Genomic DNA, 115,343 nt, shown 5'->3' on the forward strand with positions numbered 1-115,343 from the left:
GAACGCATCGCTGCTCCGATTCTCGTCGGACGCCCTCAGGTTATTGAAACACGCTTGCGTCGCTACGGCCTCAAGATCCGCCCTGGAACAGATTTCGAACTCATCAATCCTGAAGACGATCCACGCTATCGCGACTATGTCGATCTTTATCTGTCCTATACCGGCAGACAAGGCGTGACGCCGGAAGCTGCGCGTACCATCGTACGCACGAACTCGACCGCAATTGCTGCTCTGGCCGTTATGCGCGATGAAGCTGACGCCATGATCTGCGGCCTTGAGGGCAGGTTCGAACGTCACCTTCGCGTCGTACGCCAGATCATCGGCAAAGTTCCCGGCATCCGCGACTATTCCGCCTTGAGCCTGCTTATTTCTCAGCGTGGTGCCCTCTTCCTCACAGACACTTACGTCAATGTCGAGCCGGGTGCGAACGAGATCGCCGAAATGGCAATACTGGCTGCAAAGGAAATCAGCCGCTTTGGTATTGAGCCAAAGGCAGCACTCGTATCGCATTCGAATTTCGGATCGAAAGAATCGGCCAGTGCGGAAAAGATGCGGGAAGCAGCAGCAATTCTCGCCGAGAAAGCACCGGAACTCGAATCCGATGGTGAAATGCATGGCGATTCTGCTCTTTCGCAGGCATTGCGTGATCGTGTCTTCCCCAACTCGCGCCTGAAAGGTGAAGCCAATCTTCTTGTCTTCCCAAACCTCGATGCTGCAAACATCACGCTGAACGTGGTCAAGATGGTTACGGACGCTCTGCACGTAGGTCCAATTCTGCTTGGCGCGGCCCGCCCCGCACATATTCTCACGCCGTCGGTCACTTCGCGTGGTGTCGTCAATATGACTGCGCTCGCAGTTGTTGAAGCTTTGCAAAAATCAGGTGAAACCCTTCGCAAGAAGAAGTAAAATAATAAATTAGATATCAATAATATATATGCAAATGGCGGCGAGTGTATTTAAATATACTCGCCGTTAGTATTTAATTTACTATATTTTTCAAGCATGATGCGGTCAGCAGCGCCACGAGGTTATCATGTTCATTTTCCTATCGAACCATAATAAATCTCTATTTTGCTCAGTACTTTTTATAATGTCGGGTGTACTAGCTGGTTGTACAACTATACGCCCCACAGAAATGTGCACAATCACCGAACAAAAGCAGCTTAAGAAACAGCTCCTCGTTACTCAATCGCTTCTAGATCGCAAGGAAATGGATCTTTCTCGTTTGAGAAAAACAATCACTGAGAATCGCTGCTTGGGAGGCGTGTTTACGCCTGCTGTAAAATCTTCGCAGTGTACGACATTGTTGACAAGAACGGACCGACTGACAACCGAGATAAAAACATTACGCGAACGTCTACATGAACTGAACATGGCACTGGCCGGACGTCCGTCACCGTCCAGGCATGTCAAATCATGCAAGGCTTCCTGGGTTGTATTCCATAAGAAACCACAGGCAAAAACTGCGCATGTACCGCAACGGAAAATAGCCAAGCCGAGCGCCGAATTGACCAGCAAAATCACATTGCCCGCCTACGCATCTCCTGATCCTGTCGAAGCGGATGAAGTAAACTTCTCATCTTCCGCGACCGCGCAAACTGTGAATACACCAGCCTATGTGGCGCCTGTCACACCGGCACCACCTGTGAACCGCTCCTATACGACCAATGGAAATGTCAGAGTTGTCGGGTCAACGTTCTTCCCCGACCAATCAGCACCAGCAAGTCAGCCAGTTCCGGTCCATGCACCTGCCCCGTGAGCGCTAGCCGCAAGGGCATGAAGAGATTCTTGCCTTTGCGTCCTGTCGCAGCCTTCACTGCTTCAGTCCAGACTTTCCATGTTTGATGATCCCAGGGAGCGGGTGGCAGAAGGGCGAACGCCTCTTTCACGAAAGCGCGATCCTCTTCGGATAGGTCCGGAGCTTCCGGTAAATCACCTTCGACGATAGACCACCAACGCGCCGCATCCTTGAAACGATCAAGATTTGCCCGCACCGCCAGCCAGAAGGGTTCAGCTTTGTCGCCGGAAATGCCCAATATCGCAAGGCGCGGCTGGGCTTCCAAAAACGGCATCTCGTGCAGAAGGGCGCGATTGAGCGTATCCAGTTCTGCAGGATCGAATTTCGCTGAAGATTTCGATATCGAGGCCAGATCAAAACGTTCGGCCAGACTTTCCATATTGGGTGCAGCCGCAACGTTTTCCGATGTGCCAATCAGAATGGCAAGCGAGGCGACTGCCATGGGCTCGAAACCAGCCTCGCGTAACGATCCGACAGATAGAGCCCCCGTTCGCTTTGAAAGCCCCTCACCTGAAATTGTGGTCAGCAGATTGTGGTGCCCGAAAATCGGAGCTTTGGCTCCGAGTGCTTCGAAGATTGAAATTTGTACACCGGTGTTGGTTACGTGATCGTCACCGCGAATGATATGTGTAACGCCAAGATCGATATCATCGACCACTGATGGCAGCGTGTAGAGATAAGTGCCGTCCTCACGCACCAGTACCGGATCGGACATTGACGCCAGATCAACAGTCTGCGGGCCGCGAACCAGATCGTCCCAGTGTACCTCCGTGCGCTGGGTATTGAACGGATCGGCATCGAAATTCGGCAAGAGAAAACGCCAATGCGGTTTACGCCCTTCGGCTTCAAAGGCGGTTTTCTCTTCTTCGGTGAGCTTCAGGCCTTCACGGCCATATACCGGCGGCAGTCGACGGGCCAGACGCAACTTGCGGCGTCGCTCCAGTTCCTCGGCTGTCTCATAACAGGCATATAGTAAACCGGCCTGTTTGAGCTTTTCCACGGCCTTACCATAAACGTCGAAACGTTTTGACTGATATTCGACACGATCAGGTTTGACACCGAGCCAATCAAGATCGACAGCAATTGCCTGCGCGTATTCGTCCTTGGATCGTTCGACATCAGTGTCGTCATAGCGCAAAATGAACTTGCCGCCATTCTTCTGCGCGAAAAGCCAGTTTGAAAGCGCTGTGCGCGTATTGCCAATATGAATGTAGCCCGTCGGAGACGGTGCAAAACGAACGGTTACGGTCATGTCATTGTCTTTCAGCGGTCGCGGAAGCGGTTCGTTATAGGATAACGGCGATCGCGTCCGAAATTCTTCTTGGTAATTTTGACACCTGGTGCCGATTGCCGACGCTTATACTCAGCCAGATAGAGCAAATGCTCGATCCGTTGTACGGTTTCGAGCGAATGTCCACGTGCAGCGATCTCGGTGTTACTCATCTCGTTTTCGACAAGGCATTCAAGAATATCGTCCAGAACCGGATAGGGTGGCAAACTATCCTGGTCGGTCTGATTTTCACGCAGTTCGGCAGACGGTGCCTTGGAAATGATATTATGCGGGATCACCTCGCCGGAAGGACCAAGCGCCCCATTTGGTACATGACTGTTACGCCATTCCGACATCGCATAGACCTGCATTTTATAGACGTCTTTGATCGGATTGAAACCACCGTTCATATCGCCATAAAGCGTCGCATATCCCACGGACATTTCAGACTTATTGCCAGTGGTGACGACCATCGAACCAAACTTGTTCGAAACAGCCATCAGAATGGTGCCACGTGCGCGGCTCTGCAGATTTTCTTCGGTAACCCCGCTCTCGGTGCCCGCGAATAGTGGATGCAGTGCTTCCAGAAAGCCTTCAACTGGCGCAGCGATAGGAACAATATCGTATCGGACGCCGAGCGCTTTGGCGCAATCGGCTGCATCTTTCAGAGAGTCTTCGGATGTGTAGCGATAAGGCAGCATGATGCAACGCACACGTTCCTTACCCAAGGCATCAACACCCAGAGCCGCGCAAATTGCCGAGTCAATGCCGCCGGAAAGCCCGAGCACCACGTCCTTGAAACCGTTCTTGTTCACATAATCCCGCAGTCCCAGCACACAGGCGGAATAATCAGCCTCAAGTCCTTCTGGAAGAATGGTCTTCTCGCCTTCTTCGCAGCGCCAATCACCATTCTCTCTGTGCCAGACGGTCAGCGTAATCTGCTCGGCGAACTGCGGCATTTGCAGACAGAGCGACCGGTCTGCGTTGAATGCGAACGATCCGCCATCGAAAACCAGCTCGTCCTGCCCGCCAATCTGATTGGCATAAACCATCGGTAGCTCGGTTTCGATCACCTGCTTGAGGACAACCTGATGCCGCCGATCCATCTTGGCGCGATGATAGGGTGAGCCATTTGGAACGAGCAGAATTTCCGCACCGCTCTCGGCCAGCGTTTCCGCCACACCGAGATCGCCCCAGATATCCTCGCAGATCGGAATCCCGATACGCACGCCGCGGAAATTGATCGGACCCGGCATCGGGCCAGGCTGAAACACCCGCTTTTCGTCGAACTCGCCGTAGTTCGGCAAATCAACCTTGAACCGTTCGGCGATGATTTCACCACCGTCAAGCACGGCAATGGAGTTATGCAAGCCGCTTTCACGGCTCAGTGGTGTTCCAATGATGACCCCCGGCCCACCATCGGCAGTGTCACTGGCTAGTTCGCGAACAGCGTTTTCGCACGCAGCGAGAAAGGATGGCTTCAGAACCAGATCCTCCGGCGGATAGCCAGAAATGAACAATTCTGTAAACAGAATGAGATCAGCCTTCATCCTGGCAGCTTCGGCGCGCGCGGTGCGTGCCTTTACCAGGTTTCCGGCGATATCGCCCATGACGGGATTAAGCTGCGCAACGGCAATACGGAGCATGGCAAGATTCTCGTGAGAGACTAACATGCCCCAGCTTTAGCGCGCTTGGGCAAGCAAATGCAACGGATGCTATCGATCAACCACTCTGTTTGTCAGGCCAGATAGGTATTGACGAGGATGTAGCCCCAGACCGCGACGACGAACACAATGGAAATCAGAACGGCGAGAGAGCCGCAGTCTTTTGCAATCTGAATTTCCTTGTGAAAATCCCGCGAGACGGCATCACAGGTCGCCTCGATACCGGTGTTCAACACTTCCACGAGGATAAGAAACAGGATCGATCCTGTCATGAAGAAGAAAGCAAGCCAGGTCGGCGCAAGAAAAAATGCGACCGGCAGGGATAGAAGAAACAGCACCAATTCCTGCTGAACGGCCTTCTCATGTCCCGCGAGATATTTCAGTGCCCGCATGGAATTAAGGAAAGCCAGAAAAATGCGCTGCATCATACCCTCAATCAAACTGGCTACAGGATCGGCCCCAAAATCGGAATGGATTGTCGGAAAGCACGATGCGTAGATACAATAGGCTAGAGCGCCTTTTGTGCATCCGTCCGGACGCACGACGCTCTAAGGCAATCAATAGGTGAGTTTTGCCGAAAAGCAACAGGGCGGAGATCGAAACCTCCGCCCTGCAAGTTCTATAATATGCGAAACAGGTCAGGCACTTGCAACCTGTTTGTCGGCGCCAGCATCGCGCTCCTTCTTGAGCAGTTCAGCCAGTAGGAACGCCAGCTCCAACGCCTGATCGGCATTCAAACGCGGATCGCAATGCGTGTGGTAACGGTCGTGCAGATCCTCGGCAGAGATCGCACGTGCACCGCCTGTGCATTCCGTCACGTTCTTGCCAGTCATTTCAACATGGATACCGCCCGGATGCGTACCTTCGGCGCGATGGATCGCGAAGAAAGACTCCACTTCCTTGAGGATTCGGTCGAACGGACGCGTCTTGTAACCACCCGCGGTAATCGTGTTGCCATGCATCGGATCACACGACCATACGACCTTGCGGCCTTCTTTCTCGACAGCACGAATTAGCTGCGGCAGGTGATCACCAACCTTATCATAGCCAAAGCGCGCAATCAGCGTCAGACGTCCCGCTTCATTGTCCGGGTTCAACAGATCGATCAGACGAACCAGATCATCCGGTTGCAAAGATGGTCCACACTTGAGACCGAGCGGATTCTTGATGCCGCGGCAGTATTCGATGTGTGCATGGTCGGCCTGACGTGTGCGATCGCCAATCCAGATCATATGGCCGGACGTGCCGTACCAGTCACCGGAGGTCGAGTCCACGCGTGTTAGCGCTTCTTCATACCCAAGAAGTAACGCTTCATGGCTGGTATAGAAATCAGTTTCACGCAGCGAATGATTGCTATCAGCCGTGATCCCGATTGCACGCATGAAGTTCATGGTCTCGGAAATGCGCTGTGCTAGAGCTGCATAGCGTTCTGCCTGCGGGCTCTTGCCGACAAAACCGAGCATCCACTGGTGAACATTCTCCAGATTAGCGTAGCCACCCTGCGCGAATGCGCGCAGCAGGTTAAGCGTCGCGGCTGACTGGCGGTATGCCATATCCTGTCGCTGCGGATCTGGAATGCGCGATGCGGAGTCGAATTCGATACCGTTGATGATGTCACCACGGTAGGACGGCAGCTCCACGCCATTCAGCGTTTCCATGTCCGACGAGCGCGGCTTGGCGAACTGACCGGCAATACGGCCGACCTTCACGACTGGCTTCGAAGCGCCGAATGTGAGCACAACAGCCATCTGAAGAAAGACGCGGAAAAAGTCGCGGATATTATCCGCGCCGTGTTCAGCGAAACTTTCAGCGCAATCACCGCCCTGAAGCAGAAATGCCTTGCCTTCCGCTACGTCAGCCAGTTGCTGCTTGAGTTTGCGTGCTTCACCTGCAAAAACCAGCGGCGGATAGGTGCGAAGACGGGCCTCAACGTCGTTCAGAGCCTGTGCGTCTGGATAAAACGGCACTTGCTTGATCGGTTTGTTTCTCCAGGAATGTGGGGTCCAGTTCTTCGTCATTTGAGCACCTGTTTGCTTCTATCCGCTCGATTTCTCTCGGATTATATCCTCCTTGCACGAATGCCGGAATTCCTTAACGGACAGCCGACATCTGACAAAGATGACAGCCTGCCCCGGAAACCCGGCGTGCGTGATCGCGCTGATATAATGCAGCCTGAGACTTTATGCCAGCAATATTCGTTAACCGGACAAACCGGCTGCGAAGGATTTAGCCGTCGACTTTCTCACCATTCACAACACGATAGGTCGGCTTGTACATGGTCACCAATTCCTCGGCTGCTGTTGGGTGAACGGCCATTGTCCGGTCAAAGTCATCTTTGGTCGCACCAGACTTGAGCGAGATACCCAGAAGCTGAGCCATTTCACCCGCGTCGGGTCCCATTATATGAGCTCCGACAACACGGCGGCTTGCTGCATCGACGATGAGCTTCATCAGCATTTTTTCATTGCGACCGGAAAGCGTGTTCTTCATCGGCCGGAATAGCGCTCTGTAAACCTCAACTTCCGGATACTTCTTCGCGGCCTCATCTTCGGGCAAACCAACCGTGCCAATTTCTGGCTGCGAGAAGACGGCGGTCGCGATCAATTCATGATCCGGCTTCGTCGGATTATCCTTAAAAGCAGTTTCGAGGAAGCACATGGCTTCGTGGATTGCCACCGGCGTTAGCTGGACACGGTTTGTAACATCACCCACTGCCCAGATACTCGCGATATTGGTACGCGAATATTCATCGACCGGGATGGCACCAAGTTCGTCCGTCTGCACACCAGCTCTTTCCAGCCCGAGACCGGTCGTGTTGGCCCTGCGCCCGATAGCCATCATAGCTTGGCCGGCTAACAGTGTTTCGCCGTTGTTCAGTGAGATTTTCAGCTTACCGTCAGACTGCTTCTCGACCTTTTCGAAAACGGCTCCGCAAATAATGCGAATGCCCTTCGCTTCCATCGTTTCGTGCAAAAGATGGCGCAGGTCCAGATCAAAACGGGAGAGAATTTCCTTGCCTCGGTAGACAAGCGTGGTCTCGACACCGAGACCATGGAATATGTTCGCGAACTCAACTGCAATGTATCCACCACCTGCAATAACGATTGCCTTCGGTAGTTCAGCGAGATGAAACGCTTCATTGGAACTGATGCAGTGTTCGTGTCCAGGCATGGTTTCGGGCATGCTGGGATGACCGCCAGTTGCAATCAATATCTGATCCGCTGTGACGCGGCGACCATCTGCTTTCAACTCTATGGTATGTTCATCGATAAGTTCGGCGCGGCTGGCAAAAATCTCAACTTCGGAGTTCTGAAGTCCCTTGGTATAGAGCCCCTCAAGCCGGGTAATTTCCTTATCCTTAGCATCGATCAGCTTCTTCCAGTCGAATGCTGATGCGCCAACATCCCAGCCGTAACCGGCTGCATCCTCAAAATATTCGGGAAATTGCGAAGCGTAGACGAAAAGCTTTTTTGGTACGCAACCGCGAATAACGCATGTCCCTCCCATGCGGTATTCTTCCGCAAGACCGACCTTTTTCCCCATCGCCCCGGCAAGACGCGCTGCCCGAACACCACCGGAGCCGCCGCCGATAACAAATAGATCATAGTCGAATCCGGTCATGGGTTTCTCCAATAGAACATTATGTTGTCCGATATGTAAGCAAAACAAAAAGCCCGGCCAAGAGACCGGGCTTTCAAATTCGGCGTTACCGCAACAAATTACTGCTGTGCAGGCTGTGCTGGAGCTGCTGCAGCGCCAGCCTGAGCAGCCAGAACCTCAGCTACACTGGTCGCCAGATCACGGGCGATGCCGTTCTGCCAGATGTTGGCCGCCTTCACGACTTCACGCGTCACGATCGGGCCTTCTGACAGAAGCTTCTTGCCTGCTGACGACGCGTAGAATGCTGCAATGGCCTTCAGTTCATCTTCCGAGAACGCCTTCGCATAGGCACGCGCGGATTCGGTTTCGAGGTCTGCGCGACGGGACGCCAAAGCAAGAGCCTTGTCATCGACAGTCTTGGTGATGAGCGCTTCCAGATTCGGATCCTTCTGGATCAGCTCACCCTTCAGGGCGCGCGCTGCATTCGGCAGAATTTCGTCAAACTGCGCGGTAGCATCAATTGCAGAAATTGCAGCACGGGCAGCTTCCAAATGAGCTTCTGTGATTTCCTGTGCGGATGCCGCATGAATGCCCGACATCAGTACGAGCGCGGAAAACGGTGCAATCAGACGGCGAAAGCCAGTTGCCGGGATCATATGGTCAGTACTCCGTTTAATCAGTTCAAGACCGGTTCATGGTGCGGATGCCGTCGTTGCCGGCAATCACTGCCGCACGCGCCAGTCCGATGAAAAGTCCGTGCTCGACAACGCCTGGAATTGCGAAGAGAGCGTCAGATAGTGTCTTTGGATCGGGAATGCGGCCAAAAGATGCATCCACGATATAATGCCCACCATCCGTTACGAAGGGTGAGCCATCTTTTAAACGCAGCGCCAGCGGGCCTGCAAGGCCACACTTTGCAGCTACCTCTTCGATCGCGCGCATGGTAGCGCCGAGACCGAAACGATTGACTTCCACAGGCAGGGGAAAACGCCCTAGCGTCTCGACGACCTTCGAACCGTCAGCAATAACGATCATGGCATCCGACGCGGCAGCCACGATCTTTTCGCGAAGAAGAGCTCCACCGCCGCCCTTGATGAGCGAGAGGTTCGTGTCGACTTCGTCAGCGCCATCTACGGTAAGATCGAGATGAGGCGTTTCATCAAGCGTCGTAAGCGGAACGCCGAGTTCCTCGCAAAGTTTCGCAGTGCGTTCGGAGGTGGGCACTCCAATGATCTTGAAGCCGTTACCTACCTTTTCGGCAAGCAGCCGCACGAATTCCTCGGCCGTCGAACCTGTCCCAATCCCCAGCCGCATTCCGTCTTTGACGTGCGTGAGTGCTTCTGCGGCGGCTGCGATTTTCAGCTTGCGAGCTTCGTCCATACCCAAATTCCCGATAGTCCCTTGCGGATTCTCATTATGGTCCGGTTCGCCTCTAGCATGCGGGCGCGACACAACAAAGCAACTATTCGAACTATGACGCAGAATTTCGGCTTTTGAACGCATCCCGAAAAGCGTGAAACTGTCTTCCGACATGATACGCGTCCAAAAAACCGTTAGGATGGCGATCTCATTTCATCAGATCGAATCGCGTTCCAAGCAAATCTGATCGCAAGGTTGAGCCGAAGACGACAATCAGATAGGAATGCCCCATTCCCCAATTTACCCACGAGAAGCTAATGTCTGCCGCCAATCCCAAGCCCATCATCGTTTTTGATCTCGACGGAACACTTGTCGATACAGCACCGGACCTTCTCGACAGCCTTAATCACTGCCTCGCAATATCGGGCCTGAAAACGGCAGATCGTGAATCGTTGCGGAGATTTGTCGGCCAGGGCGGGCGCGTCATGATCGAGCGCGCCTTTGCCGCACAGCAGAAACAGACCAACGAAGCACAGCTCGATAATCTCGTCGAAGAATTTCGCGAGCATTATGCAGACAACATGCCTGGACACTCGACCTTCTTCCCGGGTGTTCTGGAGGCGATGGACCGTTTCTCGGCACACGGTTACGAACTGGCAGTTTGCACGAACAAGTTTGAAGCTTTGTCGGTCAAACTCCTGACTTCAATGGGTGAAGCCGGGCGATTTGGTGCGATTTGCGGCGCTGATACTTTCGCCTATCGCAAGCCCGATCCGCGTCATCTCACCGAAACCATCGCGCGGGCCGGCGGCAATCGCGAACGGGCAATCATGGTTGGGGATAGCCGAACTGATATCGACACTGCGAAGGCGGCTGGCATTCCAGTGGTTGCCGTCGATTTCGGATATACTGATCTTCCCGTACAGCATTACGATCCAAGCCGCATTATCTCTCATTTCAACGAGTTTACCCTTGAAATGGCTGGGCAACTCATCGATGCGGTTGCTGCCCCCGTATAAGGGAGATTGAAAATGATTGCGCAGCGTTTCCTTATATTTGGCACTATTTTCTTAGCCATCATATCAACTGCGTCTGCGAATGAAAGATCGCCGGGCCTGCCCGGCGTACAACCACCGAAGCCTATCGTGTCTGCCCCGCCTCCTGCTCCCGAACCGGACCAGACGCCGAGCGGCAACTGGAAGAACTTTCGTATCGGCAATACAGATGTTTCGGTCTCTGGAAGCATCACCGTTGACGTCGGCACCAAGAACAGCCGAACGTCCGGTCGTTAATTTCGGGAAGATCGCTCTAACGCCGACAAAACCTTGGGAAGCTGAGCAGGCAGATCGTCGGCGATAAGGCCATGACCGAAGCGACGCGCAGCGTCTGCATGCATCCATACCGACGCACAGGCAGCGACGAATGCAGGCATGCCCTGCGCAAGCAGGCCACAGACTATACCCGTCAGCACATCACCTGATCCTGCCGTCGCCAGCAACGGTGTTCCATTGGCATTGACGACAGCCAGCCCTTCCGGTTCCGCGATCACGGTATCAGGCCCTTTATATACAATGACTGCATTGGCGCGCCTTGCAGCCTCACGCGCCTTTTCGATCTTCGAGGTCGAGTTCTTTGCAATATCAGGGAACAGTCGCCGGAATTCTCCTTCGTGCGGTGTAAGCACGAGCGCAGTCTCGGCACCCTGCCGCTTTTCGAATAGCTCATCTGGATTCCGTTCAAAAGCCGTAATCCCGTCGGCATCCAGAACTAGGCCACGAAACCCTTCCAGCCCGCTGCTTGCGAGTAACAAGGCATGTTCACGTGCAAAAGTCGGATTTCCATAACCCGGACCGAGCACCGCTGCAGCAACCTTGCGTTCGGAAAGGAACTGCCGAGCATCTCTCAAACCACGAGTTTCACGAACCATGATGCTGGTCAGATGAGCCGCGTTCACCGCCATGGCGTCGGGCGGAGACAAAAGCGTTACCGCACCCGCTCCGCTACGAGCTGCCGCAACAGCTGACAGGCGTGCCGCGCCCGTCGAATGAGCCCCGCCGGAAAACACCGCGACGTGGCCACGACTATATTTGTAAGCCTCAGCGCCAAGGACCGGCAACGTGCCTTCCCAAAGCTCAGGAGCATTCTCGAAAGTGCGCGGTTCGATTGTTGCAAGTATGTGATCTGGAATACCGATATCCGCGACATGGAGAACACCGCAATGCGCCCTTCCCGGCTGCAGCAGGTGGCCAGGCTTCTTGCAAAAGAACGTGACTGTCGCTCGCGCCCGGATCGCCGTTCCGAGGATGCCCCCGCCTTCACCGGATATGCCGCTTGGCAAATCAACTGCCACAACAGGCAGGTCAGAGGCATTCACCGCATCAATTGCTACAGCTTCGGCCCCGTGAATGTCACGAGCCAATCCTGCGCCGAATAGAGCATCGATTACACCTCCAAAACTCGCGGTCGAAAACTCGTTGAAGTTGGTCACAGGTCCCTTGTAGAAAAGCGATGCGCGCATGGCATCCGAGCCTTTCCGAGGGGGAGCTGATGCGAAGCATACAACTTCCAATCCCGCTTCCAGTAGAAACTGTGCGGCAACGTAACCGTCGCCGCCATTGTTGCCGGGTCCGCACAGAACAGCGACAGGCGCATTGCGGGGAAACATCCGCTGCGCGACATCCGCAACCGCTCGCCCTGCCGCAAGCATCAGCGAGAAACCATCCTTGATACCAGTCTCGATCGTCTGGCGATCCGCTTCTGCCATTTCCTGCGGAGTCAGCAACTCGTACATCGCGTACCTTTTCAACACGGGTTGTCGATGTGATTAAATACGCGGCACTCCACTTTATGCAAGCCTGCCCTCTTTTGGTGCAGAATGACTAATTTTTAGACAGATAAACCAGATCAATACGGCCTATTTCATACTTGCCGACATAGTGACGCTTGTGCAAGCATCAAGAATAGTGCCACTCTGCCCCGGAATGAAGGAAACTGAAGAAATTTCTTACACCCACTTCAAACTGGCACACTTCATGCTTCTCTATTGATGAAACGAGCACAATGCTCATTTCCGAAGAAGAGCGGAGACCATTCTCTGATGAAAAAGATCGAAGCCATCATTAAGCCCTTCAAGCTGGATGAAGTGAAGGAAGCCCTTCAGGAAGTCGGCTTGCAGGGGATCACTGTCATCGAAGCCAAGGGCTTTGGGCGACAAAAAGGTCATACCGAACTTTACCGCGGCGCCGAATATGTCGTCGACTTTCTTCCCAAGGTGAAAGTTGAGGTCATCGTCGCTGACGAAACCGTGGACGGTGCTATTGAAGCCATCCGCAAGGCTGCCCAGACGGGACGCATCGGCGATGGTAAGATTTTCGTCTCCAATATCGAAGAAGTTATTCGTATCCGTACCGGTGAATCCGGCGTGGATGCCATCTGATAAGACCTGCGTACAATCCATCGTCGTGCAAACAGGATACCAAAATGACGACTGCCAATGACATTCTGAAACAGATCAAAGACAACGACATCAAGTTTGTTGACCTGCGCTTCACCGACCCCAAGGGCAAGCTGCATCACGTCACGATGGATATTGGCCTCGTAGACGAAGAAATGTTCGAAGACGGCGTCATGTTTGACGGTTCATCGATCGGCGGCTGGAAGGCCATCAATGAATCCGATATGGTTCTCATGCCGGATCCTGAAACAGCTCATATCGATCCATTCTTCGCTCAGTCCACGCTGGTCATTCTCTGCGATATCCTTGATCCGATTTCGGGTGAAGCCTATGGTCGCGATCCTCGCACGACTGCAAAGAAGGCCGAAGCCTACATGAAGTCGCTCGGCATCGGCGACACTGTTTATGTTGGCCCGGAAGCTGAATTCTTCGTATTCGACGACGTCAAGTACAAGGTCGATCCGTTCAACACCGGCTTCAAGCTCGACTCGACCGAACTGCCATCGAACGACGATACCGATTACGAAACCGGCAATCTCGGCCACCGTCCACGCGTCAAGGGTGGTTACTTCCCGGTTCCGCCGATCGACAGTGCGCAGGATATGCGCTCGGAAATGCTGACCGTCCTCACCGAAATGGGCGTAACCGTTGAAAAGCACCACCACGAAGTGGCTTCGGCTCAGCACGAACTGGGTGTGAAGTTCGACATGCTAGTTCGCAACGCCGACAAGATGCAGATCTACAAGTATGTTGTGCATCAGGTTGCCAATGCCTACGGCAAGACTGCAACCTTCATGCCAAAGCCGGTTTTCGGCGACAACGGTTCGGGTATGCACGTTCACTTCTCGATCTGGAAAGACGGCAAGCCAACCTTCGCTGGTAACGAATATGCCGGCCTGTCGGAAAACTGCCTGTACTTCATCGGCGGCGTCATCAAGCACGCCAAGGCTGTGAACGCATTCACCAACCCATCGACCAACTCCTACAAGCGTCTGGTCCCAGGTTACGAAGCTCCGGTTTTGCTGGCTTACTCGGCTCGCAACCGTTCGGCTTCCTGCCGTATTCCTTTCGGCTCGTCGCCGAAGTCGAAGCGCCTTGAAGTTCGCTTTCCAGATCCAGCAGCAAACCCATATCTCTGCTTCGCAGCCCTACTGATGGCTGGTCTTGATGGCATCAAGAACAAGATCCACCCGGGTCAGGCTATGGACAAGGATCTCTACGATCTGCCTGCAAAGGAACTCAAGAAGATCCCAACCGTCTGCGGTTCGCTTCGTGAAGCACTGCAGTCGCTCGACAAGGATCGTGAGTTCCTCAAGGCCGGCGGCGTATTCGAAGACGATCAGATCGACAGCTTCATTGAACTCAAGATGGCCGAAGTGCTGCGTTACGAAACGACGCCGCATCCGGTCGAGTACGACATGTACTACTCGGTTTAAGAAAACTGCGCGGGCGCCAATCCGTCCGCGCAATTTCTTTTGCTTTTACCGAGGGGAACGACGCGCAACACTTGATGATTGCGCGCGTAAAAAGAAACCCCGGCATTGCCGGGGTTTCTTTATTAAATCAGTACAATAATTCTTATACTTAAAGTGCCTCGAGAACGCGGGCAGCCATCATCATCTCGATTTCACGGTTCTTGCGTCGCTCTACGGCTTCCGCATCAGATCCCCATTGCTCGATGGTCCAATCCTCATCGATATGCGCCAGATTCCAGCCTTGTTCTGCGGTCACTTCTCCCTTGGCGATGGCAAACGCAATAATCGCCGATCCCGTCAGCGTCGTCATCGTATGCAGTGATGCCAGCGCGATTGGATCCTTGAAGGCAGCCAGATGCACGCCGAGTGCTGCTATCGCTTCGCGCGGCTGTTCAATGTGCATCACACCTTCGGCGAGTGAAAACCTGGCGCCGAGGCCTTCCATCCAGTCGATTAGCGGGTCCCATTGCTCAGTCTGTCGAGAAACAAGCTCCTGCGGGCTATCGGCGCGATAGCAAAGCATGTCCGTCCCCGCAAAACGCAGAATATCCTCAAATACCGCCTGCGGATCCTGCGCAATTCCGTCAATCGCCGTATTGACGAGGCGGGTAGCGGGCATCTTTCCCGGATCGATTACCTTTTCTTGCGCAACAAATTCAGCCGCTACGATTTGGGCAGCCGCCTCGGTCGGCAGCAGCAGAAGATTACGCGCAGGCGTCTTGACCGGACGGCCATCCAGATGGACGGCAAAGCCGCCTTCAACTTCGGCCACTTCCGCTTTTTCGTAGAAGCGTTTAGGCATCTGCGCAAGCATCAGCTTTTGTGCCCGCACGATCGGATTTTCGTCCGAAAGCTGCTTTCCCGATTCAAGATCGTTCAAAATATCACGCATAGATTTGTCCAGTTCTTTGTCGCTGGCTTGGCCGGAAGGTTCAGTGACTAAAGAACCTGTTCGTCCATACCATGCAGCAGTGCATGAAGTTCGGATGGCGCTTCCAGAATGTGATGTGCGCCCGCTTCGATCAGTCCCTGCCTGTTATGATAACCCCACGACACGCCCGCCGCCACAGCGCCTGCCGAGCGGGCCATCTGCATATCATAAACAGCATCGCCGATAACAATCGTTCGGTCGGGTTCTATGCCCATTTCCGCGCAAGATTCAAGCACCATGGCCGGATTCGGTTTCGACGGGCAATCGTCGGCAGTACGCGTCACTACGAAATGATGCCCTATGCCATGGCGCTCGAATACAGAACGAACGCCACGCTGGGACTTTCCGGTCACGATACCGAGCAGAAGGTCGTCCCTTGCTCCAAGTTCCGTCAGGAGCGGCAGAATTCCATCGTAGAGCGGCTCTGCAAAATCAGGAGCTTGTCGCAGCATGACAAAATTGTCCTTATAGCGCTGCGTCAGCCATTGCACCTGATCATCCGGTTCGCGCTTCAGAAGCTTCGCGATGGCCAGATGTAACGACAAGCCGATGATCGAATGCGTTTCTTCGATTGCTGGAGGTTCCAGACCGGCATCAGTAAAACTCGTTGCCATGCATCTGTGAATGAAGTCACCGCTGTCTACCAGCGTTCCGTCGCAATCGAAAAGTACCAGTTTCATCGGGCGTTGGAGACCTTTGCAGGTTTATTGATGATCATCAGTCCGCAACCGACCAGCGCGAGAGCCGCGAATATTTTCCAGCTCAGAGGCTCGTTCAAAATGAGACCGCTCAATAACACGCCAAATGCTGGCGTGAGGAATGCAAAATTCGAAAGCTTCGATGCAGGGTATCGGCGCACCATCCAGAACCAGAGCGGATAGGTGAAGGCCACCACGAATATTGCCTGAAAGAGGAAGGCTGATATGGATAGTATATCAGGGCTGCGAAGCAGCGGGCCGCTCAACGAGATGAATGGCAGCGGCACCAGAGCCGCAACTACCAGCTGATAAAGAAGTGTCTTTTCCGGCGCGGTATAAGCAAGCCGCGTTCTCTTGATGACCAGCGTGGTAAGCCCCCACAGCACACCAGCCACCAGAGCCAGCAGATCGCCATAAATTGCAAGTGGTCCCGGTCGGCTGACATGGTCGGAGAAGACGAGAAACACACCCAGAAAGGCAATACACATGCCTAGGAAAGCCCGGACTGACATCCGCTCGCCGAGAAGAAAATGGCTTCCGATAGCAACCCAGAACGGCATGACGTTCATCATGAGGGTAACACGCCCCACGCTCGTCAGCTCCATCGCGAGAAAAATCAGAACGAACTCAGTACCGAACAGCAAACCGGCGGCTATCCCGGCCGCGAGCGTACCATCACGATTGAAAAGCGGAATACGGCGCCAGTAACACCAGAGAAAAACGCACACACCACCGAGTGCTGCGCGCCCTGCCGCCATCAGCATGGGATTGAACCCTCGATTGCCGATCTTGATGGCAACCTGATTTAGTCCCCAACTGAACATGATGAACATGACCAGCATGATGGCCAGCCCATCGAACGAAACTCGTCCTTGGGACGATCCCCCCGCTTCGCCTGACATTTTTAATCTTCCGCACTTTCCTCGTCGAAGCCGAGCAGGTTCCATGACTGCACCATGTGTGGCGGCAATGGTGCTGTCACATCGATAACGCCGCCTGACGGGTTCGGAATACGAATACGTCGCGCATGAAGATGCAGGCGTTTTTGTATCCCGCCCGGAAACTCCCAGTTCTGGTCGGCTTCAAAATATTTGGGATCACCGATGATTGGATGACCGATATAGGCTGCATGCACGCGCAACTGGTGGGTTCTACCGGTATAAGGTTCCATTTTGAGCCAGGTCAGGTTGTTTCCCGCTTTCTCGATGATGCGATAATACGAGATCGCATGATCGGAATCCGGTTCGCCGTGCTGGCAAACGCGCATCTTGTCACCGTCCGGTGTCTGATCCCGGACGAGCCACGTGGAAATCTTGTCCTCACGTTTGCGCGGAACACCCTTCACCAATGCCCAATAGGTCTTCTTGGTGTCGCGTTCGCGGAAAGCGGCGGTCAGTGCCTGTGCTGCACCACGTGTGCGCGCCACAACCAGTACACCGGATGTGTCGCGGTCAATACGATGGACAAGACGCGGCTTTTCGCCCCTCTTGTTGCGCCAGGCTTCCAGCATTCCATCAACGTGCCGTGTCAAACCCGATCCGCCCTGGACGGCGAGACCGGCCGGTTTGTTGAAAACGAACACTTTCGGATCTTCATAGAGAAGCATCTGCGAAAGCACGTCACCGTCCTGCTGGCTGCGGATTGTCCGCGCCGTGACCGGCCCAGCGGCTTTTTCATCGACACCCAGAGGTGGGATACGAACAGTCTGTCCTGCCTGAATACGCGTGTCGGCCTTGGCCCTGGAACCGTCGATACGAACTTGCCCCGACCGCAGGAGTTTCTGCAGGTGACCAAAACCGAGCCCCGGATAATGGACTTTGAACCAGCGATCGAGCCGCATGCCCGCTTCGCTTGTATCCACAATCTTCTGTTCTACGCCTGCCATTGAGAAACCCGATCAACTCTTCCTAATACCGCACGTACACACGCGCTGGTCGCTTAATCCTGTCAATAGACGCGAGTTCCGCCGATTACTAGGCAGAATTCCTGAAAACTGCAATTTGGCTGCATTAGCTGTAGCTAGCTCAGCTTTCTCCATAGAATTCGATTCCGACCACCGAATCTTCACACTCGGTTACACCCGTTTTTAATTTATGGTCGATCTTGACACCCAATCGCCACTTCTTGCCGCCATCAGATATTGATAGAACAACGGGGCTATACCATTTAGTCCCGTGAAATAGAACGAGCGGGAGTGCGAAAGTGTCATTGCTCAAAATTTACTGGCGAGCCATGGAATACCTTGCGGTCGAGAAGACCGCGACGATAACCATGTGTGTCGCGAGTGTCCTGGTTGCCCTGGTCACACTTGCCGAACCTATTCTGTTCGGCCGGGTCATTCAGGCCATCTCCGACAAGGGCGATATCTTCTCGCCTCTTGCGATGTGGGCTGCCCTTGGTGGCTTCAACATTGTTGCTGCGGTTTTTGTTGCACGCGGAGCCGACCGCCTGGCACACCGCCGTCGTCTGGGCGTGATGATCGATTCTTATGAACGCCTCATCACAATGCCACTTTCCTGGCACCAGAAGCGCGGGACGTCCAACGCACTCCATACGCTGATCCGCGCAACGGACTCGCTGTTCACGCTCTGGCTCGAATTCATGCGCCAGCATTTGACGACGATCGTTGCCCTGGTGACGCTCATTCCGGTTGCAATGAACATGGATATGCGCATGTCGCTGGTGCTGATCGTGCTCGGCGTCATCTATGTGATGATCGGTCAACTGGTGATGCGCAAGACCAAAGACGGCCAGGTCGCTGTCGAGAAGCATCACCACAAGCTGTTCGAACACGTTAGCGATACGATTAGCAACGTTTCGGTCGTACAGAGCTATAACCGTATTGCGTCGGAAACCCAGTCTCTGCGCGATTACGCCAAAAATCTTGAGAAGGCGCAGTTTCCAGTCCTCAACTGGTGGGCGCTAGCCAGCGGCTTAAACCGCATGGCCTCAACTTTCTCGATGGTGGTGGTTCTTGTTTTGGGTGCCTACTTCGTCACCAAGGGCCAGATGCGCGTGGGCGATGTGATTGCCTTTATCGGCTTTGCCCAGTTGATGATCGGCCGTCTCGACCAGATCAGCGCGTTCATCAACCAGACAGTTACCGCACGCGCCAAGCTTGAAGAATTCTTCCAGATGGAAGACGCTACGGCTGATCGTCAGGAACCGCAGGACGTCTCGGATCTCACCGACGTCAAGGGCGACATCGTTTTCGACAATGTCACCTTTGAGTTTCCGAATTCCGGCCAGGGCGTCTATGATGTGTCCTTCGAAATCAAGCCGGGGCAGACGGTGGCTATTGTCGGGCCAACAGGCGCAGGCAAAACCACTCTCATCAATCTGTTGCAGCGCGTTTTCGATCCAGCAGCAGGCCGTATCACGATCGACGGAACAGATACGCGTACCGTCAGCCGTCGTTCGTTGCGCCATGCGATTGCAACCGTCTTTCAGGATGCCGGCCTGTTCAATCGCTCGGTCGAAGAGAATATTCGTGTCGGCCGTGAAAGTGCCACGCATGAGGAAGTACACGCAGCAGCACGTGCTGCTGCAGCCCACGACTTCATTCTGGCCAAGAGCGATGGTTACGATACGGTTGTCGGTGAACGCGGCTCACAACTTTCTGGCGGCGAACGCCAACGCCTCGCGATCGCTCGCGCAATCCTGAAGGACTCGCCTATCCTCGTTCTCGATGAAGCGACCAGTGCGCTCGACGTCGAAACCGAAGAGAAGGTGAAGCAGGCGGTTGACGATCTCAGTCACAACCGTACGACCTTCATCATCGCGCACCGTCTTTCGACGGTCCGCTCGGCCGACCTCGTCCTGTTCATGGACAAGGGACATCTGGTCGAAAGCGGTAGCTTCGATGAACTTGCCGCCCGTGGCGGACGCTTTACCGATCTGCTCCGCGCCGGTGGTCTTAAGCTCGAAGACAAGGCAACCAAAGCTATCGAAGGCAGCAATGTGATGCCCTTCCCGTCCAAGGGCGCGATTGGCTAAACCACAGAACTTCAAGTGAAAAGCCCGCGATGATCTCATCGCGGGCTATTTTCATCGCAAGCTCGAAACTTAAAGCCGTATCTCGAAGCGGAGCCCATCATATCCCGGTTCAACATTGTCCGGCGTCTCGCGCAGGACAGTTTCATAATCGAGCGGGACGTGCATATGCGTGAGAATGGCGCGCTGAGGCGCCAGTTTCTCGATCCATTCAAGCGCTTCGCCAAGCGAGAAATGACTTGGATGGGGACGGTATTGCAATGCATCAATGATGAGCACCTCGGCGTCATCCAAATGCTTGAGGCTTTGTTCAGGAAAAGCACTCACGTCCGTGCAATAAACGACAGAACCTATACGAAAGCCCAGCGATTCAATATCGCCATGGACCTGGCTGAACGGCTCGAAATGGATTGCACCTCCCGCTCCCGATATGGAAAACGGCGTCTCAGGAGCGATGTCGTGCATGCTGAGAATTGGTGGATAGTTCGATCCGGCAGGTGTTTCGAAACAATAGCCAAAAGCGTCGAAGAGCCGGTTACGCGTCAGCCGATTGGCATAGACATCCATGAGGCGACGGTTTTCAACCACATATGTGCGAAGATCATCGATACCGTGAATATGGTCTGCATGCGGATGGGTATAGACAGCCGCATCAAGGCTGTGCGCTCCAGCATCGATCATCTGGCTACGGAAATCCGGCCCCGTATCAATCACGACCGTTGTGTTATTACCGGCATTGTCAAATCGCTCAACCAGGAGCGATGCACGGCGACGCCTGTTTTTCGGATTCTCCGGATCGCAACTGCCCCAATCACCGTTGATACGCGGTACACCGGGAGACGACCCGCAGCCCAGAAGCGTAAAACGCAGGCAATTACGCGGCGCTGTCACGATCAATTTCCTTTTGCGGCCAAATCTTCTGGCATAGGCATCTTGGAGAACAGGCGGAAGACATTTTCGCTGGTAATTTGCGCAATTTCTTCCCTGCTCACGCCAATCGTCTCGGCAAGTACGGCGGCGGTATGCTGCACGAAAGAAGGCTCGTTGCGCTTGCCACGATAAGGAACCGGCGCCAGATAAGGAGCATCCGTCTCGACGAGCAAACGATCACGCGGAACGATGGAAGCAACTTCGCGGATTTCGGCTGAGTTTTTGAAAGTCAGAATTCCCGAGAAAGAGACGTAACCGCCGAGCGCGATGCCCTTTTCAGCCAGAGCGCGACCGGAAGAGAAGCAGTGCAGGATGAACGGAAAGGCGCCCTTTTCCGTCTCACGCTCCAGAATCTCGGCCATATCCTCATCTGCGCTACGGGCATGAATGACCAGCGGCAATTGAGTACGACGTGCCGCCTCGATGTGCACGAGAAAACCCTGCTTCTGTGCTGCCGGTGGCGCATAATCATAGTGATAGTCGAGTCCCGCCTCGCCGATAGCCACCACTTTCGGGTGCTCGGCCAGACGCACGAGATCATCGGCGGTCACGTCCAGTTCTTCATGCGCATTATTCGGATGGGTTCCAACCGAACAATAAACGGAATCATAGGTTTCAGCGAGCGCACGGATCGTGTCGAACTTCTTGACCCGTGTGGAAATGGTCACCATGCGTCTGACCCCGGCATCCAGAGCGCGCTGAACGATGTCATCGCGCTCCGGCTCGAAGTCGGCAAAGTCGAGGTGACAATGACTATCGACAAGCATCATCGAACTCAGTTCTGCTCTTCTGTTTCCACATAGCGCGGGAATACCGGCTGCGGAGCTGGCAGATCGGTCCCGCCGACAAGCTGGCTTGCCGTCACGTCGGAGAACTGACGCTTGTTGGCAGGAATTGCCAGTATGTCGAGAAGCTTTTCCGCCGACTGCGGAATGAACGGCTGCACCATGATGCCCACACGCCGGATCACTTCGGCCGTCACATAAAGGACAGTGCCCATGCGTGCTGGATCAGTCTTGCGCAAAGCCCAAGGCTCCTGTCCGGCGAAATAGCGGTTGGCTTCGGCAACAACAGCGAAAATCGCCCCAAGCGCGAGATGCAGCGCCTGGTCGTCCATTGCCTTGCGCGCGGTATCGAGTGCCGCATCGGCCTGATCCAGAATGGCCTTATCCGCGTCGGAAAGTTCACCCGGAACAGGAACCTTGCCTTCACAGTTCTTGGCGATCATCGACAGGGAACGTTGTGCAAGATTGCCGAGATCATTTGCCAGATCGGCGTTGGTACGGTTGACGATCGCGTCATGGCTGTAGCTGCCGTCCTGACCGAACGGGACTTCACGCATCAGGAAATAGCGCAACTGATCGAGCCCATAGCGCTCAACAAGACCGAACGGATCGATCACATTGCCGAGGGACTTCGACATTTTCTCGCCGCGATTAAACAGGAAACCATGTGCAAAAACCCGCTTCGGCAGCGGAATACCAGCCGACATCAGAAATGCCGGCCAATAGACAGCGTGAAAGCGCGAGATGTCCTTGCCGATGATATGCGCATCGGCAGGCCAGTAACCCCACTTTTCGTCTGAAGTGTCGGGATAGCCGAGAGCGGTAATGTAGTTGGTCAGGGCGTCGACCCAGACATACATGACGTGCTTCTCGTCGCCCGGCACCGGAATGCCCCAGTCGAAGGTCGTGCGCGAAATCGACAGGTCCTTCAGACCGGACTTCACGAAGCTCACAATCTCGTTGCGGCGCTCCGCAGGCATGATGAAGCCCGGATTATTCTCGTAAAGATCAAGCAGCTTGTCCTGATAGGCTGAGAGACGGAAGAAATAGCTTTCTTCCTCAACCCATTCGACGGGCGTACCCTGCGGGCCATAGCGAACGCCATCCTCGCGGACTTCCGTTTCCTCTTCGCCGTAGTAGGCTTCGTCACGCACGGAGTACCAACCGGCATATCCACCCTTGTAGATATCGCCATTGTCGGCCATCGCTTTCCAGATGGCCTGGCTCGCCTTGTAATGGCGCTCTTCCGAAGTGCGAATATAATCGTCATTCGAGCTGTTCAGCACGTCCGCCATCTGCCGGAACGCAGCCGTATTGCGATCTGCCAGCTCGCGTGGCGTGATGCCTTCCTTGCGCGCGCTCTGCAGCATCTTGATACCGTGTTCGTCCGTACCGGTCAGAAAGAAAACATCCTTGCCGTTCAGGCGCTGAAAACGCGCCATTGCATCGGTCGCGATCAGTTCATACGCGTGGCCGATGTGCGGTTTTCCGTTAGGATAAGCAATCGCGGTGGTGATGTAATATTTTTCGCGGCTCATTATGGACCCGGTCTTTCGAAGTTTGAAAGCGCGCCTGAATGATTAGCAGACACACGAGGAGAAAATTATCAGCGGTGACATAACGCATGTCAGCGGCCATGTCACGCAAGCGGAGGCTGACCAGAACGAAAAGCGCGATGCGTTTTTCCCAAAAGGATTACCACAGCTTGCCGGCGGTCGAGATTGTAGGTTTCGGCGTCCACGGTTTCGCGCACGAGATCGCTCCAGAAGCGCGACCAGCGATCGGCATCACGCAGTTGTCCTTCCTCCGCACGACGACGAGCTTCGATTGCGACCCGCGCCAGCAGATGGTCACGGAACAGTTCATACTGAACCTCCGACTCCCGACCATTCAATATGCCAGCGAGCGCCTGCGCTTTCGGCAAATCGAAATTTTGTCCTTCAAGAAGAGAATCGACTGTGTCGGAAATTTCAATGCCGCCATGCGCCACCAGCAAAAGTGCCTTGCGCACGCTGCCTTCCGATCGCTGGAGCAGCGTTTGTGTTACGGCTTCAGCCTCCATTCCAACACCGGGGCCGACATGTGCCAAGGCATCCGTCAGCGCACCATCATCAAGCGGCTTGAAGCCGATGCTCTGGCAGCGCGACCGGATTGTCGGGAGCAAGCGCCCCGCCGAATGGGAAATCAGGATAAAGAGCGCCCTTGCAGGAGGCTCTTCCAGAGTTTTCAGGAGGGCGTTGGCGGCATTGCGGTTCATATCATCGGCAGGGTCGACAATAACGATGCGCCAGGCGTGGTCCGATGCCGTTCTGGTCAGAAAATGCGTGACCCGGCGGATTTCCTCCACTGGGATACCCGTTTTGAATTTCCCGGTCTTCTGATCGAATGGACGATTGATATGCAGGACAGCGGGATGCATGCCGCCCGCAATCTGCCGCCAGAGCGGCGTCGCAAAGTCCGGCGCAGCAATATGCTCCGGCGCGTCGCTATTGTTGCCATGTGCCAGCATATGACCTGCCAGGTGAAAGGCGAGCGTTGCCTTGCCAATCCCCTGCGCACCTTCAAAGAGCAGCGCATGATGCATACGTCCCTCGCGATAGGCTTGCGCCAGAAAATCACTGATCTCCCGATGCCCGGCGATATAATCGCTTGCCGATGGTTCTGGCACACCTTCGATGGAATCGTGAGCTTTGGGGACGTCGAGTTCCTCGATCACAACAACCCTCTTTCCGTCAGAACACTATCGACCTCTTTTGCGATATCGCCCGCAATCGCGTCTTGCGGTCGGTCAGCGTCAATAACCTTGCATCGCTCAGGTTCCGCTTCGGCGATTGTGAGAAAAGCCTGCCGTCGTGCCTCATGAACAGCAATATCTTCTTTCTCGAACCGGTCCGCAGTTTCGCTGCCACGCCGTTTTCCGGCACGAGACAACCCCTTCTCTGCGGGAATGTCGAGAATGATCGTCATATCAGGCATAGCACCGTCTATGGCAATGCGTTCCACCGCCGCCATATAGGTGCCATCGAGATTGCCGGTAACTCCTTGATACGCGCGACTTGAATCGATGAAACGGTCGCAGAGAACCACCCGTCCTTCATTCAGAGCCGGGCGGATAAGCTGGTCCACATGGTCTGCCCTTGCAGCGGCGAACAGCAGGGCTTCCATCGCTGGACCGTAGTTCTCTGCATTGCCACTCAGTATGACATGGCGAATTGCTTCCGCACCAGGAGAACCGCCCGGTTCCCGCGTGATGACCGGATCGAAGCCGCTTGACCGTAGATGCTTGGCCAGCAACGCGATTTGCGTTGACTTGCCCGCTCCTTCGCCGCCTTCGAATGTGATGAACAATCCCGACAAACCAACTTCCAAATGTTTGAATCGATGCCCGAACGGACTTCTGTGAAAGTTATTATCGGCCTTTGGCTATCAGGTCGAGCCTGGAATACACCCAACGCAGGCTAAAGATATTTCCGCAGCCAGCCGGTGGAAAGCTCCATCGCCGACCCCAAGGCGCGCTTCGAGAGACTTCCTTCCTCGACAGATTGCGCCGTGAAAACAGGGATATCACGAAGAATGCTACCATTAAGCTCCAACTGAAGAATACCGACCTGCTGGTTGTCGGCGACAGGGGCAGTGAGCGGCCCCTTATAGACAATCCGGGCCTTCAGCTTGTCGCGACCGTCCTTCGGTAGCAGCAGCTCGACACGATCCCTGACCTTCAACGGCACATGCGTGAGCGCACCGCCGAAAACTTGCGCCTCACCCACAATTTCGTTCGCAGGATAAAGCTGAACATCGTCAAAGGCCGTCATCCCCCATTGCAGGAGACGCTTTGCTTCTTCTTCACGCTCCTTGATGCTGGCAAGACCGCTCATCGCCAGATAAAGCCTGCGGCCGTTCTGTTCCGCCGACCCAACCAGCGCAAAACCTGATGCTTCCGTAAAACCCGTTCCCATGCCGTCAGCCCCGACATCAAGCCGCAACAAGGGGTTACGGTTGCGTTGCATGATGTTGTTCCAGGTGAAGGCCGGTTGCGCATAATATTGATAGTATTCGGGATGGGCTGTTCGGATATGGCGTGCCAGCCTGACCAGATCCTGCAGCGAGACCACCTGCCCTTCAGCGGGTAAACCTGTCGAGTTTACAAATTTGGAGCCGGTTAAGCCAAGCTCCTGCGCACGATCATTCATGCGCTTTGCAAAAGCCTCTTCGCTGCCTGCCAGCCCCTCTGCCAATATGATGGCGCCGTCATTCGCCGACTGAACAATCATTCCCTGCAGCAGATCAGCGACCGTTGGCGCCGACTTGATGCGCGCGAACATCGTTGATGTTCCCGAGGGGGCACCACCGGTTCTCCAGGCATTCTCGCTGACAATGTAAGGCGTTTCGAGTGTCGTCGCGCCTTTATCAAGGGCTTCGAAAACCACTTCGGCCGTCATCAGCTTGGCAAGAGATGCGGGCGGAATAGGAACATTGGCATTCTTGGAAAGAAGCACCGTTCCGCTTCGGTCATCGACAAGCAGCACCTGCGGAGCCTTTGAAACGACTGCCGCCTCGACAGGTGCGGCCGGACTAACAACCGGCACGAAAACGGCCAGCGAAACGCCCACAGAGATCGCCCGCGCAAATATCAATGATTTTGAGATCAGCCCCATGCAAACCCCGTTACGTGAGCAATGTGACAGAGCTTACGAAACGAATCCGACCAAAATCAATATGCCAGCGTGTATCACCGTATTGTGAGCAATCAATCGAGACGAACGACAAACGCATTCACCGCGCCTGACTTCCAGGCCGCGCGCAACAGGGCATCGTTTCCGCCCTTCTCTGCCACGGCCGTCAACTCGTAAGACTCGCTGGTTTCGGTTGGAATCTTGGTAAGCGTAAATCTGGTCGTTCGTGGCAACGAGGCCTGAAGCTGTTTTGCCTCTTCGAGCGTCTTGAATGTGCCGAGTTCGACATATTCGCCATGTTCCTCGGCCTCGCGGCGCTTCCAGGCGCTTGAGATGGCATCCTTTGTCAGGATGCTGCCATAGGTGCGCTCCTCGGTATAAGCGGTTACAGCAAGACGGTCAGACGCGTAGCCGGCAAGACCGCTTACACCGGCAGCATTCGCCACTCCGAAGCTTGAACCGGGGCGCTGCGACGGCACGGGCACATTCGCTGGCAACAACGGAGATGGTCCGCCGGAAGGATCGCTATAAGCAGGATCGACGGCAAAAGGTGAGTTTTCAGGTATAGGCGCAGACACCGGAACAGCATCCATCACAGGCATAGGAGTGCGTGACTTCGGCGAGGTCGGCGTTGGCCCATTCATCGCCATCATGACGCCGGTTGCAGGTTGGCCGATTGAATCACCACCTGCTGGACGGTAAGACGCCATCAAGAATGCGTCGTCATTACCATTCAGCGGAGCTCTTCCGACATATTCGACCTTCACATTCGCCGTGCCATGGTGCTGATAATCAAGCATCTCGGCAGCTTTCTGGGAAAGATCGATCACACGGTCATATTCGTAAGGACCACGATCATTCACGCGCACGACAACCGAACTACCATTCGCAAGGTTGGTCACACGAGCATAACTCGGCAGCGGCATAGTCGGATGCGCAGCCGTCAGATGCGCCATGTCGTAGACTTCACCATTCGCCGTCAGGCGGCCATGAAACGCTTCACCATACCAGGAGGCATGGCCAACCTTGACGTAGTTCTTATCTTCCTTGGGATAATACCAGCGTCCTTTGACCTTGTAGGGCTGACCGGTCTGATCGCGCCCACCACCACGCGGCAGAGACTGTCCTTTTGAAAAAGCCACCCGTGGGCTGGCTTTCACGCCATATTTGGATTCGGCAAAGTATTCTTTCGAACGTTTTGTTTTCGACTTCGGCTGCGGTGCTGATGCGCAGCCCGCCAAGGCGACAGCGATAGCCATGAATGACAACATGGCGACGGAACCGCGCTTGTCGCGCAGCTTCACTGCCTTGCCGTTGACCGAATGTTTCAGCCCTCGTTTCGAATCCATACGCCACACGCCCGTTACTCAACAACACAACCGGAAACGCGGGTTGCGCCTTTTTAGAATTTAGTGATGTCACCGATTCATTGACGGATCATTAAAGCTTTTGGAATTCCGCGTATTTTGAGTCGCATTCCATGGCATATGTGCACCTCCAACGTGTCGTGACTGCCCCTCACTTTGGAACGATCGTCAGTTCGAAACGTTGAGTTTTCAACAGGAAGGAGAACAAGAATGTTTAGAGCAATGATCCTTTGGCTGATGGGCGTTCCGCTCGTTATTGTGCTGCTTATCTGGTATTTTTTCTTTTGATTGTGGAACGTTCAAGCCCTTCAACCGTTATTCAAACGGCTCTAATGACCTCCGAGCCAGTCACCTAACGTCATGGATTAGACCCGCTCCAACAAGGCGGGTCTTTTTTTGCCTAGTCAACATTACGGCCTCAACGCCGGATGAGGCATGTAAACATTGATCGCCTTGGGCAGCAGGCGAAAATGAGCTGGGGTCCAGGTTGACAGTTCGCCGTCTGTGTTTACGGCACGCGGCTTCTTGGTGCGCACAATCACTTCGGTCGTTGGAAAAGCCCGCACATCATCCCATTTGGAATGGGTGCCACGGCGCAGACTTGGAAGAAGACGCAAAAGTTTCCACCAGTGATCGACCTCCAGACTATAGAAATCCAGTCTGCCGTCATCGACTGTGGCATCCTTCTTGACGGCCATGCCACCACCGTAAAATTTCCCATTCCCGACAGAGACCTGCAATGTACGGATTTTCTCCGTCATTCCGTCGTGCTCCAGATAGGCTGTGAAAAGCTCCGAACGCATGAGGATACGTGCCGCAACCATTGCATAACCGAGCTTTCCCCACTTCTTCTTTGCCGCAGAGCTGAGTTGCTGCGCCAGTTCAGCACTGAAGCCGATGCTCGCGACATTGAAGTAAAGATGACCGTTCACCTCCCCCAGATCGATGGGCTGTACCTCGTAGGAGACTAGGCGACGCGCCGCCTCAACCGGATCGGCAGGAATGCCGATGGTTCGGGCGAAATCGTTCGCAGTTCCAAGCGGGAGGATTGCAAGCGGCAATCCCGTTTCCATCAACCCTTTAGCCGCAGCATTCAACGACCCATCGCCACCACCGACAATAACAAGGTCGCAATCTCTTTCACGAAGGATCACATCTGAAATCGTCTCGTCGTCCTGCGGATTTCGCTCGATGAGCTGGAGACCGCCGCGTTCCAGCGCAGAGCGAATATCCGTGCCGTATCCCCTGCCATTTCGGGCATGAGGATTTACGATTAGCAGTGCCCGGCGCTTTGTGATCTTGCCCATGGAATTCCTGTCATCTGCAACAGCCCGTAAATCTGGCTGCATGATTGGGAGCGTCATCTGCAGATGGCCTCTCAATCCTGGATATCAATGGAACGTTTCATGAAAAATTTGTCACGACACTGTAGTGTTTCGTGAGGTCACGAAACCGAATGTAGTGGCAAGGTCAACCTGTCGACAAAACAGTTTGACGAGACCAGAAAGAGAACATAGTTTGGCAAAACCAACTGTAAGACTTTCTAAGGTGGCCTCATCAAACTTGTCGCTAATTAGCTGAAATACATTACAGTTTGCGGGTATGATGTAATGGTAGCCTGTCAGCTTCCCAAGCTGAACGCGCGGGTTCGATTCCCGCTACCCGCTCCAGCACGATCGCTCGTAAGAGCGCTGAAAATCACCGAACATTTTCTCCGGTTTTCGGATCGACCTTGACCTCAACCTTGGCGCCAGCCTTGGTGACATATTCGACCTCATAGTAACCGCGATCATTCCAGTCGACTTCATCGATAAAAGCCGTGTCTGCATTTTGTTCGATTTTCGCGATTATTTCCGACAGTTTGGTGCCTTCCGGTGGCGGAGCGGCATAGGCAGCAGCAACGGACAGACCAAAAAATAAAGTCGTGATAACAAGACGCATGATTAACTCCTTTAGCTATTCTAAAAGAGTAGGAATGCAGGCGTTTTCTTCAAGGCCAATGGGTAATTACTTTAAGATAGGGCTTATCGAACCGGTGAAGGTCTGATCGATCATCGCAGAGAGTTTCGGCTCTACTCCTGACAGCATGACAACGATAGCAAGCATCAATATCAAAGGCGCGGCAAGAATGCCGCTCCTTAGAGCCGGTTCGAGAATGCGCCGGGTTTTCTTGTTTCGTGTGAATTGCTGATTTCTCATGCAACCAACAGTAGTCGAACAGACTTAATTGCTCATTAAATAATGTAGTTAATGCGTTATTAGCGCATGGTTACCGCTTAGCTTCCCTTGTTTCCGCGATATATATTGACCCCAAGCTCGCGAATTTTCTTGCGCAGCGTGTTCCGATTTAATCCCAGAAGGTCTGCCGCCTTGATCTGATTTCCACGTGTTGCCGTAAGACATGCGAGGATCAAGGGATATTCCAGTTCCGCCAGAACCCGATGGTAGAGACCCGGTGGCGGCAAATCGGAACCGAATGACGCAAAGTAACGCTGCATATTCTGCTCGACGGCCTGCGAAATGGAAATATTTTCCATATCGCCGCCACTGACGGAAATGGTGTCCGGCTTGGCCAGTTCAGATTTCAATTCCGTTTCGATGATTTCCGGCGAAATTTCCTCTTGCGGATAAAGCGCCGAAAGCCTTCGCACGAGATTTTCCAGCTCACGCACATTGCCTGGCCATGGATACCGGCGCATCATTTCCAGACCAGCGGTGCTGATACGCTTCTCAGGCAGCCCCTCCTCGGCAGCGCGCTTGAAAAAATGGCGCACAAGATCGGCCACGTCCTCGCTGCGCTCGCGAAGCGGCGGCAAGCGCAAAGGCACGACATTCAACCGATAATAAAGATCCTCGCGGAACAGTCCTTGCGCTATTAGTTGCCGCAAGTCCTTGTTGGTTGCTGCAACAATGCGTACATCGGTTTTGATCGGCGTGCGTCCACCGACTGTCATGTATTCGCCCTGCTGTAACACACGCAAAAGACGGGTTTGTGCTTCCATAGGCATATCGCCGATCTCATCGAGAAACAGCGTTCCGCCATTTGCCTGCTCAAAACGACCGCTTGAGCGGTTTTGAGCGCCGGTAAAAGCGCCCTTCTCGTGCCCGAACAACTCGGACTCGATCAGGTCGCGCGGGATTGCGGCCATATTGATCGCTACAAACGGCCCTTTTCGGCGGCGCCCGTATTCGTGCAGGGCACGCGCAACCAGTTCCTTACCTGTACCGGATTCACCCGTAACCATGACGGTCAAATCCGTCTGCATCATGCGCGCCAGCAAACGGTAGATTTCCTGCATCGCAGGCGACCGACCGACCAGCGGCATGTTATCTGCCTGCTCATCCGATAAAGCGGCAATGGGTTTGCGTTTTGGTTCTGACAGAGCACGACCGACGATATTGATGAGTTCCGTCAGATCGAATGGCTTCGGCAGATATTCGTAGGCTCCCGCCTCGGATGCCCGGATTGCCGTCATGAATGTGTTCTGCGCGCTCATGACCACAACCGGCAGGTCGGGACGCATCTTCTTGATGCGCGGCAGGAGGTCGAAGGCATTCTCGTCCGGCATATTAACGTCGGTAATGACCAGGTCACCGTCGCCTGTCGCCACCCAGCGCCAGAGCGAGGCAGCATTGGAGGTCACGCGCACATCATAGCCTGCCCGCGACAATGCCTGGTTCAGCACAGTCCGAATGGCTGCATCGTCATCCGCCACCAATATGGTTCCTGTCGGACGTCCTGCGGTCATGCGTTATCTCCAGTATTTCCAGATGCCAGTTCCGTATTTTTCCATGCGGGCATCAGAACGCGGAAAGTCGTTCTCGAAGGATGGCTGTCGCATTCGATGATACCGCCATGATCACCAATGATCTTCGCAACGAGTGCCAACCCCAGCCCCGAACCATTGGTCTTCGTGGTCACGAAGGGATCGAACAGATGCGGCAGCATGTCTTGTGGCACACCCGGTCCGTTATCATGCACGCAGAATTCGAGAGGGAGGGCCACTCTGTCCCGCGCGCCTGGCACCTGCAGACGAATGCCTGGACGATAAGCCGTGGATAGGACAATCTCGCCCCCCTCACGATCGCCGATGGCTTCCGAGGCATTCTTCAGCAGATTGAGGAAAACCTGCACGAGCTGGTCACGATTGGCGAAAACCGGCGGGAGAGAAGGATCATAATCTTCCACAAAACGGATTTTCCGTGCGAACCCGTTCTTTGCAATCGCCTTCACATGATCCAGAACCGCATGAATATTGACGGCAGTGCGGTCGATAGGGCGCTCATCCGAGAAAACCTCCATGCGGTCAACCAGTGAAACGATCCGATCCGTTTCATCGGTAATGAGGCGCGCAAGCGCACGATCCTCATCGCTGACAACCTGTTCCAGCAATTGTGCCGCACCGCGGATACCGGATAGAGGGTTCTTGATTTCATGGGCCAGCATCGATGCAAGCCCGGTCACGGACCGCGCCGCGCCGCGATGCGTCATCTGGCGGTCGATCTTTTCGGCCATCGTCTTTTCCTTAAAGAGGATGACCACAGCGCCTGGCAGCTCCGCTACAGGCGCTACATAAATATCGACGATACGCTCCGCCCCAAGACGTGGCGACGAAACATCGACGCGATATTCGTTTACCGGCATCTGACTGGCGCGAACCTGATCGACCAGAGCCAGAAGCGGGCTGCCAAAGGGTAGGAAGGATTCCAGCCGGTTGCGTGCTAGAATAGATGAACCGGAACGAAAGAACTGTTCCGCATCCAGATTGGCATAGGCTATATAATTCTCGGCGCTGACCATGATAACCGGCTGGCTGATCGCATCGAGCACGACCGAAGGAATGCCGTTCGTTTCCATTCTCTCGCGCATCAGGCAACCTCTTTGAGCGCGACTTCGGGAACTTCGCGCGTGAATATACGACGCAAAGCATCGATGACGGCTTGCCTGTCGGTCAGGGTCATCACTTCTGCTTTCTCGTCAGGCATACATGCAGCACCAGCATGGCGATCAATATACCAACCTAGATGTTTGCGGGAATGACGGATGCCCGTCGTGCTTCCATAATGCTCGAGCATATCTTCGTAATGCTTTATAATATAATCAAGAACTTCATTTCTCGACTGCGGGGCAAGGTCACTTCCAGCAATTGCACCGGCCAGCCATGGCTGCCCATAAGAAGCACGCCCGACCATCACGGCATCCGCTCCAGAGCGGCGCAGAATTTCCTCAGCATCATGCCGACAAGCTACGTCTCCGTTGGCAACCAGAGGAATCCTGATCGCGTCGCGGACGGCCTGAATCGCATTCCAGTCCGCTTTGCCTTCATAGAACTGACAACGCGTACGCCCATGAACGGTCACCATGGCGATACCGGCACTTTCGGCGCGTCTTGCAAGTTCAGGCGCGTTAATGCTTTTCTCGTCCCAACCAAGCCGCATCTTGAGCGTAACGGGAATGCCGACCGCGTTGACAGTGGCCTCAACGAGGGTCATTGCGTGATCGAGATCGCGCATCAGCGCAGACCCGGAATAACCGCCTGTCACTTTCTTGGCCGGGCAACCCATATTGATATCGATGATATCAGCGCCTTCACCCTCGGCGATCCTGGCCGCCTCGCCCATCCAATGCGCTTCGCGTCCCGCGAGCTGCACAACATGCGTCCCAAGCCCCTCGCCTGAGAGGCGCAGAAGGCTTTCCTTGTGACGGTTACAGAGTTCGGCGCTGGCGACCATTTCAGACACTACCATGCCCGCGCCAGCCTCGGCTGCGCGCCTGCGGAATGGAAGGTCCGAAACGCCCGACATCGGCGCAAGAAAGACACGGTTGGCAAGCGCCACACCGCCAATGGTCAAAGGTAGATCGAGAAAACTCACCAATAAGTGCCTATTTGATGTGCATGGTGCAATTAGCACATACATTAATCAGTCTCACTTTTCAACGCAAGGAAAAGCGCACGCAAAATCACGATAAATCAATTGTCGTCTGGCATTTATCTGCGCAAGGCATTATTCGGCTTGGAAACGCAGATTTGAACAGATGCAACCTTTGGCAGAGGCGACAACCATTTCAAAGATAGCAGCAGTCATTGTGGCGGCTGGCCGCGGAGAGCGAGCCGGGCAGAGCGTCGAAGGGCCGAAACAATACCGGCGCATCGGTGGCGAAGCCGTACTTGCTCGCACTTTGCGCGCTTTCATCGACTGCCCGCTGGTTGATAGCATCGTTGTCGTCATTCACCCTGATGACCATGTGCTTTACCAGCGCACCCTACCGGAAAACCGTGGCGACATTCTCGTCGTGAATGGCGGCTCCACCCGGCAGGAATCAACACGTCTTGGCCTCCTTGCGTTGAGAGATTATGCGCCGCAATATGTCATGATCCATGACGGCGTGAGACCGTTTATCAGTCAGGATCTGCTGAAGCGTATTGTCGAAAACCTCGCACCCGATGAAGGCGTTCTACCGGCCCTGGCAGTTTCGGACACGCTCAAGCAGTCAGCTACGGATGGGACGGTAAAAACGACGGTGCCTCGCGCCGGCCTTTTTGCGGCGCAGACACCACAAGCGTTTCCCTATCCGCCTATCCTTGATGCGCATGAAAAGGCCTTCGCGATCAATCGCTCTGATTTCACGGACGATGCCGCCATCGCCGAATGGCAAAGCATCGCCGTCCGCATCATCGAAGGATCGGCAGACAATACAAAGCTTACCTGGGCAAAGGATATTGAAATGGCTGACAAGCGCCTGCGGCAAGACCACGTCTCGTTTCCCGACATTCGCACTGGCAATGGTTATGACGTCCATTCCTTTGAACCCGGCGATCATGTAACGCTGTGCGGTGTGAAAATCCCCCATGAAGCAAAACTCAATGGTCATTCAGACGCCGATGTCGGACTTCATGCATTGACCGACGCCCTGCTTGCGACACGAGGAGCGGGTGATATTGGCACGCATTTCCCTCCTTCCGACCCACAGTGGAAAGGCGCTGCTTCCCGTATTTTCATCGAACACGCTGCCAATATCGTACGTGAAGCTGGCGGTCGTATCGCCAATGTCGACGTAACCTTTATCAGCGAAGCGCCGAAGATTGGTCCACACCGCGCAGCAATGACAGAAGCGCTTTGCGACATGCTGGGAATTGCAGCAGATCGCGTCTCCATCAAAGCCACGACCAATGAAAAGCTTGGCTTCGTCGGGCGCCGTGAGGGGATCGCGGCCATTGCAACAGCAACGGTCATCTATCCCGGTGAGGTTCCCGAATGAGCGCGTTGATTGCAGAAGAAAAAGCTGTTGCCGTGTTGGGTGCCTGCCGCAAGGCTGGCGTAATGATCGCGACGGCAGAATCCTGCACGGGCGGACTTATAGCGGGAGCTCTGACCGACATTGCCGGATCGTCCGATGTCGTGGATCGCGGCTTCGTCACCTATTCCAATGAAGCGAAAGCCGAAATGATTAACGTTCCGATAGAACTGATCAATCGCGTCGGCGCTGTCTCGAAGGAAGTCGCACTTTCCATGGCTGAAGGAGCGCTTGCCTGCTCCCAAGCTGGTGTAACTGTGGCAGTTACCGGAGTTGCTGGACCGGGCGGCGGTTCTGATGAAAAACCCGTTGGCCTCGTTCACATTGCATCGGCACGAGAAGGCCACCCAACCCTTCATCGCGAATGCCGTTTCGATCCAAAAACCAGAGCTGAAATTCGCCACGCGACGGTTCTCGCCGCATTGGACCTCGTTCTGGAAAACCTTCGATAAATTTAAGGCATATACTTTTATCTGCCGCGCACTATCCTTGTCTTTGATAAGTCAAGGAGAACATAGCGATGCGTTTCGGTGGTAAGGTAGCAATCATTACAGGTGGGGCAAGCGGCATCGGCGAAGCAACCGTTCGAGCTTTTATTCGGGAGGGAGCGAATGTCGTCATCGCGGATTATTCGGAGCATGGTCAGCAACTGGCCAACGAGCTTGCAGGCGGCACCGAAAGGGCATTATTCGTCAAAACCGACGTAACCGATGCGAAAGCCGTGCAGGCACTGATTGCAAAAACCGTCGAAACCTACGGCCGCATCGACATCATGTTCGCCAATGCAGGCATCGCCGCAGACGGCCCGATCGACGAGCTGGAAGAAGCTGCATGGCAGAAAACCATCGATATCAACCTCACCGGCGTCTATCTCTGCGATAAATACGCCATCGACCAGATGCGCTCACAAGGCGGCGGAGTGATCGTGAATTGCGGCTCTATTCACAGTCATGTCGGGAAATCCGGCGTCACCGCTTATGCGGCGGCAAAGGGCGGCGTAAAACTTCTGACGCAAACGCTTGCCATCGATTACGGCGCGCAGAACATCCGGGTGAACGCAGTCTGTCCCGGCTATATCGACACACCGCTTCTCAAGGATATTCCGGACGACAAGAAACAGGCCCTTGTGGCCTTGCATCCGATAGGTCGTCTCGGTCGCGCCGAAGAAGTAGCCAGCGTTGTTCTTTTTCTGGCAAGCGACGAATCTTCCTTCGTCACTGGAGCATCCATACTGGTCGATGGCGGCTATACAGCGCAGTAAAAGCACATCCTGAAAAGGGTGAAACGGTTTTTCAGGCCAGACCGAAAATCTGGTCTGCCCGTTTCTCGAAGGCTTCGGAAAATTTCTTGAAAGCGAGGTCGAACATCGTTCCCATGAGAAGGCCGAGGGTACGGCTCTTGAACTCATAATCGATGAAGAACTCGACATCGCATTCGCTTCCATCGCCCACTGGCTTGAAGGTCCAGCGGTTGTCGAGATAGCGAAACGGCCCGTCGAGATATTTCACATCGATGACATTTTCCTCGGGCTTCAGCAGCACCTGGCTGGTGAATGTCTCGCGTATGAGCTTGTATCCGACCGTCATGTCGGCAATCAGCAGCGCCTTGCCGTCACGCTCCTTGCGGGAGCGAACCGACAGAGCCTCGCACATCGGCAGAAACTGCGGATATTTCTCAACATCCGCAACGAGGCCGAACATCTGATCTGCCCGGTGATGTACACGCCTGACGGTTGTAAACTGCGGCATTGCTTGTCTTAGACCCGTGCAGCGATCTGCGCCTCGCGCGCTGCCCTCAGCTTGGCGAAATCATCGCCAGCATGATGCGATGAACGCGTCAGCGGGCTGGATGCAACCAGCAGGAAGCCTTTTGTCCGGCCAATCGTTTCGAACGACTTGAATTCGTCAGGGGTCACGAAGCGAATAACAGGATGATGCTTGCGGGTCGGCTGGAGATACTGACCGATGGTCATGAAATCCACGTCTGCCGAACGCAGATCATCCATCAGTTGAAGTATTTCATTCCGCTCTTCACCGAGACCGACCATAATACCGGACTTGGTGAAGATGGTCGGGTCCAGTTCCTTGACGCGCTGCAGCAAGCGGATCGAATGGAAGTAACGCGCGCCGGGGCGAACCTTCAGATAGCGCGACGGCACAGTTTCCAGATTGTGGTTGAACACGTCCGGACGGGCTTTGACCACAACTTCCAGAGCGCCTTCCTTGCGCAGGAAATCCGGCGTCAGGATTTCAATCGTGGTCGCAGGCGTAGCTTCGCGGATCGCCTGAATGACCTCGGCAAAATGCTGCGCGCCGCCATCGGCCAGATCGTCGCGATCCACCGATGTGATGACCACATGCGTCAGACCCATCTGCTTGACAGCCTTGGCAACATTCTCTGGCTCATTCGGATCGAGCGCAGTCGGGATGCCGGTCGAGACGTTGCAGAAGGCGCAGGCACGCGTGCAAATCTCACCCATGATCATAAAGGTCGCGTGCTTCTTTTCCCAGCACTCGCCTATGTTCGGGCAACCTGCTTCTTCGCAAACCGTAACCAGCTTGTTTGAACGAACGATATCACGCGTTTCGCTATAGCCGCGTGAGACAGGAGCCTTGACGCGAATCCATTCAGGTTTCTTCAGGACGACATTGTCCGGACGATGGGCCTTCTCGGGGTGCCGCTCACGCTTGCCTTGGTTCACCAGGTCGAGAACTGTAACCATGCTTTTTCCTGCCTATCCGAAGCATTTTCACGAATGGACCTGAAATGCTTCCACATTTGGTTCGGTCCTAATCCCCAGGCCTCACCCTGTCAACTTAAGCGGTTTGCTACTCATCGCCGCGCCGCTAGTCCAAGAGCCCGGAAAACCAATGCCCATATCAGGCCAAACACCAAGCCTGCCGTGCCGAGCGCCAATGTGAGCACCCAGACACCGTACCAGCCAGCTAAAGCCATTCCGTTGACCGATATGGTGTTGCCGCCAAGGACACTCAAGGTGCCGGCTGCAAACCCCAGCACCAATCCTCCCACGGTACACCATTTAATGATGGGCCAGGCGGCACGCCGCCAGGGCCCTCCGTTCTCGATCAGCGGAATGAGCGTCTCTCCGTCTTATGCGTTCAGCACGCGACCATACGCATCCAGAACGCTTTCCTTCATCATTTCCGAAAGGGTCGGGTGTGGGAAGACCGAATGCATAAGCTCTTCCTCGGTCGTTTCGAGATTCATGGCAATTACGAAGCCCTGGATGAGCTCGGTCACTTCAGCGCCGACCATATGAGCGCCAAGCAACTGTCCAGTCTTCTTGTCGAAGATAGTCTTGACGAGTCCCTGATCTTCTCCAAGTGCAATCGCCTTGCCATTTGCGGCAAACGAATAGCGACCGACGCGGATATCGTAACCTTGTTCCTTGGCCTTTGCTTCGGTCAGACCAACGGAAGCGACCTGCGGATTACAATAGGTGCAGCCCGGAATCATATTCTTGTCGAGCGGATGAACGTTCGGAAGACCGGCAATTTTCTCGACGCAGATAACGCCTTCATGCTCGGCCTTGTGCGCCAGCATCGGGGGACCTGCAACGTCACCGATAGCATAGATGCCCGCAACATTGGTCTTGCCATAATCATCAATGACGATGCATCCGCGATCAGTCTTGACGCCGAGCGCTTCCAGGCCGAGATTTTCGATGTTGCCCTGAACGCCAACCGCTGAAATCATACGGTCAACCGTCAGTTTATCAGTCTTGCCATCCTTGGTCTCGATATGGGCGGTCACGTTGTTTGCGCCCTTCTCGACCTTGGTAACCTTGGCATCGGTAATGATCTTCAGGCCGCGCTTTTCAAGCTGCTTGCGAGCGAATGCCGAAATCTCTGCGTCTTCAACCGGCATGATCTGCGGCATCAATTCCACGACCGTCACATCGACGCCCATGTCATTGTAGAAAGAAGCGAATTCGATACCGATCGCACCCGACCCCATCACGAGCATGGACTTCGGCAGTTCCGGTGGAACCATTGCTTCGAAATAGGTCCAGATCAGCTTGCCATCCGGCTCAATGCCCGGCAAAGAACGTGGACGTGCACCAGTAGCGACAATGACGTGCTTCGCCTTGTAGGTTCCCTCGCCCAGAACGCCCTTCGGGATAGGGTTCTGCGGTTGCATCGGCTGCTTTGACGACTTGCCGACCGAAATCTCAACCGGATTGCCACCAGAAGCAGCCTTTACAAGCTTTGCTTCGCCCCAGATCACATCGATCTTGTTCTTCTTCATCAGGAAGCCGACACCGCCGTTGAGACGAGCCGAAACACCGCGCGACCGCTGCACCACAGCCTTCACATCAGGTGTAATTGTGCCTTCCAGCTTCAGACCGTAATCCTTGGCGTGTTCGCCAAAATGCAGGATTTCAGCCGAACGCAACAACGCTTTGGTGGGAATACAGCCCCAGTTGAGGCAGATTCCGCCCAGATGTTCACGCTCGACGATAGCCGTCTTGAGGCCAAGCTGCGCAGCGCGGATTGCGGTGACATAACCACCCGGGCCCGAGCCGATAACAATAACGTCGTAAATGTCGGCCATATTGTCCTGCCTTTGCTCAGTTCACTTCTCGGGTGAGCAGCACCCAGTCGTGTCTTTTGTCCTGCCCAATGCGTTCTATCGCTTCGAGCCGCTCAATTTCCTTAAAACCATGGGCACCGTAAAGGGAAAGCGCCACATCGTTGTGGCTTTCGGTTATCAGGCTGATTGCCGGATTGCCGTTCCGGTGAGCCAAATCGATCTCGTTAGCGACGAGCGCGCGGCCAATGCCCTTGCCGCGAAACTCCCGATAAACGCCAACGCTGTCTATAAAACGGTTGCCAATGACCTTGCGCTGCATCGTGATCAACTGATCCAGAACCGGATGTTTCGCGGATTGATCGTTGATGCTTTCGTCTACCGTAAAGCCAATGGAAAGCCCGGCGATGTCGCCAGCCCACTCGGCTATGGTCGTACTCTGCCAGCCCTCGGTGCCGTCGGCGCGCATATATTGCCGACCGCGTTCCATGGCCGTTTCGGTCCGCCCCTCAAGAACAGCCCCGTACCAGAGCCATGACGCAAAACCGTGCGACGAGATGTCGACAAGAATGGCGATCTCAGCGGCTTCACGGCGTTCAGCCAGGCGTAGGTTCAGTTGTCCAGCCATTCAAAAACCTCAGGCGTCGAGTTCAACAGAACGCGACGCCCTTGAAGTTGATCGATCAGACCAGCATACCCATCGGGTTTTCGATGTGACGCTTGAAGGCCTGTGCAAGTTCGGCAGCCAACGCGCCATCGACGGCACGGTGATCGGTTGAAAGGGTCACGGACATAACGGTCGCAACCTTGATTTCACCGTTCTTGACCACTGCACGCTGTTCACCTGCACCAATTGCGAAAATGGTCGCATGTGGTGGGTTGATGATTGCTGCAAAGTCCTTCACGCCGAACATGCCGAGGTTGGACACAGAGGTCGAACCGCCCTGATATTCTTCAGGCTTCAGCTTGCGATCACGCGCACGCTTGGCAAGGTCCTTCATCTCGTTGGAAATAGCGGACAGCGTCTTCGATTCCGACTGACGCACGATTGGCGTAATCAGACCACCTGGGATGGAGACAGCAACGCCTACATCCGCACGCTTGTGCTTGACCATGCCGCCTTCCGTCCAGGAGACGTTGGCTTCAGGAATATCACGCAGCGCAAGAGCAACAGCCTTGATCACCAGATCGTTGACAGAAAGTTTGTAGGCCGGAACCTCGCCCTTTTCAGTCTTGATCATCGGTGCAGCGGCATTGATCTGCGAACGCAGCGCCAGAAGTGCATCCAGTTCGCAATCGATCGTCAGATAGAAATGCGGAACGGTCTGCTTCGATTCCACCAGACGGCGGGCAATCGTCTTGCGCATACCGTCGTGTGGAACGATCTCGTAGGTGCCTTCTTCGAAGAGCTTGAGAACCGCATCATCCGACATCGGCTTCGGCGCGCCAGCAGAGGCAGCTTCTGCCTTCGGCGCAGCAGCCTTGGCACCACCGGAAGCCAGAGCGGCTTCTACATCGCGCTGAACGACACGGCCATGCGGACCGGTACCTTTCACGGCAGTGATATCGACACCGGATTCCTTGGCGATACGACGAGCAAGCGGTGACGCGAACACGCGGTCGCCCTTATTCGAAGCAACAGCAGGCTGCTCTGCCTTGGCTGCTGCGGGCGATGCTGCAGCTTCTTTTTTGGCTTCAGCCGGCTTCGGCTCTTCTTTCGGAGCCTCGGCCTTTGCTTCTGCCTTCGGGGCAGAAGCTGCGCCTTTGGCCGCAGCCGCCACGTCCTCGCCTTCTTCGGCGAGGATAGCGATCAGTGCATTGACCTTAACGCCTTCGGAACCAGCAGGAACCACGAGCTTGGCAATAGTGCCTTCGTCCACAGCTTCCACTTCCATCGTGGCCTTGTCGGTCTCAATTTCAGCAATAACATCGCCAGGAGCGATCTTGTCGCCTTCCTTGACCAGCCATTTCGACAGGTTGCCTTCTTCCATCGTCGGAGAAAGCGCTGGCATGGTGATATTGATCGGCATGTCCAGACCCTTTCGTTACGCGGTATAGGTCACGGCTTTCACCGCTTCGACCACTTCGGCGACAGTCGGCAGCGCCAGCTTTTCCAGATTTGCCGCATAAGGCATCGGAACATCCTTACCGGCAATGGTCAGGATCGGCGCATCGAGATAATCGAAAGCCTGCTGCATGACGCGGGTGGCGATTTCCGTACCAACGGATGACTGCGGGAAACCTTCTTCCACAGTCACGAGTCGACCGGTCTTCTTGACCGATTCCACAACTGTTGGAATATCCATCGGGCGGATCGTGCGCAGATCGATGATTTCAACATCTATGCCCTGCTGGGCCAGCTCTTCAGCCGCCTTGACAGCGTAGGTCATGCCGATACCGAACGAAACGATGGTGGCGTCCTTGCCTTGCTTGTGAATGCGGGCCTTGCCGATCGGCAGAACGAAATCGTCGAGCTTCGGCACATCGAAATGATGACCGTAGAGAATTTCGTTTTCGAGGAAGATCACCGGATTCGGATCGCGGATAGCAGCCTTCAGCAAGCCCTTGGCATCGGCTGCCGTGTACGGCATGACGACTTTGAGACCCGGAATATGGCTGTACCAGGCTGCGTAGCACTGCGAATGTTGAGCAGCAACGCGGGCAGCCGCACCGGACGGACCGCGGAAGACCATCGGAGCGCCCATCTGTCCGCCGGACATATAAAGCGTCTTGGCGGCGGAGTTCACGATCTGGTCGATTGCCTGCATGGCGAAGTTGAAAGTCATAAATTCAACGATCGGACGCAACCCTGCAAAAGCAGCGCCAACACCTACACCGGCAAAACCATGTTCGGTGATCGGGGTATCGACAACGCGCTTGGAACCGAACTCGTCGAGCAGTCCCTGTGTTATCTTGTAAGCACCCTGATATTCGGCAACTTCTTCACCCATCACGAATACGTTCGGGTCGCGGCGCATTTCTTCGGCCATAGCGTCACGAAGCGCTTCACGAACGGTCATGGAAACCATTTCGGTGCCAGCCGGAATGTCCGGGTCGGACGCGACTTCGAGTGCCGGAGCCTTGGGAGCAGCCGGAACAGCATCAGCCTTTTTTTCTTCGGCTTTTGGCTCTTCCTTGACTTCGCCTTCTGGTGCCTCAGCTTTGGCAGCCGGAGCAGAACCAATATCGGAAGCGCTTTCGCCGTCACCGAGAAGCACGGCAATCGGCGTATTGACCTTCACGCCTTCAGTGCCTTCATCGACAAGAAGCTTGCCGATCATACCTTCATCGACAGCTTCGACTTCCATCGTCGCCTTGTCGGTTTCAATTTCAGCGATCACATCGCCGGATGTAACTTTGTCGCCTTCTTTCTTCAGCCACTTGGAGAGCTTGCCCTCTTCCATGGTTGGGGAAAGTGCGGGCATGAGAATTTCTACGGGCATGACAACACCTTCCTGGAATTAGAGCAGAATATCCGTGTAGAGCTCGGATGCATCCGGCTCCGGATCGTTTTGAGCGAAATCAGCAGAATCAGCGACAATGTCGCGGACGTCCTTGTCGATTTCCTTCAGCTCTTCCTCGGTTGCCCAACCCTTCTCGATCAGACGCTGCTTGACCTGCTCGATCGGATCATGTTCGGAGCGCATCTTCTGCACTTCTTCCTTCGAGCGATACTTTGCCGGGTCCGACATGGAGTGACCGCGGTAACGATAGGTCTGCATGTCGAGAATGATCGGCCCCTTGCCGGAACGCGTCCATTCCACAGCCAGATCGGCTGCAGCCTTGACCGCGCGAACGTCCATGCCGTCAACCTGGATACCCGGAATATTGAAAGAAAGACCACGCTTCGAGAAATCCGTTTCTGCGGACGAGCGCGAAACCGATGTGCCCATGGCATAGCGGTTGTTCTCGATGATGTAGACTACCGGCAGCTTCCATAGCGATGCCATGTTGAAGCTTTCGTAGACCTGCCCCTGATTGGAAGCGCCATCGCCGAAATAGGTCAGCGTTACATTGTCGTTGTCGCGATAACGATTCGCGAACGCAAGGCCCGTGCCAAGCGAAACCTGTGCACCGACGATACCGTGACCGCCGTAGAAGTTCTTCTCTTTGGAGAACATATGCATGGAGCCGCCCTTGCCCTTGGAAAGGCCGCTGCGACGTCCAGTCAGTTCAGCCATGACGCCACGCGCGCTCATACCCGCGGCAAGCATATGACCATGATCGCGATAGGCGGTGATAACCTGATCACCTTCCTTCAACGCCATCTGCATGCCGACCACAACGGCCTCCTGGCCGATGTAAAGGTGGCAGAAGCCTCCAATGAAGCCCATGCCATAAAGCTGGCCGGCCTTTTCTTCGAAACGCCTGATCAACAGCATTTCGCGATAAGCGTCCAGCTCCTGCTTCTTATCGAAGTTCACAGGTGCAGGTGCCTTGGGTGCAGTCACAGAAGACGCCTGCGTTTTGCTTGCAGGCGACTTTTTAGCCCTCGGTGCCATATCTCGCTCCCTAAATTGTCGTTCTATTGTGACGTTATACGGGCATATCACAAGATACAATATGCGCCCAGAGCATAGCTGCTATGTCGCCAAGCCCTTAAAAACATATCACAAAAAGACAATTAACCGGATTTCAGTTAATTTGATCGGTCTTCCCTGGAGGTGATAATTGTCACTTCATCGGGATGGGAGAGATTAAGCGCTCTGCGTGCTTGCTCGTCAAGCATATCCTTCTCGATGGAACCGTCGCGCAGAAGCGTGACTCGCTTTTCGAGCGCAGTGCGATCTGCTGTCACCTGTTCGAGCTGCTTGGCCAGAAGGCTTTTTTGCTCTTCCAACTGGATACGAGAATAGAGACCGAATTCGCCGTGATAGGCGTGAAAACCGAAATAGCTCAGAAACGCGGCCGTCAGAATGGGCAATACAAAACGCCCACGGATCGATTTACGCTTCTGCTTGGTCCACATTTCGGATTCCTTTCCGGATATTCGGAGCCACTACGAATCCTGCGAAGGGCGTCAATCCGAATTCCACCATCAAGCATTATTTTGCTTAACAGAGATTTACCAAGAACAGATGTCGGGAGCGGGTAACCCTGATTTTTCCGTGCTGCGGCAAACACTTTGGCTCGCAAGCTATTCAATCGATCTCATTCTCAGCCTCAAAGGGAATCGGCGTCCAGCGCTTTCTAGCTCCCATGTTTACGCAAGTACCAATGATAACGAGACGTAAGCGTCTATAGATTCTGACAGTTTCCCGAACCAAAAGCCGCATCAATGCAGGGCGGATTTTTGCATGCTTGCGTTTCCCGCCAATTGTACTTTCCAGACCGGCCTGACGGCACAGCGCCGGGTAAGTCTGATAAACTGCAAAATTCGAGAATGGGCCAAACTCGGAATCAAACAGAAAATGGTCCAGAGGTGCCGAAGGCTTTTCCATAAAGGCGAGCAAACGCTGCGCTGCCGGCTTTGAGATAATATAGCCAGCCGACAGAAGGTGCCGACTTCTCAGTCGTGCAACCGTAAAATGCGTTTCAGCGCAAGGTAGATGCGCGCCCAGAAGAACTGTCCTTTCATGGGTTTCGATCTTTATGATATCTGCGTCGGCAGGTATCCAGTCGCCGGAAGCAAAAAGTTTGTCCGCGTCGCGACCAAAAACAACATCATCTTCAAAGATTGCCGCGTGATCTTCCTCACCTTGTGCGATGAGTTCGAGACATTTCTTATGGGAAAGAAAACAGCCTATTTCGGCAAGTGTGAGAGGGTGTGGCCATTTTTGATTTGAGGCCAATACATCCTGAACCTGCTCTGGAGTGAACATGCGCGCATCGACAGCGCCCACGCGCGTAAAGCCGCATCCCAGCTTGCGAAACTGCTCTGCCATAAAAGCGAGCCGATCACAGCTCCTGTCGAGATTAATCAGATAAGATTTCATGAAAGCCCCCTAGTGAGATGAACTCCTAGCGCGCATCCAGGAAAGTGTGAAACGGTTTTCTAACAAGATCCAAGTTCGTGCAAACGACGAGAGCGCCGATCTGCTTCAATCAAATCGGCGCTCCAGGGTACGCCATTGCCGGTCAACTACAATGGCAGACAGATGAACACTTGATTTTGCACGTGGAACAAAAAGTTCGATCAAACATCGACAATAGTGGAAAATCCGCCCATGATCATACGCTTGCCATCAAATGGCATCTGGTCACCCATCGCCTTCATACGTGGGTCACTCATCATCTTGCTGTTTGCAGCGTCGCGCGTTGCCTTGTCGGGATATTCAAACCAGGAGAACACAACCTCCTCGTCTGCCTCTGCCTTAACTGCACGTCGAAAATCGGTAACATTGCCGTCCGGCACATCATCCCCCCATGCCTCGACCATGCGCGTCACGCCGAACTCCTTGAATAATACAGCGGCTTCTGCGGCATGCTTGCGATAGAGTTCCTTGTTCGCCTTGGGGACGGCGACAACAAATCCTTCAATGTAAGCCATTTTCTCTCTCCCGTTGATAGCCTCGCCCACGGCTTCGTCACCTGAGTTTCAAGCCGCTCCCTCATCGGTTCGAACACCAATGCAATAACATTGATATCAATATAATTACATTGGGTCAAATGCGGATATCTGGACATATAAAGCCGAAACGAAAAAAGGCGGGCCGAAGCCCGCCTTTTATGACTCTCTGAGGAAAATTAGAGGAACTTCAACGCGCTGCGGCCTGCATAGCGAGCCTGCTTGCCGAGTTCTTCCTCGATACGGATAAGCTGATTGTACTTGGCCGTACGGTCGGAACGGGCCAGCGAGCCAGTTTTGATCTGGCCGCAGTTGGTGGCAACTGCGAGATCGGCAATCGTCGAATCCTCGGTTTCACCCGAACGGTGTGACATGACGGCAGTGTAGCCAGCCTTGTGAGCCGTTTCGACAGCATCGAGCGTTTCCGACAGCGATCCGATCTGGTTGACCTTGACGAGAATTGAGTTGGCAACACCCATGCGGATACCATCGCGCAGGCGGGCCGAATTGGTCACAAACAAATCATCGCCGACAAGCTGGCATTTATTGCCGACCAGATCGGTGAGATACTTCCAGCCTTCCCAGTCATCTTCAGCCATGCCGTCTTCGATGGTAACGATAGGATAGTCGCCTGCGAGCTTTGCGAGATACTTGGCCTGAGCCTTTGGATCACGCGTCTTACGTTCGCCTTCATAGACATAGTTGCCGTCCTTAAAGAACTCGGTCGCTGCGCAGTCGAGGCCAAGGGCGATATCTTCACCTGGTTTGAAGCCAGCCTTCTCAATCGATTCCATGATGAAATCGAGTGCCGCTTGAGCATTCTTCAGGTTTGGTGCAAATCCGCCTTCATCGCCGACATTGGTATTGTGACCGGCATCCTTGAGGCGCTTCTTGAGCGTATGGAAAACTTCCGAACCATAACGCACGGCTTCACGAATGGACGAAGCGCCCACCGGTAGAATCATGAATTCCTGGAAGTCGATCGGGTTGTCGGCATGTGCGCCGCCATTGATGATGTTCATCATTGGGACCGGCAGAACATGCGCGTTTGCACCACCGACATAGCGGTAAAGCGGAAGCCCGGTCGCCTGGGCCGCGGCTTTGGCAACGGCAAGAGAAACACCCAGAATTGCGTTGGCGCCGAGATTGCCCTTGTTGGCCGAACCATCGAGCTCGATCATCGTCTGGTCGATAAGCAACTGGCTTTCCGCGTCCATGCCCGCAATAGCGTCGAAAATCTTGCCATTGACAGCTTCAACAGCCTTTTCCACACCCTTGCCAAGATAGCGGCTGCCACCGTCGCGCAGCTCTACGGCTTCATGCGCGCCGGTCGATGCGCCAGACGGAACGGCAGCGCGTCCAAAAGAGCCATCTTCAAGCACGACGTCCACTTCGACGGTCGGGTTGCCGCGGCTGTCGAGAATTTCGCGGCCGACGATGTCGATGATTGCAGTCATAGGAACCAGTCCTTCCCTATAGATTGCCCCGCCATATCCACGAGGCGCTTAACAAATCCAATGCGGCCATTTCTTAGCGCATAATCCTGAAAGTTTGCAGACATTTCAGAAAAGATTATGCACCAGGCCAGTTTTGTAGCCTTAGCGAAACAAAAGGCGGAGGAAAATCCCCCGCCTTTTTTAATTCTCCGAGAACTGTTTAAAGCTCTTTCGCGATACGATCAAAAGCCATGAGCTTTTCAAGAAGCGCGGGCATTTTATCCACCGGCAACATGTTCGGACCATCGGACGGTGCATTATCCGGATCCTGATGCGTTTCGATGAAGAGCCCAGCAACTCCGACAGCAATGGCTGCACGCGCTAATGTTTCAACGAATTCACGTTGTCCACCTGACGAGCCGCCCTGCCCGCCCGGTTGCTGCACAGAGTGAGTCGCATCGAAAATAACCGGTGAACCAAGACCAGCCATGATCGGCAGAGAGCGCATATCTGAAACAAGCGTATTATAACCGAAAGAAGCACCGCGTTCAGTCGCAAGCACATTCGGATTGCCGCTTTCCGTAATCTTGGAAAGAACATTCTTCATATCCCACGGTGCCAGGAACTGTCCCTTCTTGACGTTCACGACACGTCCTGTCTTCGCCGCAGCAATCAGCAGATCGGTCTGACGGCAGAGAAATGCCGGGATTTGCAGGACATCGACCACAGGAGCAACTTCAGCGCACTGCTCTTCAGTATGGACGTCTGTCAGTACCGGAAAACCGAACTCCTTCTTGAGATCGGCAAAAACTTCCATAGCCTTTTCGAGGCCGATTCCGCGCTCAGCCTTCAAGGATGTGCGATTGGCCTTGTCGAAGCTGGACTTGTAGACCAGACCAATACCGAGCTTATCAGTCATTTCCTTGAGGCGGCCTGCCATATCGAAAGCGTGTTCACGCGTTTCCATCTGGCATGGACCCGCAATCAGGGCAAATGGCGCGCTGTTTGAAAAAGTAACATTTCCGATTTGTACAGATGAATTGGCAGTCGCCATGACGTGAACCTCAATACTGAATGCCTTGCAGGCATCTTATCTGGCGTAAAGGTGAGTCGAAAACAAGACCACACTCTGAAAGCCGAAACGAAAACGCGCCTCGAAAGGCGCGTTAGAGTTTTAGAGCATTTCCAGCAAAAGTGCGAAGCGGTTTTGCGTCGGATAATGCCACAAATAAGATAGAGCGGTTCCACGATTCCGTTTTAACCGGAACCGCTCTATACCAGACGGCTCTGTTCAATCGCCGCTTCAATGAAGGAAGCGAAGAGCGGATGCGGTTCGAAAGGCCGGGACTTCAGTTCCGGATGATATTGAACACCGATAAACCAAGGGTGATCAGGATATTCAACCGTCTCCGGAAGAACACCATCCGGTGACATACCTGCAAAGTTCAATCCGGCTACTTCAAGGCGATCCTTATAGTCGATATTGACTTCGTAGCGATGACGATGACGTTCTGAAATATCCGTCGATCCATAGATCTCCGCGATCTTCGAACCCGGCGTCAATGCTGCTTCATATGCGCCAAGACGCATCGTGCCGCCAAGATCGCCAGCCGAAGCGCGCTTCTCGAGCATATTACCCTTCAGCCACTCCGTCATGAGACCGACAACCGGCTCCTTGGTCGGGCCGAACTCGGTCGATGAGGCGTTTTCAATGCCGACGAGATTGCGAGCAGCTTCAATGCAAGCCATCTGCATACCGAAACAGATACCGAAGTAAGGAACCTTGCGTTCGCGAGCGAACTTCGCTGCAAGAATCTTGCCCTCCGCACCACGTTCGCCAAAGCCGCCCGGCACCAGAATGCCGTGAACCTTTTCCAGATATGGAGCCGGATCTTCGCTTTCGAAGACTTCCGCCTCGATCCAGTCGAGATTGACCTTCACCTTGTTGGCAAGGCCGCCATGATAAAGTGCCTCGATCAGCGATTTATAGGCATCTTTGAGACCGGTATATTTGCCAACGATGGCAATGGTCACTTCACCTTCTGGATTGTGGAGACGATTGGAAACCTCCTCCCAGCGATCCATACGCGGTTTCGGAGCCGGATCGATACCGAATGCAGACAGGACTTCCGAATCAAGGCCTTCCTTATGGTAGGCAATCGGAACATCATAGATCGTCGCCACGTCGAGCGCCTGAATGACCGCGCTTTCGCGGACATTACAGAACAGCGACAGCTTGCGACGTTCTGATTCAGGAATCTCGCGATCAGCACGGACCAGAAGAATATCTGGAGCAATACCGATAGAGCGCAGTTCCTTGACCGAATGCTGGGTCGGCTTGGTCTTCAACTCGCCAGCCGCCGGAATATAAGGCATCAAGGTCAGATGGATATAAACCGCAGTTCCGCGTGGCAGTTCATTGCCAAGCTGACGGATCGCTTCGAGGAACGGCATAGCTTCAATATCGCCAACCGTGCCACCGATTTCGCAAAGAACAAAATCATAGTCCTCGTTACCTTCGAGGACGAAGTTCTTGATCTCGTCGGTCACATGCGGAATGACCTGAACCGTCGCACCGAGATAATCGCCGCGGCGTTCCTTTTCAATGATATTACGGTAGATGCGACCGGTGGTGATATTGTCCTGCTGATTGGCAGGACGACCGGTGAACCGCTCGTAATGGCCCAGATCAAGATCTGTTTCAGCACCGTCGTCAGTGACGAACACCTCACCATGCTGGTAAGGCGACATCGTGCCGGGATCGACATTCAGATAAGGGTCGAGTTTACGGATACGCACGCGGTAACCGCGTGCCTGAAGGAGTGCAGCCAGTGCTGCAGCGGCTATGCCTTTTCCGAGGGAAGAAACCACGCCGCCTGTGATGAATACATATCGCGCCATGGGCTTATCTCGTTAGACTTTCTTGATTGATTCCGCCACAAAAAAATGCGCCCCGGCAGTGTTTTTCACCGAAGTCAGGCGGTAATCGTGGTTACACAAAGAAACATCGGAGCCAGAAACTCCGGAGCGAATACGTTTGCATTCTCTAGCGCCCCTATTCAGATAAAGCCATGTCGAAGCTCGAAATCCACAGCTTCCACTAGCCAGAATAGCGACTGACGCAAAAGAAAAGGCCGAGCCCGTAAGCCCGGCCACATTCAGATAGTCATTTACAGATCAGAGAACAACCACTTCGGTGCCAAGACCGACGCGCTCGTAAAGATCCATCACATCCTCATTGATCATGCGGAAGCAGCCATTGGAAGCTGAGCTACCGATGGTCCAAGGCTGAACGGTACCGTGAATGCGGATGTAGGTGTCCTTGTTCCCCTGGAACAAGTAAAGGGCGCGGGAGCCAAGCGGGTTGCCCGGACCGCCATCCATGCCATTCTTGAAACGACCATAATGAGCTGGATCGCGTTCGATCATTTCCTTTGTAGGAATCCAGCGCGGCCATTCGCGCTTCGCATTGATTGTTCCGGTGCCCTTAAATTCCAATCCCTGCTTGCCCACCGCAATGCCATAACGCCGAGCGGTCGACGAGGTTTCAACGAGGTAGAGGAAACGCTGTTTCGGGTCGATCACGATGGTGCCCGGCTTATAGCCAGTGAAGGCTACTTCCTGCGCCCGAAACTTTGGATCGATACTGTACTTATTGGCTTTTACCGTGTTGCCGTTCTTGGAAACCTTTTTCTTTTTCGGCTTTTCAGGGTTGGCCTTGGCATCGCTTGAAAGAGCAACCTGCTGAACAGATGCGGCAGCTTCATTGAGCTGCGCTTCAGCGCTAACCGGCGAAGTTGCAAATGCCGGAGCAGTCGCTCCAAAACAAAGACTTGCAATACCGGCCATCAGAATACGGCGTGAAAACATGTTCGGTTCCCGAAAATTCAAGCACAAGGGAGAAACGCCTGCCGCGTTCATTGCGACCAGACTTTCGCTCTGCTTACTGCAAACTGATCCGGTTCTCAATTCGCCGTCATCATTCTGCAATGCGATTCGCGGCGGCCTATTGCCTAGCTGCAACACTTTGGAGTGCCATGGTTAACAAAAAGAAAACCGGCCTCAAGGGCCGGTTTCGCATTGTGTTCATATTGCTCGGTTTTTTACTGCGAGCTTGGAACCGGGTTGGCCGGTGTTTCCGGAACGATCGGAGCCTGCGGCTGGGTAGCGTCGGGCTGCGTTGTCGGAGCCACCGCACCTGGCGTCGTAGGCGTCGTTTGATTGGCGTCAGGACGCGAAGACTCACCGCCCAACTGGTTCAGAATGCCGCCGTTGCCGCCTGCAGGAGCAGTCTGGCTGCCGGTTGCCGCAGGGATACGATTGAGGATATCGGTCGGCTTTTCGCCGTAGCGCGCCATGATACCCAGAATAAGCGAGGTTGCGAAGAAACCGATCGCAAGAATGGCTGTCGTGCGGGTCAGCGCGTTCGCTGCACCGCGAGCCGTCATGAACCCCGAACCACCGCCAATACCAAGGCCGCCGCCTTCCGAACGCTGGATAAGCACAACGCCGACAAGCGCCAGCACGATCAACAAGTGAATGACAATGATTACGGTCTGCATGGGTTACGGTCTTTATATCCCTAAAACTAGAGCGGCTCTTTACACGCTATTGTCCGATAATCCAAGCCCCGAGACCAAGATAGACAGACATGATGTGCCGGTTACAAATTACGATAGGTTTCGCATATGGCGAGAAAATCACTGGCCTTCAAGCTTGCCCCACCGACAAGTGCGCCATCAACATCTGCAACGCCGAGCAATTCGATTGCGTTGGAAGGTTTGACTGAACCGCCGTAGAGCAGCCGAAGATGCGCGCCTTTCGCGCCGAAACGCTCGATCATTTGCTCACGCATGAATGCATGTGCAGCGCGAACGTCCTGCACCGTCGGCGTCAACCCCGTGCCAATTGCCCAAACAGGTTCATAAGCAATGATCGTGTTCTCGGCATTCACACCATCTGGCAAAGAACTAGCAAGCTGTTTGCCGATCACGTCAAGCGTACGCTCCGCTTTGCGCTCATCGGCAGTCTCGCCGACGCAAACGATTGCAATCAGTCCGGCTGCCCATGCGGCTTCGATCTTGGCGAGAACAACCTCATTGCTTTCTTGATGGTCGGTCCGACGCTCGGAGTGACCGATAATCACATGCGTGGCGCCCGCTTCCTTAAGCATTTCAGCAGAAACATCACCCGTATGCGCACCAGACACTTTATGGTGAGCATCCTGGCCACCGAGGCCGACGGTTTCACCTTCGAGCGTTTCCGCTGCGCGAGAAAGAAGTGTCGCAGGTACGCAGATAACTGCATCAAGCTTGCGGCCAAGATCGGAGCTCAGACCGGCAGCAATCGCACGCAATTCGGTCAGGGTTTCTCCCGTGCCATTCATCTTCCAGTTGCCAGCAACCAGCGGACGGATTCCCGGAGTCATTTCATTCTCCTCGCCTGTTCAAAACAGAAGGCGCAACCGCCTCTTGAAAGCGGGCCAGCGCCAAAATTTGCCACTGACTAAGCGTATTCGTGCCGCAATGCAAATGTTCTTGAGTGCCAACATGCAATGAGACCTTGCATATAGGGCTGGCTTGAGGTTATCCCCTGACTAGCTCTATCTATGAAAACCGAGCTTCGATTTATTCTTGAAGGGTTTCCAATGCTCGACAGCCTGCGTTCCGCCGCTCAATCCTGGGTCGCCAAACTTTTACTTGGCCTGCTTGTACTGAGCTTTGCGATCTGGGGCATCTCCGATGTCTTTCGCGGCGGCCTGACAGGCACCGCCGCTTTGACGGCAGGCGATTCCGAAGTAAGCGCCACTGACTATCGTTTCGCCTATGAGCAACAGATGATGCGTCTGTCACAGCAGTTTCGCCAGCGTCTGACGCGCGAACAGGCGAAAGCGCTCGGCCTCGAAAATCAGGTACTCGCCCAGCTCGCGGCCGGCGTAGTTCTGGATGAAGGCGCGCGGAACATGCAGCTCGGCCTTTCCAAGGACGGGATCGCTCGGCTGACCGGCGAAGATCCTGCTTTCCATGATGCAAGTGGCAACTTCAATCGTGCACAGTTCGATGCGGTGCTTCGCCAATCCGGCATTCGTGCGCAGGATTACCTCGACAATCGCGCGAAAGTGGCTCGCCGCCAGCAAATCGTGGAAGCTGCAACGGACGGCATCAAGCTTCCAAACGCAGCCTTGAAGGCGCTAGCTCTTTATCAGGGCGAAACCCGCAGCGTCGACTATGTAACCATTCAGGCTGAAAAAGCCGATACTGTCCCTGCCCCGTCCGATGATGCACTCAAGACCTATTTTGACGCGCACAAGGACGAGTACAAGGCACCGGAATACCGGAAGATAACTTATGTGAAGCTGGAACCGACGGACATTGCCGATCCGTCTGCTGTCACACAGGATGAAATCAAACAATATTACGAAAAGAACAAAGAACGCTTCAGCACGATCGAAAAGCGCACCATCGAACAGTTAAGCTTTGCCGATGACGCCGCGGCTGAAGCTGCCCAGCAAAAGATCGCCGCAGGAACCAGCTTTGTCGATATCGGCAAGGAACAGGGCAAAACAGAAGACGACCTGAAGCTTGGCACGTTTGAGAAATCCGCCATTCCTGATCAGGCCGTTGCCGATGCAGCTTTTGCACTGGCAGAGAATGGCGTGAGCCCGGTGGTGAAGGGCGGCTTTGGTCCGGTTATCCTGCGCGTGACGCAGATCGAACCGGCTCATGTGAAGCCACAAGCCGAAGTTGAAGGCGAAATTCGCACCACGCTTGCCAACAATATCGCAGCAAGCAGCATCAGCGGCATTCATGACTCTTATGAGCAGGACCGTTCCGACGGCGCATCCATGGCTGATGTGGCAAAGAAGCTAAGCCTCAAGTCCGTCACCGTGGAAGCCGTCGACGCCGAGGGCAACGATCCTTCTGGTAATCCTGTGCAGCTGCCAAACTCCGAAGCGCTGCTTTCCTCTGCCTTCCAGGCCGACCAGGGTTTTGACAACGACGCCCTGACCATGGGCAACGTCGGTTATCTCTGGTATCAGATTGATGGCGTAACTCCGGCACGTGAACGCACACTTGACGAAGTCAAGGACAAGGTGGTTGCGGCATGGAAAGGCGAGGAAGCTGTCAAGCGCCTCAACCAGCGTGTGGAAGAACTGAAGAAGCGCCTCGACGGCGGTGCGACACTCGACACGATTGCCTCGGAACTGGGCGTTGAGAAGCAGACCAAGCGTGGCGTCGTCCGCACGACCAACGATGCCGATATCGGAACGGCCGCAGCAGCACAGATTTTCCGTGGAGCAGATGGTTTCACCGGGAGCGCTGCAGCACCTTCGGACAATGCCCAGATTCTGTTCAAGGTTGTTGAAGTAACCGAACCTGCGGGAGCTGGCCCGGAAGCTATTCCGGAACAGCAGCAGAAATATCTGGCGACGTCACTCTCGGATGATGTTCTCGAGCAGCTCGTCGGCGAATTGCAGAAGCAGTACCCTGTGAAGATAAATCAGGCCGTCATCAACAACGCTCTGGCGTTTTAAGAACGATGGGCATCCAAAATGGCTGATCTAAAACCCTATATCGCGAAAGCTGCATCGGGCGAACCGCTTTCGCTTGAGGATTCCAGGGCTGCCTTCGATATAATGATGTCGGGACAGGCAACTCCGTCGCAGATCGGCGGACTGTTGATGGCATTGCGCGTACGCGGTGAAACTGTACCGGAAATTGCCGGTGCGGTTGCATCCATGCGCTCACGGATGCTGGCAGTCTCAGCTCCTGCCGAATCGATCGATATTGTCGGAACCGGTGGTGACCAGTCGGGTTCCTACAACGTCTCAAGCTGCTCGGCGTTTGTTGTAGCTGGTGCCGGTGTTCCCGTCGCCAAGCACGGCAACCGCGCTCTCTCGTCACGTTCTGGCGCGGCCGATGCGCTAGCTGCGCTAGGCATCAATATCGAAGCTGATGCGAACATTATCAGCCGCAGCATTACCGAAGCCGGCCTCGGCTTTATGTTTGCACCGATGCACCATTCTGCCATGCGCCATGTCGGCCCTTCCCGCGTCGAACTTGGAACACGCACCATCTTCAATCTGCTCGGCCCTCTTTCCAATCCGGCCAGTGTCAAGCATCAGCTTGTTGGAGTATTCGCGCCGCAATGGCTCGTACCGTTGGCCGAAGTTCTCAAGGAGCTAGGCTCCGAAGCAGCCTGGGTTGTGTATGGCGACGGGCTCGACGAAATGACCACCGCGGGCACGACACAAGTTGCCGCCCTCGAGAACGGTCAAATCCGTACGTTTGAAGTCACGCCTGAAGAAGTTGGACTCCGTCGTTGCGATCCGGCAGAACTGAAGGGTGGCGAGGCTTCGCTGAATGCCAAGGCTTTGCTTGGCGTGCTTGAAGGCAGTAAAAATGCCTATCGAGATATCGTCCTGCTCAATTCAGGCGCAGCACTCGTCATTGCAGGCAGAGCGAAGGATCTGAAAGAAGGCATCGCTCTCGCGGCACAATCCATCGACAGCGGCGCAGCACTTGATGTTTTGCAGAAGGTGATTGCCGTTTCCAACGACAAAGCCGCCTGACGGAAAGGATTAAGTCATGTCCACCGACATTCTGCGCAAGATCGAGGCTTACAAGCGCGAAGAAATCGCTGCTGCAAAAGCCGAGCGTACCGTCGCTGATTTGAAGGCACGCGCACAGGATCAGGAAGCGCCGCGTGGTTTTCTCAAAGCGCTGGAGGCAAAACGCGCCGCTGGTGAATTCGCGCTGATTGCTGAAATCAAGAAGGCAAGCCCATCGAAGGGCTTGATCCGTCCTGATTTCGATCCGCCTACACTTGCAAAAGCCTATGAAGCTGGTGGCGCTGCATGTCTTTCAGTGCTGACTGACACACCTTCCTTTCAGGGAGCGCCGGAATTTCTGACGGCAGCTCGCAACGCTTGTAGTCTCCCGGCGCTGCGCAAGGATTTTCTGTTCGATACCTATCAGGTACACGAAGCCCGTAGTTGGGGTGCAGATTGCATTCTGATCATTCTTGCAAGCGTCGATGATGATCTTGCAAAGGCGTTGGAAGAGACCGCGTTCGAGCTTGGCATGGATGCACTCATCGAAGTGCATGACGAAGCCGAGATGGAACGCGCACTGAAGCTTTCGTCGCGTCTGCTCGGCGTCAACAATCGCAATTTGCGTACATTTGAGGTCGATCTGGCCGTTTCGGAACGGCTGTCGAAGATGGCGCCAGCCGATCGCGTTCTGGTCGGTGAAAGCGGCATATTCACACACGAAGATTGCCTGCGTCTGAAAAAGTCTGGAATCGGGACATTCCTCATCGGAGAGAGCCTCATGCGGCAGGCCGATGTTGCAGCGGCTACCCACGAACTGCTGACTGGCAAGGCTTGATCGATGCCATCCAAACTCACCCATATCGACCAGACCGGTGCTGCCAATATGGTGGATGTTGGTGCCAAGGACGAGACTGAACGTCAAGCTACGGCCGAAGGGTCGGTCAGAATGAAGCCGGAAACGCTGGCGCTCATTCTGGAAGGCAACGCCGCTAAGGGTGACGTCATTGGCGCCGCGCGTCTGGCTGGCATCATGGCGGCTAAAAAGACCGCCGATCTGATTCCCCTCTGCCATCCACTGATGCTGACCAAAGTAGCCGTCGAAATCGAGCCGGATCAGACATTGCCCGGTTTGCGCGTTCGTGCGCTGACCAAGCTCAAGGGGCGCACCGGCGTGGAAATGGAAGCCCTCACCGCCGTTTCTGTCGCATGTCTTACGATCTATGACATGGCCAAAGCCGTCGACAAACATATGGAGATCGGCGGTATCCGCGTTACCGAAAAGAGCGGCGGCAAATCAGGTGACTGGAAAGCATAAACCGCTAGACTTTGCTCTGGATCAACTCATCTGGACAGATTCTGTGGTCTAGACGGGTCAACAATTCAGTTCGAGAGGAAACGCCATGTCCCTTCTCCCGGTCGATGAAGCACTGGCCCGCATCCTGAAATCCGCAGAACCGCACGGTAAAGAGCAGGTCGCTTTGTCAGATGCAGGTGGGCGCGTGGTTGCAACACCAGTTTTGGCACATTTTCTGCAGCCGCCGTTCGACGGATCGGCCATGGACGGTTACGCCCTGATCGCGCCGGACAACATCTCCTATCCCGTTGAGTTCGACATCATCGGCGAATCGGCAGCGGGCAATCGCTTCGAAGGCGAATTAGGGATCGGACAGGCGGTTCGCATTTTCACCGGCGCGCCACTGCCCAAAGGTACAGACACAATTGTCATTCAGGAACACACCAAGCGTTCGGGTAACCGGCTCACTGTTCACGAAGGAATAGAGCCGGGACGGCATATACGCCGTGCGGGCCTCGATTTTTCGCCCGGTAACATCGTCATTTCGAGCGGACGTGAGCTGGATGCCGCAGCCCTGTCGCTAGCCGCTGCAAGTGGAAACGCGAAAATCGATGTATTTCAAAAACCCAAGGTGGCAATCATTGCGACCGGTGATGAGCTTGTCACGCCGGGCGTAACACCCGGAAAGGACCAGATTGTTGCATCGAACAGTGTTGGAATCGCCGAAATCATAAGGCGGGCGGGTGGTAGCCCTGAAGACAAGGGAATCATTCCGGACGATCCCGCCAAGATCGAACAGGCAATAGCAGACAGCCTGCAAAGTGGCATCGACATTCTGATTACGATTGGCGGCGCGTCCGTCGGTGACCGGGATTTTGTGCATGGCGCGCTTCAAAAATTGGGGGTCAGTCTCGATTTTTGGAAGATAGCCATGAGGCCGGGCAAACCCCTGATGTACGGACGAATCGGTGTGAATGGCAAAATCGTGCATGTGATAGGCTTGCCCGGTAATCCGGTTTCTAGCCTCGTCTGCAGCCTCGTCTTTCTCCGCCCGCTTGTCGCCAAGCTTGCCGGAACCAGCCTCAATGCCGATATCCGGCCCGCAAAGCTGGGCGCGACCCTACCTGCGAATGACCACCGCCGCGATTATATCCGAGCTACAATCGAATCAACCCCGGATGGAACTCTGATAGCAAAGCCATTTCCAATCCAGGATTCGTCTATGCTTTCGGCTCTCGTCGGCTCGAAAGCACTTCTCATCAGGGATGAGAACGCCCCAGAGGCTGTGGTCGGCGACGATTGCCGTGTCCTCATGCTATAGATTTGACACAACTTTCGACCTCGATAATGCATGAAGAGAAACATATAATCTATTGTAAATTATATATTATTTAAACTCCAAATTACCCTGACTTCCAAATAAAGCTCTGCAAGCATGGCATTCCGTTCGCTCTCGGCTCAAGCGTTAATGATTTTAAAACCATTGCAGAACAAGACTGGAACATATAGTGTTCGTTCTGGTTTTGTTTTTCTCGATTCTTGGCCGGGAGGGTGTCGCGCATGTTAACCCGTAAACAGCACGAGCTTCTGCTGTTCATTCATGAACGTCTGAAAGAAACAGGTATTCCGCCGTCTTTCGATGAAATGAAGGAAGCGCTCGATCTGGCTTCAAAATCGGGTATCCACCGTCTGATTACGGCGTTGGAAGAACGTGGCTTCATCCGCCGCCTGCCGAACAGAGCACGTGCACTTGAGGTTTTGCGCCTGCCGGATTCCATTGCTCCTGGCCTCAATGCGCAAAAGAAATTCGCCCCTAGCGTTATTGAAGGTAGCTTGGGTAAAGCGCCACCGTCTCCCTCACCCGCGCGCCCTGCCCCCGTAGCCACCAATGACGATACGTCTGCGACTGTGTCTGTACCAGTTATGGGGCGAATTGCTGCGGGTGTACCGATCTCCGCAATTCAGAATCAGACTCATTCCCTTAATCTGCCACCGGAAATGATTGGCGCAGGCGAACATTACGCACTTGAGGTCAGGGGCGATTCAATGATCGATGCTGGAATTTTCGACGGGGACACTGTCATCATCAAGCGCGGTGATTCCGCTAACCCCGGTGAGATCGTGGTAGCGCTTGTCGATGACGAAGAAGCAACGTTGAAACGTTTTCGTCGTAAAGGTGCATCCATCGCTCTTGAAGCCGCTAACCCGGCTTACGAGACAAGAATATTCGGACCGGACCGTGTTCGCGTGCAGGGCAAGCTTGTCGGCCTGATCCGCCGCTACTAGAGCGCATCCCGAAAACTATAAAACGGTTTTCGGATAGGATGCGCGTAAAAACAAAGAATTAGAGCATTTCCAGTAAAAGAACGAAGCGGTTTGCGTAGATTAACGCGTGAGCATCGAAATTAAGCGGCTCCCTGATTCCGTTTTAATTGACACTGTTCGAGAATCAATTGCAGCGATTTGCTTCATCATCGGCGTCGGGTGAACAGTTCGCTGCATTTTTGACAGTGCGAGATCTGGATTTGTACTCGCGTTCGGGCAAGCCGCGTGCCGGACGCGAATGGATGCGATGCAAATGCCAGGGACGGCTCGGTGCATCGACTGCAAATGTTATTCGGTTGTCGTGTTGCAGATCAGATATTGGCTGTCCTACGTCCGATTTCGCTGTTTCGGATGAAATTACCGATAAAGCCTGGAAAGCTCGGGTTTGTTCTTGTCCTTCCCCGAGCCTGATTTCCACCGCCCCCTTTAGCGCTAGATCGCGTTTACTGATGCTCAGAATTGTGGAACGACCGCAAGATGCGTCTTTGCCGGGAACCGCGAGAATAACCACATCGCCGATATTGCATGCTATCTCCTGCATCGCGACATCTGCGGTGTAGGCGAGTGTGCGACCATTACGCAAACTGATCGTGCACAATCCATCTTCGCATTCGAACCCATCCCCATCAGTTCGTTTCTTGTTTTTGCCTGATGGTGGCGCGATGAACTCTTCTATCAGATAGGCGGTTTTCCAATTGTCGATCGTGAATTGCGAGGGGCGGCTGCGATTGATTGCGAATCTCCCTTCAGCCAGTCGGACTCCTACCAGTTTGGCGTCCTCCGATATTACAATATCGGGGTAAGGCTCTCTGATGAAAACAATGAGCCCAAGAACGATGAACGGGAGCGCCAGTGCTTTCAGCCTGGTCGATAGAACAACAGCCAAAACGAGCGCAATGGTCCAGAAGACGAGCGTGAGCACGGGCATTGCCCCCGGATTACCATCGGGTGACCACGCCGCAACGAAGGCAGCAATGTGCCTGACAACGAAAATTCCCCAACCCATGATCTGCAAAGGTACCCAGTCCAGTTGTAAGGGCATCAGCACAAGACCGAAGACAGCAAACGGCATCACAAGAAGAGCTATTACGGGCTCAGCGAGAACGTTGCCGAGCAGACCTAACGGTGCTGTATTGTTGAAATGATAAGCAGCAAAAATTCCGCTGGCCAGCCCGGCAATGAGTGAAGTGGCGCCTGCGGCCGTGATCGGTTTCAGTATTTTCCCAGCGAAGCCATAGGTGGCCTTGCCATGTTTTTCCTTCCCAACACGCCTGCTCGTATTGCGCTCGCTCCACCAGGCATAACCGGCAATTAACGCGGCCGTGGCCGAGAAAGACATCTGAAAACTCGGCCCCAATATCTCATGCGGCGAAATAGCAATCATAGCGATGGCTGCAATCGCCAAATTGCGCATGCTGATGGCAGCTCGATCCACCAGCAATGCACCGAGCATGATCGCGACCATTACATAACTTCGTTGCGCGGCGACATCCGCACCTGACATGGCAAGATAGAAGGTACAGCTCATAAGAGAGAGAAGCGCCGCGTACTTCTTGACTGGATGCCGCACGCTGAAAGACGGAAATAGCGCAAAGAGAGACCGCAACGACAGCATGACGACCCCGGCAGCAAGCGCCATATGCAAGCCCGATATCGATAAAATGTGCGCGAGGCCCGCTTTGCGCAGATCTTCATTCGTCTGTTCGCTGATCCCTGCACGTGTGCCCGCAACTAACGCTGAGGCGACACTGCCGTCTTCCCCACCAATCACTTCCTCGATTCGTTCAGAAACCCGAACACGCAAGATGGCAATCCATTGGGAAATTTCAGCAGTCAGGTCGTCTGGTGCAGAAACCGCCGCCACTTTGGGTGTTCCCAGAAAGAAGCCATTAGCGCCAATCCCATTGAAATAGGCGTGAAACGAGAAATCATAATTGCCGGGGCGAACCGGACCCGACGGGATACGCAATCGCACATAACCCGTCAGGCCACCACCAATCACTGTCGACGCCGGAATGTCCCTTGCATTGACCCGGATGCGTTTCGGTGGAAAACGGAGCTTCGGGCGCTCAGTCTGGAGCACATCAAGTGTTATCCGCCAGCTTTCGTTATCCTGATACTCTAGCGCAATAACTCGTCCCGTCACACGTGTCGCTACATCGGAGCCCAGCATCGGCGTTGCACGACGTTCCGTCTCCCATTTACCGACCACAAGACCGGCTATCAAAGCGATGGCCAACGTTATGCCTTGCGTAGCGACATGGTGCCTTCGCGTTGCAATTCGCAAGCCGCCGGCGATCGCAAGCATGGATAGAAGTGGTGTCCACGCAGGTTCAAATGAGAGCGTAAAATAGATGATTGCGCCAACACCGGAGAAAACTGGCAGCAAGAGAAAAAATGCGCCTCGTCCGGCTTCGGTTGCAATTGCTGCCCTGACCTGATCCGTCGCAACGAAGAGAATGGAGAGTAGACGCTCACGCCGGCTGAGTACAGGCGGCTTGACCAATTCCAGATTTGCCGGAGGTTCTGTTTCATCATGGGGCCAGGCCTCTGGCAACAAAGCACGCAACAGACCATCGGGCATGCTTCTGACAAGCGCCCGTTCGTTGGCATTGCTCGCTTCCCTGATGCCTGTCATGCCCCCGCCTGACCGCAAAAGTTAGCCCAAACCGCCGAAATACCCCGAAAGAACGACGGCACATCAGCACGAAAGGGATGTGAAACCCTTGCGCACATTGCTGCCTATGCTACATGAACCGCAGCCGAAATCGAGTGGGTTCGCATCACGAACCCCGATTACCTGCCGGAGTTTCTCCCGCAGGCGTTAGAATTCAAGTTTGCGCCAGTGTCTCGGCATTCGCCGCTACTCTCAAAAGGCGCATGACACAGTGGAGCTATCATGTCGAAACCGGTCGTTACCCGTTTTGCCCCCTCGCCCACGGGGTATTTGCACATCGGTGGTGCGCGCACTGCCTTGTTCAACTGGCTGTATGCCAAGCACAATGGCGGCAAGATGTTGCTGCGCATCGAAGACACCGACCGGGAACGTTCCACAGACGCCGCGACGGCTGCCATTCTCGATGGGCTGACCTGGTTAGGTCTGGATTGGGACGGCGACGCTATCTCACAGTTTGAACGCGCACCTCGCCATCGTGAAGTAGCGGAAGAACTCGTCGCTCTTGGGAAGGCATATTATTGCTATACAACGCCAGAAGAACTGGAAGAAATGCGCGAGAAAGCACGGGCGGAAGGCCGCCCGCCGCGTTATGATGGTCGCTGGCGTGATCGCGATCCGTCTGAAGCGCCTGCAGGCGTGAAGCCCGTCGTCCGGATCAAGGCTCCGCAGGAGGGCGAAACCCTCGTTCGGGATGCTGTGCAGGGCGACGTGCGTTTCCCGAACAAGGATCTCGATGATTTCATCATTCTGCGTTCCGACGGTACGCCGACTTATATGCATGCGGTTGTGGTCGACGATCACGATATGGGAGTGACGCACATCATTCGCGGCGACGATCATCTTACCAACGCCGCGCGACAGACCGTAATCTATGATGCGATGGGGTGGGACGTACCACAAATGTCGCATATCCCCCTCATTCATGGTGCCGATGGCGCAAAACTCTCCAAGCGTCACGGCGCTCTGGGTGTCGATGCCTACCGTGCAATGGGCTATTTGCCTGCGGCCCTGCGCAACTATCTCGTGCGCCTCGGTTGGAGCCACGGTGATGACGAAGTCATGTCGACCGAGCAAATGATCGAATGGTTCGACGTCAAAGATATCAATAAGGGCGCAGCCCGCTTCGACTTTCAAAAGCTTGAGGCAATTAACGGCCTCTATATGCGTGCCAGCGATGATAAAGCGCTTTACGACGCGCTCGTCGCCGTTCTGCCGGAAATCGAAAGTGGTAAGGAAATTGCAGACGCTCTGGACGACAAGCGAAGCGCGCAATTGCTTGCGGCCATGCCTGGCTTGAAGGACCGTGCCAAAACTCTGGTGGAACTGGCTGACGGGTCGAAGTTCATCTTCGCTACTCGGCCGCTCGATCTTGATGAGAAGGCTGCGTCTCTCCTGAACGAAGAAGGCCGCGCTGTGCTCAAATCCGTACTCCCTGATTTAGAAGCAGCAGGCGAGTGGACCGCTGAAGCTCTCGATGCCGTTGTACGGACTCACGCGGAGAAAACTGGGCTGAAACTGGGCAAGATCGCACAACCATTGCGCGCCGCACTGACCGGTCGAGCCACTTCTCCGGGTGTATTCGACGTACTTTTCGTCCTTGGACGCGAAGAGTCTCTGGGGCGTATTCGCGATCAAATCGTTTAAGGTGGGATCATTCACGCTGACGTGACAAAACCCACTTAAATAGTTCAAATTACGCATTGCATCACGAACCGTTTGGGATAGTTTGACGGGCAAAATCGTTAGGATAATGCGTTAAACGCTGATGGTCCCCTCAGGGGCGGGGACCATGCCGAGAGATAAAAGATAAATTATAACAATGATTACGATTCTGCCGTCGTGCGGGCGGCAAAGTGGAAATGAAAGGAAACACGATGTCAGATAAGACAGCCAGCTTTACACTAGAAGGCAAAACATTCGATCTGCCTGTGCGACAAGGCACTGTCGGACCAGACGTCGTTGATATCGGTCCACTCTACAAGAATTCACAGATGTTCACCTACGATCCGGGCTTCACGTCCACGGCATCGTGCGAATCCAAGATCACTTATATCGATGGCGACGAAGGCACCCTACTCTATCGCGGCTACCCGATCGATCAGCTCGCCGAACACGGTGATTTTCTGGAAACCTGCTATCTGCTTCTCTACGGTGAACTGCCGACCGCAACCCAGAAGTCTGACTTCGACTATCGTGTGACGCGCCACACGATGATTCACGAACAGATGACGAAGTTCTTTACGGGCTTCCGTCGTGATGCCCATCCTATGGCAGTGATGGTTGGCTGTGTCGGTGCGATGTCAGCATTCTATCACGACTCCACTGATATTACGGATCCGCATCAACGTATGGTCGCGTCGATTCGTCTGATTGCCAAGGTTCCGACGCTTGCTGCCATGGCGTACAAATACCATATCGGTCAGCCGTTCATGTATCCGAAGAACGACCTCGATTTCGCGTCGAACTTCCTGCATATGTGCTTTGGCGTCCCGTGCGAGGATTACAAGGTCAATCCGGTTCTGGCACGCGCCATGGACCGCATCTTTATCCTTCATGCGGATCATGAGCAGAACGCCTCGACGTCAACCGTGCGTCTCGCCGGTTCTTCTGGTGCCAATCCTTTTGCATGTATCGCGGCTGGCGTTGCCTGCCTCTGGGGCCCAGCTCATGGTGGTGCAAACGAAGCCGCACTTAACATGCTTGCTGAAATCGGTTCTGTTGACAACATTCCTGAATTCATCGCCCGTGCAAAGGACAAGAACGATCCGTTCCGCCTGATGGGCTTCGGTCACCGCGTCTACAAGAACTATGATCCACGTGCAAAGATCATGCAGAAGACCTGCCATGAGGTTCTGGGCGAACTCGGCATCAAGGACGACCCGCTGCTCGACGTTGCAATGGAACTCGAAAAGATCGCCCTGACGGATGAGTATTTCATCGAGAAAAAGCTTTATCCGAACATCGACTTCTATTCGGGCATCACCCTGAAGGCTCTCGGGTTCCCAACTGAAATGTTCACGGTTCTCTTTGCACTCGCCCGCACCGTCGGCTGGGTTGCACAGTGGAAGGAAATGATCGAGGATCCACAGCAAAAGATCGGCCGTCCGCGCCAGCTTTATACAGGCGCTCCCGAACGCGATTACGTGCCGCTCGCAAAGCGCAAATAAGTATCTGACCTACAAGAAAACCCCGGTTGCCTTTGGCAACCGGGGTTTTTTCATGTCTTGTCTGCAGTTGAACATCAGCTCTTGGAATTGCTTGCCAGTTCCAGAATGACCTGCGCTCCGATCTCACCAGACGGGCGCTCGGTTGACATGATCGAAGCGACCGTATCAAAACCGTCCAGTTGCGCTTGACGTGCCGACCCGGGACGCATCAGCCGCTCAAGACTGCGAGCGAGCATTCCCGGACGAACAAACTCGTTAAAATATTCGGGAACGACCGGCTCGTCGGCAATGATATTCGGCAAGGCTGCGCTCCAGATCGTGATCTTAGGCATCAGAAACTTGCGTGCGAACCAGTCCGCCTTATAGGAAAGCACACTAGGAATGCGCGAGAGGGCCAGTTCCAGCGAGACAGTTCCCGAAGCCGCGAGCGCCGCATCGGCGCGGGAAAACGCCTTCCACTTTTCTTCGTCACCCAGCACAATGAGCGGCTTGATAGCCCAGTTCTTAGAAAGATCCCGTACCATTTCCTCAATACGGGGCAGTGTTGGCAGAACAACGTCGAGTTTCTCGACACGCGCCGCAAGTTCGCTAACAGCATGTCCGAACGGCTCCATGAGCATCTGGATTTCAGTCCGACGCGAGCCTGGCAGAACAAGCAACGTTTTCCGGGTTCCAACAGTCCGTTGCGCTTCCAGAGCTTTCTGCGCAGCCCGCGCATGCAATATCGGTTCATAGCTGGAAAGGCGGTGCCCGACATAAGTGGCACTCGGTCCGCTCAACCGTTGCATAACCTCGACTTCAAACGGAAGAATAGTCAACACATGATCGAAATAAGCCTTCATCGCCCTTGCACGCTGCGGACGCCAGGCCCAAACACTCGGCGCTATATACTTCACAATAGGAATTGACGGATTCGCGGCTCTGATCTTTCTGGCAACACGATGTGTAAACTCAGGACTGTCGATCAGGAGTACGCAATCCGGCTTCTCTGCAACAATGCGTCGCGCCGTCTGCCCGATGCGTAACATCAGCCCCGGCAAATTTTTAAGAATTGCGCCCAGTCCCATAAGTGCAATCTCGTGTGGATCAAAAAAGGATTTCATTCCACGAGCTGCGAGGTGATCACCTCCGACCCCTACAATATCGACCAGACGGTCCGTTTGCGTCCGCAACGCATCAATCAGATCCGCGCCAAGAAGGTCACCGGATTCTTCACCGGCCACGATTGCTATTTTCAATGGCCGGCTGGTGGTGCTCACTTCTTGATATCCTTTCTCTCGCGACTGACCGTTTCGATAAAAAGGCCTTTGTCGTTTGCCGCAGCGATGGTCTCGCCGAAGCCTAGAATGAATGTTCTACCCGCCTCAACCGCTATTCCTGACAAACCCGCCTGCGTGGCTTTATCTATTGTCGAGATTCCAATGGTCGGAAGATCCGCCCTCTCGTCCTGTTGCGGTTTCGCCATCTTGACGAGAACGCCGCCCCGCCGAGGTATACGACCGGCTGCACGCAACTCGCGTACACGTTCTATCATCTGATCGGTGCCTTCCGCCCCTTCGAGAGCAACGACACGACCACCAATTGCAATCGCACCCTGCCCGACATCAAGATCACCCAGACGAAGCGCAGATTCCATCGCAAGTTCAAGATTATGACGTTCTCGGGTGTCTGGTACTTTTCGAGTCAAGACTTGAGCCGGTGACGGGGAAAGCAAATCCGGGACGACCTCATGAGCTCCGACAACTTTAAAGCCAAAGGATTCCAGCAGGCCTATGAACGCGCGCAACAGAGCATCGTCGCCCTGCCCCAGTGCGCGCAAAACGTAAGGCACCGCACGTAAAGTGGGCCAGTCAAACTTCAGATCGCTGACATGGGGCCTGCTTGTCACCCCTCCGGCAAGGACAACCCGATCCACACCGGCATCCTTCATGGACCGCACGAGTTTTGCAAACTCAACGATCGAAATTTCCTGATGTTCATACTTATAAAGTGTCGGATCGGCTTCTCCTCGCAACGGCACAAGGAAAGGCGATTTTCCTGCGGCTGCGAGGGCGCTGGCCACGCTGACTGGCAACAGGCCATTGCCAGCGATAATCGCAACGCGTCCCGCATCATCTGCGAGACGCAGTATTTTCTCAATCTTCGTTACTGTCATGCCCGGCCGCACCATGGACCGCATCAAGCGGAGGTGTACAGTAGGCCCGCTTGGTATCGACATTGATGAAATCGATCATGTCAATGACAGCCGGAGAGTCTGGTATCGTAGTCAGAACGTCCTTGGCGCGCTCCCGGATTGGCTTCGTGCGGTCGAACAGCATCCGAACTGCATGGCGGAGATTATGGATCTCCTTGCGTTCCATACCCGAGCGCTTCATACCGACGATATTCAATCCGCCAAGATGAGCATGCACACCAATCGCCATGCCATAAGGGATAAGATCGCTTACAACAGCGGCCATACCGCCAACGAAAGCGTGATGTCCAATGCGCACAAACTGATGTATCGCTGCTCCGCCGCCGAGAATGGCATGATGCCCGATTGTCGTGTGACCACCGATCATCACGTTGTTGGAAAATGTAACGTAATCGCCAGTATCGCAGTCGTGTGCTACGTGCGCATAAGCAAGAAACGAACAGTTGTCGCCGACGGACGTGTAACCCCGCGCGCTGTCTGACCCTTTGTGCATGGTCACGCCTTCGCGGATAAGGCAGTTTACACCAATATTCAGCTTGGTAGGGCCGCCCTTATGCTTATTGTTCTGCGGATCGCACCCCAGAACAGCATGCGGATAAACCTTTCCGCCTGCGCCGAGCGTTGTTGCACCGGTTACCACTACGTGGCTCATCAATTCCGAATTGTCGCCGATGACGGCGCCAGACTGAATGTGACAGAAGGGGCCGACAGACACACCTTGCCCCAGTTCCACACCCTGCTCCACAAGAGCGGTGGGGTGAATGAATGTTTCTTTCATCAATATGCTCACTGGCTTTCTTCGGCTGTGCTGATCATTGCAGCAACTTCAGCTTCCGCAACCTTTACACCATCAACTTCCGCGATGCATTCATATTTCGAGATATTTGCGCGTTGCTTGATCTTCTTCACATGAAGCAGAAGCCGATCTCCCGGGATAACCGGGCGACGGAATTTCGCATTGTCTATGGTCATGAAATAGACCACGCCGGGGCGTCCGGTCTTACGCTGAAGCAGCGAAATAGCACCTGCTGTCTGCGCCATAGCTTCAACGATCAGTACACCCGGCATGATTGGCTTTTCGGGGAAATGTCCCGAGAAATGCGGCTCGTTGATCGTCACATTCTTGATGCCGGTTGCAGAGACATCACCGTCAATGTCGACAATCCTGTCGATCAGCAAAAACGGATAGCGATGCGGCAACACTGCCAGAAGATCCTGGATATCTGCTGCTTCCAGCTTTGTCTGATTTGCATCACTCATCAGAGGATTGTTCCTTTCTCGATTGCCCGATGCTGCGGATGTTCGCAATATCGCGGAACCACTGCTTGATAGGCCGCGCAGGAATACCACCCCAGCGCTCCCCATCGGGTATGTCATTCATAACGCCGCTCGCTGCGGCAACCTGAACGCGCGAGCCGATAATCAAATGATCGGCAAGCCCCACGCGCCCACCTAACATGGTCTGGTCGCCAATGACACAACTGCCGGAAATGCCGCAATGCGCCGCGACAATACAGAAACGACCAAATCGCACGTTATGTGCGATTTGAACAAGATTATCGATCTTCGTGCCTTCGCCGATGACGGTGTCATTCAACGAACCACGATCAATCGTGGTATTGGCACCAATCTCGACATTGTCCTGAATGATGACCCGACCAAGCTGGGGAACCTTTTCCAAACCGGCAGGGCCAGGAACGTAGCCGAAGCCATCCTGTCCTATTCGAACACCTGGGTGAAGCGAAACCTGGTTGCCTATGAAAGCACACTGAACGGTTACACCCGGCGCTATATAGCTGTTGCGACCTATCTGGCTACCCTCGCCAATGACGGCTGTTGAAGCAACCAACGTACCGGAGCCAACGGTCACCCCCCTCCCGATTACCGCTCCGGCTTCGATGGTTGCGCCATCTTCGATATGGGCGGATGGATGAATAATCGCCGCCGCAGAAACACCCGTTTCTCCAAACCAGCTAACCGGTCTGACAGATGCTGGAAACAGCATTCGACCAACAGATGCGAAATCCCGTTGCGGACTACGGGTAACCAGTGCCGCTATATGCGACGGCACACTATCTACAAGAGCTTCCGTGCAGAGAACGCCTGCAGCATTGATCAAGGAGAGGCCATCGGCGTTCTTCTTGCCCTCGACGAAAGCAAGTGAACCGTCAGATGCATCCTTCAACGAAGAAAGGCGCGAAACAGAGCGCGGCGCAAGCTTCGGGTCACGAAGTCTTGCACCGGTAAAATCTGCAATATCGCCAATCGTGAGTTCACGCGAAGGCGCGAAAAAAACAGGATCTGCCATCAAAACACTTTCTTTCCCGGGGTTTTTACACCCCAGGAAAAGGCAAATCTATTAGAACTTGGTCGAGACACCGAAGTTGAAGTTCTGAACCTTATCGGTATCAGCCTTCGCGATCGGGAACGCATAGTCAAAGCGCAGAGGACCGAACGGAGAAGCCCACATCAAGCTCACACCTGCCGAAGCACGAAGCTTCTTGTCGTCACCAAGAGCACCATCGGTATTGTTACCGTAAAGCGTAGCTGCATCCGCGAACAGAGCACCACGAATGCCCAAGCTTTCCGGAACGAGCGGCATCGGGAACTGAACTTCAGCCGTACCGTTGAAATAGGTCGTGCCACCCAGCCAGTAACGTCTACCATCATTGGCGTCCTGATATGGACCAATGCCGTTGAACTTAAAGCCGCGAATGATGTCCGAATTATTCTTGAACAAGTCGAAGATACGGACGCCGTCATTGCCAAATTCGTGGATATAACCGCCACCGACGCCCAGCATCCCAACGATATCGGCTTCCTGGGAAAGCGTCTTGTAGTAGTTAGCCTTAGCAGTCGTCTTAATATACTTCGCGTCACCGCCCAGACCAGCAAACTCCTGCGTAAACTTGCCATAAAGACCGTCATGCGGATTCTTCATGTCATCGATGGAGTTATAGGTCAGTGAGTAGCTGATCGACGAACGGAGCCAAGGGCTATGCTCTGCCGCTTCCAACAACGCTGGCGCGTAGTAGTTCTCTCTGTCCGCGCGGAACAGGTCGTACTTTTCCTGAACAAGATTATACGCGATACCTGCGGAGAAGTTGTCCGTGATCGGCAGACCGAAACGGATCGTACCACCGGTTTGTTCGACGTCGTAATCGTCATTTACGCGATACGTACGACGGAAAACGTCAAAGCCAGCCGAGAGGCGGTAACCGAGGAAATAAGGCTCGGTAAACGACAGACCGTAATTGCGCATATCGTCCTGACCGGCACCGGCACTGATACGAATATACTGGCCACGTCCGAGGAAGTTACGCTCGGTGATAGCAGCCTCAACCTGAGCACCCGGCGATTCGCCACCGGTCGTATAACCACCACCGATCGAGAACTCGCCGGTCGACTTTTCGACGACGTCAACAACCAGAATAACCTGATCCGGCTCGGAACCGGGTGCAGTGGAAATATTGACCGTCTGGAAGAAATCAAGAGCCTCGAGACGACGCTTCGCACGCTGCACCATGACCTGATTGAAAGCATCGCCTTCGTTCATGTCGAATTCGCGACGAATCACGAAGTCACGGGTCTTGTCGTTGCCGCGGATTTCAATGCGCTGGATGTAAGCGCGCGGACCTTCGTCAACACTATAAACGACCGAGATGGTGTGGTTTTCGAAATCGCGATCACCACGCGGCTCGACCTTTGCAAAGGCGTAGCCACTACCAGCAACATTTTCGGTAACCGCAAGCACCGAATCTTCGATTTCCTTGGCGCTGTAAGGCTTACCCGAACGCGTCTTGACCAGATGGTCCAGCGCCTGCCCTTCAACACCCTCAACGTTGCTTTCGACACTTACATTGCCGAACGTATAGCGCTGACCTTCATCAACCGTGATGGTGATCGTGTATTCGTTGGTCGAAGGATCGAGAACCGCATTCGATGAGATGACGCGGAAATCCGCATAGCCGCGATTGTAATAGAAACGACGGAGCGTTTCCTCGTCAGCCTGAAGGCGACCTTCGTCATACACGTCGTTACGCGTCAGCCACGAAAGCGGATTCGAACGCTTGGTCGAGATTACATCACGCAGACGACGGGAGCCAAATGCCTGATTGCCGACGAAATCGACGTTTGCAATCTTCGTGCGCGAGCCTTCGTTGATTTCATAGACGACGTTCACACGCCCCTGACCAAGATCGACAGTACGCGCACTCACAGTCGCATCACTGCGCCCAATATGTGCGTAAGCTCCCTTGATAGCTTCAACGTCTGCTTCCATCGTTGCAGCTTCATAAGGCGAACGAGCCTTGAGCTGAACCGCGCGAGCGAGATCAGGATCCTTGATCTTCTTGTTGCCCTGGAAAAGGACATTGTTGACGACCGAACGCTCGGAAACATTCACGACGAGCGTACTGCCGGACTGATTGATGCGAACATCCGAGAACAGACCCATCGCGAACAGACGCTTCACCGCAGCATCGATATCGGCGCTGGTGAAAGCCTTGCCCGGACGAATCTCAATGTTGTCACGGATGGACTGTGCGTCGACGCGTGTATTACCGCGCACCTCGATACGGCTAACGACAGCAGCCTCGGCAATATTGACCGAAGCCAGCGAGAGTGCAGCAGTACCCGAAGCCACAAGAGCCACTGACATGGCGAGCGCAGATGCGGCGCCAAAGAATTTAGAACTTGCCGTCATAGGCTTTCCGAACCTTCGTTTTTTCTGTCCCCGGGGCGATTAACCCAGAAAAGCACGTACAGATACAACCGTCATACCCGGTTTTTCCATACAAGCAAGCGTCACGGTTAAATTCTGTTTACTTAAGCAACCAGCGTGGCATCCGCGCCACGCGATTCAAGCGTTATGGTAAACAAATCGCTTAGCTTTTCTAGCAGTCACTCCCAATTTTCACTTCTGTTTAACACCTTCCCCGATCCTCATCGACGAAGGTACGCATCATAGCGGTTAGCTGACTGGAACCCTCCAGCCTGCACCGATCCCCAAGATCACCACCTGAGCCAGCCGGAGAGTCATCTAGCAGGCAAACAGGTCGTTGAAAAGTACGAACCCCATAAATCCCATAACAAGAAGGAACCCCGCACGGTAGAAAATTTCCTGCGCTGCAGCAGACACCGGACTACCTTTTATGGCCTCGACTGCATAGAAAACCAGATGACCACCATCCAGTGGAGGCAGCGGAAACAGGTTCAAAAGCCCTATGCCGACAGACAACATCGCCATCAGTTGAATGAGCCAATCAAAACCCTGACTTGCCGCCTTGCCCGCCATGTTGGCGATCTTGACCGGACCACCAAGCTGGCATTTATCCTCGCGCCCTACCGCGAAACGCTGGAAAAACTCCCCCGTGCGACTGATAATATAGCCTGTCTCCATGACAGCTTGCCCCACTGATTCGAGGGGACCATATTCAATCCGGCGAAAATTACCGACAGCTTCAGTGGTTTCCACACCGATGGCCCCTAGCTTGATCTTGTTTCCAAGCGGGTCGGTTCGCTCGACAATTGCCGGAACAGCCTGCAGGTCCACCATCTTGCCATTACGTTCGACGGTGAAATTCAGCTTGTCTCCTGCTCTTCCCGATACGATACGCTGTACGTCAGAAAAAGTTGTGATCTTTTCGCCATCAACGCTGATAAAGCGATCTCCAGCTTCAAACCCTGCTTCTGCTGCCGGGCTACCTGGCTGGACGCCAGCGATAAGCGGATCGGAAATCTGTCGCCCATAAAGGGCAAAGAAGACGCTAAAGATAATGACCGTCAGAATGATGTTGAAAGCAGGTCCCGCAAAGACGGTCGCCGCGCGCTTCCACACCGGTTGAGTGTGAAATGCCCTTTGCTGCTCATCTTTACTCAGTTTTGCACTATCGACATCGACAGGAGAACTCGTGGCGCTCTCATCACCGATAAACTTGACGTAACCACCAAGCGGAATCGCAGAAATCTTCCACCGTGTTCCGTGCTTATCCGTGAAACCGATCAACTCAGGTCCAAAGCCGATAGAAAAAGCCTGAGAACCAATGCCGCACCAGCGCGCAACTAAGTAATGGCCCATTTCATGGACAAAGACCACAACGGTCAGAACAAAGAGAAATGGAATGATGGTCCCGACAAGCAGGCTTTCGCCACCCAGAAAAAAGGCCAACGCCTCCTGCAAATCACTACTCCTTACAAAGTGCTATCGAGCCACGAAGAGCTGAATGGATTTTGAACTACCCCTAAACTCATTCGTTGCATTCTTAGAAACTGAAAAAAATCGCGGACGGCACATCTGGCTCGGCGAAAATCGCACCAAACAGGTACAAAAGTGCGGCAGCAGCCACAAGTCCATCAACGCGATCCAGAACACCGCCATGCCCCGGCAGAAGACGTCCGGAGTCCTTTGCGCCGAACTGGCGCTTCACCCATGATTCTGCAAGGTCGCCGATCTGCGAAACAATAGACAACAGCAATGCGAGCAGCGGCACGATCCAACTGCCGGGAGACGCTACCAGAGAGGCTACCAGAATTCCTCCAGCCACAGCGGCAGCAGCACCGCCTACGGCGCCGGACCAGGTTTTATTCGGTGAGAAGCGCGGTGCCAGTTTTGGTCCGCCCAGCGCCCGACCATTGAAGTAAGCTGCAATATCGGTGGACCAGACAACGGCGAAGAGGAAAACAATCGCAGTGAAGCCGAACGGCTCGTCACCACGCAGGAGCGAGAGGGACACGGCAGAGAAACCGGCATAGAGAAGTCCAGCCGCTGGCCAGCCTCGCCCAGCCCGCCATTGCGTGACAAAAAGAATGAGGGTGCCCACGAGCAGAACGCCAATCGTCAGCAATGCACTCCGGTCCATTACGAGCAGGATGCTGGTAAGTACCAGCCATCCCCAGCCAAACAGACGAGAAAACGATGTCTGTTTCGATTCGGTCAAGCTCGTCCACTCGTGGAACATAGCCAATCCAATCGCAATCGAAAACAGTGTGAAACCCAAACCGCCGACCCATGTCAGCCATAAGGCGGCTGCACCGAGGACAATGGCAGTAATGATACGGGTTTGCAGATTGGACATTGAGACCTTTCGACGGGCTGGCTTATGCCATACTAGAGCATTTTCAATGGTGCTGCCCCTCGGGAGCCACCTTAGACTGCCGCCCCCTTGGTCGAAGGGCATGCGATTTCGTTTTCAAGTTCCTCCAGCCCGGCGCGCGTTTCAACACCACCGAACCGACGCTCACGCTGGCGAAAAGCCTCATACGCCGCATCAAGGTCGGACGAGCGGAAATCTGGCCAATGAATGGGCAGGAACAAAAACTCTGAATATGCAGCTTGCCAGAGCAGAAAATTCGACAGGCGCATTTCACCGCTTGTGCGGATGATGAGATCTGGATCTGGTATCCCGGCAGTATCGAGATTTGCAGAAACCAGTTCACTGGAAATTGAGGCTGGATCAAGTAGCCCGGCAGCAACATCGCGCGCCAAGCTTCGCACGGCGCGAACGATCTCGTCGCGGGAACCGTAGTTGAAGGCTATGATCAGGTTAAGGCCGGTATTGCGATGCGTAAGCGTCTCCGCTTCGATCAATAGCGCGCGAATATCGCCGGCAAGATCATCGCGTTCGCCGATAATACTGACCCGCACATTGTTGCGATGCAGTTCTGCAAGATCACGACGGATGAAAATCTTCAGCAAACCCAGAAGGTCGTTTACCTCCCCGCTGGGGCGAGACCAGTTTTCTGAAGAAAATGCAAACAATGTAAGGTAGCCGAGGCCACGGTCCCCGGCTGCCCGTACCGTCTCACGAAGAGCTTCCACGCCTGCCCGGTGTCCGGCGCTGCGCGGCAAATTGCGTGCCTTCGCCCAACGGCCATTGCCATCCATGATAATGGCGATGTGGCGCGGATTGGACATGGCGAAGCTCTCCCTCAATGAAAACCATGCAAGGCCTAAACCTGCATGATCTCCCCTTCTTTCACTGCAACAACCTTGTCCATCTCTGCAATGGTTTCGTCGGTCAGCTTCTGCACTTTTTCAGACTGTACCCGGCTGTCATCCTGACTGATGTCGCCGTCCTTCTCCAGCTTTTTCAGCGTGTCCATACCGTCGCGACGGACATGACGAGCAGCAATGCGGCCCTGTTCAGCATATTGATGCGCGATCTTGACCAGTTCCTTGCGGCGCTGTTCATTCAGTTCCGGCAGCGGAATGCGAAGCGTCATACCGTCGGTAATCGGATTGAGGCCCAGCCCGGAATCACGGATGGCGCGTTCTACGGCGCCTACCATGCTCTTGTCCCAGACGGAAACCGAAAGCATACGCGATTCGGGAACAGTGATATTGGCAACCTGATTGATCGGCATCGTGGCGCCGTAGGCTTCGATGGTGATGGGCTCAAGCAGACTGGCGGAAGCACGGCCGGTACGAAGACCATTCAGATCGTGCTTCAAAGAATTGACTGCGCCTTCCATGCGGCGTTTCAGGTCGTTGATGTCGAAAGCATCACTCATACATTTTCTCCTTCAGTACGCAGCAAAGGTCGATCAATTATCGGAAACGATCGTGCAGCGTCCCTTGCCTTGCAGAATTTCGGCCAAGCCGCCGTTTTCATGGATGGAATAGACTATTATCGGAATGTTGTTCTCGCGCGCAAGGGCAACAGCGGCTGTATCCATGACCGCGAGCCCGCGATCGAGAACTTCTTTGTGCGTCAGATGATCGAAACGCGTTGCATTAGGATCCTTTTTCGGGTCCGCAGAGTAGATTCCATCCACCTGTGTGCCCTTCAAAAGAGCATCGGCTTCAATTTCCGCCGCGCGGAGAGCCGCCGCCGAATCCGTCGTAAAGAAAGGATTTCCGGTGCCGCCAGCAAAAATCACGACCTTGCCTTCGTCCATATAGGCCGTGGCCTTTCTCTGCGAGAAGCTCTCACAGATTTCCGGCATGGCTATGGCCGAAAGCACGACGGAATCAACATCGATCTTGTGCAGGGAGGTGCGAAGTGCCAGCGAATTAATGACTGTAGCCAGCATTCCCATGTGATCGCCTGTGACGCGGTCTCCGCCTTTTGAGGCCACAGCGACGCCGCGGAAAATATTGCCGCCACCGATCACCACACCAACTTCAACGCCGAGCGACCGCGCCTGCTTGATATCGTTTGCAATACGGTCCGCGACGGAAACATCGATGCCAAAGCCCTGACTGCCCATCAATGCCTCGCCCGAGGCTTTCAAAAGGACGCGTTTGTAGGCGGGCTTACCGGACATTGGATGCTCTCCGCAGATTGTGATCAACTGGTTGTGTTCGGGTTCCGATACACGAAGGGCACCGCGTTGTCACGCGATGCCCTTCATAATCAAAAGTCTTTTCAGGCAATCAGCGCATTCCGAAAAGTGGAAACCGGTTTTCGGGACAAGATGCGCTGGAAACCAGAATCACTTAGCCCTTGGCAGCAGCAGCCACTTCAGCAGCGAAATCAGTCTCTTCCTTCTCGATGCCTTCGCCGAGAGCGATGCGGGCAAAGCCGACGATCTTGGCCGGAGCACCGATGGTCTTTTCAGCTTCCTTGAGGGCCGCTGCAACCGTCAGGTCCGGATTGATGACGAACGCCTGCGAAAGAAGAACAACTTCTTCGTAGAACTTGCGCATACGGCCTTCGATCATCTTTTCGATGATGTTGTCCGGCTTGCCAGACTCACGGGCCTGCTCGATGAAGATCGACTTTTCGCGCTCGGCAGCAGCCGGATCAACGTCTTCAGCGGTCAGAGCCAGCGGGTTGATTGCAGCAACGTGCATGGCGACCTGGCGACCGAATGCGTTTGCAGCTTCCGCATCGCCAGCGGTTTCGATTGCAACGAGAACGCCGAGCTTGCCGAGGCCATCAGCAACACCATTGTGGATGTAGGTCGCAACAACGCCCTGCGAAACGCTGAGTGCTGCCGAACGGCGGAAACCGATGTTTTCGCCGATGGTTGCAACTGCGTCCTTGGCAGCCTGCGTAACAGTCTTGCCGTCGATATCGGCATTGGCCACTGCTTCTGTCGAACCATCGGTTGACAGGGCAGCCTGGGCAATCTTGCGGACGAGATCCTGGAAGGCATCGTTGCGAGCAACGAAGTCGGTTTCGGAGTTAACTTCAACGACAACAGCCTTGTTGCCGGAAGCTGCAACGCCAACCAAACCTTCAGCAGCCGTACGGCCAGCCTTCTTGTCGGCCTTTGCAATACCCTTGGCGCGCAGCCAGTCAACGGCAGCTTCGATATCGCCATTGGTTTCAGCAAGTGCAGTCTTGCAGTCCATCATGCCGGCGCCGGTGAGGTCGCGGAGTTCTTTGACGAGAGATGCGGAAATGCTCATAATGTCGCCTTTCATGAAAGCGAAGGCACACCGGGTGGGTGTGCCAACTTTTAACCGGCGCTTGGTTTCCGGATCGTAATCTGACCTGAGCATTGCACTTCAGGAATCACAATCCCGCACCGGGATGAAACGAGATTATCCACCCGCCCTATCACCGATATGACGGATGGATGAAATCAAACGCTGATTAAGCGCCTTCAGCCGGAGCTTCGAGGGCAGGCTCAACCGGAGCTTCAGCCTGCGCGCCGACGTCGATACCCATTGCACCCTGCTGGCGCGCAATACCGTCGAGAGCAGCGCGAGCAATCAGGTCGCAATAAAGAGCGATAGCGCGTGCAGCGTCGTCGTTGCCTGGGATCCGGTAGTCGATCTGGTCAGGATCGCAGTTCGAATCGATCACTGCGACAACCGGAATACCAAGACGCTTGGCTTCCTGAATAGCAATCGCTTCCTTGTTGGTGTCGATGATGAACATCAGGTCCGGAACCGAACCCATGTCCTTGATACCGCCAAGGGCACGGTCAAGCTTTTCACGCTCGCGCTCAAGGTTCAGGCGTTCCTTCTTGGTGAAGCCCTGAGCTTCGCCAGCCAGCAGTTCGTCGAGCTTGCGCAGACGCTGGATCGAGTTGGAGATCGTCTTCCAGTTGGTCATCATGCCGCCGAGCCAGCGTGCATTGACGTAGTACTGTGCCGAACGGTTGGCAGCATCGGCGATGATGTCCGAAGCCTGACGCTTCGTGCCAACGAACAGAACACGACCGCCGCGAGCGACCGTGTCCGAAACGACCTTCAGTGCGTTGTGCAGCAGCGGAACAGTCTGGGACAGATCGAGAATGTGGATGTTGTTGCGGTCGCCATAGATGTACGGAGCCATCTTTGGGTTCCAACGGTGGGTCTGGTGACCGAAGTGAACACCAGCTTCCAAAAGCTGACGCATGCTGAATTCAGGCAATGCCATCTGTATTTTCCTTTTCCGGTTGAACCTCCACGGGCTGAGGCGATTGCTCGCCACCGGAGGCTGAGGCAGGATTTCTCCCTGCAAAAGCCCAATCCCGTGTGTGGAATAGGCGCGCTGTTAACTGATCGCGCCGCAAATTGCAAGTCATCTGCACAATATAGCACTGAACAGGCAATCGAACACGCCAGTCAACATGCTATTTACAGGATGCGGCCTGCTTTGCCGCATCGTAGACATCAAGCTTCACCAGTTTTCCGCGCATGGAAAAATCTCCGTAGTCCATTGTAAGGTCGCGGGTAATGCCATTGCGATAGAGCTTGAAATTGATGCGGTAGATCGGCAAGCCATCCTGCTTTTCCTTGTCATCGAAATAGGCAATCGTCACCGGCCAGACCTGATCCTTGGAAAATTTACCCATAACCTTGGTCTCATCATCCGGCAGGGCCTGCTCCTTACCGACAACCACTGTGGTAGCAACCACCCGGTCAGCATCTTCAGAGGCATCGAAAAGCGACGTCTGATAGAATTTCTGCCCAGCTTCCGCTTTTCCGATCAGCTCTTCCATATGGCCGGTCGGAAACTGTGTTCCCTTAAGATCCAGCTTGTTTTCCTTCGGCTTGCTCAGCTCAACAACCGTCTTCCCGCCCTCGAGCTTAGCATCACCGCGTACTTCCTTGACCAGCTCCTTGTCTACGAAGGTCTTGTTGACAAAGCGGAAGTTTTTTCCGTCCGCGCCTTCAAAAGTCGTCGTCTGCTGATCAGTCACCCGCTGTGGCTGCTCTTCCATATCGATCCGCGTGACGAAGCGAAAATTGGTCGTGTAGCCTTCACACGCAGATCCGTTGAACTCGTAAACCATACGACCGGTCAAACCGCTGATGCCCGATTTTTCATCAGCACGATCCAGAGTAAGATCATAGATTGCGCGATGTGGAACCAACGTTACGGTGGAGGCCGCATGGGCGACGCCAGCAAAGCCGGCCCATACACAAGCAGCCGCTCCACTCGCCGCAACCGCACTCTTGAAAAAACGCATACATGAATCTCCCGATGAGTTGACGAGCATGATAAAAAAACTCGTGGCGGAAGCGAGGCAAAAAACGCACCCTTCCCAAAAGCTTCACCGATTCTGCCTATAGGTAGATCGTGAAGTACCTTTGCAAGCAAGGATTAATGCAATGACCGAGACAATCGACAGCCGCCTTAAAAATCTGGGTATATCCATTCCGGAAGCAGCAGCACCCGCCGCCAACTACGTCCCTTTTGCGCAGAGCGGTTCTTTGCTTCTCACATCTGGCCAGCTTCCGCTGGAAGGCGGCAAGCTTGTGCATACGGGTCAGATCGGTGATGAGCTGACGGTAGCGCACGGACAAGCTGCGGCGCGTGCTTGCGCTGTCAACATCCTTGCCCAGGCAAAAGCTGCTCTTGGCGATCTTGGCCGCATCAAACGCATTGTGAAGATTACCGCCTTCGTAGCCTCCACGCCCGATTTTGTGGAACAGCACCTTGTGGCCAATGGCGCTTCCGATCTCCTCGTGGCGGTTCTCGGCGATGCGGGCAAACATGCCCGCTCGGCTGTTGGTGTTGCGAGCCTGCCGCTCAACGCACCTGTCGAAATAGAAGCAATCATCGAGGTTGCCTGACATGACTTCCATCGACTGGATCAAGAAGCGTCCCGTTGCCCATCGCGGACTGCACGATCTCAATAAAGAGCGCTGGGAGAACACCCTTTCAGCGTTCGAAGCAGCGGCCAAAGCGGGTTTCGCGATCGAATGCGATGTTCATCTCACCCGCGATGGCGGTGTTGTCGTGTTTCACGACGATGAACTGAAGCGTCTCGCCGGTCGCGAAGGCTACATCAGCGATTTGGCACTGGCGGAAGCGACTGCGCTGAAGATCGGTGGCACTGCCGATCACGTGCCGACGCTTGCCCAGATGCTTGATCTGGTCGACGGCCGTGTTCCCCTCGTTATCGAACTGAAGGGCATCGAAGGCAAAGATGATGGTCTGGTTCCTGCCGTTGCCAAAGAACTGGCGTCCTATAAGGGCGAAGCCGCGATCATGTCTTTCGATCACCATCTGATCCGCCGTTTCGCAGCAGATGCACCGGGAATTCCTGGCGGCTTAACCGCCGAAGGTACGCGCACGGAAGACTTTGAAAGACATTTCTCCATGCTGGCGCATGGCATTTCCTTCGTATCCTATAACGTGCATCACCTGCCAAATCCGTTCGTTACTTTCGTTCGGGAGAAGTTGCAAATGCCGGTGATCAGTTGGACCGTCCGGGATCGTGAAATGCAAAAGCATAGCGATCTCAATGTCGACCAGATCACGTTCGAAGGCTTTGATCCGCGCGCCCTCGTGGCTTGACGACAACACGCCGAGCGCCGCAAACTGTGCGCGATAACGGCAAAGGAATAGCGGTGAACGACGAAGATCCGCAGAATGAACAAAGCTTCGTTCTCCGTGTCGTTGAGAATATCAGCGAATTCACGGCAAACGAATGGAACAGTCTTGTCGGGGCATCCCGACAGGACATAAATTACAATCCCTTCATTACCCGCGACTTTCTGTTGGCTCTGGAAAAATCCGGCTCAGTTTCACAGAAAGCTGGCTGGCTTCCGCGTCATTTGCGTCTTGAGGATGACCAGGGCCGCCTCATCGGAGCTGTGCCGAACTATCTCAAGGGGCATAGTCAGGGGGAATATGTGTTTGACCACGGATGGGCTGACGCCTTCGAGCGCGCTGGTGGTCGATACTATCCAAAATTTCAGGCAGCAGTACCTTTCACACCGGCCACCGGGCCACGTTTGCTCAACCATGCCGCCTATGAAAGCGAGGCTGTTCGCTTGGCTTTGGCTGGTGGGCTGCGTGAACTGGCAGATCAAACCGGGGTCTCGTCAGCGCATGTTACCTTTGCGCTGCCCGATGAAATTTTCGCACTGGAGCGCGCGGGCTTTCTCCATCGTACAGATCAGCAGTTTCACTTTAAAAACAATAACTTTAAAAGCTATGATGATTTTCTGAATGAGCTTGTATCGCGAAAGCGTAAGGCGCTGAAAAAAGAACGGCGCGAAGCTTTGTCGGATGGCATTGAAATCGACTGGCTGACCGGCAGTGATCTCACAGAAGTCGTATGGGATGATTTTTTTAGATTCTATATGGACACAGGCAGTCGCAAATGGGGACGGCCTTATCTGAACAGGCAGTTCTTTTCGCTAATCGGCGAAAGCATGGCGGAAGACATATTACTCGTCATGGCCAAGCGCAACGGGCGCTACATTGCCGGTGCGATCAACTTCATTGGAGGTAACACCCTCTTCGGCCGTCACTGGGGCTGCATCGAGGACCACCCTTATCTGCATTTCGAGGTTTGCTATCATCAGGCAATCGATTTTGCCATCGATCGTAAGCTTAGCGTCGTTGAAGCCGGTGCACAGGGTGAACATAAAATCGCCCGCGGTTATGTGCCTGTCACGACTCATTCGGCACATTATATCGTCCATGAGGGCTTTCGAAACGCCGTGCGCGACTATCTCGATCATGAACGCCGCGAGGTCGAACAAATTCAAAGCGCCCTGGAAGAACACTCGCCCTTCAGGGATGATTGACCCCATCCACCTTGCCTAACGCGACTTGATACGGTCTGATCCTACCAAACATTTCGCATTGGAGAGAATCGCATGTCCGCCACCTATGACGACAACAATATCTTCGCCAAAATTCTGCGCGGGGAAATCCCGTCCACCCGTGTTTACGAAACGGATGATGTCGTTGCTTTCATGGATGTGATGCCGCAAGGCACGGGCCATACATTGGTTGTGCCAAAGGCACCTTCCCGCAATCTCCTTGACGCCAAACCGGAAACCCTCGCGAACGCTGTTCAAGTAGTACAGAAAATCGCGCAGGCCGTGAAAACGGCATTCAATGCCGATGGTGTAACCGTGATGCAGTTCAACGAACCGGCATCCGGCCAGACCGTCTATCATCTGCATTTCCATGTGATCCCACGCTTTGAAGGCGTGGCGCTCAAGCCGCATACCGGCCAGATGGAAGACGCCGCAGTTCTTTCAGCAAATGCTGAGAAGATTCGTGCAGCACTCTGATATGACTCGCACTTTCAAAGTGTAAGCAGACCGATTACCAGCAGGATTTCCGTAACCAGCACACCGACGAGCAGTCGCTTGTCGGCAATGAGAAAAGCGGCAAATCCTGCTACGGCTGATCCGGTACGCAGCCAGACAGGGGAATTGGCCAGTTCGCCGTTTGGATAGAGAATAAGCTGTGCGATAACACCCGCAACCAGAGCCGTTGCAACGCAGCGCACGAGAACAAGAAACTCTGAATCCTCTCGTATACGCCCGCCGACCAGCACCCCCATCACACGGAAGAGATAGGTTGGAAGTGCACCGGCCAGAAAAATAAAAAGAAACGGCCACCACCAGTTCGAAAAACTATCCCAGTTCATTTAGCTGCTCCCACCGATACGCGACGCATCCGGTGAAAACCGAAAGCTATCAGCCCGCCGAAAATTCCTGTAATCAGCAGGTCATATCCTGGAGCCAGATGGTGAAATATTGGAAACAGAACGATCCCAGAAATCATCGCAACCTGCCCTGCCCGCTCTCGGGCTGAACGCCAGAGCGACGTCAGAAAATACATCGGCGTCAGCATGAAAAGTGCAGCGAAAACAATTGGCGGAAAAGACGTCGATAACGAATAGACGATGGCGACAACGATCGCATTGGTTCCCACCAGAACCATACCGACCCCAGCAAAATAGCTGGTACGCATATCACGCGGGATCTTGCGCAGCTCTTCCATAGCCATGACCCAGGCAGTGACGGCAACGAAATGACACAGAACCACAAGCGTCAGTTTCCGCGTTTTCGGTCCCTGCAACTCGGGAAGCAGTGCGACCACCATCGGCATGAGACGCACAGATGACAGAGCAACGGCGAGAGCTGTGGCAGGCAAAGCCGCACCTGCGCTGATCGCGCCGATCAGAACGACCTTTGCCGGAAGCGCCCAGATGGTAAGCGTCATGAAGACTGCCTGAACAACGGTAATGCCGCTTTCAATCGCCAATCCCGCGAAGCCGATGAACGAGCTCATCAGCAAAAGGGCCGGAATACTGCAAATGCGCGTACAACCGCGCAAGAACCATCGTATGTGACGATGATCTTCTAGATTTTGTTCGGGATGATCGGAATGAATCGGTGGCATGGAGCCACGTTAGAGCAAGGTCCGAGCAAGTTGCACCCGGTTTTTACCGCCCAGCTCGGAAAACCTCAGTTTTCGTTCACGCCAGTCTCGTGCTCAAAACAAAACGGCCCTCAGAGAGGGCCGTTCCGATTGCTCATTATTTTTTGCGCGGCACTTTCGGCACCGACGATTTTGCGGGCGAAGCCTTTGAAGAGGTTTTGGATACCGGCTCAACCTTGCCTGCCAGCACCTTTTCTTTCTCGGCCTTCTTTGGCGCAGCCTTTTTGCGCTGCGGCAGCTTCTTTTCAGCCGGAATGTCCTTCTTCGGGCTTACCGGCTTATCAGCCACGCTTTCAAGCGAAAGATCGGTTTTTCCGTCCGGCTTGGTCACGACATCCACACGGACTGTGCCGCCATGCTTGAGCTTTCCAAACAGCACTTCATCGGCCAATGGCTTCTTGATGTGCTCTTGGATAACACGGGCAAGCGGACGTGCACCCATGCGCTCGTCATAGCCCTTGTCCGCAAGCCAGGCGATTGCGCCCTCGGTCAGTTCAAAGGTCACACCCCGTTCAGCAAGCTGTGCCTCAAGCTGAAGCACAAACTTCTGCACGACCTGGTGAATGACAGGAACAGGCAGCGGACCGAACGGAATGATCGCATCGAGACGGTTGCGGAACTCCGGCGTGAACAGCCGGTTGATCGCTTCCATATCGTCGCCTTCACGCCGGGTCGAACCGAAGCCGATCGCCGCCCTTGCCATATCCGACGCACCGGCATTGGTGGTCATGATCAAAATCACATTGCGGAAATCGATCTTCTTGCCGTTGTGATCGGTCAGCGAACCGTGATCCATCACCTGCAACAGAATGTTGAACAGATCCGGATGAGCCTTCTCGATTTCATCGAGCAGCAGCACGCAATGCGGATGCTGATCCACACCATCTGTCAGAAGGCCGCCCTGATCGAAGCCGACATAGCCGGGAGGCGCACCGATGAGTCGCGATACGGTATGACGCTCCATATATTCCGACATATCAAAACGCAGAAGTTCCACACCGAGCGAGCTCGCCAACTGTTTAGCCACTTCCGTCTTACCGACGCCGGTCGGGCCGGAGAACAGGTAGGAGCCGATTGGCTTGTCCGGTTCACGCAAGCCAGCACGAGCGAGTTTGATCGAGGCCGACAGCGCTTCGATCGCCAGATCCTGACCATAGACGACCCGCTTCAATTCAGCATCCAGATGCGACAGAACCTGTTCGTCATCCTTCGATACCGACTTGGGCGGGATACGGGCCATCGTTGCGATTGTCGCCTCGATTTCCTTTACACCGATGGTCTTCTTGCGCTTGTTCTCCGGCAACAGCATCTGGCTGGCACCGGTTTCGTCAATCACATCGATTGCCTTGTCAGGCAGCTTGCGGTCCGAAATATAACGCGCAGACAATTCCACCGCCGTCTTGATTGCATCGACAGTGTATTTGACCTTGTGGAAATCCTCGAAATAAGGCTTCAGCCCCTTCATGATTTCAATCGCATCCGGGATCGAAGGCTCATTGACATCAATCTTCTGGAAACGGCGCACCAAGGCACGGTCCTTCTCGAAGAACTGACGATATTCCTTATAGGTCGTCGATCCGATGCAACGGATAGCACCTGATGAAAGCGCGGGCTTCAACAGGTTCGATGCATCCATTGCACCACCCGAAGTAGCGCCAGCACCAATCACAGTGTGAATTTCGTCGATGAACAGGACCGCACCCGGATACTCTTCGAGTTCCTTGACGACCTGCTTCAGACGTTCTTCGAAATCACCGCGATAGCGCGTGCCCGCCAGAAGCGTGCCCATGTCGAGCGAGAAAATAGTCGCATCAGCGAGAGCCTCTGGCACTTGTCCTTCGACAATCCGCTTGGCAAGCCCTTCGGCAATGGCGGTTTTGCCAACGCCGGGGTCACCCACATAAAGCGGGTTGTTCTTCGAACGGCGGCAAAGCACCTGAATGGTACGGCTGATTTCGCTGTCACGCCCGATCAGCGGATCGATGCGTCCGGCCTTTGCCTTTTCATTCAGATTGACGCAATAGGCAGACAGCGCGTCCTGCTTCTTCTTGGTGCTTTCTTCCTGTTCAGTGCTTGTCCGCTCTTCGCTTGCGCTCTCTGCGCCACGCGGTGGGCGGGTTTCGCTGCTTTGCGGGCGTTTTGAAATACCGTGCGAGATATAGTTCACGGCATCGTAACGGGTCATCTGCTGTTCCTGGAGGAAATAGGCAGCATGACTTTCCCGTTCCGCAAAGATGGCGACAAGCACATTGGCACCGGTCACTTCCTCACGATTCGAGGACTGTACATGAATGACCGCGCGCTGAATGACGCGCTGGAAAGCGGCAGTTGGTTTGGAATCTTCGTCATAACCTGTAACGAGGTTATCAAGTTCGCGATCAATATAATCGGTAACGATACGTTTGAGATGCTCCAGGTCGACGCTGCAGGCACGCATCACTGCGCCCGCATCCTGATCGTCGATCAAGGCAAGCAAAAGATGTTCGAGCGTCGCATATTCGTGATGCCGCTCGTTTGCTATTGTGAGGGCTTGATGCAGGGCCCTTTCAAGGCTTGGGGAGAACGATGGCATATGACCTCACTTTTTCTCCATCACGCATTGCAGCGGATGCTGGTTTTGGCGGGCGAAATCCATGACCTGGCTGACTTTGGTTTCGGCGACTTCGTATGTAAATACGCCGCACTCGCCGACCCCATGATTGTGAACATGCAACATGATGCGCGTGGCATCATCCTGGTTCTTCTGGAAGAACCGCTGCAGGACATGAACGACGAACTCCATGGGTGTGTAGTCGTCGTTGAGGAGCAGGACACGATAAAGGCTGGGCTTCTTGGTCTTCGGCTGTGTACGCGTGACCACAACGGTGCCGTTTTCCGGACCATTTCCGCCGTCAGTCTTGCTTTGCATGACTATATCAAGATGCCTCATGAAACCTATTACCCGGATGCCCATCTGCCTGACCCAACTTGCCCTATTATGTAGGTCGTCATGTGGTGATTTTAAGCCCTTCATTGGCACTTGCAACCGGGACTTATTGCAATAACGAGGCTTGACACAGTTATATGGTATTGTCCGAACGATAGGCCTTGGCGCGACAACGCTATGTAAAATAGCTAGGGAAACTCAGTCCTCATAAATATAAGCTACAATAATTGGACGTAAAAAATTCCACCCTATAGAAAGCGGAATAAAAATTGCTGTTTCGGAAATACGGAAAAAATACTAAATTTGATCAATAAGCAAAAAATTAATAAACGAATTTCGTATAATATTGGAAATTGTCTTTTAAAACCTACTAATTTCAAAGAGCTGCCTCGACATCTTCCACCCAGACAAGACAGCAGCAAAACTAAACTCGCGCAAGCGAGTTTTTTTGTGTGCGGACACAACTTCCTTTCACCGATGCTGAAGCCACATTTGAATGACACATCTGCGTGAGTGATCGAAACGATCATACTTTGATCGATCACGACACCACGGCCATTTCAATTTTTTTTCGAAATTTATGAACAACGCAGTTACCATAAACGGATTGGTAACGCTGATGGCAGTAGGATCACCGAATTAGACGCTGTGTGCCTTTTGTGCCGCAGTTTAAAAAATCCGGGATACAGGTAGGTCATCATCGTGCGTACCGCATTTAGTAAAGTCGCATACGCCTTGAAAAGAGCGGCGCAAGCCACCCTTCTCCTTGCAGTTGTAACGGGGTGTTCTACAGCTTCGACAACGATACCGGCAATAGCGGCAAGCGATAGATATGCAGCTATCGTAATCGATGCGAATACCGGCAAGACACTTTTTGCCTCGAATGCAGATGCCCAGCGTTACCCTGCCTCTCTCACGAAAATGATGACCCTGTACATGCTGTTCGAGGCAATGCAGGCCGGCCGTATGAACAAGGACACACCTATCCCGGTGTCCTCTTATGCTGCCGCGCGTCCGCCTACAAAAATCGGATTCCGTCCGGGCCAGAGCATTCGCGCTGAAGATGCAGCGCTTGCCATGATCACGAAATCGGCGAACGACGTAGCAACCGCTGTTGGTGAATATCTCGGTGGCTCCGAAGAACGTTTCGCTCAGATGATGACATCTAAGGCACGTCGCCTGGGCATGCGCAACACGACATTCCGCAACGCATCCGGCTTGCCTAATATGGCGCAGCACACCACAGCACGCGACATGGCAATCCTCAGCATTGCGCTTCGCCAGCATTTCCCGAATGAATTCTCCTATTTTTCACGTCGTAGTTTCGTTTTCCGCGGACAAACCATCAACGGTCACAATCGTTTGCTCGGCCGCGTTGAAGGCGTGGACGGCATCAAGACCGGCTACACCAACGCATCTGGCTACAATCTGGCCTCCTCAGTCAGCCTGGATGGTCGCAGGCTCGTAGCTGTCGTTATGGGTGGCAATACCGGTGCAAGCCGCGATGCCCATATGGCTCAGCTCATCCGTAAATATCTCCCGATGGCAACGCGTAGCCGTAACGCTGCACCGCTGGTCGCAATGCGTAACGACGCACCGCAGGTTATTGCTTCAATAGATCTTCCCAAGGCCAAGAATGCACCGGTTCCAGTAACCCGTCAGGTTGCCGCTGTGGAAGATGTCATCAACAACGAAAACGGTGAAGGCGACAGCGACCAGCCCCAGATTCTGGCGCTTGCCGCACCAACCGCACGTCCTGCTGCTCTTGCCGCACAGGCCGCTATTCGCCCAACCCCGAAGGCCGCTGTCCCGTCAGCGCAAGCGCAGGATGTCGACCCGGTTACGACCGCTTCCGCACCTGCTACCGGCGGCTGGGCAATCCAGATTGGCTCTTTGCCGAGCGAAGGCCAGGCACGGGACATGCTGGCCAAGGCTTCTGCAACAGCAGGCGGCACCTTGCGCACAGCCTCCCCCTATACCGAGACGTTCAACAAGGGCAGCGCAACTTTCTACCGCGCACGCTTTGTTGGCTTCTCTTCCAAGCAGGCTGCATGGGATGCATGCACATCGCTGAAAAAGAAAAATTTCGGCTGCTATGCAGTCGCGAACTAATCGATTGCGAGGGGCTTTGCCCCCTCGTTGCCAGCTTCAAACCCGAATTTGTAGTGCGTAGAGGGTTTCGAGATGTCAAATATAAGAGAAACTTACGGTCAGCCGCCCTTCAAAACTGCTGACTGGACACACGACGAAGGCAAGACTTCAGCGTTCGGTGCATTGTTCTCGGTGCAAGGGCTGAAACAGGCTGCGCTGCGAATTGCCGATACGCGACGCGGCGGCGGCTTCCAGACCAAAGATTTGGTCGGATTGCTCGTCTGCCATGCTGCACGCAACAAGCGACTGGTGCAGCCACGGGCGTCCATGCGTATGACTTTGCCGGTCAATTTTGACAGAGTTTCTGTACGCCTGACGATAGAAAGCTGATCAACTGACTTATGAAATATAAAAAGGCCTGCCGATTATCCGGCAGGCTTTTTTTGAGCGCATCCCGAAAAGTATGAAACGGTTTTCGGATAGGATGCGCGTTAAAACAGGTATTCAAAGCAGGCCCAGCGCAGCCAGTTCCTGACGCAACTCTGCCGGCAAGGCAGCCCTGCCCGTTTTTCCGGCCGCCTCATCACGCGGTACTTCATTTTCTTTAAGATAGCGCCATCCCTGAAAGGCACGACGCGGCTGCCACTCGGTCGGAATAACCTTGGGCTCCAGAACAAGGTGGCAGCGGTTGATACCCTCGTTATCCGTGAACGGACGGACATCCAGTAAACGCTGGTGGCATTGGACGTTGCCCTTGATAACCCAGTAGAGGGAGCCGCCTTCCAGCAGTTCATCGATTCGTTTCGGCACCATTCTCGTTGTATGAAATTGCTCCGGCACCAGACCGGCGGCGCGCTGTTCCGCTAGACGGAAATCGATCCACGCTGCGAGATCTTCGATACTGTCACAGCCGACGCAAAGTTTGACGAGATTGAGAGCCATAATGGTGATTTAGCCAAGACGAATGCAAGCTTCAAGCCTGAAGAATGGCATTCTGTCCAGAATCGCGAATCAACAGGCGACGACGTTCACGGCAAGACCGCCCTGACTGGTCTCCTTGTAACGCTCACTCATATCGTGACCGGTTTGACGCATGGTCTCGATACAGGCGTCGAGAGGCACAAAATGCTTCCCATCGCCCTTTACGGCAAGCGATGCCGCAGTTACTGCCTTCACAGCACCGAGTGCATTACGCTCGATACACGGCACCTGCACAAGCCCGGCAACCGGGTCACACGTCATGCCAAGATGGTGTTCCAGAGCAATTTCGGCGGCATTCTCAATCTGTTCCGGCGAACCGCCCAGAACAGCAGCGAGTCCGGCGGCAGCCATCGCGGATGCTGATCCAACTTCGCCCTGGCAGCCGACCTCGGCGCCCGAAATCGATGCATTGTGCTTGATGACACCGCCAATAGCAGCAGATGTCAGGAGAAAATCGCGGATGCCTTTCTGATCGGCATCATCATGAAAATGCAGATAATAGCGTAGAACCGCCGGCACCACGCCCGCAGCGCCGTTCGTCGGTGCTGTCACAACCCTGCCGCCGGAGGCATTTTCCTCATTGACGGCCATGGCATAAACAGACAGCCAATCATTCGCCAGAAGCGGATTGCTGCGGTTGTTGCGCCAGTCGTCCTGCAGCTTATCGTGAAGCTGTCGAGCCCGACGGCGCACGTTCAAACCACCAGGCATGACACCGTCCCGGCTCAGCCCACGTTCGATACAGCCGCGCATGGCTCCCCAAATGCGATCAAGACCGCTATCCAGATCACCGCGTACCATATGTTTTTCTTCATTGGCCCGCTTCATTTCTGCAATCGACAGCCCGCTATCATGGGCCATTTCAAGCATTTCAGCAGCGTTGCGGAACGGAAACGGCACGTCGGCCTTGTCGTCTCGCTTCGCGCCGCTGCGCTGCACTCGGCTCAACTCTTCTTCGGTCACGACGAAGCCGCCGCCGATGGAGAAATATGCCCGACGCAGCAGGAGGTTGTCATCGGCATCGAAAGCGGAGAAAGCCATGCCATTGGCATGTCCCGGCAAAGGCGTCTTCCGATCCAGCACGAGGTCGGCCTTCGGGTCGAAATGATAGACTGGATGTCCGCCAGGGTTCACTTTCTTATCAGCGAAAACCTTTTCGACTTCGACATCCATAATATCCGGATCAATCGTATCCGGCAGATGACCGCAGAGCCCCAGAATAACGGCCCGATCAGTTGCGTGCCCGACACCGGTATAAGCCAGAGAGCCGTGCAGGCTCGCTTTCAGTCGGTGGATTTTCGAATGCGCGGGCCTTGGCCAGTTTCCGCCGATTACCTCGTTGAGAAACAGGCGGGCAGCCGTCATCGGGCCCATCGTATGCGAACTGGAAGGCCCAATGCCAATCTTGTAAAGATCGAAAACCGACAGAAACATTCCACACCCTCTACAGCCCGTCATGCGGCTGATTGATTCCTGATCGCAGCACCGCCCGCGATTTGCCCAATCGTCTATTCTAGACAAAAATCGGCAAAAAGTCGCTAACGCGCAAACCGCGTATCCCTATTAGATAATGTAGGAAAGGAACAACGCAAACGGAATGCCGAAATGCGGCATCAATTTTCCGGAATACGTAACTCCGTCTAACTTCTAAACGGAGAACAGATAGGCCATGAGAATGACAGCAGCGAGACCAACGACTGCCCAAAGCGTAACGCCCCAGCAGGATTTTTGAACGGTTTCGTCCATGGAGATTTTGGCAACCTTATTGTGCAACTCTTTTACACAGCGTCCTTCACAACGCTGTTACCAACCATATAGCTTCGTGATCACCAGAACACAATGACGAAAAACGGCCGAATTGCGGCGACAGATTTTTCAAGTCTAACACGCCATTCCAGAATACATTATTTATCAATAAGTTACCGATAGATAACCTTAATAAAAGCTTTAAAGTGACGGCAGAAATGCGGCATCAGGGTTGAGGCAGAAGCATATCTGTCTTGCCCGCCAGCCAATAAGCGGTGAGCCCAACCCATTCACGCATGGCCACGCTGAACCGCGACAGTGCCTCGTTTGGAGATTCAAGATAGAGAGCAAAACGTTCGCTGGCGCGCGTTTTATAATCTACCGGCCACGCGACAACATTGAACTCCGCCTTGCGGAAACAACCAACGGATCGAGGCATATGATATGCCGAGGTGACCAGAAGCCAGGTTTCCCCCGGCTTCGGCTGGGCCAGTTCCTTCGAGAAAACCGCATTCTCCACAGTGTTGCGGGACTTGTTCTCGTAAATGTAGCGCTCACCGGAAAAGCCGAGATCAATCAACATCTTCCGTGTGCTGTCTGCTTCTTTGGCGGATTCTTCAAAAAAGGCGCCTTCACCACCGGAGACAATGACTTTAGCATCCGGGTATAGCCTCGCCAGCCGCATTGCTTCAAAAATGCGGTCAGCAGCACTATTCAACTCGAAACCTTTGCGCCCTGCATTGATCTCACCGTTCATATAGCCGCCAAGAACGATTATTCCGTCCACGCGTGGCGGCATTTCATCCGGCTTTGCGAAACGGTCCTCCAATGGAGCGAGCAGGACGGCGCCCAGTGTCGTAAAGGCCGCAAAAAACAAAATGATCATCGACAACCCCAGCATGCTCATACTGAATCGACGAAAGCGACACCACATAGCGAGAAAAGCAACGAGGACGAGAACGAAGATCATCGTGACAGGTTGAAAGAACAGCCAGAAAATCTTCGAAAGACTATAAAACAACCAAGCTCTCCAATATGAGCACCCTGCCCGCACCCGTGCCAGCACGAATCCGTGTGCGCCAGCATACTATAGTGTTGCAAAAGGCTGTGTTAGAGATTTGCCTGGAATCGAAACTGCCGGACGTTGCTATCCAGCCGGAAGGAACCATGTCTAATATCGCAACCCAGGGTACCGCAGCATCTTCCTCTCGTGTCCGCCTCGGGCGCATTGATATTGCACGTGGTATCGCGCTGATCGCTATGGCGATCTACCATTTCGGCTGGGACCTTGAGTTCTTCGGCTATATGGCTCCCGCCACGACTGCTCACGGCGGATGGAAGCTTTTCGCCCGCTGTATTGCATCGAGCTTTCTGTTTCTGGTCGGTTTCAGCCTTGTTCTGGCGCATGGCAACGGCATCCGCTGGAAGCCAATGGCGAAACGGCTGGCGCAGATCGTTGTCGCTGCAGCCGCGATCTCAGCCGTCACGTGGTATATGTCGCCAGACAGTTTCATCTTCTTCGGCATCCTTCACCAGATCGCTCTGGCAAGTGTGCTCGGTCTTCTTTTCCTGCGCCTGCCCGCCATTGCAACATTAATCGTTGCAGCTTTGGTCATCAGCGCTCCGCTCTATGCCCGCGCCGATATTTTCAACCATCCTGCATTAAGCTGGGTCGGTCTTTCGACCGTGACGCCGCGTTCGAATGACTACGTGCCCCTGTTTCCGTGGTTCGGAGCAGTTCTCGTCGGTATAGCTGCCGCTCGCATGTTTCAGCGCTTTGGCTGGCTCCAGCTATTGGCTGGCGGGGTCAAACCCCAGTTTCTTGAAAAGCCGCTGACATTTATCGGTAAGCATAGCCTAGCTTTCTATCTCATTCATCAGCCCGTGCTGATCGCGCTCGTTTATGTGTTCTCGCAACTGATGCCGCCGACACTGCCAGCCCCACGTGAAGCTTTCACACAATCCTGCGTGGCCGCATGCCTGCAGAATGGCGGCGAACAGCTATGTCAGCAGTTCTGCGACTGCGTCGTAACCGAACTGGACAAGGCTAAACTGTTCGACGATGTTTTCAGCGGCAAGATCGACCAGGAAAACAACAGTACGGTCCAGGATATCGCACAGATATGCTCTCCAGTGCCCGACGCTCAGTAAAACTGATCAGGTATTGACGCCGAGTTCGGCAAGACGCTCGATGCAGGATTCTTCGATCTGATCGAGTTCGCCGAGCGTTTCATCAATATCGCGCCGCTTCTGACGAAGGTCTCCACGTTTTTCTTCGATGCGCTTCATGAGCAACTTCAACTGTCCTGTCTCACCGGGCGGCTCACGATACATCTGGATGATCTCGTGAATTTCGGCGATGGAAAATCCGAGCCTCTTGCCGCGCAGTATCTGCTTCAGGAGATGACGGTCGGCAGGGCGAAACAATCGCGTGCGACCGCGTCTCACAGGAGCAATCAAGCCTTCATCTTCGTAGAAGCGCAAAGTACGAGTTGAAATACCGAACTCGCGTGTCAGCTCTGTAATCGTATAATATTCGCGCACCACAACATTCCTGCCTTGTATCGAGCGGACCGGGCTCTACACCGAATTAGTTTTAGAGCTTAACGTTGTGGTCCTGCATTTACGTAAAAGTCAACATTAAACCGAACAAACTAAAATACACCTAGCTACAATCTGGTCAGAAAATGGGATCACCGGCTTCACGTATCAGCAGAAGCGATAAATGCCTTTCCGAAGAGCATTGACCAGAGAACACCGCATTTCAGTTGGTTTGCCGTTGATTACGACTTGCCATGATATTGCCGCTCATGCGTTATGAACTTGCGGAACCATTTACAAACGGCGATTCATGCGGCGCTCTATAAAATTTACTTTAATCGGTCTTGTGGTTATCGCGGTGATAGGTGCTGCACCTTTTGCCGTTGAACCAATCGTGGTCAAGATCGGGGAAGGCTCGATTCGTCAGCTCGCCAGAGACGGCAATTTCTGCAAGACGGACCAATGCGATGAGGGCATGAATTACGCGTTAGGTTTTCTCGAAACCAATTATGGCCTGTCGCCTCACGACGTTAAATGGTGTATGGGCGTCGATGTCATTTCCCATTATGAGTTGCCATTCGGCAACCAGCTTAAAACATCAATAACCGACCGAATGTACCAGCGTTGTGGTGACCCCAAGCGAGACGAACCACCTGGCGAATACACGGACGAATAAAGGCGCTCTCATGAAGCGATTTTTGCGCATTGGCGCCTGGATGGTACTTCTGGCCATCCTTGCGGTAACGATCAGCCCAATAAAGTTCCGTCCGATAACAGGTGAATCTGCAGATCTGGAGCGCTTTGTTGCTTTCTTTCTGGTGGGGGCCTTATTTGCCCTCGCCTATCCTCGCCACTGGATGGGCGTACTTCTGCTAACGGTCGGCTGCGCTGCGCTTTTTGAATTGATGCAACGTCTGGCGCCAGGACGTCACGGCGAATTCATAGACTTTGTTTTCAAGGCTGCCGGAGCTGCATTCGGCATTGCGGTCGGCTACAGCCTCAGCCTTATCCGCCCTTTTCGGCAGCAAAACTGATCAGGCTGCGGGAATAGCTTGCAGTCTATCCCTCGCCGTTTCCCGCATGAATTCCAGATGGATCGAACGCAATAATGCCGCCAGATCATCATTGGCGGCAGCAAACCGGCCGCGCCCAACAGCCTCACACATAAGAGCCGATATTTCAGCAGCGCCCATCCGCTTTCGACCGGCCGCAACGGCCCGCCAGGCTTCGATGGCAACAATCAGGGGCGTGTGCGTGGCATCGCTTAATCCGGCAGAGCGTAACAACGCTGCAAGAGCCGCCGGACGTCCGCCGGAAATAATCGCGCAAATCCGGGCATCATCAAGATCGGAAAGTGCACCGATCAGGCTCGCAAAAAAATCTACACGACCTCCTGCAACAGCACGGATGACAAAACTGGTCGTTATTTCACCACGCAGACGCAAATGTTCGACCAGCGCCGGCAACTCCTCATGTGAACAGTTTTCTGCCAGTTGCATCGATGCGCGAGCCGTCGCATCACTTACTACCTTATTGGCGCGGCGCTCCCCTAGAAGCAATTTCACCAGTGGCAGAGATTGCAAAACCTCACCGACTTTCACTGCCAAAAGATGACGACATTCTGCGGGAAGATGCGGATGAGCCAGCAAAGCCTCCCGCACGAGAGCGTCATGCCCACAGCGTTCACTTATGCGTCGAAACGAAACCGAAGCGATACGGGCGCAACTGTTAAACAGCATTTCCGCGACTGCCTCACTATCTCCAACTTCTGCAATTGCTGCAGCGACTGCGAGCGAAACATGAGGACGGGCCGCAACGAGAACCTGCATCGAGGAGGCGCCGTACGCCACACGATCGATCAGATCGGCATCGCTCAGAAGCGTCGAACGCGCAAGAATATATCCCGCTACTTCAGGCTGGTCAGCGGCAAGCACGGTTATAATATGCAGAGGCGAATGCACGCTGGTCGAAAGCACGTCAGCCATCGCCATACGAACCTTCGGAGAAGGATCATCGAGCAGGAGCGTCAAAGCCGCTTCAGCCTGTGCACGAACACGGTCTGGCTGAAACTGATCGACACATTGTCTGGCCAATTGAGCTGCACGGACAACACGCGCAGCTACCGGTTCGCGACCGCCAAAAACCGCATCTTTTTCGATATACATTCTGGCCCCGCTCCAGATTGTTCTTGTATTCGAAAAGATTAAATTAAAATGGTTTACGAGCGGTTTACCATGTTTGTTAACCGCATGGTCGCGGCATGGAACCGAACGCGTTTTCACTCGTTTTATCGTTATCAATTCAACGGAGACTTCAAATGGCCGACGAAAAGATCACAAACGACATCCAGCAGGCTCTCGAAAAGCAGATCGCCGATATGCGCACCGAACTGAAGCGTCTTTCAAAATCGTTGGCGTCAAATTCCAGCGAATTAAGGGAACGTGCGGAAGATGCCATGGATGATGCGTCCGGTCGTTTCCGTCATGCAGCTCAGGCGGTGCGTGAACGCGGCCAGGTGGTTGCCGAAACCGTTCGTGAAAATCCGGGCACGGCCACGACGCTTTTCGGGACTGCGGGGCTCCTTGGTATTCTTATTGGCGTTGCTATCGGCTGCGCCATTTCCGACCGACGCTAGACAGCAAGACTCTTCCGGCATTTATGCCCGCGCTCAATGCGCGGGCTTTTGTTTACGCTCTTTACGAGAAAGGCATGGTCTGCTAGCTCCCCGTCACTGGCAATTTGCCACCGGTCGCAGCCTACCCGGACAAAACAAGGACAAGCGCGATAATGCGCTACAAGACTGCACCGTGGCTTGAAAAAAGGCACGCAAATGTCTGAAAAGACAATATATTCTGACCTAAAGCAGCTCGGCTCCAACACTTCGATACCGCACGCTCCGGATGAGGCCGTCCTTGAACGGGTCGCAAATCCGCAAGCTGGAACGCCTTACTGTGTTCGCTTCACAGCACCTGAATTCACCTCGCTCTGTCCTATGACCGGTCAGCCAGATTTCGCGCATCTGGTGATCGACTACGTTCCCGCTCAATGGCTGGTGGAAAGCAAATCCCTGAAACTGTTCCTGTTTTCCTTCCGCAATCACGGCGCGTTCCATGAAGATTGTACGGTGACCATCGGCAAACGCCTTGTAGAGTTACTGGAGCCGGAATGGCTCAGGATCGGCGGTTATTGGTATCCGCGCGGCGGCATTCCCATCGACGTTTTCTTCCAAACCGGAGCAGCACCGCAAAATGTCTGGATACCGGAACAGGGTGTGCCCAACTATCGCGGCAGAGGTTAGTTGATCGCTGCCGGGCGGTTGCGGCTGGAGATTGCGATCCTTATTATAGAAGTAGATAACATGGCGCCTGAAAGGACCCCCATGAAAAACTTCGCTATTCTGATTTCTCTGGCCGTTCTTGCCGGGTGCGGGGGAGCTGGCAAGGCCGCTATGGACACAGGCAAGAGCTTTGATCGATTCGCCTGTATGTCGCGCAATTTCAAGGGCGAACCGCCCTGCCCGCAGCCGGAAGGTACAAACCAGCCAGCACAATAAAACCAGAGGAGGCCTGATATGGCTATCGCATCCAAGGACGTTCTCGATTTCTGGTTTTCGCCCAAGATGCGGGAAAATTGGTTCACCAAAAGCGACGAGATCGACGCTGAAATTCGTGAGAAATTTTTAACGACTTATGAAGATGCCCGCGCCGACAAGCTCGAACATTGGAAACAGCAGCCGGAAAGCGCGCTTGCGCTCACCATTCTGTTCGACCAGTTTCCGCGCAATATGTTCCGTGGCTCGCCCCGCTCTTTCGAAAGCGACGGATTAGCCCGTGATGTGGCGGCGCAGGCACTCGATCATGATTTCGACCGGAAGCTGTCGCCGGAACAGCGCCAGTTCTTCTATCTGCCGTTCATGCATAGCGAACATCTGGGCGATCAGAAGCGTTGTGTCGACCTCTATGAAAAACTCGGTGATGAATTTTCGCTCGGCTTCGCCCGGCAGCATCACGATATCATCGAACGCTTTGGACGCTTCCCCCATCGCAACACGGTGCTTGGGCGTGATACGACTCATGAGGAAGCTGAGTTCCTCAAGGAACACGCTGGCTTCTGATCTTCAGAGCAAACGATAAGGCAAAATTCCGCGGCGGTCGTGATCGACCGCCAATCTGCTTTTAAGCGGCGGAACGGCCCGTTGCACGCATTCAGCGCGCTCGCAAATACGACAGGAAACACCGATCGGGTCGAAGGCAGAGCGCACCGCAATGTCGAGCCCATCCGCATAGACAAAATCCTGCGCATAGGCCACCTCACAACCAAGAGCGATGGCATAGCGACGCTGGGGCGCGTTGAACCCCCCTTCGCTCTTGGTCAGCTCTGTCGCAACGCAAAGGTAACGCGCACCATCCGGTGTTTCAGCGAGTTGTCGAATGATCCGCCCCGGTGTCTCGAATGCCTGATGCACATTCCACAGGGGGCACGCAGCCCCAAAGCGGGCAAATTGCAGCTTGGCGGCGCTGTGCCGCTTCGTAATATTTCCAGCCCGGTCTATGCGGGCAAAAAATACCGGTACACCTCGCTGGCCGGAACGCTGCAACGTACTGAGACGATGCGCGATCTGCTCCAGACTCGCGCCGAAACGTGATGCCAATAGTTCCAGGTCATGGCGCAGTTCCTTCGCAGCGGAGAGAAATGTTTGATAGGGCAACACCAGCGCCCCGGCAAAATAGTTGCGCAGACCAATTTTACAGATTTCGACGGCTTCAGCAGACCGAAAATCTGCCCGCTGGGCAATCGTGCTCACGAGTTCTTCCATTTCCAATTCAGCGATCTGGAACGCGATCTGGAAATTACGGGTAGAAGCTGGTGAATAGGGATTGAGATATAGTACTCGCGCAACAGGATCAAACCGGCGCAGAATTGCCTCCTCGGGTCCAGCGCGTGCAACACGCACCCGGTGACGCTCCTCCATATATTGCGGCAAAGCCACGCCGATGTCTCTCCCCGGAATATCCAGTTCGCTAGCGAGCTTTTCTGCTGCAATATCAATCTCATGTACGTAATTGTCGATAAAATGGAAAAAGTCGCGAACTTCCTCGTAAGGTGCAGGCTCGGCAGTGGATGGAGCGCGACCCAATTGGTTGTCCAGACTGGCAAGCTGCTCACTGTTACGACGATAGGCTTGATGACAGGCAATCAGTGCATGGGCCAGACCCGGCGCATTTTGCGTAATGAGCTTCAGTTCCTGTAAGTTCGGCTTGTAGTTGTCGAAAACAGGATCGGCCAATGCCTCTGAAACCGCTGAAAGCAACCGGTCGTCATCGCCGAGCGAAATGGCACCTATATCGATCTGATAGTTTTCAGCCAGCGCCAGCAAGACCGCTGCAGAAACAGGTCGCTGATTATTCTCGATCTGATTGAGATAACTCGTTGAAATACCAAGGCGTTCAGCGAATCCCGACTGGGTTGCCTTATGCTGCTCGCGTATTTCGCGGATCTTTCTGCCGATATAAAGTTTTCTGGGTGCCATTTTTGCAAATTCGCATTTCGCTATTTGCAAATTTATATCTTACACAATCGCACCTTTTCAAGCTTTTCCGGAGGCCCTTCGGATTTTAAGCAGGAAGGAGAAAAAGACTATCTTTTCAGTTTCATAACTCGCCTTCCAAAGGCCGCCCAAAAAATGGGGACTTTATGCAGGAACTTCTTGAACAACTCGAAGCCCGCCGTGCGGAAGCTCGCATTGGCGGCGGTCAGCGCCGTATCGATGCCCAACATGCGAAGGGCAAGCTTACTGCCCGCGAAAGGATCGAAGTGCTTCTCGACGAAGGATCGTTCGAGGAGTTCGACATGTATGTCACTCATCGCTGCACCGATTTCGGCATGGAAAAGCAAAAAGTCGCCGGTGATGGTGTAGTAACGGGCTGGGGCACGATCAATGGCCGCCAGGTCTATGTGTTCAGCCAGGATTTTACTGTCCTGGGCGGCTCGCTGTCCGAAACGCACGCGCAGAAAATCTGCAAGATCATGGATATGGCCATGAAGAACGGCGCGCCGGTCATTGGCCTCAATGATTCCGGCGGCGCCCGCATTCAGGAAGGCGTCGCTTCGCTTGCGGGCTATGCCGACGTGTTCAAGCGCAACGCCGACGCATCCGGTGTGGTGCCGCAGATCTCGGTCATCATGGGCCCCTGCGCGGGCGGTGCGGTCTATTCACCCGCCATGACCGACTTCATCTTCATGGTACGAGATAGTTCCTATATGTTCGTGACGGGCCCGGACGTGGTGAAAACCGTCACCAACGAGATTGTCACCGCTGAAGAACTGGGCGGTGCATCGACTCACACCAGAAAATCATCGGTCGCCGACGGCGCTTTTGAGAACGATATTGAAGCGCTGGAACAGGTCCGCATTCTGTTCGACTTCCTGCCGCTCAACAATCGTGAAAAGCCTCCTGTACGCCCGGTATTCGATGATCCGGCGCGGCTTGAAATGCGGCTCGACACACTGATTCCGGATAGTGCCACCAAGCCCTACGACATGAAGGAGCTTATCCACGCACTGGCCGATGAGAGTGATTTCTTTGAAATTCAGGAATCTTTTGCGAAAAACATCATTACCGGCTTCATCCGTATGGACGGACAGACCATCGGTGTGGTTGCAAATCAGCCTATGGTGCTTGCCGGTTGCCTCGATATCGATTCATCGCGCAAGGCTGCCCGCTTTGTTCGCTTTTGCGATGCCTTCAATATCCCTCTTCTGACCCTGGTGGATGTTCCGGGCTTCCTGCCAGGCACGGCACAGGAATATGGCGGGGTCATCAAGCACGGCGCAAAGCTGCTCTTCGCTTACAGCCAGGCAACTGTTCCCATGGTCACGCTCATCACGCGCAAGGCCTATGGCGGGGCCTATGACGTGATGGCCTCGAAACATATCGGTGCTGACATCAATTATGCGTGGCCGACGGCGGAAATCGCAGTCATGGGCGCCAAGGGTGCAACGGAAATTCTCTATCGTTCTGAACTGGGTGACGTTGAGAAAATTGGCGCGCGCACGAAGGAATATGAGGAGCGTTTCGCCAATCCGTTCGTGGCCGCTGAACGCGGATTTATCGACGAAGTCATCATGCCGCATTCCTCGCGCCGCCGCATTGCCCGCGCTTTTGCCAGCCTGCGCAACAAGCAGCAAAGCACGCCATGGAAGAAGCACGACACCATTCCGCTTTAGTTTCGCATGATCTTATCCGAAAACCGGTTCCCACTTTTCGGGATCATGCTGTGGCAATGATCCGGTTCATTTGAGTAAACGCACATGATCAAGAAAATTCTCATTGCCAATCGCGGCGAAATCGCATGCCGGGTCATCAAGACGGCGAAGAAAATGGGCATCGCAACGGTGGCGGTCTATTCCGACGCCGACCGCAACGCCCTGCATGTCAAAATGGCCGACGAAGCAATCCATATCGGACCAGCGCCGTCCAATCAGTCCTATATCGTCATCGACAAGATCCTCGCGGCCATCAAGGAAACCGGCGCGGATGCCGTGCATCCCGGCTATGGCTTTCTGTCGGAAAACCCGCGCTTCGCTGAAGCTCTGAAGGCGGCGAATGTCACCTTCATCGGCCCGCCGGTGAATGCCATTGAAGCCATGGGCGACAAGATCACATCGAAGAAGCTTGCCGCCGAAGCCGGTGTTTCCACGGTCCCCGGCCATATGGGCTTGATCGAGGATGCAGACGAGGCCGTCAAAATTGCTGGCAGCATCGGCTATCCTGTGATGATCAAGGCTTCTGCTGGCGGCGGCGGCAAAGGCATGCGTATCGCATGGAACGACGACGAAGCTCGCGAAGGCTTCCAGCTTTCACGCAATGAGGCCAAGTCTTCTTTTGGCGACGACCGCATCTTCATTGAAAAGTTCGTTACCCAGCCGCGCCACATCGAAATTCAGGTGCTGGGCGATCAACACGGCAATGTCATCTATCTCGGCGAGCGCGAATGCTCGATCCAGCGCCGTAACCAGAAGGTTATCGAAGAAGCACCTTCGCCATTCCTTGATGAAGCCACCCGCAAAGCCATGGGCGAACAGGCTGTGGCTCTCGCAAAGGCCGTTGGCTACTTTTCAGCGGGCACGGTGGAATTCATCGTCGACGGCGCGCGCCAATTCTACTTCCTTGAAATGAATACGCGTTTGCAGGTTGAGCATCCGGTGACGGAGCTCATCACCGGCATCGATCTCGTGGAAGAAATGATCCGCGTTGCTTCCGGTGAAAAACTCCGTTTCAGCCAGAACGACGTGAAGCTGAACGGTTGGGCGATGGAAAGCCGCCTCTATGCGGAAGATCCATATCGCAACTTCCTACCCTCTATCGGCAGACTTACCCGTTATCGCCCACCAGTCGAAGGCCGCAATTCGGATGGTACAATCGTGCGCAACGATACCGGCGTGTTCGAAGGCGGCGAAATTTCGATGTATTATGATCCGATGATCGCAAAGCTCTGCACTTGGGGCCCGGACCGCATCAGCGCCATCGATGCAATGGGAGATGCTCTGGATGCGTTCGAGGTCGAAGGCATCGGCCACAATCTGCCTTTCTTGTCGGCAGTAATGGATCATCCGCGCTTCCGCGAGGGTGCACTTACCACCGCGTTCATTGCCGAAGAATACCCGGACGGCTTCGCCGGTGTGCCGGTTTCGGAAGATGATGCGCGGGTGCTTGCGGCTGTTGCCGCCCAGATCAGTCTTGCGATCGAACAGCGCAACATGCAGATTTCGGGGCGGATTTCCAGCGAGCAGCAATCCATGGCGACCGATTGGGTGGCAACACTGGGTGGGTCCGCTTTGCCGGTTCGGATTGCGGAAGGGGAAGGCGGAACGACAATCAATTTCATGGATGGTGGCAGCCTGCCCGTTGCCAGTGACTGGCATCCCGGTAGTCATCTGGGCTCTTTCACTGTTGGCGGCAAACCCATTGCCATCAAGGTTTCTCGTTCGGGCACGGGCTGGCGCTTGCGCTGGCGCGGCATGGATGTAGTTGCCCACGTCCGCAGGCCGCGCATCGCAGAACTTGCACAGCTCATGCCGGTAAAGCTGCCTCCTGATACATCGAAAATGTTGCTCTGCCCGATGCCCGGCGTCATCACATCGATCCTTGTCAAGGATGGTGAAACGGTCGAGGCCGGTCAGCCGCTGGCCACTGTGGAGGCCATGAAGATGGAAAACGTGCTGCGTGCGGAACGCCGTGCTACCGTAAAGCGCATTACGGCGGAAGCAGGCGCAAGCCTTGCCGTGGATGAACTGATTATGGAATTTGAGTGAGGTTCGATATGAGCGAGCGCCCCACCACCCGAGCAGACTGGGAAACACTGGCTGAAAAGGAACTGAAGCGGCCTGCCGACAGCTTGGTCTGGCACACGCCGGAAGGCATTGACGTCAAACCACTTTATACGGAAGACGATCTGCAAGGCATTGACCATCTGGGCACCCTGCCCGGTTTTGAGCCTTTCCTGCGCGGGCCCCGCGCAACCATGTATGCTGGTCGGCCGTGGACAATCCGGCAATATGCCGGGTTCTCGACGGCGGAAGAATCGAACGCCTTCTACCGCAAGGCGCTTGCTGCCGGTCAGCAGGGCGTATCGGTGGCCTTCGATCTTGCTACCCATCGCGGCTATGACAGCGACCACCCACGCGTCGAAGGCGATGTGGGCAAGGCTGGTGTTGCCATCGATTCCGTCGAGGACATGAAGACCCTTTTCGACGGCATCCCGCTTGAAAAAATCTCCGTCTCCATGACGATGAACGGCGCTGTGATCCCGATCCTCGCCAATTTCATCGTCGCAGGCGAAGAACAGGGCGTGCCCCGCGCCCAGCTTTCCGGCACAATCCAGAACGACATTCTCAAGGAGTTCATGGTCCGCAATACCTATATCTATCCGCCGGAACCCTCCATGCGGATCATTGCGGATATCATCGCCTATACCGCTACCGAAATGCCGAAGTTCAACTCGATTTCCATTTCCGGCTATCACATGCAGGAAGCGGGCGCGACGCTGGTTCAGGAACTGGCCTTCACGCTTGCGGATGGCCGTGAATATGTACGCGCAGCCCTGAACAAGGGCCTGAATGTCGATGATTTTGCGGGTCGCCTGTCGTTCTTCTTCGCTATAGGCATGAACTTCTTCATGGAAATCGCCAAGCTGCGCGCTGCGCGCCTGCTTTGGTCGCGCATCATGAAGGAATTCGATCCGAAGAAACCCGGCTCGCTGATGTTGCGTACGCATTGCCAGACTTCAGGCGTATCACTTCAGGAACAGGACCCCTATAACAATATCGTCCGCACGGCATTTGAAGCAATGTCTGCGGCACTCGGCGGCACCCAGTCGCTCCACACCAATTCCTTCGACGAAGCCATTGCTTTGCCAACGGAATTTTCAGCTCGCATTGCCCGCAATACGCAGCTTATCCTCCAGAACGAAACCGGTGTGACCAAAGTAGTCGATCCACTGGCTGGCTCCTACTACATTGAAAGCCTCACCAATGAACTGGCCGAAAAGGCATGGGCACTGATCGAGGAAGTCGAGAAACTCGGCGGCATGACAAAGGCTGTCGAAAGCGGCCTTCCGAAGCGCCTCATTGAAGAAGCTGCCACCAAACGGCAGGCAGCAGTCGACAAGGGCGAAGAGGTCATTGTCGGTGTCAATAAATTCCGCCTTGAGCAGGAAGACGAAATCGACATTCTGGAAATCGATAATAGCGCCGTTCGCCAGTCGCAGATTGCACGTCTCAACCGTATCAAGGAAACGCGCAGCAAGGTAAAAGTCGAAGCAGCCCTTGCGGAGTTGGAAAAAGTCGCCAGGACCGGTGAAGGCAACCTTCTTGCTGCCGCCGTTGATGCCTCCCGCGCCCGCGCCAGCGTTGGTGAAATTTCCGATGCCATGCGCAGCGCATTCGGCGATCACGCTGCGGTTCCGAAGGTCGTCAAAAAGGTTTACGGTGCGGCCTACAAGGACGAGCCGGAATATCAGACGCTGGTTGACCGGCTCGGTGATTTCTCGAAGCAGATCGGTGAAACCCCGAAAGTAATGGTGGCAAAGCTCGGCCAGGACGGCCATGATCGCGGTGCCAAAATCATCGCTTCAGCATTTGGCGATATCGGTTTCGAAGTATTGGCTGGCCCCCTGTTTCAGACTCCGGACGAAGCCGCCGATATGGCGATCAAGTCCAGGGTGCATGTTCTCGGAGTTTCGTCGCTAGCCGCTGGTCACAAAACGCTCTTGCCTCAGCTTGTCGACACCCTCCGCAAGAAGGGCGCGGAAAATATCATCGTCGTCTGCGGTGGCGTCGTTCCGCGTCAGGATTATCAGTATCTGTTCGACCATGGTGTGGCGGCAGTATTCGGACCAGGTTCGAATGTGCTCGACTGCGCTCGCGCCGTCCTCGACCTGATGGAAGGCAAGCGTCGTAATAATTGAATATTATCAAATAGATATATCCAGTACAGGACTCAATTTCTGAACAACTTCAGAAGCCGGGCGAACAGTCCGGCTTCTTGCTTGCAACCATCGTTCAGTTTTTGGGCCCGGCAAAACCGGCAATCGTGGAACTGGTGACCGATACTGGATCACTGGCCGGGAACGTATCCTCCAAACCTTCTTCGAGCTGACGTTCCAACTCAGCCCGATCACCCGCACGACGTGCGCTTGGGCGTGTCAGCAAGCTTTCAGGTTGAATGCCGCATTCCATACATGCAACACCGAGGGCGTTGCCGAGCTTGATTGCCGCACGGCGTATCACGTCATCACGCGCCAGCTCCGCTGCTGTCTCGTTCTCAACCTTGACCGTAATCTTTTCCTCACCCTCGGTGACAAACTCCACCATGTAGAGCTTGAATCCTCCGACCGAACTAATGCGGGTTTCGACAATCTCCATCGCTTCACCTCCGCGTTTTCAATGTAGATCAAACGGTGACCAGCGCCTGAAAGTTCCGCCAGCACGGGCGATTACGGAACCGCCTCCCTCCATAAAACGTTTTAAGTCTGCTGTTGGGAGGTTGCGATGTCAAAATTCTTCACAAAGCTCAGCGAAAAAGCCGCCGAACTTGCCGGCCATTATCTGGCATTCGTACTGGCTACCTTGTCTATCATCATATGGGGGATCAGCGGGCCGTTCTTTAACTTCTCGGACACATGGCAACTCGTAGTGAATACATCGACCACCATAATCACCTTCCTGATGGTGTTTCTGATCCAAAACGCTCAGGATCGAGAAGCAAGCGCGACGCAGGCGAAACTCGATGAAATCCTGAACATCGTCTCAACGACCAAAAGCGAAACCATTGGCGCGGAACATCTGCCTCTCAACGAACTGAAGGCAATTCTGAAACGTCTCGAAGCGAAAAGCGAAAAACCAGAATGAGCAACACATCTTCCCGGCGTGACGTTCAGGCCTATATCTCCTCAGCAGAGATATTGTCGTTAGCAGAAAGGATGTCCCATGGCCGTCACCAAAAAGCAGGAAGCCCGCGCTCTCAATGCCGACGAAAAAGAGTTGGTGGAAAAGTCGCATCATCCTTTTTTGCAGGACGTTCCCGACGAAGAGCTTTCCCATCTGGCAAAGCTGATCCGCGAACGCCGTAAAAAGGCAAAAGACCAGGCCCACCAGCGCAGACGCGAAATGCGCGGAAAGGGAGCTGCTCGCGGCACATCACCGTCCAAGGCGGATGAAGGTTCGCATCTGAAAGTTTCCGTACTGGCCATGGCAGTGCGCCGCATCAACACCGAAGTTGAACGCCGCCGCCGTATGTCTGCCAGCGCCGAACTGATTGCCAACGCTCGAAAAGCGCTCGCGACCAAGGAGGCAAATGAAAAGAAGGGGAAGGATTTCAACACACGTCATGCACTTAACGGCATGCGCAACATCCCGAACGAAAAATACGACAGCCTTGTCCGTCCGGCAGAGCGTGGACGGCTTCGAAAGGCCGCAAGCGTCGCTCAGGCGAAGAAGGATACGCGTCAGAAGGAAGCCGGTTAGAGCATTTCCAGCGCCGTCTTTCGGACAGGTGGCGCGAAAGCCAAATCCAGACGTTTCAATTGATCTTCGGAAAGCCGCAACTCTGCGGCTTTTCTATTATCCCGCACGTGATGCGGGTTGGAGGATTTTGGAATTGCGATGACATTGCCACCACGCATCGTCCATGCGAGCGCGACAGAGGCTGGTGTTCCGCCCGTCTCGTCTGCAATTTCCGCCAGTACCGGGCTCCCCAGCAATCGACCCTGTTCAATGGGCGAGTAAGCCATCAGCGGAATTTTGCGCTCAACACACCATGGCATCAGATCGAATTCCGGCCCACGTCGCGTCAGATTGTAGAGTATTTGGTTTGTCGATACGGCTTTGCCGTCTGCTATACCGACCAACTCTTTCATATCAGCCGCATCGAAATTGCTGACACCCCAGCTCGCGATTTTTCCGGTATGCTGCAGTTCTTCAAATGCAGAGACAGTCTCTTCAAGAGGGTATCGCCCACGCCAGTGCAGCAGATACAGATCTATATGATCAGTGCGAAGACGCTGCAGGCTTCTCTCGCAGGCATCAATTGTTCCCTTCCGTGAAGCATTGTACGGCAATACCTTACTGACGATAAATACATCGTCGCGACAGCCGGTGATGGCTTCACCGACAACATCTTCCGCCTCGCCGTCAGCATACATTTCCGCCGTATCGATCAGCGTCATCCCCAGATCAACGCCAGTCCTTAATGCTTCGATTTCATAGCGGCGTTGCGTGCTGTCCTCGCCCATATACCAGGTGCCCTGCCCCAGCGCTGGAACCGTCTGGCCCGAAGGCAGGGTGATCTGTGGTATGGTCCCGGTCATTGCATCTTCCCCTATAAAACGATCATTGCCATGATCGCTACATAGCCGGAAAGTTCAAGACCTTGAGAGTGGCCACTCAAGCAAAATGCAGACCAAAACCCTGCATGAGCCTGCGGATGGCATAGTCTGGATTCTGGGATGTAATAACCGCCTGATCATTGTGATGATGCAGTTCTTCATCAGCGCGGCGTGGTTTCAGCAGTGAAACGGTGCGGCGGGCGATCGCTTCTGCAGGGTCAAGCCAGTCCACCGGCCATGGCGCGAGACGGCGAAACACATTGGCAAGAAACGGATAGTGCGTGCAGGCCAGAACGACAATGTCGGTGCGACTGCCATCCTGCTCAATGAAACAGGGAGCAATCTGTTCCACAACCAGCGCCTCATTAATCTTCTCGCCGCGAATATGGGCTTCCGCTACCGCAGCCAGTTGGTCGGCACCGACGAGACGAACATGGCATTGGGACGCGAAAGATTGAATGAGATCGCGCGTATAGGCGCGCCTGACAGTACCGGGGGTCGCCAGCACGGAAACGAGCCCCGATGATGTTCTTTCAGCAGCGGGCTTGATTGCCGGCACCGTGCCGACAAACGGCACCGAAGGATAGGCTTGCCGTAAGTCATCCAGCACCAGCGTGGAAGCCGTATTGCAGGCAATGACCGCGATTTCGGGGTCATAGGCGGCGATGAGCTTGCCGAACAGTTCGACAATCCTTGCCCTGAGCGCATCCTCTTCCCATCCGCCATAAGGAAATCCGGCATCGTCGGCAACGTAGACAAAGCGACGGTCCGGCATAAGCACCCGCGCTTCACGCAAAACCGTCAGGCCACCAATACCGCTGTCGAAAACCAGAATGGGTCTTTCAGCGTCGACGGGGGGAATGGCGGAAAAGCGCTCAGCGGGTGCGTTTTTCATTCGTCCTTGTCCTTTGTTGCCGGAGTCTCGGTCGCGGGTTTGCGCGCGCGTCCTTCCGGAGCCCCGGAACCCCGTGGCTTCTTTGGCGTGAATACATCGAGCGAGGTGACAACCCCGCGCAGCAGCTTCAATTCGGCAGAGGCAAAACCAGCGCGCGTCAGGACAGCGCGCAAATTGTTGACCATGATTTCCTTGCGGGCTTCAGGGCGGAAATACCCCCTGACATCAAGGGCTTCTTCGAGGTGATTGAAGAGTCCCTGCAACTCCTGTTTCGGCGCCAGCTCAAGCTCCGGACCGCGAAAAACGGTCTCCGTCTGCGTCTCAAGACCCGATTTCATCCATTCATAGGACATGAGCAGAACCGCCTGCGCAATATTGAGCGAGGCAAATGCCGGATTAACCGGAAACGTCACCAGTTCATCCGCCAGACCGACTTCCTCGTTGCTGAGACCGAATCGTTCTCGACCGAACAGAATGCCGGTCTTCTCTCCGGTCCTGAAACGGCGGCGCAGTTCGCCACCCGCTTCCACGGCGCTGCGAACCTGCTTGAAACCATCGCGTTCGCGTGCCGTTGTCGCATAGACGAAATTGAGATCGGCGATAGCAGAAGGGAGGTCATCATAAACCACCGCATTGTCGATCACATGATCGGCCTTGCTGGCTGCCGCCCTCGCCTTTTCACTCGGAAATTCCTCGCGCGGATTGACCAGACGCAATTCTGCCAGTCCGAAATTCGCCATGGCGCGCGCCACCATGCCGATGTTTTCCGGCAATTGCGGCTCCACCAGCACGATTGCCGGTCCTTCCGCGATAAAGGGGCGCTGTTTATCTGTTCCTGCCATGATCTCTTCCGCTTTAGCTATCGTATCGTGGCGTTTCCCTTACATAATTGACGCGGAATCGCAAAGATTCCCCTTACGTGATTGCGGGAAAAGCCTGTGTAGTAGCCCGATAACACCTATTTGCCGCCCATCCATGCCAGACTGCTTCTACCAGATACAGGATCAAGGGAGGAAACCATGTCCGGTAAGAAGATACTCATGCTTTGCGGCGACTTTGGTGAGGACTATGAAACTATGGTCCCATTCCAGACACTGCTGACCGTTGGCCATACGGTTCACGCCGTCTGCCCCGGCAAGAAAGCTGGCGATCATATAGCGACAGCCATTCACGACTTCGAAGGCCATCAGACCTATACGGAAAAGCCGGGCCATAACTTCGCGCTCAATGCGACATTTGCCGACGTAAAGCCGGAGAGCTATGACGCTCTGGTCATTCCAGGTGGCCGGGCGCCGGAATATCTGCGTCTCGACGACAAAGTTATCGCGGTGGTGAAGCATTTCTTCGAGGCGAACAAGCCTGTTGCAGCGGTCTGCCATGGTGCGCAGTTGCTGGCTGCGGCACGTGTTCTGGAAGGTCGCACCTGCTCTGCCTATCCGGCCTGCCGCCCGGAAGTTGAACTTGCCGGCGGCACATATGCCGATATTCCGGTTGATCAGGCTGTTACGGACGGCAATCTCGTCACGTCGCCCGCCTGGCCTGCCCATCCGGCATGGCTGTCACAGTTCCTCACCGTTCTCGGCACCAGGATCACGCATGGCTGACCGCAACGCCTTGCCTGTTTCCCAACAAGGTTGCAGGCAAGGCGAAACTGCGCGACATTGGCTTGGGAGAACAACCCGGAGGAAATCATGTGCAGGCTGTTCATCGGTGCCGATCCTGAACTCTGGTCAAGTGTGACGCGTTCGCTGCGTATCGATGGCGTCGTGACAAGCGTTCGGCTTGAAAATTTCTTCTGGTGGACTCTGGAAGAAATCGCGGTACGCGATGACCTTACGGTCAGCCGCCTTATCGGCAAACTTTACGATGAATCCCGGAATGAGGGGCATGACCTCGACAATTTTGCATCGTTCCTGCGGGTTTGCTGCGGGCGCTATCTTTCCCTTCAACTGAACGGTCTGGTTCCTACAGACAGATCAACTGCCATCTCCACGCTGGATGCTGACGCCATTCTGGTCAGGGAGCAGGAAAACTATCGCCAGCGGCAATCCTCATGGGAGCAATCCCGCGGCGACGATCGCGCGGCGTGATTGATCCGGTCCAAAAGCCGTTTCGCGCTTTTCGCAAATCTATCCCGAAATTTTGACCATCTAAACGCTCTGTAGGCCAAAGAATAAGCCTCTTAAGCTTTGCCTTATCCGTCGCGAGTGCTATACGGGCGCGACGCATTGAAAAAGAGGCTTCATCCATGGCAAAAATCAAGGTTGCGAACCCGGTCGTCGAACTCGACGGCGACGAGATGACCCGCATTATCTGGCAGTTCATCAAGGACAAGCTTATCCATCCTTACCTCGACATCGATCTGAAATATTACGATCTGTCGGTCGAACACCGCGATGCTACCAATGACCAAGTTACCATTGATGCTGCAAACGCCATCAAGGAACACGGCGTCGGCGTAAAATGCGCAACCATTACGCCGGACGAAGCCCGCGTTGAAGAATTCAAGCTCAAGAAGATGTGGAAGTCGCCAAACGGCACCATCCGTAACATCCTCGGCGGCGTTATTTTCCGCGAGCCTATCATCTGCAAGAACGTCCCTCGCCTGGTTCCGGGCTGGACGCAGCCAATCATCGTCGGTCGTCACGCTTTCGGCGACCAGTACCGCGCGACCGATTTCAAGTTCCCGGGCAAGGGCACACTGTCGATCAAGTTCGTTGGTGAAGATGGCGAAACCATCGAGCATGAAGTCTATCAGGCACCGAGCGCTGGCGTGGCAATGGCCATGTACAACCTCGACGAATCCATCCGTGAATTTGCGCGCGCTTCGCTGAACTACGGCCTGCAGCGCAACTATCCGGTTTATCTCTCGACCAAGAACACCATTCTCAAGGCCTATGACGGCCGCTTCAAGGACATCTTTGAAGAAGTCTATCAGGCTGAATTCGCTGACAAGTTCAAGGAAGCCAAGATCTGGTACGAACATCGCCTGATCGATGACATGGTTGCATCGGCGCTCAAGTGGTCCGGCGGTTATGTATGGGCTTGTAAGAACTATGACGGCGACGTTCAGTCGGATATCGTGGCTCAGGGTTTTGGTTCGCTCGGCCTGATGACCTCCGTCCTGATGACTCCAGATGGCAAAACCGTCGAAGCTGAAGCTGCACATGGCACAGTGACCCGTCACTACCGTCAGCATCAGAAGGGCGAGGAAACCTCGACCAACTCGATCGCTTCGATCTTCGCATGGACCCGCGGTCTCGCTCACCGCGCCAAGCTCGACGACAATGCCGAACTGAAGCGTTTTGCAGATACGCTGGAAAAGGTCTGCGTGGACACCGTCGAAAGCGGTTACATGACCAAGGATCTGGCATTGCTTATCGGCCCTGATCAGCCTTGGCTCTCGACCACCGGCTTCCTCGACAAGATCGATGAGAACCTTCAGAAGGCCATGGCCGCCTGATCAAATAATCGACGCTTATCATCGTTCCAGAAAACCCGGCAGCATCGCTGCCGGGTTTTTTCGTTTCCTTTTCAAGGGAAAAAGCGCATCCTGACACCTCTTACTGGGAGGATGAAATGGCAGAGTTGAAGCTCTATACCAACCCGATGTCGCGTGGACGCATTGCGCGCTGGATGCTGGAAGAGATCGGCAAACCCTATGATGTGGAAATACTGGATTTTGGCCCGCCGATGAAGGGGCCCGACTACTGCACAATCAACCCGATGGGAAAAGTTCCCGCCCTGCGTCATGGCGATGCAGTGGTAACAGAAGTGGCTGCGATCTGCGCCTATCTGGCAACAACATTTCCCGAAGCTGGTCTGGCACCGCATCCCAACGAGCGTGCGAATTTCTTCCGCTGGCTGTTCTTTACGTCTGGTCCTGTGGAAGCCGCTTTGTCCAATCATGCACTCGGTTTTGAAGTACCTACAGACAAGCAGGGAATGGTCGGCTACGGCAATTACGATACAGTCGTGAATACGTTGGAGAAGGCGGTTTCGCACCACCCTTATATCACCGGCGACCGCTTCACCGCCGCTGACGTTTATGTCGGTTCGCACATCGGCTGGGGCCTGCGCTTCGGCACTTTGCCCGCCAAAGGAGCATTTGTCGCCTATTGGGACCGGCTAAAGGATCGCCCCGCGATGAAACGGGCTACCGAGTTGGACGAAGCAGCCGCGGCCGCCACGCAGCATTAGAGCGCATCCCGAAAAGTGAGAAACGGTTTTCGGGATGCGCGTTAAAACAAGTATTTAGAGCGCCAAAACTGCCTGTTCCGGCTCATACGATCTGGCCAGCCAGCTCAAATGTGCGTGAGAATGCCTGCACACCTTTGGGTGAAAAGGCAATGACGCGCCCCTCATCCCGGCGCGCCCAGCCTTTAGAAATGAAATGGTTCAACAGTGCCGCGCCAAGCGCTCCGCCCAAATGGTTGCGGCGCTCACTCCAGTCAAGGCAATGACGACAAACCGGGCGCTTACCCTGCTCCAGAATCGTCACATCCACGCCCAGGCAACTGAAGAACGATTTACCTTTTTCCGTCAGCACCGGCTCACCATCATCGACGATCAGCCCAAGCCTGTGTGAGGCATCGAGCATCTCGACGCCACGTTCACCGGCCAGATGGTCGTAACAGATGCGCGCCTTGCGTAGCGCCTGATCTTTCGGGCCAGTCCTCACCCGCACAGCGCCGGTGCGCTGCGCAAGCCCCATAAGACCTTCCAGAACCTGGGCCACATCCGTTCCTGAAAGCCGGAAATAGCGGTGCCGACCCTGCTTCTCAGCGACCAGAAGATTGGCTGCGTCTAGCTTTGCAAGATGGCCGCTCGCTGTCTGGAGCGTCACACCCGCAGCCGATGCAAGTTCACTGACAGTCAGCGCGCGACCATCCATCAGTGCTGTGAGCATATTTGCGCGTGCGGGATCGCCTAGGAGCGCTGCAACGGAAGCTATGATCGGACCATCTTTCATACTTCGATGTTAACCGAACTATGGAGGTATTTCAATTGCTACATTGTCACCATCGAAACCATGCATTTGAAGGAGACACGCATGATTACCTGTTTCATCCGCTATCAGATCGACCCGTTCAAAGCAGACGCCTTTGCCGAATATGCGCGCAACTGGGGACAGGCCATTCCGCGCTGCGGCGCTAATCTTATCGGTTATTTCGGGCCGCATGAAGGATCGCTGACGTCAGCATACGGCGTCTACTCAATCGACAGCCTGGCCGCATACGAAGCATATCGGGCGCGGCTCGCCGCCGATCCCATCGGCCGTTCCAATTATGAATTTGCGCGTCGGGAGCAGTTCATCCGATCCGAGGACCGCATCTTCCTCAAACTGCAATCCGCACCACATGGGGAGTTCATCAAGCCATGATTGCCGTCATATTCGAAGTCTGGCCAGCCGATGACGACAGACGCGGGCAATATCTCGATATTGCCGCAAGCCTGCGCGAAGACCTCTCCAAGATCGACGGTTTTTTGTCGATCGAGCGCTTTCAGAGCCTGGCCGATCCGGACAAGTTACTCTCGCTCTCTTTCTGGCGCGACGAAGAAGCCGTGCGCGCATGGCGCAACTTGCCCTCGCACCGGGCCGCACAGAACAAGGGCCGGAGCGGCGTTTTTGAGAATTATCGTTTGCGCGTGGCCAGCATTCTCAGGGACTATGGGCTGGATGAGCGCAGCGAAGCG

At 54.4% G+C, this 115,343-nt stretch carries 112 protein-coding genes and 1 tRNA gene (2 of these 113 cut by a window edge); 42 read left to right on the forward strand and 71 right to left on the reverse strand.

The annotated features are described in order from the left end of the window. A protein-coding gene (locus FIB18_RS14215; protein WP_140021338.1) for an NADP-dependent malic enzyme crosses the window boundary here: on the forward strand, nt 1-906 show its 3' portion. 1,419 nt of this gene lie to the left of the window's left edge; 906 of the gene's 2,325 nt are visible here — the last part of the coding sequence; the start codon falls outside the window, past its left edge; the stop codon is at nt 904-906. A 770-nt stretch (nt 907-1,676) separates the two neighbouring features. On the opposite strand, the gene gltX (FIB18_RS14225) is transcribed toward FIB18_RS14215, so the two are convergent. The 7 genes from gltX (FIB18_RS14225) to rpiA form a co-directional block, all read right to left on the reverse strand. Next, entirely contained in the window at nt 1,677-3,050 is a 1,374-nt protein-coding gene (gene gltX, locus FIB18_RS14225) for a glutamate--tRNA ligase (RefSeq protein WP_140021340.1), read from the reverse strand. Between the two features lie 11 nt (nt 3,051-3,061). Beyond that, nucleotides 3,062-4,741: an NAD+ synthase gene (locus FIB18_RS14230; RefSeq protein ID WP_140021341.1), complete on the reverse strand. Its 1,680-nt coding sequence runs from the start codon at nt 4,739-4,741 to the stop codon at nt 3,062-3,064. Between the two features lie 65 nt (nt 4,742-4,806). Next, complete coding sequence (locus FIB18_RS14235) at nt 4,807-5,157, reverse strand: diacylglycerol kinase (protein ID WP_140021342.1); 351 nt, start codon at nt 5,155-5,157, stop codon at nt 4,807-4,809. A 213-nt stretch (nt 5,158-5,370) separates the two neighbouring features. Next, nucleotides 5,371-6,750, reverse strand: a complete 1,380-nt coding sequence (locus tag FIB18_RS14240; protein WP_140021343.1) for a class II 3-deoxy-7-phosphoheptulonate synthase — start codon at nt 6,748-6,750, stop codon at nt 5,371-5,373. Between the two features lie 208 nt (nt 6,751-6,958). After that, nucleotides 6,959-8,353, reverse strand: a complete 1,395-nt coding sequence (gene gor, locus FIB18_RS14245) for a glutathione-disulfide reductase (protein WP_140021344.1) — start codon at nt 8,351-8,353, stop codon at nt 6,959-6,961. 98 nt (nt 8,354-8,451) lie between these two features. Further along, the gene (locus FIB18_RS14250; RefSeq protein WP_140021345.1) at nt 8,452-8,988 is read right to left on the reverse strand and encodes a DUF2059 domain-containing protein; all 537 of its coding nucleotides are present in this window, start codon (nt 8,986-8,988) and stop codon (nt 8,452-8,454) included. Nucleotides 8,989-9,013: 25 nt separating this feature from the next. Next, entirely contained in the window at nt 9,014-9,712 is a 699-nt protein-coding gene (gene rpiA / locus FIB18_RS14255; protein ID WP_140021346.1) for a ribose-5-phosphate isomerase RpiA, read from the reverse strand. A 296-nt stretch (nt 9,713-10,008) separates the two neighbouring features. On the opposite strand from rpiA, the gene FIB18_RS14260 reads away from it, so the two are divergent. Together FIB18_RS14260 and FIB18_RS25455 are read left to right on the forward strand one after the other, a co-directional pair. Next, on the forward strand, nt 10,009-10,710 hold the full coding sequence (locus FIB18_RS14260; RefSeq protein ID WP_140021347.1) for an HAD family hydrolase: 702 nt from the start codon (nt 10,009-10,011) through the stop codon (nt 10,708-10,710). Nucleotides 10,711-10,836: 126 nt separating this feature from the next. Next, nucleotides 10,837-10,983, forward strand: coding sequence for a hypothetical protein (locus FIB18_RS25455; protein WP_174977431.1), 147 nt, complete (start codon nt 10,837-10,839; stop codon nt 10,981-10,983). Here the strand turns inward: FIB18_RS25455 and FIB18_RS14270 are convergent. Further along, entirely contained in the window at nt 10,980-12,482 is a 1,503-nt protein-coding gene (locus FIB18_RS14270) for an NAD(P)H-hydrate dehydratase (protein ID WP_140021349.1), read from the reverse strand. The two genes, FIB18_RS25455 and FIB18_RS14270, sit on opposite strands and share 4 nt — an antisense overlap. Before the next feature lie 306 nt (nt 12,483-12,788). On the opposite strand from FIB18_RS14270, the gene FIB18_RS14275 reads away from it, so the two are divergent. Then, a complete protein-coding gene (locus FIB18_RS14275; RefSeq protein WP_007874909.1) occupies nt 12,789-13,127 on the forward strand; it encodes a P-II family nitrogen regulator in 339 nt (112 codons plus the stop codon). A 44-nt stretch (nt 13,128-13,171) separates the two neighbouring features. Beyond that, nucleotides 13,172-14,581: a type I glutamate--ammonia ligase gene (glnA, locus tag FIB18_RS14280; protein ID WP_140021350.1), complete on the forward strand. Its 1,410-nt coding sequence runs from the start codon at nt 13,172-13,174 to the stop codon at nt 14,579-14,581. A gap of 148 nt (nt 14,582-14,729) precedes the next feature. Here the strand turns inward: glnA and FIB18_RS14285 are convergent, their stop codons facing one another. The 4 genes from FIB18_RS14285 to FIB18_RS14300 are packed head-to-tail and all read right to left on the reverse strand — an operon-like array spanning nt 14,730 to nt 18,134. Continuing rightward, complete coding sequence (locus FIB18_RS14285; protein ID WP_140021351.1) at nt 14,730-15,512, reverse strand: ATP12 family chaperone protein; 783 nt, start codon at nt 15,510-15,512, stop codon at nt 14,730-14,732. Nucleotides 15,513-15,559: 47 nt separating this feature from the next. Beyond that, entirely contained in the window at nt 15,560-16,231 is a 672-nt protein-coding gene (locus tag FIB18_RS14290; RefSeq protein WP_140021352.1) for an HAD-IA family hydrolase, read from the reverse strand. Then, nucleotides 16,228-17,151: a DMT family transporter gene (locus FIB18_RS14295; protein WP_140021353.1), complete on the reverse strand. Its 924-nt coding sequence runs from the start codon at nt 17,149-17,151 to the stop codon at nt 16,228-16,230. Before FIB18_RS14295 ends, FIB18_RS14290 begins: the two co-directional genes overlap by 4 nt. A 2-nt stretch (nt 17,152-17,153) precedes the next feature. Further along, on the reverse strand, nt 17,154-18,134 hold the full coding sequence (locus FIB18_RS14300; RefSeq protein WP_140021354.1) for an RluA family pseudouridine synthase: 981 nt from the start codon (nt 18,132-18,134) through the stop codon (nt 17,154-17,156). 317 nt (nt 18,135-18,451) lie between these two features. On the opposite strand from FIB18_RS14300, the gene FIB18_RS14305 reads away from it, so the two are divergent. Further along, nucleotides 18,452-20,245 carry a glucan ABC transporter ATP-binding protein/ permease gene (locus FIB18_RS14305; RefSeq protein ID WP_140021355.1) on the forward strand — a complete coding sequence of 598 codons (1,794 nt, stop codon included), beginning with the start codon at nt 18,452-18,454 and terminating at the stop codon, nt 20,243-20,245. Nucleotides 20,246-20,314: 69 nt separating this feature from the next. Here FIB18_RS14305 and FIB18_RS14310 read toward each other — a convergent pair whose 3' ends face one another. From FIB18_RS14310 to FIB18_RS14345, 8 genes are all read right to left on the reverse strand, one after another. Next, complete coding sequence (locus FIB18_RS14310; RefSeq protein ID WP_140021356.1) at nt 20,315-21,133, reverse strand: MBL fold metallo-hydrolase; 819 nt, start codon at nt 21,131-21,133, stop codon at nt 20,315-20,317. 2 nt (nt 21,134-21,135) lie between these two features. Continuing rightward, nucleotides 21,136-21,939, reverse strand: coding sequence for a TatD family hydrolase (locus tag FIB18_RS14315; protein WP_140021465.1), 804 nt, complete (start codon nt 21,937-21,939; stop codon nt 21,136-21,138). Nucleotides 21,940-21,947: 8 nt separating this feature from the next. Beyond that, the gene (gene metG, locus FIB18_RS14320; protein WP_140021357.1) at nt 21,948-23,495 is read right to left on the reverse strand and encodes a methionine--tRNA ligase; all 1,548 of its coding nucleotides are present in this window, start codon (nt 23,493-23,495) and stop codon (nt 21,948-21,950) included. A 101-nt stretch (nt 23,496-23,596) separates the two neighbouring features. After that, on the reverse strand, nt 23,597-24,673 hold the full coding sequence (locus FIB18_RS14325) for a DNA polymerase III subunit delta' (protein WP_140021358.1): 1,077 nt from the start codon (nt 24,671-24,673) through the stop codon (nt 23,597-23,599). Next, nucleotides 24,670-25,314 (reverse strand): dTMP kinase, encoded by a 645-nt coding sequence (gene tmk, locus FIB18_RS14330; protein WP_140021359.1) that lies wholly within the window; start codon nt 25,312-25,314, stop codon nt 24,670-24,672. Before tmk ends, FIB18_RS14325 begins: the two co-directional genes overlap by 4 nt. 101 nt (nt 25,315-25,415) lie before the next feature. Next, the gene (locus tag FIB18_RS14335) at nt 25,416-26,612 is read right to left on the reverse strand and encodes a D-alanyl-D-alanine carboxypeptidase family protein (RefSeq protein WP_140021360.1); all 1,197 of its coding nucleotides are present in this window, start codon (nt 26,610-26,612) and stop codon (nt 25,416-25,418) included. Nucleotides 26,613-26,704: 92 nt separating this feature from the next. Then, the gene (locus FIB18_RS14340) at nt 26,705-27,979 is read right to left on the reverse strand and encodes a septal ring lytic transglycosylase RlpA family protein (RefSeq protein WP_140021361.1); all 1,275 of its coding nucleotides are present in this window, start codon (nt 27,977-27,979) and stop codon (nt 26,705-26,707) included. A gap of 428 nt (nt 27,980-28,407) precedes the next feature. After that, nucleotides 28,408-29,304: a lipid kinase gene (locus FIB18_RS14345; RefSeq protein ID WP_140021362.1), complete on the reverse strand. Its 897-nt coding sequence runs from the start codon at nt 29,302-29,304 to the stop codon at nt 28,408-28,410. Between the two features lie 289 nt (nt 29,305-29,593). Between FIB18_RS14345 and FIB18_RS14350 the strand changes: the two genes are divergently transcribed. Then, nucleotides 29,594-29,667 (forward strand) — tRNA-Gly (locus FIB18_RS14350). Nucleotides 29,668-29,695: 28 nt separating this feature from the next. On the opposite strand, the gene FIB18_RS14355 is transcribed toward FIB18_RS14350, so the two are convergent. From FIB18_RS14355 to dusB, 4 genes are all read right to left on the reverse strand, one after another. Continuing rightward, on the reverse strand, nt 29,696-29,938 hold the full coding sequence (locus FIB18_RS14355) for a PepSY domain-containing protein (protein WP_140021363.1): 243 nt from the start codon (nt 29,936-29,938) through the stop codon (nt 29,696-29,698). 335 nt (nt 29,939-30,273) lie between these two features. Next, nucleotides 30,274-31,746 (reverse strand): nitrogen regulation protein NR(I), encoded by a 1,473-nt coding sequence (gene ntrC, locus FIB18_RS14365; protein WP_140021365.1) that lies wholly within the window; start codon nt 31,744-31,746, stop codon nt 30,274-30,276. Then, nucleotides 31,743-32,867: a two-component system sensor histidine kinase NtrB gene (locus FIB18_RS14370; protein ID WP_140021366.1), complete on the reverse strand. Its 1,125-nt coding sequence runs from the start codon at nt 32,865-32,867 to the stop codon at nt 31,743-31,745. Before FIB18_RS14370 ends, ntrC begins: the two co-directional genes overlap by 4 nt. Next, nucleotides 32,867-33,871: a tRNA dihydrouridine synthase DusB gene (dusB, locus tag FIB18_RS14375; protein WP_174977435.1), complete on the reverse strand. Its 1,005-nt coding sequence runs from the start codon at nt 33,869-33,871 to the stop codon at nt 32,867-32,869. The genes FIB18_RS14370 and dusB overlap by 1 nt, the downstream gene beginning before the upstream one ends. A 163-nt stretch (nt 33,872-34,034) precedes the next feature. Between dusB and FIB18_RS14380 the strand changes: the two genes are divergently transcribed. The 3 genes from FIB18_RS14380 (at nt 34,035) to FIB18_RS14390 (ending at nt 36,555) form a co-directional block, all read left to right on the forward strand. Beyond that, entirely contained in the window at nt 34,035-35,258 is a 1,224-nt protein-coding gene (locus tag FIB18_RS14380; protein WP_140021368.1) for a bifunctional 2-C-methyl-D-erythritol 4-phosphate cytidylyltransferase/2-C-methyl-D-erythritol 2,4-cyclodiphosphate synthase, read from the forward strand. Next, nucleotides 35,255-35,746: a CinA family protein gene (locus tag FIB18_RS14385; RefSeq protein ID WP_140021369.1), complete on the forward strand. Its 492-nt coding sequence runs from the start codon at nt 35,255-35,257 to the stop codon at nt 35,744-35,746. Before FIB18_RS14380 ends, FIB18_RS14385 begins: the two co-directional genes overlap by 4 nt. Nucleotides 35,747-35,814: 68 nt before the next feature. Then, nucleotides 35,815-36,555, forward strand: coding sequence for an SDR family NAD(P)-dependent oxidoreductase (locus FIB18_RS14390; RefSeq protein WP_140021370.1), 741 nt, complete (start codon nt 35,815-35,817; stop codon nt 36,553-36,555). Nucleotides 36,556-36,586: 31 nt separating this feature from the next. On the opposite strand, the gene FIB18_RS14395 is transcribed toward FIB18_RS14390, so the two are convergent. The 17 genes from FIB18_RS14395 to tpiA form a co-directional block, all read right to left on the reverse strand. Further along, nucleotides 36,587-37,042, reverse strand: coding sequence for a type II toxin-antitoxin system RatA family toxin (locus FIB18_RS14395; RefSeq protein WP_140021371.1), 456 nt, complete (start codon nt 37,040-37,042; stop codon nt 36,587-36,589). Between the two features lie 8 nt (nt 37,043-37,050). Further along, nucleotides 37,051-38,016 carry a lipoyl synthase gene (gene lipA, locus FIB18_RS14400; RefSeq protein ID WP_140021372.1) on the reverse strand — a complete coding sequence of 322 codons (966 nt, stop codon included), beginning with the start codon at nt 38,014-38,016 and terminating at the stop codon, nt 37,051-37,053. A 110-nt stretch (nt 38,017-38,126) separates the two neighbouring features. Beyond that, complete coding sequence (locus FIB18_RS14405) at nt 38,127-38,324, reverse strand: hypothetical protein (protein WP_140021373.1); 198 nt, start codon at nt 38,322-38,324, stop codon at nt 38,127-38,129. Between the two features lie 81 nt (nt 38,325-38,405). Continuing rightward, nucleotides 38,406-39,869, reverse strand: coding sequence for a dihydrolipoyl dehydrogenase (lpdA, locus tag FIB18_RS14410; protein ID WP_140021374.1), 1,464 nt, complete (start codon nt 39,867-39,869; stop codon nt 38,406-38,408). A gap of 16 nt (nt 39,870-39,885) precedes the next feature. Beyond that, a complete protein-coding gene (locus FIB18_RS14415) occupies nt 39,886-40,473 on the reverse strand; it encodes a GNAT family N-acetyltransferase (protein ID WP_140021375.1) in 588 nt (195 codons plus the stop codon). A gap of 55 nt (nt 40,474-40,528) precedes the next feature. Next, nucleotides 40,529-41,875 carry a pyruvate dehydrogenase complex dihydrolipoamide acetyltransferase gene (locus FIB18_RS14420; protein ID WP_140021376.1) on the reverse strand — a complete coding sequence of 449 codons (1,347 nt, stop codon included), beginning with the start codon at nt 41,873-41,875 and terminating at the stop codon, nt 40,529-40,531. Between the two features lie 15 nt (nt 41,876-41,890). Beyond that, entirely contained in the window at nt 41,891-43,288 is a 1,398-nt protein-coding gene (locus FIB18_RS14425) for a pyruvate dehydrogenase complex E1 component subunit beta (RefSeq protein ID WP_140021377.1), read from the reverse strand. 18 nt (nt 43,289-43,306) lie between these two features. Then, a complete protein-coding gene (pdhA, locus tag FIB18_RS14430) occupies nt 43,307-44,347 on the reverse strand; it encodes a pyruvate dehydrogenase (acetyl-transferring) E1 component subunit alpha (RefSeq protein WP_109987788.1) in 1,041 nt (346 codons plus the stop codon). A gap of 137 nt (nt 44,348-44,484) precedes the next feature. After that, the gene (locus FIB18_RS14435) at nt 44,485-44,814 is read right to left on the reverse strand and encodes an FtsB family cell division protein (protein ID WP_061346222.1); all 330 of its coding nucleotides are present in this window, start codon (nt 44,812-44,814) and stop codon (nt 44,485-44,487) included. Between the two features lie 172 nt (nt 44,815-44,986). Beyond that, entirely contained in the window at nt 44,987-45,781 is a 795-nt protein-coding gene (locus FIB18_RS14440; RefSeq protein ID WP_140021378.1) for a glycosyltransferase family 25 protein, read from the reverse strand. A gap of 200 nt (nt 45,782-45,981) precedes the next feature. Next, the gene (locus FIB18_RS14445; protein WP_140021379.1) at nt 45,982-46,335 is read right to left on the reverse strand and encodes a DUF1428 domain-containing protein; all 354 of its coding nucleotides are present in this window, start codon (nt 46,333-46,335) and stop codon (nt 45,982-45,984) included. A 197-nt stretch (nt 46,336-46,532) separates the two neighbouring features. Beyond that, a complete protein-coding gene (gene eno, locus FIB18_RS14450) occupies nt 46,533-47,810 on the reverse strand; it encodes a phosphopyruvate hydratase (RefSeq protein ID WP_140021380.1) in 1,278 nt (425 codons plus the stop codon). A 199-nt stretch (nt 47,811-48,009) separates the two neighbouring features. Next, nucleotides 48,010-48,843: a 3-deoxy-8-phosphooctulonate synthase gene (kdsA, locus tag FIB18_RS14455; protein ID WP_140021381.1), complete on the reverse strand. Its 834-nt coding sequence runs from the start codon at nt 48,841-48,843 to the stop codon at nt 48,010-48,012. A 218-nt stretch (nt 48,844-49,061) separates the two neighbouring features. Next, entirely contained in the window at nt 49,062-50,690 is a 1,629-nt protein-coding gene (locus FIB18_RS14460) for a CTP synthase (RefSeq protein WP_140021382.1), read from the reverse strand. A gap of 276 nt (nt 50,691-50,966) precedes the next feature. Then, on the reverse strand, nt 50,967-51,659 hold the full coding sequence (locus tag FIB18_RS14465; protein ID WP_140021383.1) for a L,D-transpeptidase: 693 nt from the start codon (nt 51,657-51,659) through the stop codon (nt 50,967-50,969). Nucleotides 51,660-51,892: 233 nt separating this feature from the next. Continuing rightward, nucleotides 51,893-52,351 carry a preprotein translocase subunit SecG gene (gene secG, locus FIB18_RS14470; RefSeq protein WP_140021384.1) on the reverse strand — a complete coding sequence of 153 codons (459 nt, stop codon included), beginning with the start codon at nt 52,349-52,351 and terminating at the stop codon, nt 51,893-51,895. 101 nt (nt 52,352-52,452) lie between these two features. Then, nucleotides 52,453-53,217, reverse strand: a complete 765-nt coding sequence (gene tpiA / locus FIB18_RS14475) for a triose-phosphate isomerase (protein WP_140021385.1) — start codon at nt 53,215-53,217, stop codon at nt 52,453-52,455. A gap of 219 nt (nt 53,218-53,436) precedes the next feature. On the opposite strand from tpiA, the gene FIB18_RS14480 reads away from it, so the two are divergent. From FIB18_RS14480 to lexA, 6 genes are all read left to right on the forward strand, one after another. Then, on the forward strand, nt 53,437-55,323 hold the full coding sequence (locus tag FIB18_RS14480; RefSeq protein WP_140021386.1) for a peptidyl-prolyl cis-trans isomerase: 1,887 nt from the start codon (nt 53,437-53,439) through the stop codon (nt 55,321-55,323). Nucleotides 55,324-55,341: 18 nt separating this feature from the next. Further along, nucleotides 55,342-56,361 (forward strand): anthranilate phosphoribosyltransferase, encoded by a 1,020-nt coding sequence (trpD, locus tag FIB18_RS14485; RefSeq protein ID WP_140021387.1) that lies wholly within the window; start codon nt 55,342-55,344, stop codon nt 56,359-56,361. Between the two features lie 16 nt (nt 56,362-56,377). Next, nucleotides 56,378-57,178 (forward strand): indole-3-glycerol phosphate synthase TrpC, encoded by an 801-nt coding sequence (gene trpC, locus FIB18_RS14490; RefSeq protein ID WP_140021388.1) that lies wholly within the window; start codon nt 56,378-56,380, stop codon nt 57,176-57,178. A 3-nt stretch (nt 57,179-57,181) separates the two neighbouring features. Beyond that, nucleotides 57,182-57,658, forward strand: a complete 477-nt coding sequence (gene moaC / locus FIB18_RS14495) for a cyclic pyranopterin monophosphate synthase MoaC (protein WP_140021389.1) — start codon at nt 57,182-57,184, stop codon at nt 57,656-57,658. A gap of 85 nt (nt 57,659-57,743) precedes the next feature. Beyond that, nucleotides 57,744-58,958 carry a molybdopterin molybdotransferase MoeA gene (locus FIB18_RS14500; RefSeq protein ID WP_140021390.1) on the forward strand — a complete coding sequence of 405 codons (1,215 nt, stop codon included), beginning with the start codon at nt 57,744-57,746 and terminating at the stop codon, nt 58,956-58,958. A 239-nt stretch (nt 58,959-59,197) separates the two neighbouring features. After that, nucleotides 59,198-59,923: a transcriptional repressor LexA gene (gene lexA, locus FIB18_RS14505; protein WP_140021391.1), complete on the forward strand. Its 726-nt coding sequence runs from the start codon at nt 59,198-59,200 to the stop codon at nt 59,921-59,923. 163 nt (nt 59,924-60,086) lie between these two features. Here the strand turns inward: lexA and FIB18_RS14510 are convergent, their stop codons facing one another. Beyond that, nucleotides 60,087-62,600 carry a ComEC/Rec2 family competence protein gene (locus FIB18_RS14510; RefSeq protein WP_140021392.1) on the reverse strand — a complete coding sequence of 838 codons (2,514 nt, stop codon included), beginning with the start codon at nt 62,598-62,600 and terminating at the stop codon, nt 60,087-60,089. A gap of 261 nt (nt 62,601-62,861) precedes the next feature. On the opposite strand from FIB18_RS14510, the gene gltX (FIB18_RS14515) reads away from it, so the two are divergent. Next, complete coding sequence (gene gltX / locus FIB18_RS14515) at nt 62,862-64,283, forward strand: glutamate--tRNA ligase (RefSeq protein ID WP_140021393.1); 1,422 nt, start codon at nt 62,862-62,864, stop codon at nt 64,281-64,283. A 230-nt stretch (nt 64,284-64,513) separates the two neighbouring features. Next, entirely contained in the window at nt 64,514-65,806 is a 1,293-nt protein-coding gene (gene gltA, locus FIB18_RS14520; RefSeq protein ID WP_140021394.1) for a citrate synthase, read from the forward strand. Between the two features lie 74 nt (nt 65,807-65,880). Here the strand turns inward: gltA and lpxB are convergent, their stop codons facing one another. From lpxB to eipB, 14 genes are all read right to left on the reverse strand, one after another. After that, nucleotides 65,881-67,065 (reverse strand): lipid-A-disaccharide synthase, encoded by a 1,185-nt coding sequence (lpxB, locus tag FIB18_RS14525; protein WP_140021395.1) that lies wholly within the window; start codon nt 67,063-67,065, stop codon nt 65,881-65,883. After that, a complete protein-coding gene (locus tag FIB18_RS14530) occupies nt 67,062-67,961 on the reverse strand; it encodes an LpxI family protein (RefSeq protein WP_140021396.1) in 900 nt (299 codons plus the stop codon). Before FIB18_RS14530 ends, lpxB begins: the two co-directional genes overlap by 4 nt. After that, entirely contained in the window at nt 67,942-68,778 is an 837-nt protein-coding gene (lpxA, locus tag FIB18_RS14535) for an acyl-ACP--UDP-N-acetylglucosamine O-acyltransferase (RefSeq protein WP_140021397.1), read from the reverse strand. The genes FIB18_RS14530 and lpxA overlap by 20 nt, the downstream gene beginning before the upstream one ends. Before the next feature lie 8 nt (nt 68,779-68,786). After that, nucleotides 68,787-69,260 (reverse strand): 3-hydroxyacyl-ACP dehydratase FabZ, encoded by a 474-nt coding sequence (gene fabZ, locus FIB18_RS14540; protein WP_140021398.1) that lies wholly within the window; start codon nt 69,258-69,260, stop codon nt 68,787-68,789. After that, nucleotides 69,253-70,308: a UDP-3-O-(3-hydroxymyristoyl)glucosamine N-acyltransferase gene (lpxD, locus tag FIB18_RS14545; RefSeq protein WP_140021399.1), complete on the reverse strand. Its 1,056-nt coding sequence runs from the start codon at nt 70,306-70,308 to the stop codon at nt 69,253-69,255. The genes fabZ and lpxD overlap by 8 nt, the downstream gene beginning before the upstream one ends. 51 nt (nt 70,309-70,359) lie before the next feature. Beyond that, nucleotides 70,360-72,705: an outer membrane protein assembly factor BamA gene (gene bamA / locus FIB18_RS14550; RefSeq protein WP_235894898.1), complete on the reverse strand. Its 2,346-nt coding sequence runs from the start codon at nt 72,703-72,705 to the stop codon at nt 70,360-70,362. 336 nt (nt 72,706-73,041) lie between these two features. Then, nucleotides 73,042-74,181 (reverse strand): RIP metalloprotease RseP, encoded by a 1,140-nt coding sequence (gene rseP, locus FIB18_RS14555; protein ID WP_140021400.1) that lies wholly within the window; start codon nt 74,179-74,181, stop codon nt 73,042-73,044. 82 nt (nt 74,182-74,263) lie between these two features. Then, complete coding sequence (locus FIB18_RS14560; RefSeq protein ID WP_140021401.1) at nt 74,264-75,076, reverse strand: phosphatidate cytidylyltransferase; 813 nt, start codon at nt 75,074-75,076, stop codon at nt 74,264-74,266. 71 nt (nt 75,077-75,147) lie between these two features. Further along, nucleotides 75,148-75,915, reverse strand: coding sequence for an isoprenyl transferase (locus FIB18_RS14565; protein WP_140021402.1), 768 nt, complete (start codon nt 75,913-75,915; stop codon nt 75,148-75,150). Between the two features lie 35 nt (nt 75,916-75,950). Next, a complete protein-coding gene (gene frr / locus FIB18_RS14570; RefSeq protein WP_105542026.1) occupies nt 75,951-76,511 on the reverse strand; it encodes a ribosome recycling factor in 561 nt (186 codons plus the stop codon). A gap of 33 nt (nt 76,512-76,544) precedes the next feature. Next, entirely contained in the window at nt 76,545-77,267 is a 723-nt protein-coding gene (gene pyrH, locus FIB18_RS14575) for a UMP kinase (protein ID WP_140021403.1), read from the reverse strand. A gap of 172 nt (nt 77,268-77,439) precedes the next feature. Next, nucleotides 77,440-78,357 carry a translation elongation factor Ts gene (tsf, locus tag FIB18_RS14580; RefSeq protein WP_140021404.1) on the reverse strand — a complete coding sequence of 306 codons (918 nt, stop codon included), beginning with the start codon at nt 78,355-78,357 and terminating at the stop codon, nt 77,440-77,442. Between the two features lie 187 nt (nt 78,358-78,544). Next, nucleotides 78,545-79,315, reverse strand: coding sequence for a 30S ribosomal protein S2 (gene rpsB / locus FIB18_RS14585; protein WP_140021405.1), 771 nt, complete (start codon nt 79,313-79,315; stop codon nt 78,545-78,547). Nucleotides 79,316-79,511: 196 nt separating this feature from the next. Further along, nucleotides 79,512-80,351 carry a cell envelope integrity protein EipB gene (gene eipB / locus FIB18_RS14590; protein ID WP_140021406.1) on the reverse strand — a complete coding sequence of 280 codons (840 nt, stop codon included), beginning with the start codon at nt 80,349-80,351 and terminating at the stop codon, nt 79,512-79,514. A 142-nt stretch (nt 80,352-80,493) separates the two neighbouring features. Here eipB and FIB18_RS14595 point away from each other — a divergent pair, with 142 nt between their 5' ends. The 4 genes from FIB18_RS14595 to FIB18_RS14610 all read left to right on the forward strand — a co-directional run bounded on the left by FIB18_RS14595 (nt 80,494) and on the right by FIB18_RS14610 (nt 83,421). Continuing rightward, on the forward strand, nt 80,494-80,958 hold the full coding sequence (locus FIB18_RS14595) for a RidA family protein (RefSeq protein WP_140021407.1): 465 nt from the start codon (nt 80,494-80,496) through the stop codon (nt 80,956-80,958). 1 nt (nt 80,959) lies between these two features. Next, the gene (locus tag FIB18_RS14600) at nt 80,960-81,685 is read left to right on the forward strand and encodes a glycerophosphodiester phosphodiesterase (RefSeq protein WP_140021408.1); all 726 of its coding nucleotides are present in this window, start codon (nt 80,960-80,962) and stop codon (nt 81,683-81,685) included. A gap of 53 nt (nt 81,686-81,738) precedes the next feature. Beyond that, entirely contained in the window at nt 81,739-82,926 is a 1,188-nt protein-coding gene (locus FIB18_RS14605) for a GNAT family N-acetyltransferase (RefSeq protein WP_140021409.1), read from the forward strand. Nucleotides 82,927-82,998: 72 nt separating this feature from the next. Further along, complete coding sequence (locus FIB18_RS14610; protein WP_109987757.1) at nt 82,999-83,421, forward strand: HIT family protein; 423 nt, start codon at nt 82,999-83,001, stop codon at nt 83,419-83,421. 14 nt (nt 83,422-83,435) lie between these two features. Here FIB18_RS14610 and FIB18_RS14615 read toward each other — a convergent pair whose 3' ends face one another. From FIB18_RS14615 to clpS, 4 genes are all read right to left on the reverse strand, one after another. Beyond that, entirely contained in the window at nt 83,436-83,783 is a 348-nt protein-coding gene (locus tag FIB18_RS14615) for an AzlD domain-containing protein (protein WP_140021410.1), read from the reverse strand. Continuing rightward, the gene (locus FIB18_RS14620; protein ID WP_235894899.1) at nt 83,780-84,430 is read right to left on the reverse strand and encodes an AzlC family ABC transporter permease; all 651 of its coding nucleotides are present in this window, start codon (nt 84,428-84,430) and stop codon (nt 83,780-83,782) included. The genes FIB18_RS14615 and FIB18_RS14620 overlap by 4 nt, the downstream gene beginning before the upstream one ends. 247 nt (nt 84,431-84,677) lie before the next feature. After that, complete coding sequence (clpA, locus tag FIB18_RS14625; protein WP_140021412.1) at nt 84,678-87,152, reverse strand: ATP-dependent Clp protease ATP-binding subunit ClpA; 2,475 nt, start codon at nt 87,150-87,152, stop codon at nt 84,678-84,680. Between the two features lie 6 nt (nt 87,153-87,158). Next, complete coding sequence (gene clpS / locus FIB18_RS14630; RefSeq protein ID WP_061346484.1) at nt 87,159-87,488, reverse strand: ATP-dependent Clp protease adapter ClpS; 330 nt, start codon at nt 87,486-87,488, stop codon at nt 87,159-87,161. Between the two features lie 720 nt (nt 87,489-88,208). Between clpS and FIB18_RS14635 the strand changes: the two genes are divergently transcribed. Then, nucleotides 88,209-89,618, forward strand: a complete 1,410-nt coding sequence (locus FIB18_RS14635) for a D-alanyl-D-alanine carboxypeptidase family protein (RefSeq protein ID WP_140021413.1) — start codon at nt 88,209-88,211, stop codon at nt 89,616-89,618. 72 nt (nt 89,619-89,690) lie between these two features. Beyond that, nucleotides 89,691-89,987: a hypothetical protein gene (locus tag FIB18_RS14640; RefSeq protein WP_140021414.1), complete on the forward strand. Its 297-nt coding sequence runs from the start codon at nt 89,691-89,693 to the stop codon at nt 89,985-89,987. A gap of 114 nt (nt 89,988-90,101) precedes the next feature. Here FIB18_RS14640 and FIB18_RS14645 read toward each other — a convergent pair whose 3' ends face one another. The 3 genes from FIB18_RS14645 to FIB18_RS14655 form a co-directional block, all read right to left on the reverse strand. Then, complete coding sequence (locus tag FIB18_RS14645) at nt 90,102-90,539, reverse strand: DUF1489 family protein (protein ID WP_140021415.1); 438 nt, start codon at nt 90,537-90,539, stop codon at nt 90,102-90,104. Nucleotides 90,540-90,608: 69 nt separating this feature from the next. Further along, nucleotides 90,609-92,012 carry an L-serine ammonia-lyase gene (locus FIB18_RS14650; protein WP_140021416.1) on the reverse strand — a complete coding sequence of 468 codons (1,404 nt, stop codon included), beginning with the start codon at nt 92,010-92,012 and terminating at the stop codon, nt 90,609-90,611. A 538-nt stretch (nt 92,013-92,550) separates the two neighbouring features. Then, a complete protein-coding gene (locus tag FIB18_RS14655) occupies nt 92,551-93,345 on the reverse strand; it encodes a YdcF family protein (RefSeq protein ID WP_140021417.1) in 795 nt (264 codons plus the stop codon). 146 nt (nt 93,346-93,491) lie between these two features. Here FIB18_RS14655 and FIB18_RS14660 point away from each other — a divergent pair, with 146 nt between their 5' ends. Then, nucleotides 93,492-94,475, forward strand: a complete 984-nt coding sequence (locus FIB18_RS14660) for a heparan-alpha-glucosaminide N-acetyltransferase (protein WP_140021418.1) — start codon at nt 93,492-93,494, stop codon at nt 94,473-94,475. Between the two features lie 6 nt (nt 94,476-94,481). On the opposite strand, the gene FIB18_RS14665 is transcribed toward FIB18_RS14660, so the two are convergent. After that, nucleotides 94,482-94,868: a MerR family transcriptional regulator gene (locus tag FIB18_RS14665; RefSeq protein WP_105542043.1), complete on the reverse strand. Its 387-nt coding sequence runs from the start codon at nt 94,866-94,868 to the stop codon at nt 94,482-94,484. Between the two features lie 307 nt (nt 94,869-95,175). Between FIB18_RS14665 and FIB18_RS14670 the strand changes: the two genes are divergently transcribed. After that, complete coding sequence (locus FIB18_RS14670) at nt 95,176-95,541, forward strand: hypothetical protein (RefSeq protein WP_140021419.1); 366 nt, start codon at nt 95,176-95,178, stop codon at nt 95,539-95,541. Between the two features lie 10 nt (nt 95,542-95,551). Further along, nucleotides 95,552-95,899: a VanZ family protein gene (locus tag FIB18_RS14675; protein ID WP_140021420.1), complete on the forward strand. Its 348-nt coding sequence runs from the start codon at nt 95,552-95,554 to the stop codon at nt 95,897-95,899. On the opposite strand, the gene FIB18_RS14680 is transcribed toward FIB18_RS14675, so the two are convergent. Continuing rightward, complete coding sequence (locus FIB18_RS14680; protein ID WP_140021421.1) at nt 95,900-97,030, reverse strand: DUF2336 domain-containing protein; 1,131 nt, start codon at nt 97,028-97,030, stop codon at nt 95,900-95,902. Nucleotides 97,031-97,182: 152 nt separating this feature from the next. On the opposite strand from FIB18_RS14680, the gene FIB18_RS14685 reads away from it, so the two are divergent. The 4 genes from FIB18_RS14685 to FIB18_RS14695 all read left to right on the forward strand — a co-directional run bounded on the left by FIB18_RS14685 (nt 97,183) and on the right by FIB18_RS14695 (nt 98,979). After that, nucleotides 97,183-97,500 (forward strand): DUF883 family protein, encoded by a 318-nt coding sequence (locus FIB18_RS14685; protein WP_140021422.1) that lies wholly within the window; start codon nt 97,183-97,185, stop codon nt 97,498-97,500. Between the two features lie 195 nt (nt 97,501-97,695). Continuing rightward, complete coding sequence (queF, locus tag FIB18_RS14690; RefSeq protein ID WP_140021423.1) at nt 97,696-98,163, forward strand: preQ(1) synthase; 468 nt, start codon at nt 97,696-97,698, stop codon at nt 98,161-98,163. An 81-nt stretch (nt 98,164-98,244) separates the two neighbouring features. After that, nucleotides 98,245-98,418, forward strand: a complete 174-nt coding sequence (locus tag FIB18_RS25005) for a hypothetical protein (RefSeq protein WP_168436463.1) — start codon at nt 98,245-98,247, stop codon at nt 98,416-98,418. A gap of 18 nt (nt 98,419-98,436) precedes the next feature. Then, entirely contained in the window at nt 98,437-98,979 is a 543-nt protein-coding gene (locus FIB18_RS14695) for a DUF924 family protein (RefSeq protein WP_140021424.1), read from the forward strand. A 3-nt stretch (nt 98,980-98,982) separates the two neighbouring features. Here FIB18_RS14695 and FIB18_RS14700 read toward each other — a convergent pair whose 3' ends face one another. Further along, entirely contained in the window at nt 98,983-100,395 is a 1,413-nt protein-coding gene (locus FIB18_RS14700; protein ID WP_140021425.1) for a helix-turn-helix domain-containing protein, read from the reverse strand. A 164-nt stretch (nt 100,396-100,559) separates the two neighbouring features. Between FIB18_RS14700 and FIB18_RS14705 the strand changes: the two genes are divergently transcribed. From FIB18_RS14705 to scpA, 3 genes are all read left to right on the forward strand, one after another. Next, entirely contained in the window at nt 100,560-102,092 is a 1,533-nt protein-coding gene (locus tag FIB18_RS14705; RefSeq protein ID WP_140021426.1) for an acyl-CoA carboxylase subunit beta, read from the forward strand. An 84-nt stretch (nt 102,093-102,176) separates the two neighbouring features. Continuing rightward, nucleotides 102,177-104,180, forward strand: coding sequence for an acetyl-CoA carboxylase biotin carboxylase subunit (locus FIB18_RS14710; RefSeq protein ID WP_140021427.1), 2,004 nt, complete (start codon nt 102,177-102,179; stop codon nt 104,178-104,180). A gap of 8 nt (nt 104,181-104,188) precedes the next feature. Beyond that, complete coding sequence (gene scpA / locus FIB18_RS14715) at nt 104,189-106,333, forward strand: methylmalonyl-CoA mutase (RefSeq protein ID WP_140021428.1); 2,145 nt, start codon at nt 104,189-104,191, stop codon at nt 106,331-106,333. A gap of 94 nt (nt 106,334-106,427) precedes the next feature. Here scpA and FIB18_RS14720 read toward each other — a convergent pair whose 3' ends face one another. After that, nucleotides 106,428-106,790 (reverse strand): hypothetical protein, encoded by a 363-nt coding sequence (locus FIB18_RS14720; protein WP_140021429.1) that lies wholly within the window; start codon nt 106,788-106,790, stop codon nt 106,428-106,430. Between the two features lie 126 nt (nt 106,791-106,916). On the opposite strand from FIB18_RS14720, the gene FIB18_RS14725 reads away from it, so the two are divergent. After that, on the forward strand, nt 106,917-107,276 hold the full coding sequence (locus tag FIB18_RS14725) for a low affinity iron permease family protein (protein ID WP_140021430.1): 360 nt from the start codon (nt 106,917-106,919) through the stop codon (nt 107,274-107,276). 78 nt (nt 107,277-107,354) lie between these two features. Further along, the gene (locus FIB18_RS14730; RefSeq protein ID WP_140021431.1) at nt 107,355-107,891 is read left to right on the forward strand and encodes a hypothetical protein; all 537 of its coding nucleotides are present in this window, start codon (nt 107,355-107,357) and stop codon (nt 107,889-107,891) included. Here FIB18_RS14730 and FIB18_RS14735 read toward each other — a convergent pair. The 3 genes from FIB18_RS14735 to FIB18_RS14745 form a co-directional block, all read right to left on the reverse strand. Then, a complete protein-coding gene (locus FIB18_RS14735) occupies nt 107,888-108,733 on the reverse strand; it encodes an aldo/keto reductase (RefSeq protein ID WP_140021432.1) in 846 nt (281 codons plus the stop codon). The genes FIB18_RS14730 and FIB18_RS14735 overlap by 4 nt on opposite strands. Nucleotides 108,734-108,809: 76 nt before the next feature. Then, nucleotides 108,810-109,646, reverse strand: coding sequence for a glutamate racemase (gene murI, locus FIB18_RS14740; RefSeq protein WP_140021433.1), 837 nt, complete (start codon nt 109,644-109,646; stop codon nt 108,810-108,812). Then, complete coding sequence (locus FIB18_RS14745; RefSeq protein ID WP_140021434.1) at nt 109,643-110,488, reverse strand: RNA methyltransferase; 846 nt, start codon at nt 110,486-110,488, stop codon at nt 109,643-109,645. Before FIB18_RS14745 ends, murI begins: the two co-directional genes overlap by 4 nt. A gap of 177 nt (nt 110,489-110,665) precedes the next feature. Between FIB18_RS14745 and FIB18_RS14750 the strand changes: the two genes are divergently transcribed. The 4 genes from FIB18_RS14750 (at nt 110,666) to FIB18_RS14765 (ending at nt 113,846) form a co-directional block, all read left to right on the forward strand. Further along, nucleotides 110,666-111,250 carry a DJ-1/PfpI family protein gene (locus tag FIB18_RS14750; RefSeq protein ID WP_140021435.1) on the forward strand — a complete coding sequence of 195 codons (585 nt, stop codon included), beginning with the start codon at nt 110,666-110,668 and terminating at the stop codon, nt 111,248-111,250. Between the two features lie 87 nt (nt 111,251-111,337). Beyond that, entirely contained in the window at nt 111,338-111,736 is a 399-nt protein-coding gene (locus FIB18_RS14755; RefSeq protein ID WP_140021436.1) for a ribbon-helix-helix domain-containing protein, read from the forward strand. 158 nt (nt 111,737-111,894) lie between these two features. Then, the gene (locus tag FIB18_RS14760; protein WP_140021437.1) at nt 111,895-113,109 is read left to right on the forward strand and encodes an NADP-dependent isocitrate dehydrogenase; all 1,215 of its coding nucleotides are present in this window, start codon (nt 111,895-111,897) and stop codon (nt 113,107-113,109) included. Between the two features lie 116 nt (nt 113,110-113,225). Next, nucleotides 113,226-113,846 carry a glutathione S-transferase family protein gene (locus FIB18_RS14765; RefSeq protein WP_140021438.1) on the forward strand — a complete coding sequence of 207 codons (621 nt, stop codon included), beginning with the start codon at nt 113,226-113,228 and terminating at the stop codon, nt 113,844-113,846. Between the two features lie 82 nt (nt 113,847-113,928). Here the strand turns inward: FIB18_RS14765 and FIB18_RS14770 are convergent, their stop codons facing one another. After that, nucleotides 113,929-114,618, reverse strand: a complete 690-nt coding sequence (locus tag FIB18_RS14770; protein WP_140021439.1) for an ArsR/SmtB family transcription factor — start codon at nt 114,616-114,618, stop codon at nt 113,929-113,931. 81 nt (nt 114,619-114,699) lie between these two features. Between FIB18_RS14770 and FIB18_RS14775 the strand changes: the two genes are divergently transcribed. Next, complete coding sequence (locus tag FIB18_RS14775) at nt 114,700-115,029, forward strand: NIPSNAP family protein (RefSeq protein WP_140021440.1); 330 nt, start codon at nt 114,700-114,702, stop codon at nt 115,027-115,029. After that, nucleotides 115,026-115,343: the 5' portion of an antibiotic biosynthesis monooxygenase family protein gene (locus FIB18_RS14780; protein ID WP_140021441.1), read on the forward strand. 33 nt of this gene lie beyond the right edge of the window; only the first 318 of its 351 coding nucleotides appear in the window; the start codon lies at nt 115,026-115,028; its stop codon lies beyond the right edge, outside the window. The genes FIB18_RS14775 and FIB18_RS14780 overlap by 4 nt, the downstream gene beginning before the upstream one ends.

The organism is Brucella pecoris, assembly GCF_006376675.1.
Taxonomy (GTDB): domain Bacteria; phylum Pseudomonadota; class Alphaproteobacteria; order Rhizobiales; family Rhizobiaceae; genus Brucella; species Brucella pecoris.

What these genes read in the sequence shown, in the direction of transcription:
- gltX (WP_140021340.1), bottom strand. Translation starts at nt 3,050, where the DNA reads ATGACCGTAACCGTTCGTTTTGCACCGTCTCCGACGGGCTACATTCAT.
- FIB18_RS14230 (WP_140021341.1), bottom strand. Translation starts at nt 4,741, where the DNA reads ATGTTAGTCTCTCACGAGAATCTTGCCATGCTCCGTATTGCCGTTGCG.
- FIB18_RS14235 (WP_140021342.1), bottom strand. Translation starts at nt 5,157, where the DNA reads ATGCAGCGCATTTTTCTGGCTTTCCTTAATTCCATGCGGGCACTGAAA.
- FIB18_RS14240 (WP_140021343.1), bottom strand. Translation starts at nt 6,750, where the DNA reads ATGACGAAGAACTGGACCCCACATTCCTGGAGAAACAAACCGATCAAG.
- gor (WP_140021344.1), bottom strand. Translation starts at nt 8,353, where the DNA reads ATGACCGGATTCGACTATGATCTATTTGTTATCGGCGGCGGCTCCGGT.
- FIB18_RS14250 (WP_140021345.1), bottom strand. Translation starts at nt 8,988, where the DNA reads ATGATCCCGGCAACTGGCTTTCGCCGTCTGATTGCACCGTTTTCCGCG.
- rpiA (WP_140021346.1), bottom strand. Translation starts at nt 9,712, where the DNA reads ATGGACGAAGCTCGCAAGCTGAAAATCGCAGCCGCCGCAGAAGCACTC.
- FIB18_RS14260 (WP_140021347.1), top strand. Translation starts at nt 10,009, where the DNA reads ATGTCTGCCGCCAATCCCAAGCCCATCATCGTTTTTGATCTCGACGGA.
- FIB18_RS14270 (WP_140021349.1), bottom strand. Translation starts at nt 12,482, where the DNA reads ATGTACGAGTTGCTGACTCCGCAGGAAATGGCAGAAGCGGATCGCCAG.
- FIB18_RS14275 (WP_007874909.1), top strand. Translation starts at nt 12,789, where the DNA reads ATGAAAAAGATCGAAGCCATCATTAAGCCCTTCAAGCTGGATGAAGTG.
- glnA (WP_140021350.1), top strand. Translation starts at nt 13,172, where the DNA reads ATGACGACTGCCAATGACATTCTGAAACAGATCAAAGACAACGACATC.
- FIB18_RS14285 (WP_140021351.1), bottom strand. Translation starts at nt 15,512, where the DNA reads ATGCGTGATATTTTGAACGATCTTGAATCGGGAAAGCAGCTTTCGGAC.
- FIB18_RS14290 (WP_140021352.1), bottom strand. Translation starts at nt 16,231, where the DNA reads ATGAAACTGGTACTTTTCGATTGCGACGGAACGCTGGTAGACAGCGGT.
- FIB18_RS14295 (WP_140021353.1), bottom strand. Translation starts at nt 17,151, where the DNA reads ATGTCAGGCGAAGCGGGGGGATCGTCCCAAGGACGAGTTTCGTTCGAT.
- FIB18_RS14300 (WP_140021354.1), bottom strand. Translation starts at nt 18,134, where the DNA reads ATGGCAGGCGTAGAACAGAAGATTGTGGATACAAGCGAAGCGGGCATG.
- FIB18_RS14315 (WP_140021465.1), bottom strand. Translation starts at nt 21,939, where the DNA reads ATGCTTGTCGATAGTCATTGTCACCTCGACTTTGCCGACTTCGAGCCG.
- metG (WP_140021357.1), bottom strand. Translation starts at nt 23,495, where the DNA reads ATGAGCCGCGAAAAATATTACATCACCACCGCGATTGCTTATCCTAAC.
- FIB18_RS14335 (WP_140021360.1), bottom strand. Translation starts at nt 26,612, where the DNA reads ATGGGGCTGATCTCAAAATCATTGATATTTGCGCGGGCGATCTCTGTG.
- FIB18_RS14340 (WP_140021361.1), bottom strand. Translation starts at nt 27,979, where the DNA reads ATGGATTCGAAACGAGGGCTGAAACATTCGGTCAACGGCAAGGCAGTG.
- FIB18_RS14345 (WP_140021362.1), bottom strand. Translation starts at nt 29,304, where the DNA reads ATGGGCAAGATCACAAAGCGCCGGGCACTGCTAATCGTAAATCCTCAT.
- FIB18_RS14355 (WP_140021363.1), bottom strand. Translation starts at nt 29,938, where the DNA reads ATGCGTCTTGTTATCACGACTTTATTTTTTGGTCTGTCCGTTGCTGCT.
- ntrC (WP_140021365.1), bottom strand. Translation starts at nt 31,746, where the DNA reads ATGACCGCAGGACGTCCGACAGGAACCATATTGGTGGCGGATGACGAT.
- FIB18_RS14370 (WP_140021366.1), bottom strand. Translation starts at nt 32,867, where the DNA reads ATGCGCGAGAGAATGGAAACGAACGGCATTCCTTCGGTCGTGCTCGAT.
- FIB18_RS14380 (WP_140021368.1), top strand. Translation starts at nt 34,035, where the DNA reads ATGCAACCTTTGGCAGAGGCGACAACCATTTCAAAGATAGCAGCAGTC.
- FIB18_RS14385 (WP_140021369.1), top strand. Translation starts at nt 35,255, where the DNA reads ATGAGCGCGTTGATTGCAGAAGAAAAAGCTGTTGCCGTGTTGGGTGCC.
- FIB18_RS14390 (WP_140021370.1), top strand. Translation starts at nt 35,815, where the DNA reads ATGCGTTTCGGTGGTAAGGTAGCAATCATTACAGGTGGGGCAAGCGGC.
- FIB18_RS14395 (WP_140021371.1), bottom strand. Translation starts at nt 37,042, where the DNA reads ATGCCGCAGTTTACAACCGTCAGGCGTGTACATCACCGGGCAGATCAG.
- lipA (WP_140021372.1), bottom strand. Translation starts at nt 38,016, where the DNA reads ATGGTTACAGTTCTCGACCTGGTGAACCAAGGCAAGCGTGAGCGGCAC.
- lpdA (WP_140021374.1), bottom strand. Translation starts at nt 39,869, where the DNA reads ATGGCCGACATTTACGACGTTATTGTTATCGGCTCGGGCCCGGGTGGT.
- FIB18_RS14415 (WP_140021375.1), bottom strand. Translation starts at nt 40,473, where the DNA reads ATGGCTGGACAACTGAACCTACGCCTGGCTGAACGCCGTGAAGCCGCT.
- FIB18_RS14420 (WP_140021376.1), bottom strand. Translation starts at nt 41,875, where the DNA reads ATGCCGATCAATATCACCATGCCAGCGCTTTCTCCGACGATGGAAGAA.
- FIB18_RS14425 (WP_140021377.1), bottom strand. Translation starts at nt 43,288, where the DNA reads ATGCCCGTAGAAATTCTCATGCCCGCACTTTCCCCAACCATGGAAGAG.
- pdhA (WP_109987788.1), bottom strand. Translation starts at nt 44,347, where the DNA reads ATGGCACCGAGGGCTAAAAAGTCGCCTGCAAGCAAAACGCAGGCGTCT.
- FIB18_RS14435 (WP_061346222.1), bottom strand. Translation starts at nt 44,814, where the DNA reads ATGTGGACCAAGCAGAAGCGTAAATCGATCCGTGGGCGTTTTGTATTG.
- FIB18_RS14440 (WP_140021378.1), bottom strand. Translation starts at nt 45,781, where the DNA reads ATGAAATCTTATCTGATTAATCTCGACAGGAGCTGTGATCGGCTCGCT.
- FIB18_RS14445 (WP_140021379.1), bottom strand. Translation starts at nt 46,335, where the DNA reads ATGGCTTACATTGAAGGATTTGTTGTCGCCGTCCCCAAGGCGAACAAG.
- eno (WP_140021380.1), bottom strand. Translation starts at nt 47,810, where the DNA reads ATGACTGCAATCATCGACATCGTCGGCCGCGAAATTCTCGACAGCCGC.
- kdsA (WP_140021381.1), bottom strand. Translation starts at nt 48,843, where the DNA reads ATGGCGACTGCCAATTCATCTGTACAAATCGGAAATGTTACTTTTTCA.
- FIB18_RS14460 (WP_140021382.1), bottom strand. Translation starts at nt 50,690, where the DNA reads ATGGCGCGATATGTATTCATCACAGGCGGCGTGGTTTCTTCCCTCGGA.
- FIB18_RS14465 (WP_140021383.1), bottom strand. Translation starts at nt 51,659, where the DNA reads ATGTTTTCACGCCGTATTCTGATGGCCGGTATTGCAAGTCTTTGTTTT.
- secG (WP_140021384.1), bottom strand. Translation starts at nt 52,351, where the DNA reads ATGCAGACCGTAATCATTGTCATTCACTTGTTGATCGTGCTGGCGCTT.
- tpiA (WP_140021385.1), bottom strand. Translation starts at nt 53,217, where the DNA reads ATGACTCCGGGAATCCGTCCGCTGGTTGCTGGCAACTGGAAGATGAAT.
- FIB18_RS14480 (WP_140021386.1), top strand. Translation starts at nt 53,437, where the DNA reads ATGCTCGACAGCCTGCGTTCCGCCGCTCAATCCTGGGTCGCCAAACTT.
- trpD (WP_140021387.1), top strand. Translation starts at nt 55,342, where the DNA reads ATGGCTGATCTAAAACCCTATATCGCGAAAGCTGCATCGGGCGAACCG.
- trpC (WP_140021388.1), top strand. Translation starts at nt 56,378, where the DNA reads ATGTCCACCGACATTCTGCGCAAGATCGAGGCTTACAAGCGCGAAGAA.
- moaC (WP_140021389.1), top strand. Translation starts at nt 57,182, where the DNA reads ATGCCATCCAAACTCACCCATATCGACCAGACCGGTGCTGCCAATATG.
- FIB18_RS14500 (WP_140021390.1), top strand. Translation starts at nt 57,744, where the DNA reads ATGTCCCTTCTCCCGGTCGATGAAGCACTGGCCCGCATCCTGAAATCC.
- lexA (WP_140021391.1), top strand. Translation starts at nt 59,198, where the DNA reads ATGTTAACCCGTAAACAGCACGAGCTTCTGCTGTTCATTCATGAACGT.
- FIB18_RS14510 (WP_140021392.1), bottom strand. Translation starts at nt 62,600, where the DNA reads ATGACAGGCATCAGGGAAGCGAGCAATGCCAACGAACGGGCGCTTGTC.
- gltX (WP_140021393.1), top strand. Translation starts at nt 62,862, where the DNA reads ATGTCGAAACCGGTCGTTACCCGTTTTGCCCCCTCGCCCACGGGGTAT.
- gltA (WP_140021394.1), top strand. Translation starts at nt 64,514, where the DNA reads ATGTCAGATAAGACAGCCAGCTTTACACTAGAAGGCAAAACATTCGAT.
- FIB18_RS14530 (WP_140021396.1), bottom strand. Translation starts at nt 67,961, where the DNA reads ATGACAGTAACGAAGATTGAGAAAATACTGCGTCTCGCAGATGATGCG.
- lpxA (WP_140021397.1), bottom strand. Translation starts at nt 68,778, where the DNA reads ATGAAAGAAACATTCATTCACCCCACCGCTCTTGTGGAGCAGGGTGTG.
- fabZ (WP_140021398.1), bottom strand. Translation starts at nt 69,260, where the DNA reads ATGAGTGATGCAAATCAGACAAAGCTGGAAGCAGCAGATATCCAGGAT.
- lpxD (WP_140021399.1), bottom strand. Translation starts at nt 70,308, where the DNA reads ATGGCAGATCCTGTTTTTTTCGCGCCTTCGCGTGAACTCACGATTGGC.
- bamA (WP_235894898.1), bottom strand. Translation starts at nt 72,705, where the DNA reads ATGACGGCAAGTTCTAAATTCTTTGGCGCCGCATCTGCGCTCGCCATG.
- FIB18_RS14560 (WP_140021401.1), bottom strand. Translation starts at nt 75,076, where the DNA reads ATGTCCAATCTGCAAACCCGTATCATTACTGCCATTGTCCTCGGTGCA.
- FIB18_RS14565 (WP_140021402.1), bottom strand. Translation starts at nt 75,915, where the DNA reads ATGTCCAATCCGCGCCACATCGCCATTATCATGGATGGCAATGGCCGT.
- frr (WP_105542026.1), bottom strand. Translation starts at nt 76,511, where the DNA reads ATGAGTGATGCTTTCGACATCAACGACCTGAAACGCCGCATGGAAGGC.
- pyrH (WP_140021403.1), bottom strand. Translation starts at nt 77,267, where the DNA reads ATGTCCGGTAAGCCCGCCTACAAACGCGTCCTTTTGAAAGCCTCGGGC.
- tsf (WP_140021404.1), bottom strand. Translation starts at nt 78,357, where the DNA reads ATGAGCATTTCCGCATCTCTCGTCAAAGAACTCCGCGACCTCACCGGC.
- rpsB (WP_140021405.1), bottom strand. Translation starts at nt 79,315, where the DNA reads ATGGCATTGCCTGAATTCAGCATGCGTCAGCTTTTGGAAGCTGGTGTT.
- eipB (WP_140021406.1), bottom strand. Translation starts at nt 80,351, where the DNA reads ATGCGTTTTTTCAAGAGTGCGGTTGCGGCGAGTGGAGCGGCTGCTTGT.
- FIB18_RS14595 (WP_140021407.1), top strand. Translation starts at nt 80,494, where the DNA reads ATGACCGAGACAATCGACAGCCGCCTTAAAAATCTGGGTATATCCATT.
- FIB18_RS14600 (WP_140021408.1), top strand. Translation starts at nt 80,960, where the DNA reads ATGACTTCCATCGACTGGATCAAGAAGCGTCCCGTTGCCCATCGCGGA.
- FIB18_RS14610 (WP_109987757.1), top strand. Translation starts at nt 82,999, where the DNA reads ATGTCCGCCACCTATGACGACAACAATATCTTCGCCAAAATTCTGCGC.
- FIB18_RS14615 (WP_140021410.1), bottom strand. Translation starts at nt 83,783, where the DNA reads ATGAACTGGGATAGTTTTTCGAACTGGTGGTGGCCGTTTCTTTTTATT.
- FIB18_RS14620 (WP_235894899.1), bottom strand. Translation starts at nt 84,430, where the DNA reads ATGAGCTCGTTCATCGGCTTCGCGGGATTGGCGATTGAAAGCGGCATT.
- clpA (WP_140021412.1), bottom strand. Translation starts at nt 87,152, where the DNA reads ATGCCATCGTTCTCCCCAAGCCTTGAAAGGGCCCTGCATCAAGCCCTC.
- clpS (WP_061346484.1), bottom strand. Translation starts at nt 87,488, where the DNA reads ATGCAAAGCAAGACTGACGGCGGAAATGGTCCGGAAAACGGCACCGTT.
- FIB18_RS14640 (WP_140021414.1), top strand. Translation starts at nt 89,691, where the DNA reads ATGTCAAATATAAGAGAAACTTACGGTCAGCCGCCCTTCAAAACTGCT.
- FIB18_RS14645 (WP_140021415.1), bottom strand. Translation starts at nt 90,539, where the DNA reads ATGGCTCTCAATCTCGTCAAACTTTGCGTCGGCTGTGACAGTATCGAA.
- FIB18_RS14650 (WP_140021416.1), bottom strand. Translation starts at nt 92,012, where the DNA reads ATGTTTCTGTCGGTTTTCGATCTTTACAAGATTGGCATTGGGCCTTCC.
- FIB18_RS14660 (WP_140021418.1), top strand. Translation starts at nt 93,492, where the DNA reads ATGTCTAATATCGCAACCCAGGGTACCGCAGCATCTTCCTCTCGTGTC.
- FIB18_RS14670 (WP_140021419.1), top strand. Translation starts at nt 95,176, where the DNA reads ATGCGGCGCTCTATAAAATTTACTTTAATCGGTCTTGTGGTTATCGCG.
- FIB18_RS14675 (WP_140021420.1), top strand. Translation starts at nt 95,552, where the DNA reads ATGAAGCGATTTTTGCGCATTGGCGCCTGGATGGTACTTCTGGCCATC.
- FIB18_RS14680 (WP_140021421.1), bottom strand. Translation starts at nt 97,030, where the DNA reads ATGTATATCGAAAAAGATGCGGTTTTTGGCGGTCGCGAACCGGTAGCT.
- FIB18_RS14685 (WP_140021422.1), top strand. Translation starts at nt 97,183, where the DNA reads ATGGCCGACGAAAAGATCACAAACGACATCCAGCAGGCTCTCGAAAAG.
- queF (WP_140021423.1), top strand. Translation starts at nt 97,696, where the DNA reads ATGTCTGAAAAGACAATATATTCTGACCTAAAGCAGCTCGGCTCCAAC.
- FIB18_RS25005 (WP_168436463.1), top strand. Translation starts at nt 98,245, where the DNA reads ATGAAAAACTTCGCTATTCTGATTTCTCTGGCCGTTCTTGCCGGGTGC.
- FIB18_RS14695 (WP_140021424.1), top strand. Translation starts at nt 98,437, where the DNA reads ATGGCTATCGCATCCAAGGACGTTCTCGATTTCTGGTTTTCGCCCAAG.
- FIB18_RS14700 (WP_140021425.1), bottom strand. Translation starts at nt 100,395, where the DNA reads ATGGCACCCAGAAAACTTTATATCGGCAGAAAGATCCGCGAAATACGC.
- FIB18_RS14705 (WP_140021426.1), top strand. Translation starts at nt 100,560, where the DNA reads ATGCAGGAACTTCTTGAACAACTCGAAGCCCGCCGTGCGGAAGCTCGC.
- FIB18_RS14710 (WP_140021427.1), top strand. Translation starts at nt 102,177, where the DNA reads ATGATCAAGAAAATTCTCATTGCCAATCGCGGCGAAATCGCATGCCGG.
- scpA (WP_140021428.1), top strand. Translation starts at nt 104,189, where the DNA reads ATGAGCGAGCGCCCCACCACCCGAGCAGACTGGGAAACACTGGCTGAA.
- FIB18_RS14720 (WP_140021429.1), bottom strand. Translation starts at nt 106,790, where the DNA reads ATGGAGATTGTCGAAACCCGCATTAGTTCGGTCGGAGGATTCAAGCTC.
- FIB18_RS14725 (WP_140021430.1), top strand. Translation starts at nt 106,917, where the DNA reads ATGTCAAAATTCTTCACAAAGCTCAGCGAAAAAGCCGCCGAACTTGCC.
- FIB18_RS14730 (WP_140021431.1), top strand. Translation starts at nt 107,355, where the DNA reads ATGGCCGTCACCAAAAAGCAGGAAGCCCGCGCTCTCAATGCCGACGAA.
- FIB18_RS14735 (WP_140021432.1), bottom strand. Translation starts at nt 108,733, where the DNA reads ATGACCGGGACCATACCACAGATCACCCTGCCTTCGGGCCAGACGGTT.
- murI (WP_140021433.1), bottom strand. Translation starts at nt 109,646, where the DNA reads ATGAAAAACGCACCCGCTGAGCGCTTTTCCGCCATTCCCCCCGTCGAC.
- FIB18_RS14745 (WP_140021434.1), bottom strand. Translation starts at nt 110,488, where the DNA reads ATGGCAGGAACAGATAAACAGCGCCCCTTTATCGCGGAAGGACCGGCA.
- FIB18_RS14750 (WP_140021435.1), top strand. Translation starts at nt 110,666, where the DNA reads ATGTCCGGTAAGAAGATACTCATGCTTTGCGGCGACTTTGGTGAGGAC.
- FIB18_RS14755 (WP_140021436.1), top strand. Translation starts at nt 111,338, where the DNA reads ATGTGCAGGCTGTTCATCGGTGCCGATCCTGAACTCTGGTCAAGTGTG.
- FIB18_RS14760 (WP_140021437.1), top strand. Translation starts at nt 111,895, where the DNA reads ATGGCAAAAATCAAGGTTGCGAACCCGGTCGTCGAACTCGACGGCGAC.
- FIB18_RS14765 (WP_140021438.1), top strand. Translation starts at nt 113,226, where the DNA reads ATGGCAGAGTTGAAGCTCTATACCAACCCGATGTCGCGTGGACGCATT.
- FIB18_RS14770 (WP_140021439.1), bottom strand. Translation starts at nt 114,618, where the DNA reads ATGAAAGATGGTCCGATCATAGCTTCCGTTGCAGCGCTCCTAGGCGAT.
- FIB18_RS14775 (WP_140021440.1), top strand. Translation starts at nt 114,700, where the DNA reads ATGATTACCTGTTTCATCCGCTATCAGATCGACCCGTTCAAAGCAGAC.